General features: G+C 70.9%; 107 protein-coding genes, 1 tRNA gene, 2 pseudogenes and 1 riboswitch (1 of these 111 running past the window's edge). Of the genes and pseudogenes, 48 read left to right on the top strand and 62 right to left on the bottom strand.

Features of this window, described 5'->3' with window-relative positions; genetic code table 11:
* The 4 genes from groL to thrC all read right to left on the bottom strand — a co-directional run.
* A protein-coding gene (gene groL, locus ACF088_RS21180) for a chaperonin GroEL (protein ID WP_328385173.1) crosses the window boundary here: on the bottom strand, positions 1-81 show its 5' portion. The gene continues 1545 nt to the left of window position 1, outside the view; the window shows 81 of its 1626 coding nt (coding positions 1-81); its start codon is at positions 79-81; the stop codon falls past the left edge of the window.
* A gap of 455 nt (positions 82-536) precedes the next feature.
* On the bottom strand, positions 537-740 hold the full coding sequence (locus tag ACF088_RS21175) for a cold-shock protein (protein WP_003986833.1): 204 nt from the start codon (positions 738-740) through the stop codon (positions 537-539).
* Between the two features lie 423 nt (positions 741-1163).
* Positions 1164-1442 carry a MoaD/ThiS family protein gene (locus ACF088_RS21170; protein WP_392377303.1) on the bottom strand — a complete coding sequence of 93 codons (279 nt, stop codon included), beginning with the start codon at positions 1440-1442 and terminating at the stop codon, positions 1164-1166.
* A 124-nt stretch (positions 1443-1566) separates the two neighbouring features.
* Positions 1567-2850: a threonine synthase gene (gene thrC, locus ACF088_RS21165; RefSeq protein ID WP_392377302.1), complete on the bottom strand. Its 1284-nt coding sequence runs from the start codon at positions 2848-2850 to the stop codon at positions 1567-1569.
* Between the two features lie 17 nt (positions 2851-2867).
* A riboswitch (SAM riboswitch) is annotated at positions 2868-3026 on the bottom strand.
* A 169-nt stretch (positions 3027-3195) separates the two neighbouring features.
* On the opposite strand from thrC, the gene ACF088_RS21160 reads away from it, so the two are divergent.
* On the top strand, positions 3196-4158 hold the full coding sequence (locus tag ACF088_RS21160; RefSeq protein ID WP_392377301.1) for a glucosyl-3-phosphoglycerate synthase: 963 nt from the start codon (positions 3196-3198) through the stop codon (positions 4156-4158).
* Between the two features lie 21 nt (positions 4159-4179).
* Here ACF088_RS21160 and ACF088_RS21155 read toward each other — a convergent pair whose 3' ends face one another.
* Positions 4180-4935 (bottom strand): GntR family transcriptional regulator, encoded by a 756-nt coding sequence (locus ACF088_RS21155; protein WP_392377300.1) that lies wholly within the window; start codon positions 4933-4935, stop codon positions 4180-4182.
* Positions 4936-5104: 169 nt separating this feature from the next.
* On the opposite strand from ACF088_RS21155, the gene ACF088_RS21150 reads away from it, so the two are divergent.
* The 4 genes from ACF088_RS21150 to ACF088_RS21135 all read left to right on the top strand — a co-directional run bounded on the left by ACF088_RS21150 (position 5105) and on the right by ACF088_RS21135 (position 8134).
* Positions 5105-5452, top strand: coding sequence for a hypothetical protein (locus ACF088_RS21150; protein ID WP_392377299.1), 348 nt, complete (start codon positions 5105-5107; stop codon positions 5450-5452).
* A 75-nt stretch (positions 5453-5527) separates the two neighbouring features.
* Positions 5528-7000 carry a trehalose-6-phosphate synthase gene (locus ACF088_RS21145; RefSeq protein WP_392377298.1) on the top strand — a complete coding sequence of 491 codons (1473 nt, stop codon included), beginning with the start codon at positions 5528-5530 and terminating at the stop codon, positions 6998-7000.
* Positions 7001-7254: 254 nt separating this feature from the next.
* Complete coding sequence (locus tag ACF088_RS21140; protein ID WP_392377297.1) at positions 7255-7809, top strand: hypothetical protein; 555 nt, start codon at positions 7255-7257, stop codon at positions 7807-7809.
* The gene (locus ACF088_RS21135) at positions 7796-8134 is read left to right on the top strand and encodes a winged helix-turn-helix domain-containing protein (protein WP_392377296.1); all 339 of its coding nucleotides are present in this window, start codon (positions 7796-7798) and stop codon (positions 8132-8134) included. The genes ACF088_RS21140 and ACF088_RS21135 overlap by 14 nt, the downstream gene beginning before the upstream one ends.
* A gap of 44 nt (positions 8135-8178) precedes the next feature.
* Here ACF088_RS21135 and otsB read toward each other — a convergent pair whose 3' ends face one another.
* The 3 genes from otsB to ACF088_RS21120 form a co-directional block, all read right to left on the bottom strand.
* Entirely contained in the window at positions 8179-9069 is an 891-nt protein-coding gene (gene otsB, locus ACF088_RS21130) for a trehalose-phosphatase (RefSeq protein WP_392377295.1), read from the bottom strand.
* Between the two features lie 98 nt (positions 9070-9167).
* A complete protein-coding gene (locus ACF088_RS21125; RefSeq protein ID WP_392377387.1) occupies positions 9168-9506 on the bottom strand; it encodes a DUF3263 domain-containing protein in 339 nt (112 codons plus the stop codon).
* Positions 9507-9693: 187 nt separating this feature from the next.
* Positions 9694-10917 carry an ABC transporter substrate-binding protein gene (locus ACF088_RS21120; protein ID WP_392377294.1) on the bottom strand — a complete coding sequence of 408 codons (1224 nt, stop codon included), beginning with the start codon at positions 10915-10917 and terminating at the stop codon, positions 9694-9696.
* A 391-nt stretch (positions 10918-11308) separates the two neighbouring features.
* Between ACF088_RS21120 and ACF088_RS21115 the strand changes: the two genes are divergently transcribed.
* From ACF088_RS21115 to ACF088_RS21105, 3 genes are all read left to right on the top strand, one after another.
* Positions 11309-12235, top strand: a complete 927-nt coding sequence (locus ACF088_RS21115) for an ROK family protein (RefSeq protein WP_392377386.1) — start codon at positions 11309-11311, stop codon at positions 12233-12235.
* The gene (gene nagA / locus ACF088_RS21110) at positions 12235-13446 is read left to right on the top strand and encodes an N-acetylglucosamine-6-phosphate deacetylase (protein WP_392377293.1); all 1212 of its coding nucleotides are present in this window, start codon (positions 12235-12237) and stop codon (positions 13444-13446) included. The genes ACF088_RS21115 and nagA overlap by 1 nt, the downstream gene beginning before the upstream one ends.
* Positions 13447-13641: 195 nt before the next feature.
* Positions 13642-14580, top strand: a complete 939-nt coding sequence (locus ACF088_RS21105; RefSeq protein ID WP_392377292.1) for a 1-phosphofructokinase family hexose kinase — start codon at positions 13642-13644, stop codon at positions 14578-14580.
* Positions 14581-14720: 140 nt separating this feature from the next.
* Here the strand turns inward: ACF088_RS21105 and ACF088_RS21100 are convergent, their stop codons facing one another.
* Together ACF088_RS21100 and cdgB are read right to left on the bottom strand one after the other, a co-directional pair.
* Positions 14721-15644 carry a carbohydrate-binding protein gene (locus ACF088_RS21100; RefSeq protein WP_392377291.1) on the bottom strand — a complete coding sequence of 308 codons (924 nt, stop codon included), beginning with the start codon at positions 15642-15644 and terminating at the stop codon, positions 14721-14723.
* Between the two features lie 343 nt (positions 15645-15987).
* Positions 15988-17664: a diguanylate cyclase CdgB gene (cdgB, locus tag ACF088_RS21095; protein WP_392377290.1), complete on the bottom strand. Its 1677-nt coding sequence runs from the start codon at positions 17662-17664 to the stop codon at positions 15988-15990.
* A 313-nt stretch (positions 17665-17977) separates the two neighbouring features.
* On the opposite strand from cdgB, the gene ACF088_RS21090 reads away from it, so the two are divergent.
* Positions 17978-18592 carry a flavin reductase family protein gene (locus tag ACF088_RS21090; RefSeq protein ID WP_392377289.1) on the top strand — a complete coding sequence of 205 codons (615 nt, stop codon included), beginning with the start codon at positions 17978-17980 and terminating at the stop codon, positions 18590-18592.
* Between the two features lie 200 nt (positions 18593-18792).
* On the opposite strand, the gene arfB is transcribed toward ACF088_RS21090, so the two are convergent.
* Entirely contained in the window at positions 18793-19221 is a 429-nt protein-coding gene (arfB, locus tag ACF088_RS21085) for an alternative ribosome rescue aminoacyl-tRNA hydrolase ArfB (RefSeq protein ID WP_088802263.1), read from the bottom strand.
* Between the two features lie 203 nt (positions 19222-19424).
* Between arfB and ACF088_RS21080 the strand changes: the two genes are divergently transcribed.
* A complete protein-coding gene (locus tag ACF088_RS21080) occupies positions 19425-20000 on the top strand; it encodes a TerD family protein (RefSeq protein WP_244419317.1) in 576 nt (191 codons plus the stop codon).
* A gap of 287 nt (positions 20001-20287) precedes the next feature.
* Here ACF088_RS21080 and ACF088_RS21075 read toward each other — a convergent pair whose 3' ends face one another.
* Positions 20288-20563 carry a helix-turn-helix domain-containing protein gene (locus ACF088_RS21075; RefSeq protein WP_392377288.1) on the bottom strand — a complete coding sequence of 92 codons (276 nt, stop codon included), beginning with the start codon at positions 20561-20563 and terminating at the stop codon, positions 20288-20290.
* 86 nt (positions 20564-20649) lie between these two features.
* On the opposite strand from ACF088_RS21075, the pseudogene ACF088_RS21070 reads away from it, so the two are divergent.
* A pseudogene (locus tag ACF088_RS21070) lies at positions 20650-20748 on the top strand (type I methionyl aminopeptidase); the annotation flags it as partial.
* Positions 20749-20853: 105 nt separating this feature from the next.
* Positions 20854-21351, top strand: a complete 498-nt coding sequence (locus ACF088_RS21065; protein ID WP_392377287.1) for a hypothetical protein — start codon at positions 20854-20856, stop codon at positions 21349-21351.
* A 21-nt stretch (positions 21352-21372) separates the two neighbouring features.
* Here ACF088_RS21065 and ACF088_RS21060 read toward each other — a convergent pair whose 3' ends face one another.
* From ACF088_RS21060 to ACF088_RS21035, 6 genes are all read right to left on the bottom strand, one after another.
* Complete coding sequence (locus ACF088_RS21060; protein ID WP_392377385.1) at positions 21373-22017, bottom strand: pentapeptide repeat-containing protein; 645 nt, start codon at positions 22015-22017, stop codon at positions 21373-21375.
* 221 nt (positions 22018-22238) lie between these two features.
* Complete coding sequence (locus ACF088_RS21055; RefSeq protein ID WP_392377384.1) at positions 22239-23342, bottom strand: M24 family metallopeptidase; 1104 nt, start codon at positions 23340-23342, stop codon at positions 22239-22241.
* A gap of 267 nt (positions 23343-23609) precedes the next feature.
* Positions 23610-24791 carry an NAD(P)/FAD-dependent oxidoreductase gene (locus ACF088_RS21050; RefSeq protein WP_392377286.1) on the bottom strand — a complete coding sequence of 394 codons (1182 nt, stop codon included), beginning with the start codon at positions 24789-24791 and terminating at the stop codon, positions 23610-23612.
* On the bottom strand, positions 24791-24985 hold the full coding sequence (locus tag ACF088_RS21045; protein ID WP_392377285.1) for a ferredoxin: 195 nt from the start codon (positions 24983-24985) through the stop codon (positions 24791-24793). The genes ACF088_RS21050 and ACF088_RS21045 overlap by 1 nt, the downstream gene beginning before the upstream one ends.
* 53 nt (positions 24986-25038) lie before the next feature.
* A complete protein-coding gene (locus ACF088_RS21040; protein WP_392377284.1) occupies positions 25039-26253 on the bottom strand; it encodes a cytochrome P450 in 1215 nt (404 codons plus the stop codon).
* A complete protein-coding gene (locus ACF088_RS21035) occupies positions 26250-27056 on the bottom strand; it encodes a DUF3159 domain-containing protein (protein WP_392377283.1) in 807 nt (268 codons plus the stop codon). Before ACF088_RS21035 ends, ACF088_RS21040 begins: the two co-directional genes overlap by 4 nt.
* A 349-nt stretch (positions 27057-27405) precedes the next feature.
* Here ACF088_RS21035 and ACF088_RS21030 point away from each other — a divergent pair, with 349 nt between their 5' ends.
* From ACF088_RS21030 to ACF088_RS21020, 3 genes are read left to right on the top strand one after another with little or no spacing between them, the layout of a single operon-like run.
* Entirely contained in the window at positions 27406-28068 is a 663-nt protein-coding gene (locus ACF088_RS21030; RefSeq protein WP_392377282.1) for a response regulator transcription factor, read from the top strand.
* 1 nt (position 28069) lies between these two features.
* Positions 28070-29503 (top strand): sensor histidine kinase, encoded by a 1434-nt coding sequence (locus ACF088_RS21025; RefSeq protein ID WP_392377281.1) that lies wholly within the window; start codon positions 28070-28072, stop codon positions 29501-29503.
* The gene (locus ACF088_RS21020) at positions 29500-29622 is read left to right on the top strand and encodes a hypothetical protein (protein WP_392377280.1); all 123 of its coding nucleotides are present in this window, start codon (positions 29500-29502) and stop codon (positions 29620-29622) included. The genes ACF088_RS21025 and ACF088_RS21020 overlap by 4 nt, the downstream gene beginning before the upstream one ends.
* Before the next feature lie 53 nt (positions 29623-29675).
* Here ACF088_RS21020 and ACF088_RS21015 read toward each other — a convergent pair whose 3' ends face one another.
* A complete protein-coding gene (locus ACF088_RS21015) occupies positions 29676-30347 on the bottom strand; it encodes a TetR/AcrR family transcriptional regulator (protein ID WP_392377279.1) in 672 nt (223 codons plus the stop codon).
* Positions 30348-30453: 106 nt separating this feature from the next.
* On the opposite strand from ACF088_RS21015, the gene ACF088_RS21010 reads away from it, so the two are divergent.
* From ACF088_RS21010 to ACF088_RS20970, 9 genes are all read left to right on the top strand, one after another.
* Positions 30454-31908, top strand: a complete 1455-nt coding sequence (locus ACF088_RS21010; protein ID WP_392377278.1) for an amidase — start codon at positions 30454-30456, stop codon at positions 31906-31908.
* 519 nt (positions 31909-32427) lie between these two features.
* Complete coding sequence (locus ACF088_RS21005) at positions 32428-34020, top strand: FAD/NAD(P)-binding protein (protein ID WP_392377277.1); 1593 nt, start codon at positions 32428-32430, stop codon at positions 34018-34020.
* Positions 34020-35480 carry an MFS transporter gene (locus tag ACF088_RS21000; protein ID WP_392377276.1) on the top strand — a complete coding sequence of 487 codons (1461 nt, stop codon included), beginning with the start codon at positions 34020-34022 and terminating at the stop codon, positions 35478-35480. Before ACF088_RS21005 ends, ACF088_RS21000 begins: the two co-directional genes overlap by 1 nt.
* A gap of 283 nt (positions 35481-35763) precedes the next feature.
* Positions 35764-36276: a hypothetical protein gene (locus ACF088_RS20995; protein WP_392377275.1), complete on the top strand. Its 513-nt coding sequence runs from the start codon at positions 35764-35766 to the stop codon at positions 36274-36276.
* A 412-nt stretch (positions 36277-36688) separates the two neighbouring features.
* The gene (locus tag ACF088_RS20990) at positions 36689-37018 is read left to right on the top strand and encodes an ArsR/SmtB family transcription factor (protein ID WP_392377274.1); all 330 of its coding nucleotides are present in this window, start codon (positions 36689-36691) and stop codon (positions 37016-37018) included.
* Positions 37019-37031: 13 nt separating this feature from the next.
* On the top strand, positions 37032-37265 hold the full coding sequence (locus ACF088_RS20985) for a hypothetical protein (RefSeq protein WP_392377273.1): 234 nt from the start codon (positions 37032-37034) through the stop codon (positions 37263-37265).
* Positions 37262-38050, top strand: a complete 789-nt coding sequence (locus tag ACF088_RS20980) for a sensor domain-containing protein (protein ID WP_392377272.1) — start codon at positions 37262-37264, stop codon at positions 38048-38050. The genes ACF088_RS20985 and ACF088_RS20980 overlap by 4 nt, the downstream gene beginning before the upstream one ends.
* A 150-nt stretch (positions 38051-38200) precedes the next feature.
* A complete protein-coding gene (locus ACF088_RS20975; protein WP_392377271.1) occupies positions 38201-38335 on the top strand; it encodes a hypothetical protein in 135 nt (44 codons plus the stop codon).
* Positions 38336-38343: 8 nt separating this feature from the next.
* Complete coding sequence (locus ACF088_RS20970) at positions 38344-38592, top strand: hypothetical protein (RefSeq protein ID WP_392377270.1); 249 nt, start codon at positions 38344-38346, stop codon at positions 38590-38592.
* Between the two features lie 346 nt (positions 38593-38938).
* On the opposite strand, the gene ACF088_RS20965 is transcribed toward ACF088_RS20970, so the two are convergent.
* Both ACF088_RS20965 and ACF088_RS20960 read right to left on the bottom strand, forming a co-directional pair.
* On the bottom strand, positions 38939-39172 hold the full coding sequence (locus ACF088_RS20965) for a hypothetical protein (protein ID WP_392377269.1): 234 nt from the start codon (positions 39170-39172) through the stop codon (positions 38939-38941).
* Positions 39169-39546: an ArsR/SmtB family transcription factor gene (locus ACF088_RS20960; protein ID WP_392377268.1), complete on the bottom strand. Its 378-nt coding sequence runs from the start codon at positions 39544-39546 to the stop codon at positions 39169-39171. The genes ACF088_RS20965 and ACF088_RS20960 overlap by 4 nt, the downstream gene beginning before the upstream one ends.
* A gap of 608 nt (positions 39547-40154) precedes the next feature.
* Between ACF088_RS20960 and ACF088_RS20955 the strand changes: the two genes are divergently transcribed.
* The gene (locus tag ACF088_RS20955) at positions 40155-40832 is read left to right on the top strand and encodes a nuclease-related domain-containing protein (RefSeq protein WP_392377383.1); all 678 of its coding nucleotides are present in this window, start codon (positions 40155-40157) and stop codon (positions 40830-40832) included.
* Positions 40833-41145: 313 nt separating this feature from the next.
* On the opposite strand, the gene ACF088_RS20950 is transcribed toward ACF088_RS20955, so the two are convergent.
* The 4 genes and pseudogenes from ACF088_RS20950 to ACF088_RS20935 all read right to left on the bottom strand — a co-directional run.
* Entirely contained in the window at positions 41146-41676 is a 531-nt protein-coding gene (locus tag ACF088_RS20950) for an SMI1/KNR4 family protein (RefSeq protein ID WP_392377267.1), read from the bottom strand.
* Positions 41677-41682: 6 nt separating this feature from the next.
* Complete coding sequence (locus ACF088_RS20945; RefSeq protein ID WP_392377266.1) at positions 41683-42990, bottom strand: DNA/RNA non-specific endonuclease; 1308 nt, start codon at positions 42988-42990, stop codon at positions 41683-41685.
* Entirely contained in the window at positions 42990-43307 is a 318-nt protein-coding gene (locus ACF088_RS20940) for a WXG100 family type VII secretion target (protein ID WP_392377265.1), read from the bottom strand. Before ACF088_RS20940 ends, ACF088_RS20945 begins: the two co-directional genes overlap by 1 nt.
* Before the next feature lie 276 nt (positions 43308-43583).
* A pseudogene (locus ACF088_RS20935) lies at positions 43584-44759 on the bottom strand (mobilization protein); the annotation flags it as partial.
* On the opposite strand from ACF088_RS20935, the gene ACF088_RS20930 reads away from it, so the two are divergent.
* On the top strand, positions 44740-45672 hold the full coding sequence (locus ACF088_RS20930) for a hypothetical protein (protein WP_392377395.1): 933 nt from the start codon (positions 44740-44742) through the stop codon (positions 45670-45672). The pseudogene ACF088_RS20935 and the gene ACF088_RS20930 sit on opposite strands and share 20 nt — an antisense overlap.
* Before the next feature lie 36 nt (positions 45673-45708).
* Positions 45709-46116: a tyrosine-type recombinase/integrase gene (locus ACF088_RS20925; protein WP_392377382.1), complete on the top strand. Its 408-nt coding sequence runs from the start codon at positions 45709-45711 to the stop codon at positions 46114-46116.
* A 197-nt stretch (positions 46117-46313) separates the two neighbouring features.
* Here the strand turns inward: ACF088_RS20925 and ACF088_RS20920 are convergent.
* A tRNA-Thr gene (locus ACF088_RS20920) sits at positions 46314-46387 on the bottom strand.
* A 177-nt stretch (positions 46388-46564) separates the two neighbouring features.
* Between ACF088_RS20920 and ACF088_RS20915 the strand changes: the two genes are divergently transcribed.
* The 3 genes from ACF088_RS20915 (at position 46565) to ACF088_RS20905 (ending at position 49262) form a co-directional block, all read left to right on the top strand.
* On the top strand, positions 46565-47701 hold the full coding sequence (locus tag ACF088_RS20915; RefSeq protein ID WP_392377264.1) for an ABC transporter ATP-binding protein: 1137 nt from the start codon (positions 46565-46567) through the stop codon (positions 47699-47701).
* Positions 47702-48086: 385 nt separating this feature from the next.
* Positions 48087-48503 (top strand): hypothetical protein, encoded by a 417-nt coding sequence (locus tag ACF088_RS20910; protein WP_392377263.1) that lies wholly within the window; start codon positions 48087-48089, stop codon positions 48501-48503.
* 30 nt (positions 48504-48533) lie between these two features.
* Positions 48534-49262, top strand: a complete 729-nt coding sequence (locus ACF088_RS20905; protein ID WP_392377262.1) for an NDP-sugar synthase — start codon at positions 48534-48536, stop codon at positions 49260-49262.
* 274 nt (positions 49263-49536) lie between these two features.
* On the opposite strand, the gene ACF088_RS20900 is transcribed toward ACF088_RS20905, so the two are convergent.
* The 7 genes from ACF088_RS20900 to ACF088_RS20870 form a co-directional block, all read right to left on the bottom strand.
* Positions 49537-51177: a DoxX family membrane protein gene (locus ACF088_RS20900; RefSeq protein ID WP_392377261.1), complete on the bottom strand. Its 1641-nt coding sequence runs from the start codon at positions 51175-51177 to the stop codon at positions 49537-49539.
* 179 nt (positions 51178-51356) lie between these two features.
* Positions 51357-52313: a 23S rRNA (guanosine(2251)-2'-O)-methyltransferase RlmB gene (gene rlmB / locus ACF088_RS20895; protein WP_392377260.1), complete on the bottom strand. Its 957-nt coding sequence runs from the start codon at positions 52311-52313 to the stop codon at positions 51357-51359.
* A 128-nt stretch (positions 52314-52441) separates the two neighbouring features.
* Positions 52442-53836 (bottom strand): cysteine--tRNA ligase, encoded by a 1395-nt coding sequence (gene cysS / locus ACF088_RS20890; RefSeq protein ID WP_392377259.1) that lies wholly within the window; start codon positions 53834-53836, stop codon positions 52442-52444.
* Between the two features lie 122 nt (positions 53837-53958).
* The gene (locus tag ACF088_RS20885) at positions 53959-54363 is read right to left on the bottom strand and encodes a PPOX class F420-dependent oxidoreductase (RefSeq protein ID WP_392377258.1); all 405 of its coding nucleotides are present in this window, start codon (positions 54361-54363) and stop codon (positions 53959-53961) included.
* A gap of 137 nt (positions 54364-54500) precedes the next feature.
* Positions 54501-55055, bottom strand: a complete 555-nt coding sequence (ispF, locus tag ACF088_RS20880) for a 2-C-methyl-D-erythritol 2,4-cyclodiphosphate synthase (protein WP_392377381.1) — start codon at positions 55053-55055, stop codon at positions 54501-54503.
* Positions 55048-55794, bottom strand: coding sequence for a 2-C-methyl-D-erythritol 4-phosphate cytidylyltransferase (gene ispD, locus ACF088_RS20875; RefSeq protein ID WP_392377257.1), 747 nt, complete (start codon positions 55792-55794; stop codon positions 55048-55050). The genes ispF and ispD overlap by 8 nt, the downstream gene beginning before the upstream one ends.
* A gap of 447 nt (positions 55795-56241) precedes the next feature.
* Positions 56242-56724: a CarD family transcriptional regulator gene (locus tag ACF088_RS20870; protein ID WP_003953493.1), complete on the bottom strand. Its 483-nt coding sequence runs from the start codon at positions 56722-56724 to the stop codon at positions 56242-56244.
* Between the two features lie 1048 nt (positions 56725-57772).
* Between ACF088_RS20870 and ACF088_RS20865 the strand changes: the two genes are divergently transcribed.
* Complete coding sequence (locus ACF088_RS20865; RefSeq protein WP_392377256.1) at positions 57773-58417, top strand: DUF461 domain-containing protein; 645 nt, start codon at positions 57773-57775, stop codon at positions 58415-58417.
* A gap of 466 nt (positions 58418-58883) precedes the next feature.
* Here ACF088_RS20865 and ACF088_RS20860 read toward each other — a convergent pair whose 3' ends face one another.
* Positions 58884-59564, bottom strand: a complete 681-nt coding sequence (locus ACF088_RS20860) for a response regulator transcription factor (RefSeq protein ID WP_086721180.1) — start codon at positions 59562-59564, stop codon at positions 58884-58886.
* Positions 59561-60829 carry a cell wall metabolism sensor histidine kinase WalK gene (locus ACF088_RS20855; protein ID WP_093492019.1) on the bottom strand — a complete coding sequence of 423 codons (1269 nt, stop codon included), beginning with the start codon at positions 60827-60829 and terminating at the stop codon, positions 59561-59563. Before ACF088_RS20855 ends, ACF088_RS20860 begins: the two co-directional genes overlap by 4 nt.
* Positions 60830-61387: 558 nt before the next feature.
* Between ACF088_RS20855 and phoU the strand changes: the two genes are divergently transcribed.
* Both phoU and ACF088_RS20845 read left to right on the top strand, forming a co-directional pair.
* Positions 61388-62065, top strand: a complete 678-nt coding sequence (gene phoU, locus ACF088_RS20850) for a phosphate signaling complex protein PhoU (RefSeq protein WP_129294800.1) — start codon at positions 61388-61390, stop codon at positions 62063-62065.
* A gap of 135 nt (positions 62066-62200) precedes the next feature.
* Positions 62201-62359 carry a hypothetical protein gene (locus tag ACF088_RS20845; protein ID WP_392377394.1) on the top strand — a complete coding sequence of 53 codons (159 nt, stop codon included), beginning with the start codon at positions 62201-62203 and terminating at the stop codon, positions 62357-62359.
* A 221-nt stretch (positions 62360-62580) separates the two neighbouring features.
* On the opposite strand, the gene ACF088_RS20840 is transcribed toward ACF088_RS20845, so the two are convergent.
* The gene (locus ACF088_RS20840; protein ID WP_086721184.1) at positions 62581-62829 is read right to left on the bottom strand and encodes an SCO4226 family nickel-binding protein; all 249 of its coding nucleotides are present in this window, start codon (positions 62827-62829) and stop codon (positions 62581-62583) included.
* 386 nt (positions 62830-63215) lie between these two features.
* Here ACF088_RS20840 and ACF088_RS20835 point away from each other — a divergent pair, with 386 nt between their 5' ends.
* The 3 genes from ACF088_RS20835 to ACF088_RS20825 all read left to right on the top strand — a co-directional run bounded on the left by ACF088_RS20835 (position 63216) and on the right by ACF088_RS20825 (position 66396).
* Positions 63216-63965 carry a hypothetical protein gene (locus tag ACF088_RS20835; protein WP_392377255.1) on the top strand — a complete coding sequence of 250 codons (750 nt, stop codon included), beginning with the start codon at positions 63216-63218 and terminating at the stop codon, positions 63963-63965.
* A gap of 188 nt (positions 63966-64153) precedes the next feature.
* A complete protein-coding gene (locus ACF088_RS20830; protein ID WP_392377254.1) occupies positions 64154-64795 on the top strand; it encodes an HAD family hydrolase in 642 nt (213 codons plus the stop codon).
* Positions 64796-65784: 989 nt separating this feature from the next.
* A complete protein-coding gene (locus ACF088_RS20825) occupies positions 65785-66396 on the top strand; it encodes a hypothetical protein (RefSeq protein ID WP_392377253.1) in 612 nt (203 codons plus the stop codon).
* Positions 66397-66583: 187 nt separating this feature from the next.
* Here ACF088_RS20825 and ACF088_RS20820 read toward each other — a convergent pair whose 3' ends face one another.
* Positions 66584-67363: a hypothetical protein gene (locus ACF088_RS20820; protein WP_392377252.1), complete on the bottom strand. Its 780-nt coding sequence runs from the start codon at positions 67361-67363 to the stop codon at positions 66584-66586.
* A 330-nt stretch (positions 67364-67693) separates the two neighbouring features.
* Here ACF088_RS20820 and ACF088_RS20815 point away from each other — a divergent pair, with 330 nt between their 5' ends.
* Positions 67694-68953, top strand: a complete 1260-nt coding sequence (locus ACF088_RS20815; protein ID WP_392377251.1) for a lanthionine synthetase LanC family protein — start codon at positions 67694-67696, stop codon at positions 68951-68953.
* 90 nt (positions 68954-69043) lie between these two features.
* Here ACF088_RS20815 and ACF088_RS20810 read toward each other — a convergent pair whose 3' ends face one another.
* Positions 69044-69805, bottom strand: coding sequence for a phosphoglyceromutase (locus tag ACF088_RS20810; protein ID WP_109891858.1), 762 nt, complete (start codon positions 69803-69805; stop codon positions 69044-69046).
* Positions 69806-70161: 356 nt separating this feature from the next.
* Here ACF088_RS20810 and ACF088_RS20805 point away from each other — a divergent pair, with 356 nt between their 5' ends.
* Positions 70162-71535: an MDR family MFS transporter gene (locus ACF088_RS20805; RefSeq protein WP_392377250.1), complete on the top strand. Its 1374-nt coding sequence runs from the start codon at positions 70162-70164 to the stop codon at positions 71533-71535.
* Positions 71536-71592: 57 nt separating this feature from the next.
* Here the strand turns inward: ACF088_RS20805 and ACF088_RS20800 are convergent, their stop codons facing one another.
* The 3 genes from ACF088_RS20800 to mshA form a co-directional block, all read right to left on the bottom strand.
* The gene (locus tag ACF088_RS20800; RefSeq protein WP_392377249.1) at positions 71593-72591 is read right to left on the bottom strand and encodes a class I SAM-dependent methyltransferase; all 999 of its coding nucleotides are present in this window, start codon (positions 72589-72591) and stop codon (positions 71593-71595) included.
* Between the two features lie 334 nt (positions 72592-72925).
* The gene (locus ACF088_RS20795) at positions 72926-73507 is read right to left on the bottom strand and encodes a YbjN domain-containing protein (protein WP_392377248.1); all 582 of its coding nucleotides are present in this window, start codon (positions 73505-73507) and stop codon (positions 72926-72928) included.
* Positions 73500-74870 carry a D-inositol-3-phosphate glycosyltransferase gene (gene mshA, locus ACF088_RS20790; RefSeq protein WP_392377247.1) on the bottom strand — a complete coding sequence of 457 codons (1371 nt, stop codon included), beginning with the start codon at positions 74868-74870 and terminating at the stop codon, positions 73500-73502. Before mshA ends, ACF088_RS20795 begins: the two co-directional genes overlap by 8 nt.
* 250 nt (positions 74871-75120) lie before the next feature.
* Here mshA and ACF088_RS20785 point away from each other — a divergent pair, with 250 nt between their 5' ends.
* A complete protein-coding gene (locus ACF088_RS20785) occupies positions 75121-76062 on the top strand; it encodes a class I SAM-dependent methyltransferase (protein ID WP_392377380.1) in 942 nt (313 codons plus the stop codon).
* A gap of 29 nt (positions 76063-76091) precedes the next feature.
* On the opposite strand, the gene ACF088_RS20780 is transcribed toward ACF088_RS20785, so the two are convergent.
* Positions 76092-76979 (bottom strand): helix-turn-helix domain-containing protein, encoded by an 888-nt coding sequence (locus ACF088_RS20780; RefSeq protein WP_392377246.1) that lies wholly within the window; start codon positions 76977-76979, stop codon positions 76092-76094.
* A 304-nt stretch (positions 76980-77283) separates the two neighbouring features.
* On the opposite strand from ACF088_RS20780, the gene ACF088_RS20775 reads away from it, so the two are divergent.
* Positions 77284-78291, top strand: coding sequence for an aldo/keto reductase (locus ACF088_RS20775; RefSeq protein WP_392377245.1), 1008 nt, complete (start codon positions 77284-77286; stop codon positions 78289-78291).
* Positions 78292-78591: 300 nt separating this feature from the next.
* Here ACF088_RS20775 and ACF088_RS20770 read toward each other — a convergent pair whose 3' ends face one another.
* The 3 genes from ACF088_RS20770 to ACF088_RS20760 form a co-directional block, all read right to left on the bottom strand.
* Positions 78592-78915 (bottom strand): Lsr2 family protein, encoded by a 324-nt coding sequence (locus ACF088_RS20770; protein WP_392377244.1) that lies wholly within the window; start codon positions 78913-78915, stop codon positions 78592-78594.
* Positions 78916-79319: 404 nt separating this feature from the next.
* Positions 79320-79484 carry a hypothetical protein gene (locus ACF088_RS20765; protein ID WP_392377243.1) on the bottom strand — a complete coding sequence of 55 codons (165 nt, stop codon included), beginning with the start codon at positions 79482-79484 and terminating at the stop codon, positions 79320-79322.
* Positions 79481-79723, bottom strand: a complete 243-nt coding sequence (locus ACF088_RS20760) for a hypothetical protein (RefSeq protein WP_392377242.1) — start codon at positions 79721-79723, stop codon at positions 79481-79483. Before ACF088_RS20760 ends, ACF088_RS20765 begins: the two co-directional genes overlap by 4 nt.
* Positions 79724-79830: 107 nt before the next feature.
* Between ACF088_RS20760 and ACF088_RS20755 the strand changes: the two genes are divergently transcribed.
* Both ACF088_RS20755 and ACF088_RS20750 read left to right on the top strand, forming a co-directional pair.
* A complete protein-coding gene (locus ACF088_RS20755; RefSeq protein ID WP_392377241.1) occupies positions 79831-80667 on the top strand; it encodes a Scr1 family TA system antitoxin-like transcriptional regulator in 837 nt (278 codons plus the stop codon).
* Positions 80664-80861, top strand: coding sequence for a DUF397 domain-containing protein (locus ACF088_RS20750; RefSeq protein WP_392377240.1), 198 nt, complete (start codon positions 80664-80666; stop codon positions 80859-80861). Before ACF088_RS20755 ends, ACF088_RS20750 begins: the two co-directional genes overlap by 4 nt.
* Positions 80862-80963: 102 nt before the next feature.
* Here ACF088_RS20750 and ACF088_RS20745 read toward each other — a convergent pair whose 3' ends face one another.
* The 5 genes from ACF088_RS20745 to ACF088_RS20725 form a co-directional block, all read right to left on the bottom strand.
* Positions 80964-81383 (bottom strand): NUDIX hydrolase, encoded by a 420-nt coding sequence (locus tag ACF088_RS20745; protein ID WP_392377239.1) that lies wholly within the window; start codon positions 81381-81383, stop codon positions 80964-80966.
* A gap of 150 nt (positions 81384-81533) precedes the next feature.
* Positions 81534-83096 (bottom strand): CHAD domain-containing protein, encoded by a 1563-nt coding sequence (locus ACF088_RS20740; protein ID WP_392377238.1) that lies wholly within the window; start codon positions 83094-83096, stop codon positions 81534-81536.
* Positions 83008-85290: an RNA degradosome polyphosphate kinase gene (locus ACF088_RS20735; protein ID WP_392377237.1), complete on the bottom strand. Its 2283-nt coding sequence runs from the start codon at positions 85288-85290 to the stop codon at positions 83008-83010. The genes ACF088_RS20740 and ACF088_RS20735 overlap by 89 nt, the downstream gene beginning before the upstream one ends.
* Before the next feature lie 480 nt (positions 85291-85770).
* Positions 85771-86814 (bottom strand): ABC transporter permease, encoded by a 1044-nt coding sequence (locus ACF088_RS20730; protein ID WP_392377236.1) that lies wholly within the window; start codon positions 86812-86814, stop codon positions 85771-85773.
* Complete coding sequence (locus ACF088_RS20725; RefSeq protein WP_392377379.1) at positions 86811-87959, bottom strand: ATP-binding cassette domain-containing protein; 1149 nt, start codon at positions 87957-87959, stop codon at positions 86811-86813. The genes ACF088_RS20730 and ACF088_RS20725 overlap by 4 nt, the downstream gene beginning before the upstream one ends.
* 93 nt (positions 87960-88052) lie before the next feature.
* Between ACF088_RS20725 and ACF088_RS20720 the strand changes: the two genes are divergently transcribed.
* On the top strand, positions 88053-88655 hold the full coding sequence (locus ACF088_RS20720) for a GNAT family N-acetyltransferase (RefSeq protein ID WP_392377235.1): 603 nt from the start codon (positions 88053-88055) through the stop codon (positions 88653-88655).
* 312 nt (positions 88656-88967) lie between these two features.
* Here the strand turns inward: ACF088_RS20720 and mshD are convergent, their stop codons facing one another.
* Complete coding sequence (gene mshD, locus ACF088_RS20715; RefSeq protein ID WP_392377234.1) at positions 88968-89906, bottom strand: mycothiol synthase; 939 nt, start codon at positions 89904-89906, stop codon at positions 88968-88970.
* Between the two features lie 178 nt (positions 89907-90084).
* On the opposite strand from mshD, the gene ACF088_RS20710 reads away from it, so the two are divergent.
* A complete protein-coding gene (locus ACF088_RS20710) occupies positions 90085-91932 on the top strand; it encodes a bifunctional metallophosphatase/5'-nucleotidase (protein WP_392377233.1) in 1848 nt (615 codons plus the stop codon).
* Between the two features lie 144 nt (positions 91933-92076).
* Here the strand turns inward: ACF088_RS20710 and ACF088_RS20705 are convergent, their stop codons facing one another.
* From ACF088_RS20705 to ACF088_RS20690, 4 genes are all read right to left on the bottom strand, one after another.
* On the bottom strand, positions 92077-92385 hold the full coding sequence (locus ACF088_RS20705; protein ID WP_392377232.1) for a hypothetical protein: 309 nt from the start codon (positions 92383-92385) through the stop codon (positions 92077-92079).
* 340 nt (positions 92386-92725) lie between these two features.
* Positions 92726-93202 (bottom strand): hypothetical protein, encoded by a 477-nt coding sequence (locus tag ACF088_RS20700; RefSeq protein WP_392377231.1) that lies wholly within the window; start codon positions 93200-93202, stop codon positions 92726-92728.
* A 24-nt stretch (positions 93203-93226) separates the two neighbouring features.
* The gene (locus ACF088_RS20695; RefSeq protein ID WP_392377230.1) at positions 93227-93970 is read right to left on the bottom strand and encodes a hypothetical protein; all 744 of its coding nucleotides are present in this window, start codon (positions 93968-93970) and stop codon (positions 93227-93229) included.
* A 244-nt stretch (positions 93971-94214) separates the two neighbouring features.
* Positions 94215-95096 carry an SDR family oxidoreductase gene (locus ACF088_RS20690; RefSeq protein WP_392377229.1) on the bottom strand — a complete coding sequence of 294 codons (882 nt, stop codon included), beginning with the start codon at positions 95094-95096 and terminating at the stop codon, positions 94215-94217.
* Between the two features lie 354 nt (positions 95097-95450).
* On the opposite strand from ACF088_RS20690, the gene ACF088_RS20685 reads away from it, so the two are divergent.
* Complete coding sequence (locus ACF088_RS20685; RefSeq protein ID WP_392377228.1) at positions 95451-96842, top strand: DUF2993 domain-containing protein; 1392 nt, start codon at positions 95451-95453, stop codon at positions 96840-96842.
* Positions 96843-96938: 96 nt separating this feature from the next.
* Here ACF088_RS20685 and ACF088_RS20680 read toward each other — a convergent pair whose 3' ends face one another.
* The 5 genes from ACF088_RS20680 to ACF088_RS20660 all read right to left on the bottom strand — a co-directional run bounded on the left by ACF088_RS20680 (position 96939) and on the right by ACF088_RS20660 (position 102636).
* A complete protein-coding gene (locus ACF088_RS20680) occupies positions 96939-98441 on the bottom strand; it encodes an ATP-binding protein (protein ID WP_392377227.1) in 1503 nt (500 codons plus the stop codon).
* Positions 98438-99175: a response regulator transcription factor gene (locus ACF088_RS20675; RefSeq protein WP_392377226.1), complete on the bottom strand. Its 738-nt coding sequence runs from the start codon at positions 99173-99175 to the stop codon at positions 98438-98440. Before ACF088_RS20675 ends, ACF088_RS20680 begins: the two co-directional genes overlap by 4 nt.
* 236 nt (positions 99176-99411) lie before the next feature.
* Complete coding sequence (locus ACF088_RS20670) at positions 99412-100527, bottom strand: S1C family serine protease (RefSeq protein WP_392377225.1); 1116 nt, start codon at positions 100525-100527, stop codon at positions 99412-99414.
* Between the two features lie 115 nt (positions 100528-100642).
* On the bottom strand, positions 100643-101668 hold the full coding sequence (locus ACF088_RS20665) for a LacI family DNA-binding transcriptional regulator (RefSeq protein ID WP_392377224.1): 1026 nt from the start codon (positions 101666-101668) through the stop codon (positions 100643-100645).
* Positions 101669-101781: 113 nt separating this feature from the next.
* Entirely contained in the window at positions 101782-102636 is an 855-nt protein-coding gene (locus tag ACF088_RS20660; RefSeq protein WP_392377223.1) for a response regulator transcription factor, read from the bottom strand.
* A 1015-nt stretch (positions 102637-103651) separates the two neighbouring features.
* Here ACF088_RS20660 and rph point away from each other — a divergent pair.
* The gene (rph, locus tag ACF088_RS20655) at positions 103652-106267 is read left to right on the top strand and encodes a rifamycin-inactivating phosphotransferase (RefSeq protein ID WP_392377222.1); all 2616 of its coding nucleotides are present in this window, start codon (positions 103652-103654) and stop codon (positions 106265-106267) included.
* A 43-nt stretch (positions 106268-106310) separates the two neighbouring features.
* Here rph and ACF088_RS20650 read toward each other — a convergent pair whose 3' ends face one another.
* The gene (locus ACF088_RS20650) at positions 106311-108323 is read right to left on the bottom strand and encodes an ABC transporter ATP-binding protein (protein ID WP_392377221.1); all 2013 of its coding nucleotides are present in this window, start codon (positions 108321-108323) and stop codon (positions 106311-106313) included.
* Positions 108320-110053: an ABC transporter ATP-binding protein gene (locus ACF088_RS20645; protein ID WP_392377220.1), complete on the bottom strand. Its 1734-nt coding sequence runs from the start codon at positions 110051-110053 to the stop codon at positions 108320-108322. Before ACF088_RS20645 ends, ACF088_RS20650 begins: the two co-directional genes overlap by 4 nt.
* Before the next feature lie 207 nt (positions 110054-110260).
* Here ACF088_RS20645 and ACF088_RS20640 point away from each other — a divergent pair, with 207 nt between their 5' ends.
* Both ACF088_RS20640 and ACF088_RS20635 read left to right on the top strand, forming a co-directional pair.
* Positions 110261-110506 (top strand): MoaD/ThiS family protein, encoded by a 246-nt coding sequence (locus ACF088_RS20640; protein WP_392377378.1) that lies wholly within the window; start codon positions 110261-110263, stop codon positions 110504-110506.
* A gap of 10 nt (positions 110507-110516) precedes the next feature.
* Positions 110517-111977, top strand: coding sequence for a hypothetical protein (locus ACF088_RS20635; protein ID WP_392377219.1), 1461 nt, complete (start codon positions 110517-110519; stop codon positions 111975-111977).
* Positions 111978-112146: the final 169 nt, after the last annotated feature.

Below are 112146 nucleotides of genomic sequence, written 5' to 3'. Positions count from 1 at the left end.
CTTGACGGCGTCGGCGAGCTGGTTCATCCCGCGCTCGAGACCGCGCCGTGCCTCCTCGTCGAACGCGATGATCTTGGCCATGTGAAGTGGTCCTCCCGGACTAATGGGGTCTCCCCTGCTCGAACGCAGTTGAGAGCTTGGGGAAGGATTTCTCCGGACCGCGCTGGCGCCCGCGACGGACGACCTGCAGACCTGTGTGGTTCCTTGCCCCACCGGCCCACGGGCCTCACCGACCCGGTCCTTCTTTGTCACTCTCACTGGGAGAGTGCTAACGCAATGATTAGCACTCGCACCCCTTGAGTGCAAGGCGGCTTCGAAGATGCCCCCTATCGGGGTGGCGCCGGAGTGACGGGTGGATGACAGGTGAGCGCAGGCCACCCGGGGCCGACCCGCCTGCCCGGCCGTCCACCGTCCGCCGTCCGCCGACAGCGGCATCGGGCATCGGGGATCGGGCATCGGGGATCGGGCAGCAGACAGCAGAAGGCCCGCACCCTTCACGGGTACGGGCCTTCACTACGCAGCAGTCGGTCGGCGCCTCAGCCGGCCACCCGGACCATGTCCGCCTGCGGCCCCTTCTGGCCCTGCGAGATCTCGAACTCGACTCGCTGACCCTCCTCAAGGGTGCGGTAACCGTCCATCTGGATCGCGCTGTAGTGGACGAAAACATCCGCACCACCGTCGACCGCGATGAAGCCGTACCCCTTCTCCGCGTTGAACCACTTGACGGTGCCCTGAGCCATGCCTAACTCCCCTATTACTGGCCCTTGCGCAGGACCGCACTCCGCGGACCCGGGTCAGACCTCACCCCGCGAAAGCCCTGTGGGGTGTGCGCCGGAACGCGTCGACCGCCGCTGAATGTATCTGCACAGATGCCCAGCGCAACAGGTCAATCGGACGAGAAATCTGGGGCCGGAGAATCGGCAATATGCGGTGAAATCCCGGTTCTCCCGGGCAAGTCGGGCCGGGCATAGCTCACCTAAGCGACAAATGTTGCCCACACTTTGGACACAACTGATCGCGATCTCATATGCGTTCGGCACACGCACGCGCTATAGCGGAGGGGTATCACCTCAATGGTATCTCCTTTCACAACATGGAATTGCCCCGTCCGCTTTCTGGCGGACGGGGCAATTCCGGTCAAGCAGGCCAAGAATTGGCGCAAATCAGCAGCCTCCGGCCACCGCGGGAATGATCGAAACGCCCGCACCGTCCGGGGTCGGCGTCTCCAGGCCCTGCTCGAAGCGCACATCGTCGTCGTTGACGTAGACGTTCACGAAGCGGCGCAGCTTGCCGGCGTCGTCCAGCACACGGGCCGCGATGCCCTGGTGGTTCTGCTCCAGGTCGGCGATCACCTCGGAGAGGGTCGCGCCCTGGGCGGCGACCTCGGCCTGGCCGCCGGTGTACGTGCGGAGGATGGTGGGGATGCGGACCTTCACGCTCATGGTTCTGCCTTCCGGGTATTGCGGAGTACGAGTTCGGGGACGGTGGCCCGGCCTCGTGGCGGACGGGCCGGCGGCCTCGTGGCGGATGGTGGCGCGGCCCCGTGCGCGGACGGGGCCGGCGGCCTCAGCGAGCCAGGCCGGCCGCGCGGAACGCGTCCAGGTCCGGACGGATCGTGGCCGTGGGCCCGGAGGTCGGGGCGACCGCGTCCAGCGTCTTGAGGCCGTCGCCGGTGTTCAGGACGACGGTCGTCAGGGACGGGTCCAGCACACCGTCCTCGATCAGCTTCTTGGTCACGCCGACGGTCACCCCGCCCGCGGTCTCCGCGAAGATGCCTTCCGTCCTGGCCAGCAGCTTGATCGCGTCCACGACCTGCTCGTCGTTGACGTCCTCGACGGCACCGCCCGTGCGGCGGGCGATGTCGAGCACGTACGGGCCGTCGGCCGGGTTGCCGATCGCCAGCGACTTGGCGATGGTCTTCGGCTTCTGCGGGCGCACCACGTCGTGCCCGGCCTTGAAGGCCGTGGACACCGGCGAGCAGCCCTCCGCCTGGGCGCCGAAGATCTTGTACGGCTTGTCCTCGACCAGGCCGAGGGCGATCAGCTCCTTGAGGCCCTTGTCGATCTTCGTGAGCTGCGAGCCGGACGCGATCGGGATGACGATCTGGTCCGGGAGCCGCCAGCCCAGCTGCTCGCAGATCTCGTACGCGAGGGTTTTGGAACCCTCGCCGTAGTAGGGGCGCAGATTGACGTTGACGAAGCCCCAGCCCTCGCCCAGCGGGTCGCCGATGAGCTCCGAGCAGAAGCGGTTGACGTCGTCGTAGTTGCCCTCGATGCCTACCAGGTCACCGCCGTAGACCGCGGCCATGACGACCTTGCCGGCCTCCAGGTCGTGCGGGATGAACACGCAGGACTGGAAGCCCGCGCGGCGCGCCGCGGCACCGACCGCACCGGCGAGGTTGCCGGTGGAGGAGCAGGACAGGGTGGTGAAGCCGAAGGCGCGGGCGGCCTCGACGGCGATCGCCACGACGCGGTCCTTGAAGGAGTGCGTCGGGTTGCCCGAGTCGTCCTTGACGTACAGCCCGCCGGTGACGCCCAGCTCGGCGGCGAGCCGGTCGGCCTTGACGAGCTTGGTGAAGCCGGGGTTGAGGTTGGGCTTGTCGGCCACGTCGGCGGGGACGGGCAGCAGCGGGGCGTAGCGCCAGATGTTGTCCGGACCGGCCTCGATCTGCTTCTTCAGGCCCTCGGGGTCGCCGCTCGGCAGGTCGTACGCGACTTCGAGCGGCCCGAAACATTCCTGGCACGCGAAGATCGGGCCGAGCGCGAAGCGCTGTCCGCACTCGCGGCAGGACAGGGCTGCGGCGGGGCCCAGAGCGACGGTGGGGGTGTTTTCGGTGACTTGCACAGCCATGGAGGCGAGGCCCTTTCTCCTCATCTTCCTCGCGACGAATCTCGCCACGAGACGGATTTGGCACCTTCCCTAGCCGGGAGCCTCGCGCGCGGGACGTCAGCGTCCTTGCGGCAAGACCGGCTGGAGGGTTGCCGGGGCTTCAACGGGCCGTATCCCTCTGCCCCTCTGGATGAGCGGTATGGCGCTGGGCCGAAACCCAGGCGTTTGTGGCGCGGACCCCGACATGCGACGGTCATCCGCGTTGTTCAAGACTGTAACCGAAGGCACTGACGGTTGAGATAGTCGTCCGAACCGCGAGATGGATCACAGAGGCCGCCCACCGGCGGCGACCGAGGAGTCGTAGACGTGCTGGAAGAGGTGGAGGGCTGGCTGAGCAGCCGCTCCTGGTCCGCCGCGGACCGCCCGCTGGGGCAGCTACTGGAGGCCAAGCGCCAGACGGGCCGTACGGTCAGCGTCGTCCTGCCCGCGCTCGACGAGGAGGCCACCGTCGGGGCGATCGTGTCGGTGATCCGCGCCGAGCTGATGACCGGCGCGGTCCCGCTCGTCGATGAGCTGGTGGTGCTGGACTCCGGCTCCACCGACCGCACCGCCGAGGTCGCCGCGGCGGCCGGCGCCCGGGTCGTCCCCCGCGACAGCGTCCTGCCGCGGCTGCCCGCCGTCCCCGGCAAGGGCGAGGTGCTGTGGCGCTCCCTGCTGGCCACCACCGGCGACATCGTCTGCTTCATCGACGCCGACCTGCGCGAATTCTCCGCTGCCTTCGTCTCCGGGATCATCGGCCCGCTCCTGACCGACCCGGACGTCCAGTTCGTGAAGGCGATGTACGACCGCCCCCTGGAGACCGGCACCGAGGGCGCCGGGGCCGGGCAGGGCGGCCGGGTGACCGAGCTGGTGGCCCGCCCCCTCCTCAATCTCCACTGGCCGCAGCTGGCCGGCTTCGTCCAGCCGCTCGGCGGCGAGTACGCGGCCCGCCGCTCCCTCCTGGAGCGCCTCCCCTTCCCCGTCGGCTACGGCGTCGAGCTCGGCCTGCTCGTCGACGCCCTGCACACCGTCGGCCTCGACGCCCTCGCCCAGGTGGACGTCGGCGTCCGCAAACACCGCCACCAGGACGGCCAGGCGCTCGGCCGGATGGCCGCCGCGATCTACCGCACCGCACAACTCCGCCTGACCCGCGGCCACTTGGTACGCCCCCGCCTCACCCAGTTCGACCGCGGCGACGACGGCTTCGTCCCCCGTACGACGGACGTGGACACCGAGGAGCGGCCCCCGATGGCCGAAATCCCGGAGTATGCGGAGCGGCGGGCGGCCTGAGCGCTCGCGCGGCGTGAGCGCTCAGGCGTCGAAGTCGTACTCCAGCACGTAGGCGGACGAGTCGAGGATCATCTCGTTGACCTCGACCGTGCGCCCGTCTTCCGTCCTGGCCATCCGGCTGATGAGAGTGACGGGCGTACCCGCCGGAAGGCGCAGCCGGTCGGTCTCCTCCGGTGTCGGCATGCGTGACCGCACCTCTTCCCTGAAACGGGCGGGAGCCGCACCCAGCTCGGCAAGCCGGGCGTATGTCCCACCGGCCCCGGTGTCCGGCTGCGTGATTGCCGAGCCCGCGACAAGGGCGGCGGGAAGATAGGAGGTGGAGAGGAGCACCGGCTTGCCGTCGAGCACGAACCGGCGGCGCCGCACGATCACAGCGCCTCCAGGCTCTGTCCCGAGCTGCGCCGCGACGGTTTCGGCTGCCGGTTCCTCGTCCACGGTGACCTCGTCCACCACCAGGTCACGGTCGGGCACATCGGCCGACCAGACCGAACGCCCCTCACCCCACTGCTCCCGAGCCAGACGCGGGACACCACGGCGCCGGATCGGCTGGAACGCCCGCACGAAGACCCCGGCACCCTTGCGGGCCTCGGCAAGCCCCTCCGAGGTGAGCACACCGAGCGCCTGTCGCGCCGTCATCCGTGCCACGCCGTGCCGGTCCATCAGCTCGTTCTCCCCGGGAAGCCGGTCTCCGGGCCGGAACTCCCCCTCCGCGATCGCCCGCTTCAGAGCGTCGGCGATCCGGCGGTACTTGGGCGACGAGCTCTCCTGTGCGGCCATGACGACGCATCCCTCCTGGCGATCTCTAGACATCCTAGAGATCTGTTCGAGCGCCACGACATCACCGCCCGCCCCCACCTCCCAGCATCTCTAGAGAAGCAGTTGACGCCATGCATCCACTTCGCTTCAATGAGTAGCGGTCCAACTTCTCTAGAGAACTGGAGTCGCCATGACGCCTCCTGCGCGTCCGCGCCTGCTTCCCTGGTCAAGCCCGGAGGGGAAGCCGTGCTACCTGCTCTCCGAGGGAGACGGCCCCGTCACCCGGCAGGCGAACGCCGTTGAACACGCCCAGCTCGCATCCGGCGAGATCCTCCTGAGGCACGCCCGTGCCCTCCTCCGCGACACCCCGACCACGGCGCCCGAACTGCGCTTCCTGGCCTGCTGCTTGACGGATGCGCTGGACGACTCGTTGCGCATCAACCGCAGCCGGGGCGATCGTCTCGGCTGCGCGCACCCGGAGCCCGCCGAGGGTGAACCGTCGTGGCCGGTCCACGCATTCCCACCGGGAGACGACTGAGGAGCCCACCCGGACCCGCGCCTCTTGGCCGCTTCCGTACGTTTGCGCGGATCTGTCGCGGGTTACTGTCGCGACATGGTCTCCGAGCGCAGTGCGGCCCCAGCGGGTGCCGAGGTTCTTGTCGCGTCGAATCGCGGGCCGGTCTCCTACGGCCTGACGGAGGACGGCACGCTCACCGCCAAGCGGGGCGGGGGCGGGCTGGTGTCCGGGCTGTCGGCCATCGGGCCCGAAACCGACGCGGTGTGGGTGTGCGCCGCCCTGGGCGACGGGGACCGGGAGGCCGTACGGCGGACGGGTGGTGCGCTGGAGCCCGGTGACACCGGCGGGCAGCGCGTCCGGATGCTGGATATCCCGGCCGAGGTGTATGCCGCCGCCTACAACGGCATCGCGAACTCCGTGCTGTGGTTCGTCCACCACATGCTGTACCAAACACCGCTGGAGCCGGTCTTCGATGCGGAGTTCCGGGCGCAGTGGGCGTCGTATGAGGCCTATAACCGCGCCTTCGCCCAGGCGCTCGCCGACGAGGCCGCCGAGGGCGCGGCGGTGCTGGTGCAGGACTACCACCTGTCCTTGGTTCCGGGGATGCTGCGGGCGCTGCGGCCCGACGTACGGATCGCGCATTTCTCGCACACGCCATGGGCACCGCCGGAGTACTTCCGGATGCTGCCGGACGACATCGCCGAGCAGGTGTTGCAGGGGATGCTGGGCGCCGACCGGCTGGGGTTCCTCACCCGTCGCTGGGCGGACGCGTTCGCCGACTGCTGCACCGAGGTCGTCGGCGGCACGGGCGACACCCGGATCGGTGTGCACGGGCTCGGGGCGGACGCCGGGTTCCTGCGGGAGCGGTCGCAGCAGGCGGACGTCAACGAGCGGCTGGCCGCCCTGCGGGAGCAGATCGGCACGGGGCCCGACGGGACGGCGCGCAAGACCGTCGTCCGGGTGGACCGGACCGAGCTGTCGAAGAACATCGTGCGGGGGCTGCTCGCCTACCGGGAGCTGCTGGCGGAGCACCCGTCGTGGCACGGGCGTGTCGTGCACATCGCCTTCGCCTATCCGTCGCGGCAGGACCTGGCCGTCTACCGGGAGTACACGGCGCAGGTCGGACGGCTCGCCGAGGAGATCAACACCGAGTACGGAACGGAGAGTTGGCGACCGGTCGTGCTGCATGTGAAGGACGACTTCGCGCGCTCGCTGGCCGCGTACCGGCTGGCGGATGTGGCACTGGTCAACCCGATCCGGGACGGGATGAATCTGGTAGCGAAGGAGATCCCGGTGGTCTCCGACCATGGCTGTGCGCTGGTGCTCTCCCGGGAGGCCGGCGCCCATGAGGAGCTGGGCGAGGACGCCCTCACGGTCAATCCGTACGACGTGAGCGACACCGCGCGGGCGCTGCACAAGGCGCTGACGATGGAGGCCTGGGAACGCGGCGAGCGCACGGCGCGGCTGGCCGCTGCCGCCACGGCGCTGCCGCCGGCGCAGTGGTTCCTGGAGCAGTTGCGGGCGCTGAAGGCGCTGGGGGAGGAGACCCCGGGGCGGGACGCCTCCTGAAGGGTCGTCGGCGACGGCCGTCTTGACGGGCGGGCATGCCGATCCGGTCGCGTTCCGGAACGGCGGGGAGTTCCGAGCGGGGCCGCGCAAGGGCCGGCCCCGGGTGCCCGTCGGGGCGTTTCGTCTGGATCGCGGGCGGCAACACCACAAGGCCCAGGAGCTGACGCCCTGTTGACGAACCAATCCTGGGCAACTAGTTTCCTCTCAGGAAAATGATTCTGCTGGAGCAACCAGTATTTTTCGAGGAGGTAGCCATGTCGTCAGCGTCATCGCCATCCGACCCCAAGGGCCCCCGCCCTTCGGCAGACGAAGCAGCCCGCGCACTGAGGGACATCGACCGGCACCGGGACCAGGCGCACGGCTCGGCCACCAACGCCCGGTGGGTGTACGTACTGTTCGGAGTCGTGTTCGGCGCGCTCTTCGCAGCCCCGGACTTCTTCGGAGAGGGAGCGGCCGGCTGGTCCTCGGCGGCTTACGGGGCACTCGGCGTCGGCTATGTCGCGCTGCTCAACACCCGCAAGGGCTCGGCTCTGCTGGGTCAGCCCGTCCGGACGCGCAGGCAGGAGACTTCCGGGCGCTTCCGCCGTTACGCGCTGCTCACGCTGCTTGCCGTGGTCCTGGCCGGCCTCGCCGTTCAGTTGCTGCAACCGCACTGGCACCTCGCCGTGCCGTACTGGCGGACCGCGGTGGGTGCGGTGATCGGCGGCGCCCTGGCCCTGTTCGGGCCGCACTGCCATCGGGCGCTCCTCTCGGTCGCCGTGCGCGGCGGCCATCGCACAGGAGCGAGCGCACTCGATGGCACACGCTGACTTCGACCCCGTACTCCTCGACCCCACCCGGCTGACGATCGTGTCGCTGCTCGCGGGCGTGCAGTGGGCGGAGTTCGCCTGGGTGAAGGAGTCGGCGGGGCTCTCCCCCTCCGCCCTGTCCAAACAGATCAGTACGCTGCAGTCGCACGGGTACGTCGAGGTGCGCAAGGGGTACGTCGGCAAGCGCCCCCGCACCTGGGTGAACCTCAGCGACGGCGGGCGGACGGCGCTGGAGGCGCACGCGGCGGCTCTGCAGCGGATCGTCGAGGAGTCGCGGCGTACGGCGAGCGGGGACGGCGACGGCGACGGCGACGGCGACCAGTGACCTGCTGCGGAGGACTTCCGGCTCAGGACACCAGGTGCCTCCCCTCAGTCCAGCCGGTCGGCCAGGGCGGCGAGCAGTGCGACGACTCCGGTCGGGCCGTCGACCACCAGATCGGCGCGGTCGGCCAGCTCGGCGACCTCGTTGCTGCCGCTGCAGACCAGGACACCGCCCAGGCCGTCGGAGCGCAGCTTTTCGACGGCGGCGAAGGCCGCCAGATCGCCCAGGTCGTCACCGGCGTAGAGGACGGTGGTGGCACCGGTCTCGCGGACCCAGTCGGCCAGGGCGACGCCCTTGTCCATGCCCGGCGGGCGGAGTTCCAGGACGAGGCGGCCCGGCTCGACGATCAGGCCGTGGCGTTCGGCGAGCGCGGTGAGCGGGCCGCGCAGCTGGTCGAAGGCGCCCTGGGGGTCGGTGGCGCGGCGGGTGTGGACGGCGATGGCGCGGCCGCCCTTGCGCTCGATGGCGGTCTCGACCCAGGTGCCGTGCCAGACGCCGGAGGCATCCAGGACGCCGGGGAGCTCGGCCTGTATGGCGGCGACGCCGGGGGGCGGGGCGGGCGCGTGGACGGTGCCGGTGGCGGCTTCCCAGCGCTCGGCGCCGTAGTGGCCGAGGACGGTGAGATGGTCCAGGCCCGGCGCCTTGGCGAAGCCGCCGAGGCGGACCGCGACGGTGGCCGGGCGGCCGGTGATCACCGCGGCGGCGCGCAGCCGGGGCGCCAGGCGGCCGAGGGCGGCGACGGCGCCCTCATGGGCGCGGGCCTTCTCCGGGTCCGGGACGATATCGGCGAGGGTGCCGTCGAAGTCGAGGGCGATGACGGCGCGTTCCGGGTGGGCCAGCAGCGCGGCGAGGCCGTCGCGGCCGGCCGGGGTGCGCGGGGTCGGTACGGCTCCGGGTGGCGGCGGGGAGTGCGGCGCGGCGTTCGGGGGGCTGCCCATGGCGCCGACCCTACCGGCGAGCGGCGGGCGGCGGGGGCACCTCCGCGAGGGCCGGGAGGGTGCACGGGCGCATCTAGACGGCGCGGCGGGCGCCCGCGTCAGCGGCGGGCGCGGCGGGCGTCCCGGACGCGGCGCAGACGGTTGACCGTGACGGGGTCGTGGGCGAGCGCCCGGGGGTCGTCCAGCAGCGCGTTGAGGAGTTGGTAGTAGCGGGTCGGGGAGATGCCGAGCTGTTCGCGGATGGCGCGTTCCTTGGGGCCGGGGCCCGGCCAGGAGCGGCGCTCCACGGCGAGCACCGCCTCGTCCCGGGCGGTCAGCCCCGCGGCGCTCGCACCGGCCCCGGGAGGACTGCCCGAACCGGCCGGACCGCCTGTGCCGCCCGCGCCTTCCGGACCGCCCACGGCCTCCGCATCGCCCGTGCCGCCCACGGCCTCCATATCGCCCGTGCCGCCCGCGCCGTCCGTCATCACGCTTCCACGATAAGCGCACGGTCGGACCAGGCCCGGCCCCTCGCCCGGGCCGGACCGGGCCCGCCGGCCGAGCCCGACCCCGACTCCGATCCCGACCCCGGCCTCGGCCCCCGCCCCGGCCCGCCCGCCTGTCCGCGCAGCCGCGCCGCCACCGTCATTCGCCGGTGTTGTCCGCCGCGTCCGCGGTGTTCTGGATGTCGGTGAGCACCCCGGACGGGTTGCCCCTGGGGTCGACCGCGGCGCCCATCTTCGCCTTGACCGTCTTGGAGATCAGCGGCCAGGAGGTCTTGTTCGCCGGGTAGAACTCGGCGTTGGGGAGCTGCTTGAGGAAGCCGTGCAGCTCGGTGTACGTGTCGTCGGCCTGCATCGCCTCGGAGGCGGAGGTGGTGACCGGCAGCAGGCCGTAGTCGCCGGAGAACTTCTCGACGTTCTTGTCGCTGTAGACGAAGTCGAGGAACTTGCCGACCTGGGCGCGGTGGCCGCCCTGCTTGAACGCCATCATCCAGTCGGCGACGCCCATGGTGGCCTTGGCCTTGCCGTTGGCGCCGGGCAGTTCGACGCTGCCGTAGTCGATGCCCTTGGCCGCGGCCTGCTTCATCAGGGTGGGGTGGCCGTTGAGCATGCCGACCTTGCCGTCGACGAAGCCCTGGAAGGCGTCCTTGCGGTTGAGCTTGGCCGGATCGGTGCCGGTCAGGCCCTTGCCGACGAGGTTGTTCTTCAGCCAGCTGAAGGTCTTGACGTTCTCCGGCGAGTCGATCGTGTACTTGCCGATGCTGTCGGTGTAACCGCCGCCACCGCTGAGCATCCACTGCATCGTCTCGGCCTGGGTCTCCTCCGGGCCGAGCGGCAGCGCGAAGGGCATCTTGACCCCGTGGTCCTTCAGCAGCTGGGCGTCGTGGGCTATGTCGTCCCAGTTCTGCGGCGGGGAGGTGATGCCGGCCTGGGTGAACAGCTTCTTGTTGTAGAAGAGCCGCCGGGTGCTGGCGCCGAAGGGCATGCCGTACTGGACGCGCTTGTATTCGCCGGCCTCCGCGAGGGAGGGGCTGAAGTCGGCCTGGGTGGTGACGTTGAGCAGCTTGTCGACACCGTAGAGCTGGCCCTTGGCGGCGTAGTCGGCGTAGGCGCCGATCTGCGCGAGGTCGGGTGCGTGGCCGGCCTTGACCAGGTCCGCGACCTTCTTGTCGACGTCCGTCCAGCTGTAGACCTTGACATCGATCTTGGTGCCGGGGTGCTTCTTCTCGTAGGCGCGCGCGAGCTCGTTCCAGTAGTGCTGGGAGCTGTTGGACTGGCTGTCGCCGTAGTCCGCCGCGATCAGTTTGAGAGTGACGTCGTCGCCGCTACCGGAGCCGCTGCCGCAGCCGGTAAGAGTCAGCGTCATGGTGGTGGTGATGACCGCCGCCAGGCTCAAGTACCGCCGCTGCACCGCTGTTTACCGCCCTTTGTCCTGAAAGTCCGTGCTTGCCGGGGCATCCGCCCCACCGTCTCAGGGGTCCCCCTCCAACGGCATGACAGCGGGTCGTGCCCGCGTCCGCTACCGAGTCTCCCCCGCGGCCTTTACAAGGTCTACACCACCCCCCGTTTCGCGGAGGCGCAGGCCTTCGGGCCTTCGGGCGGTTCCCCCCGGGTGATCCGCCCGGAGGAGCCACGCGTGAGCCACCCGGAGGATCCGCGGGTGATCCACCCGGTGAGTGGACTAGACCTTTCAGCCCGGTTCGCGCAAAACTGTTCCCGTGAGACACGTCATCGCCCTTGATGTGGGCGGCACCGGGATGAAGGCCGCCCTCGTAGGGGTGGACACGACACCTGCCGGGGGGACCTCCGCCGGTCCCCCCGTGCTGCTGTACGAGGCACGGCGCCCCACCGGCCGCGAGCGGGGCCCCGACGCGGTCGTCGAGGCCATCCTCGGCTTCGCCGCCGAGCTGCGTGACCTCGGCGCGGCCCGCTTCGGCGTCCCCGCCGCGGCGGCCGGGGTCGCCGTCCCCGGGATCGTCGACGAGCGCTCCGGCACCGCCGTCTACGCCGCGAACCTCGGCTGGCGGGACGTACCGATGCGGGCGCTGCTGTCCGAGCGGCTCGGCGGGGTGCCGGTCGCCCTCGGCCACGATGTCCGCACCGGCGGCCTGGCCGAAGGCCGGATCGGCGCCGGGCGGGACGCCGACCGGTTCCTGTTCGTCCCGCTGGGCACGGGGATCGCGGGCGCCATCGGCATCGACGGCCGGATCGAGGCCGGAGCGCACGGCAGCGCGGGCGAGATCGGCCACATCGTCGTACGGCCCGGCGGACGCGTCTGCGGCTGCGGTCAGCGCGGCTGTCTGGAGACGGTGGCCTCGGCCGCCGCGGTCGGCCGTGACTGGGCGGCGGTCTGCAAGGATCCGCAGGCCGGCGCGGCGGACGCGGCCAAGGCCGTGGAGTCCGGCGACGAACGGGCCCGCGCCGTCTGGCACAGCGCCGTGGACGCCCTCGCCGACGGCCTGGTCACCGGTCTGACCCTGCTCGACCCGCAGACCCTGATCATCGGCGGCGGGCTCGCCGAGGCGGGCGACACGCTGTTCACGCCTCTGCGGGAAGCGGTCCGCCGCCGCGTTACGTTCCAGCGGCTCCCCTCGATCGTTCCGGCGGCCCTGGGGGACGCCGCCGGGTGCCTGGGCGCAGGCCTGCTCGCCTGGGATCTTCTCTCCACGGAGGTAACCGCCTGATGGCACAGCAACCGTTTGCGCAGCGGCCCTCGGACGCCGGGCGCACCGTTCTGACCGGCGCCCGGATCGCCCGGCCGTCCGGCGTCGTCGAGCGCGGCCGGATCACCGTCGAGGGCGGCCGGATCGGCGATGTCCACAGCCGTGACCTCGACCCGGAGGAGGCGGCGGCCGGACGGGTGGTGGACCTTTCGGACCACCTCATCGTCCCCGGCTTCGTCGATGTGCACGTCCACGGCGGAGGCGGCGGCTCGTTCTCGTCCGCCGACCCCGAGGAGTGCATGACGGTGGCCGAGACCCACCGCAGGCACGGCACCACCTCGATGGTCGCCTCCACCGTCACCGGCGAACTGGCCGACCTCGCCCGGCAGGCCGCGGTGCTCGCCGAGCTGGTCCAGCAGGGCGAACTGGCCGGCATCCACTTCGAGGGCCCGTTCATCTCCGCGCAGCGCTGCGGCGCCCACCAGCCGGAGCTGCTGCGCGATCCGGACCCGGCCGACGTCCGCAAGCTGATCGACGCCGCGCACGGCACCGCGTCGATGATGACCGTCGCGCCCGAACTGCCCGGCGGCCTGGAGTCCGTACGGCTGCTCGCCGACGCCGGGGTGATCGCCGCCATCGGCCACACCGATTCCGGCTACGAGGCCACGCGCCGGGCCATCGAGGCCGGCGCCACCGTCGCCACCCACCTCTTCAACGCGATGCCCCCGCTGGGCCACCGCGCGCCGGGCCCGGTCGCCGCCCTCCTGGAGGACGAGCGGATCACCGTCGAGCTCATCAACGACGGCGCCCATCTGCACCCGGCGATCCTGCAGCTGGCGGTCCGTGAGGCCGGCGCCGGACGGGTCGCGTTCATCACCGACGCCATGGGCGCGGCCGGGATGAACGACGGGATGTATCCGCTCGGCCCGATGCAGGTCGAGGTCAAGGACGGCGTCGCGCGGATCAGCGAAGGCCCCACCGCCGGTTCGATCGCCGGCTCCACCCTCACCCTGGACCGGGCCTTCCGCCGCGCGGTCACCCTCGACGGCCTGACGGTCGATCAGGCCGTACAGGCGCTTTCGGCCACCCCGGCCCGCCTCCTGGGCATCGACGACCGGACCGGCTCCCTGCAGACCGGCAAGGATGCCGACCTGGTGGTGCTGGATGCGGCATACGACCTGGTGGGAGTCATGCGCCGGGGCGAGTGGGTGGTGCGCCCGGCGGGCGTCTGACGCCCCGTACGGCGGCGGACAGCCGCACGGCCGGCCGCCCCTCCGGCCGGCCCACGGGCCTCCGGAAGCGGGACCGGGTCTGGGCCAACGACCACCAGCGATGGCATGATCGCTCGCGCACTTGTCCGTATGCCACGGCCGCGCGCGGTGGCCCGACGCCCGGCCGCCCGGCCATGACTGCCCGGAGGGGCGACCATGATCCTCACGGTCACGCTGAACGCCGCCCTGGACATCACCTACCGCGTTCCCCGGCTCCATCCCCACGCCACGAACCGGATCACCGAAGTGTCCGAACGCCCCGGCGGCAAGGGCCTGAACGTCGCCCGGGTGCTGGCCGCCCTCGGCCACCGCACGGTCGCCACCGGCTTCGCGGGCGGCGGCACCGGCGAGGCGCTGCGCGCGCTGCTCGCCGAGACCGAGGTCACCGATGCACTGGTCCCGGTCGGCGGCGCCACCCGCCGCACCGTCGCCGTCGTCGATGCGGGCAGCGGCGACACCACCCAGCTCAACGAGCCGGGCCCGACCGTCTCCCCCGCCGAATGGGACACCTTCCTCGGCACCTACCGCGAACTGCTGGGCGAGGCACGGGCGGTGGCGCTGTGCGGCAGCCTGCCGCCGGGCGTTCCGGTCGACGTCTACGCCCGGCTCACCCGGGCCGCGCGCAGCGCCGGCGTGCCGGTCCTGCTGGACACCAGCGGCGAACCGCTGCGCCGGGGCCTGGCCGCCCGCCCCGACCTCGCCAAGCCCAACGCCGACGAACTGGCCGCCCTCACCGGCAGCACCGAACCACTGCGCGCCGCCCGCGACGCCCGCCGCCGCGGCGCCCATGCGGTGGCCGCCTCGCTGGGCCCGGCCGGCATGCTCGCGGTGACCGCCGACGGCACCTGGCAGGCCGCGCCGCCACAGCGGATCGCCGGCAACCCGACGGGTGCCGGCGACTCGGCGGTGGCCGGTCTGCTGTCGGGGCTGGTGGAGGAGCTGCCCTGGCCGGACCGGCTGGCCCGCGCGGTAGCCCTGTCCGCGGCAACCGTACGGGCCCCGGCGGCGGGCGAGTTCGATGCGGCGACATATGACGAGCTGCTGACGCGTGTGGTGGTGACGAGCGAGCACTCCCCGTCCGGGCCGGCCCGCTGAGCGCAGCGCGCCGCACCCCTGCAGCCGGACTGCAGCCGGACTGCAGCCGGACGACAAGCGGTGTGCCGCGGGGATCGTTCTCCCCGCGGCACACCGCTGGTGCTCACCTGCTGCTCACCGGACCGGCGCCGGCCCGGCCGTCAGCGCTTGACCTGGCCCGCCTTGAGACTGACCTTGTCCAGGTTGAAGTCGCAGTTGTTTCCCTGCTCGCACGAGATCTTTATGGTGTTCGTGCCCTTGTTCAGCTGGATCCAGGCGAAGGTGCGGGTCCAGCCCTTGTCCCACGCGCCCTCCTTCGCCCCGGCGAAGTTCTCCATGTTCAGCTTCGTCGAGCGCGGCTGGCCGTTGATGGTCAGCGAGGAATCGGCGTCCTTGCCCGGCACGCCGTAGCCGACGAAGAGCGTGTAGTCGCCGGACCGGGGCACATCGACACTCCACGTGGCCGACGCGCCGGGGGTGTTCATGCCCGCCACATACGTCCCGCCGGCCGAACGGGCGCCGGGCACATCCTTGGCCGTGCTCGCCCCGCCGTCGAGCCGCAGGCTGCCCGCGTCCTCCTGGGGCAGCTTGCCGGGAGCGGGCTTCTCGGGCTTGTCACCCGGGCGCACCGTGTCACCGGCCGACGGCCCCGGCTTGCCCGCGGCGTCGTCCTGGGAGCCCTTGTTGTTGGTGAGCATCGCCACGCCGATGCCTATGCAGACCACCGCGACCACCGAGACGGCGCCGATCAGCAGGCCGTTGCGGCCGCGCCGCGGCTCCTGGCCACCGCCGCCGTTGCCCGGGGCGGCGGAACGCGTACGGTCGCCGCCGGGCAGCGTTTCCGGCGCGGCGTAGTGGGCGTTCTGCTGCCCGTACGTGACCTGCTGCGGGGCCTGCTGTCCGTACTGGCGCTGGCCGACCGCCCGCACCTGGTTGTAGGAGGTACGCGGGACACCCGGCTGCCGCGCCGCCGCGCCGTCGCCCGACGGGCCCGGTGCGCCGCCCTCGCCGCCTTCCGAGCGGTAGAGGTAGCCGAACGGGTCGTCGTTCTCCGGCGTGTCCGCGCCGTTGTTGCCGGCCGTCATTCCGTGTCACTCCCAAGCGATCTGTGCGCGTCTGGACGCGTCTTCCCGCGTGCGCTGTCATCTGCTGCGCGATCTGTCTGGCGGGCCCCCGGCGGCGCCGCGCCGCATCGGCGCAGCCTACCCCCTCAGGGCATGCGCACACCGAGCCCGAAGGGCCACAAGATCGCTACGGATCGGTGAACTGCTGGTGCGGAGGCCGCAGGGTGCCGGGTGTGAGATACGCGGCATCCGGCCCGGGCGGGGCGGGCGGCGCCGGCGAGGCGGGCGGCGGCATCCGGCCCGGGCGGGGCGGGCGGCGCCGGCGACCCGGCCGGCCGCCGGCACCGGCTGCTGCGCCCGTGGCTCACCCCGCCGCCCGTCGGTTCGCCTTCGAGCGGGAGCGCTTTTCGACGTACATCCGCTGATCGGCCGACTCCAGCACTTCCTCGGCCGTCATCCCGCAGCTCGCCCAGCCGATGCCGAAGCTAGCGCCCACCCGGACCGCCCGGCCCTCCACCCGGATCGGCGGGATGATCGCGTTCCGCAGCCGGACCGCGAGATCCTGGGCGTCGGCGGTGCCGAGGCCGTCGGCGAGCACCACGAATTCGTCGCCGCCGAGCCGGGCGACCGTGTCGCCGTCCCGGACGCCGCTGGTGAGCCGGCGGGCGACCTCGATCAGCACCGCATCGCCGGTGTTGTGCCCGAAGCGGTCGTTGATCGACTTGAAGCCGTCGAGATCGCAGAAGAGGACCGCGAGCCCCTTGGAGCCGTCGTCGGCCGGCCCGTCCGCGGGGGCGACGAGATGGACGTGGTGGTCGAACGGGGCCGGGGGCCCGCCCTCGAAACCGTCGAGTCCGTCGAAGGGCTCCTTGCCGTCCGGCCGGAAGCCGTGCGCCTCATGGGGATCGGTGTGCAGGACGCGCGAGGAGGCGTAGGCGTCCGCCATCGAGCCGGGCGCGCGGGAGCACAGCCGGGCACCGAGCCGGGCCCGCAGCTCCGCGCTGTTGGGCAGTCCGGTCAGTGAATCGTGGCTGGCGCGGTGCGCGAGCTGCAGCTCGTGCCGCTTGCGCTCCTCGATGTCCTCGACGTGGGTGAGCAGGAAGCGGGGGCCGTCGGTGGTGTCGGCGACGACGGAGTTGCGCAGCGAGACCCACACGTAGGTGCCGTCCCGGCGGGCCAGCCGGAGCTCGGCGCGGCCGCCCTCGGCGGAGGTGCGCAGCAGCGTGCCGATGTCCTCGGGGTGGACCAGGTCGGAGAAGGAGTAGCGGCGCATCCCGGAGGCCGGGCGGCCCAGCAGCCGGCACAGCGCGTCGTTGGTGCGGAGCAGCCGCCCGTGCTGGTCGCCGCCCATTTCGGCCACGGCCATGCCGCTCGGCGCGTACTCGAAGGCCTGCCGGAAGCTCTCCTCGCTGGCGCGCAGTGCCTGCTGGTCGCGCTCCAGCCGGACCAGGGCGCGCTGCATGTTCGCCCGCAGCCGGGCGTTGCTGATCGCGATGGCGGACTGGAAGGCGTACATCTGCAGGGCTTCCTGGCCCCAGGCGCCGGGCCGCCGGCCGTTGCGCGGCCGGTCGACGGAGATCACCCCGAGCAGCTCGCCGCCGCCGTTGGCCGTGGTGTACATGGGCGCGAAGAGGCGGTCCATGGAGTGCCACTCGTCGGGGAAGCGGGGCGCGGGTCCGGCCGTGTGCCACTGCGGTACGTCGTCGTCGTCGAGCACCCAGCCCTCGGTGTGCGGGATGAAGACGAGGTCGCCCCAGCGCTCGCCCATGGCCAGCCGGCGCTCCCAGGAGGTGCGGGAGCCGGCCCGCCCGGCCATCAGCGCCTCGGCGCCCGCGCTGCCGGCGACCGCGGCGACCACGAGATCGCCGTCGGGGCGGACCAGATTGACCGCGGCCAGCTCATAGCCGAGCCCTTTGATCGCGCCGTCGGCGACCGTCTGCAAGGTGTCCGCGAGACTACGCGCGGTATTCAGCTCGGCGACCACTTGGTGCAGCTGCCGCAGGGTCGCAAGACGGACGTATGGCTCCGACTCGGTCTCCATCGCTCGCTCTCCCTGAGACCTCGACAGCAAACTCCACGATTCTTTGTCGTCCGATTCCACGCTCACTGAATCACAGTGAGCTGTTCACTCGGTACACAGGGTCAACAATTAGCGCCTCCTGTGACTCAAGTCACAAAGCCTGAAGGATGTTTGACGATCTTCCATAAACCCGCCACGGAAGCGCGCCTTCACTCTTTCTACACTTGCTGAACGCAAATTTCCGAGTGTTCCGGACTTCCGTCGTCAGACCTAGGACGCGGCTGGTCCCCGGGCCCGATGCGCGGCGGGGGCCGACGAAGTTAGCGTTTATGGCGTGTTCACGAAAAGCCCTGCCGATACGGCGGCCTCCGGGCCCACCGCCCCTTCCGCACCCGTCGTCACCCTCAGTTCCACACCGGACGATGCGCCCATCCCGCATTCTGTTGGAGTGAGTGACGACGAATTCCGCGCCGCCCTGTCCCGCCTCGCCGCAGGCGTGGTGCTGATCACCGCCCACGACCCCGACGGCGGGCCGCACGGCGATGACGTCGGCATGACCGCCACCGCATTCCTGTCGGTCTCCCTCGACCCGCCGCTCGTCATGGTGAGCGTTCGCAACGATTCACGGATGGACGACCTGCTGGAGCTGCAGCCGCTCTGGGCCGTATCGGTGCTCTCGGGGCATCAGCGGCAGATTGCCGGGCGGTTCGCGATGAAGGGGCGCATCAGCGACCGGCTGCTCTTCGAGGATCTTTCGTCCGTACGGGGCGAGGTGTCCGGCGCCCCGCTCATCGGCGGGGCCCTCGCCACCATGGAGTGCCGCACCGAGCAGCGGGTCATGGCCGGCGATCACACTCTGGTCATCGCGCGCGTCCTGGCCACGTCGGTCTCCAACGACGACGACGGGCCGCTGACGTACTTCCGGGGGAAGTACCGGCAGTTGGGGTGAGGGGCGGGGTGACCGGGGGACGGCCGGGACGGCCGGGACGGCCGGGACGGTCGAGACAGCCGGGACGGTCGAGACGGCCGGGACGGTCGAGACAGCCGGGACGGTCGAGACAGCCGGGACGGTCGAGACAGCCGGGACGGTCGAGACAGCCGGGACGGTCGAGACGGCGAGGGCGGCCGGGGGCCGCGCCTGCGGGCCGGTCAGCCCCAGTCGCGGCCCGAGCGGCCGCGCTTGGTGTCGCCGCGCTGCTTCTTCTCCCGCAGCCGCCGCTCATTGATGCCCCGTGGGATCCGCGACTTACGGCGCGGCTTGGGCGGTGGTGCGGTGGCCTCGGCCAACAGCGCGGCCAGCCGGACGGCGGCGGTCTCGCGGTTGCGCCACTGCGAGCGGTGCTCGGAGGCCCGTACGGACAGCACGCCGTCGGTCAGCCGGCCCGCCAGCCGCTCCAGGGCGCGCTCCTTCCACACCGGCGGCAGCGCCTGCGTCCTGCCGAGGTCGAAGCGCAGCTCGACCTGGCTGTCGCTGGTGTTGACGTGCTGGCCGCCCGGACCCGAGGAACGCGAGAACCGCCAGACGAGCTCGGCCTCGGGAAGGACGACCGCACCGCGGATGACATGGGGCCCGGACATGAGTCCTATGATCTCGCGCGCCACGGGACCCGTCACCCACTTTTCCTGGTCCGTTGCGGCACATCCACCATCAGGATTCGGCAAAGAAAGTAAAGAGTGCTGGAACCTCCCGGTCCCCTGATGGCGTTGTGGTGGGTGACGGTAGCTTCGTCCGCAGTACGGAGCCCGACGCTTCGACGAGTCGACAAGGAAAGGGACATCCCATGGCTGTAAGCCTGTCCAAGGGCGGCAACGTCTCCCTCACCAAGGAGGCACCGGGCCTGACCGCCGTCACGGTGGGCCTCGGCTGGGACGTCCGGACCACCACCGGCACGGACTTCGACCTCGACGCCAGCGCGATCGCGGTCAACCCGAGCGGCAAGGTCTACTCCGACCAGCACTTCGTCTTCTTCAACAACAAGGCCACGCCCGACCAGTCGATCGTGCACACCGGCGACAACGTCACCGGCCAGGGCGAGGGCGACGACGAGCAGATCAACATCAACCTGGCGGCGCTGCCGGCGGACATCGACAAGATCGTCTTCCCGGTCTCGATCTACGACGCCGAGAACCGCAGCCAGAACTTCGGCCAGGTGCGGAACGCCTTCATCCGCATCATCAACCAGGCCGGTGGCACCGAGATCGCCCGCTACGACCTCAGCGAGGACGCGGCCACCGAGACCGCCATGGTCTTCGGCGAGCTGTACCGCAACGGCGCGGAGTGGAAGTTCCGCGCGGTGGGCCAGGGCTACGCCTCGGGCCTCGTCGGCATCGCGCAGGACTTCGGCGTCAACGTCTGAGCCACGCCTGCACCCGGCGCGGCCGGGTCAGCGCAAACGGAGGGCCGGTTCCCCACGGGGGCCGGCCCTCGGCGTGTTTCGGGGGGCGGGAATCGGGGGTCGGGGGGGGACGGCGGTCAGGGGGGCCGGGGGGCCGAGGGTCGGGGAACCGTGGTGGGCGGGGTGCGCGGGGTGGGCGGGGTGCGCTGTGTGGCCCCGCTCGGGCGACCGCGACCTCCGTGCCCTCCGCCTCCGCGGTCCCGCTCAGGCGACCGCGACCTCCGTACCCTCCCTCTCTGCGGTCCCGCTCAGGCGACCGCGGCCTCGGCCTCGGCCTCCTCGGAGGGCGAGGCCAGCACGGCGACCTCGTCCAGTGACAGCCCTAGCGTGCCGGCCAGCGCGGCGACCGTGAAGAACGCCGGGGTCGGCGCCCGGCCGGTCTCGATCTTCCGCAGCGTCTCGGCGGACAGTCCGGCCGCCGCCGCGACCTCGACCATGCTCCGCTCGCCGCGCGCCCTGCGCAGCAGCGCGCCGAGCCGCTCACCGCGTTCGCGTTCCCAAGGGGTCAGTGGAGTTCGCACCATGCCCGTGATACTAATACCGGTAAATAAATACCGCCCCTCGCTGTCGCCGCCGCGGTGCGGGAGGCGGCGAGCGGGAGGTAACCCCCATGGTGGAGATCAAGACGGATGCGGCGCTGGACGCGATGCGGGTGGCCGGCCGGGGCGTCGCCGATGCGCTGGCCGCGGCGCGGGCGGCGGGCGGACCGCAGGCGGGCGGGGCACGGGCGGGCCGGGCACGGGCGGGCGGGGGCGTCTCTCCGTCCGACCGGTGCGGGCGTCTCCGCGTCGCACCGGCGTGACACCATCAAGACGTGATCGACGTCGGCTACTCCCTCTCCCGCCGCTTCCCGGACCCGCCGCAGACGGACTACCGGAGCGCGGACGTGCGCACGCTGCGCCACGACCTCTTCTGCGGCGATGTCTACCTCGCCGACACGAAGACGGACCGCGAGCTGTCCACGGCCTGGGGCTGGGTACCGGTCCTCGACTTCGCCTGGGCGCTGTGCGACATCGTCGAGCAGCTCGACACCGATCCCCGGGGCAACCGCTCCGCCCGCCCCGTCCACGCCGAGCTGGACTTCACCGAGTCCGCGGACCGGATCTTCTTCGAGCGCCGCTTCGGATGGGTGGACGTCGACGCCGACTGGATGCCGGCCGATGAGGCCCCGCTCACCTTCAACCACTCCGCACTGCGCCGCGAGGCCCGCGACTTCCTGCACGACCTGATCGCCGACCTCACCGATATGCACGACGGCCTCGACGACAACCCGGCCATCTGGGACCTCCAGGCCCGCTTCCCCCGCGTCTGAGCGCCTGGCCGGCCAGCCGCCTCACTCCACCCGCACCCCAATCTGGGCCGCGAACGCCGGTGCCAGATCGAGCAGTTGGGGCGCGCTGATCACCGCGCCCGACAACCGGTCGATCCCGCGCGCGATATCCAGCGCGGCCGCCCCCCGCAGATCGACGTCCTTCATCCGCGCCTCGGAGAAGTCCACCCGCGCCAGTGTGCAGTCGTCGAACGTCACCCGCTCCAGCTCCGCCCCCGCGAAGTCCGCCTCGACCAGCACACAGCCCTCGAAGGCGACGTCCCGCAGCTTCGCCTTCCGCAGATTCGGGAAATCGATCTTCCCGCCGCGCACCACGACGCGCTGCAGCACCGCACCGTGCAGCTGCGTCCCGCCGAGCCGGGCGTCCGCCACCTCCACATCGCGCAGGGACGCCTGGGAAAGGTCCGTGCCGACCCCGCGTACACCGCTCAGCACGCTGTCGATGATCCGCGCCCGGCTGAGCACGGTCTCGTCGAGCGCGCAGTGCCGCAGTGCGCAGTCCAGGAAGCGCGCGCCGCGCGCCGACTGCCCGGCCCAGTCGGCGTCCGTGAACTCCAGCCCGTCGTAATCCCCCTCGGCCTCCAGCTCCCCGCCGTCGTACGCCGCCAGCTCCGGCAGCCGCACCTCCGGCCGCCGCACCGCCCGCAGCGTCTCCTTACCGCGCCCTGCCACAGGGCCACCGCCTTCCTGCCGTCCGAGCCCGTCCGCCGTTCCGGTCCACGCCTGCACACCCCATCGTGAACCACGCCACTGACAACGCGCCTGACCTGCGGAAATGCCCGGCAGCCCGCGACGGTAGGCCCCTGCCGCGGCGCTCCCCGACCGCAGCCGCCCCGACCGCAGCCGCCCCGGCCGAAGCGGCCGGGGCCCTACCGCACCACCGCCAGCTCCCGGGCCGTCCCGTTCAGCCGCCGCCCGCCCGACTCCGTACACGTCACGATGTCCTCGATACGGACCCCGAACCGCCCCGGCAGATAGATCCCCGGCTCGATCGAGAAGCACATCCCGGGCACCAACGGCAGATGCTCCCCCTCCACCAGATACGGCGGCTCGTGCGTGGTCACCCCGATGCCGTGGCCGGTGCGGTGGATGAAGTACTCGCCGTACCCGGCAGCCTTGATGACCTTCCTGGCCACCCGGTCGATGTCCTGGCACGCGACGCCCGGCCGCACCGCCTCGAACGCCGCCTGCTGCGCCTCCCGCACGATGTCGTGCACCTTGCGCTCCTCGGCGCCCGGCTCCCCGACGTGCACCGTCCGCGAGGTGTCGGAACCGTACCCGTCCTTGAGACCACCGAAGTCGAGCACGACCATGTCGCCGTCCTCGATGACCCGTTCACCGGCCTCGTGGTGCGGATTGGCGCCGTTGGGGCCCGACCCGACGACCGTGAAATCCACCTGGCTGTGCCCGTGCTCGGTCAGCAGCCGCGCCAGGTCCGCCGCCACCTCCTGCTCCCGCCGGCCGCCGAAGCGCACCCCGAGGATCTCCTCGTACGTCGCATCCGCGGCGGCGCCGGCCGCGGCCAGCCGCGCCACCTCATGGGCGTCCTTGACGGCGCGCAGCATCGGCAGCGCCTCCGTCAGCGCGCTGTAGGCGGTCCCCGGCAGCCACCGCTGGAGCCCCAGCAGATGCAACGCCCACGTCGCGTCGGACACCCCGTAACGCCCTTGCGGATCCACCCACTTGGCCACCTCCGCATACGGTTCCGAGCCGTCGGTCCACCCCGACACCTCCATCACCTGAGCCCCGGGCGAACGCTCCGCGTCCGGATACTCCAATACGGGCACCAGCAGCCGCGAGCGCCGCCCCGGCTCGATCACCAGGGCGGTCAGCCGCTCGGTGGCCGCGGGCGGCCGGTAGCCGCACAGCCACACCAGATCCGGACCCGGCGTCACGATCAGTCCGGCCAGCCCGGCATCGGCGGCGGCCCGGCCCGCCCGGTCCATCCGCCGCTCGTAGTCCTCGTGCGTCATCGAAGTCACCATGCCGGTGAACTTACGCCGGTACGCCCCTTCCGGCCCGTCAAAACCCCTCTCCCGTCGGCCGCTTCCCCCTCCGGTTCACCCGGCCGTCCACCCGGCGGTCCGCCCGGCCGTCCACCCCTACGGGCGCATCCCCGATCCGCCCGCCGGGCCACCCCTTCGGCCACCCCTCAGGAACGCCCCCCTTTCCCCACTCTCCCCTCTCCTCCCCTCCCCCCTTCTCCTCCCCTCGGCTCACTCCGCCCCCGCCTGCCCCCGTTACTCCGGCGCCCGCTCGCCGATGCGGCCGCGGTACGCGTGCAGGGCGCGTGCGCTGTTCCAGCCGAGTACGCCCACCACCCGGCCGCCCTCCTGGTAGAGCGCGACGAACCTGCCCGTCTGCGGATCGCCCTCGACACAGGTGCCCCGGGCATCCACGGGACACCGGCCGTGGAACTGGATCTTGGCGTCGTACTGGTCGGTCCAGCCGAACGGGACCGGTGCGTAGGGCGCTGCGCCCCCGGGCCCGGCGAGGAGGTTCCTGGCGACGGCGAGCGCCTGGGTGGTGGCGTTGGTGCGTTGTTCGAGACGGACGCGGTCGCCGGTGACCGGGTCCGGCCAATTGGCGACGTCTCCTGCCGCATAGACCCCGGGCGCGGCCCGGCAGTGGCTGTCGCAGAGCACCCCGTCCCCCAGGGGGATCGCGGAGCCCGCCAGCCAGTCGGTGGCCGGCACCGAGCCGATCGCGACCACGACCACCTCGGCGGGGAGCCGGTCGCCGTCGTCGAGCACCACCTCGGTGACCCGGCCGTTCCCGCCGGTCAGGCCGGCGACGCCGCGGCCCATCCGCAGCCGGACCCCGTGGTCCTGGTGCAGGCCGGCCACCAAGTTGCCCACCCAGGGGCCGACTTGCCCGGACAGCGGGGTGGGCGCGATATCGACGAGCGTGACGTCCAGGCCCAGCCCCCGTGCGGTAGCGGCGATCTCGCTGCCGAGGAATCCGGCGCCGATCACCACGACCCGCGGGCCGCCCAGCAACTGCGCACGCAGCGTCAGGGCGTCGTCGAGCGTGCGCAGGACGTGTACCCCGGCCAGGTCGTGGCCGAAGGGCAGCCGGCGGGGCCGCAGCCCCGTCGCGATGACCAGGCCGTCGTAGCGCAGCCGGTCCCCGTCCTCCAGGGTGACGGTGCGGTCCGTCGTATCCACCCCGGTCGCCCGGCAGCCCAGGCGCAGTTCGGCGTTCAGGCGCCCGAGGTCCGCGTCCTGGCGCAGCACGGTCGTCTCCGGCTCCCGGTCACCGGCCAGGACCTGCTTGGACAGCGGCGGCCGGTCGTAGGGCACCCGGGGTTCCTCCCCGACCATGGTCAGCGTCCCGGCGAAACCCTCGCGGCGGAGGGCCTCGGCCGCGGTGAGCCCCGCTGCCGAGGCGCCCACCACGACGATCCGTTCCTTCGCAGGCACTACTTCAGCACCTCGATGGCCAGCGCCGGGCAACGGGCGGCGGCGTCCTCCACCGAGGAGTGCAGCTTCTCGGACGGGAGGGCGTCCAGGAGGACGACGATGCCGTCGTCCTCCCGCTGGTCGAAGACCTCTTCGGCTGCCAGCACGCACTGACCTGCGCCGACGCACTTGTCCTCGTCGATGATGACCTTCATCGGGATTCCTCTTCTTCTGTGGATGTGGTGTCGCGTGGCAGCCGTGGCGCCGGCTACCAGGTCACGGGCAGTTCGTGGACGCCGTAGATGAGCATGTCGTCGCGCATCGGCACCTGCTCCGCCGGTACGGCCAGCCGCAGGGAGGGGAACCGGTCGAGAAGGGCGGACAGCGCGGCCTTCATCTCCACCCGGGCCAGTTGCTGGCCGATGCACTGGTGGACGCCGTGCCCGAAAGCCAGGTGCGGGCTGTAGGGCCGGTGCACGTCCAACTGGTCGGGGTCGCCGGTGAACTGCGACGCGTCACGGTTCCCCGACGCCAGGGAGGCGAGCACCGTGGTGCCGGCCGCGATGTGGTGGCCGTCCAGCTCCAGGTCCTCCCGCGCCACGCGACGCAGGCCGAACTGAATGATCGTCAAGTAACGGAGGAGCTCCTCGACGGCGTTGTCCCACAGCGAGGCGTCCGCGCGCAGCGCCGCCAGTTGGTCGGGGTTGCCCAGCAGGCACATGGTGCCCAGCGCGATCATGTTCGCCGTGGTCTCGTGCCCGGCGAGCAGCAACAGCGCCCCGACACCGGCCATTTCCTCGTCGGTGAGACTGCCCTCCTGCACCAGGCCGCTGAGGATGTCGTCGGTGGGGTGGGCGCGCTTGGCGAGGACCAGTTCGTGGATGTGCCGGTTCATCGCCTGGTGGGCCTGCTGGGCCTCCTCCATGCTCGCGTCCAGCCGGAGCATGGTGCTCGAATTCCGCTGGAAGTCCGCACGGTCCTCGTACGGCACCCCGAGCAGCTCGCAGATCACCAGCGAGGGAATGGGCAGCGCGAAGGCCTGGACCAGGTCGACCGGCTGCTCGGCGGACGCCATGGCGTCCAGGTGCTCGGAAACGATCCGCTCCACCGCGGGCACCAGCTGCCGCATCCGGCGCACCGTGAACTGGCCGGTGAGCAGCCGGCGGATCCGGGTGTGCTCCGGGGCGTCCATCATGATGAACATCCCCGGCGGAGGCGGCGGCACCGGTGTACCGGCGGGCACGGCTGCGGCCCGCGCCGGGCGGCGATTGGCACCGAACCGCGGATCGGCCAGCATCGTCCGTACGTCCGCATGCCGGGTGACCAGCCAGCCGGTCGTAGTGTCCGGGAAGGTCACCGGCGTGATCGGGGCCTCTTCGCGCAGCGTCCGGTACTCCTCCGGCGGGCTGAACGGGCAGGTCCGCACGGTGGGCTGGGGCCGGGCGTCGGGCCGGGGCCGGGTGGTGGGCTGGGCGTCGGTCATCGAACGGTCCTTTCCATGGGGTGTGCCGGGCCGGTGAGGTGCGCCGGGTCGGTGAGGTGCGCGCGGCCCGTGAGGTGCGCCGGGCCAGTGGGACGTGCGGGGCTGGTGGGGTGTGCCGGGCCGGTGGGATGTTCGGGGCCGGTGGGGTGTTCGGGTCCGGTGGGGTGTGCCGGGCCGGCGCTCAGGTCGGCGTTCGCGGGGAGGGGGGCGTCGCAGCGGTGCGCGCCGACGGCACGCCGGTAGACGCGCCAGCCCAGCAGTGCGCCGAGCGCGAAGACGAGAGGCCCGAAGACATCGACCGAGCCGAGGGCGACGGCCTGGCCGGACAGGAACAGCGGGAGCTGGACGGCCAGCATCAGGACGTTCCCGGCGAAGAGGACGAGGCTGCCCCTGGCGAAGGCCCGGCGGCGCACCGCACAGCGGCGCCACGCGGTCCGCTCGCCCGTGAGCAGCCCCACCATCAGCCCCATCGGCGGCCACCCGAGCAGGATCAGCACCGGCGCCGCCACGGCCATCACGCAGTGCAGCACCAGGTGCGGGAGGAAGAAGCTGGTGGCCTGCCCGGTCCGTGCGGCCAACGCGCCCTGGACACAGACCAGGCCGAGGATTCCCAGCGCCCGCCCCACGGGCTCCTTGCGTACCAGCCGGTAGGCGAAGACCCCGGCCCCGGCCGTGAAGGCGAGCGTCAGCGCGACGCCGAGCCGATGGGTGAGGGCGAAGGTCAGGGTGAATCCGAAGACGGGCGCGATATCGATCACGGTGCCGCGCAGCCGGCTCCGCACGGCGGCCTGAACGGCATCCACACCGCCGGCTTCCTCATGTGCGGCAGGGTCCACAGGATCTCCAGGCTTCTCGGCGGACGGTGTTCGGGCGGCGCTCGGGCGGCGCTCGGACGGTGCTCGTTCCGGTGTCGTGGCTCAAGAGAAACCGCCCTCGCTGACCCGTCGCGGTCAGCAACCTGACCGTTTCCTGACAGCCGCCGCGGGCCGGGGGAACATCTGCCACGCCCCGGGGGCCGGGGCCGGGGAACCGGCGGCCGGGGCGACTCGTTGTCGTCGCAGACTCCGTGACCGATTGGTGCCCGCCATGCCCCCCGCCTCGCCGACGAGTGGCGCACCGTTGCCCCGGGGAACCGGGCAACGGCTGCTTGTCGTGGACGACGACCCGCGGATGGCGGAGCTGCTGGAGACCACCTTGGGCCTCGCGGGCTACACGGTGGCGACCGCGGGCTGCGGCGCGACGGCCCTGAGCGCGTACGAGGCACAGCCCCCGGACCTGCTGGTGCTGGACGTCATGTTGCCCGACATGGACGGCTTCACCGTGTGCCGGCGGCTGGTGGAGAACGGGGCGCGGCTGCCGGTGCTGTTCCTGACCGCGCGGGATTCCGTCGAGGACCGGGTGACGGGCTTCGCCATGGGCGCGGACGACTACCTCACCAAGCCCTTCAGCCTTCCCGAACTGCTGGCCAGGGTGCACGCCTTGTTGCGGCGCGCCGGCCGGTCCGCGGAGGAGAGCCCGATGCTGCGTTTCGCCGACTTGAGCGTGGACGAGCGGAGCAGGCGGGTACATCGCGGGGACCGGCTGATCGCGCTGTCACCGACCGAGTACAAACTGCTGCGTTACCTGCTGATCAATGCCGACCAGGTGATGTCGAAGGACCAGATCATGGACCACGTCTGGCAGCACCGCTTCGGAGCGGGCGTCGTCGAGAAGCTGGTGTCCCGGCTGAGGGCGAAGGTGGACGCCCAGGCCCCCGCCCTGATCCACACGATGCGCGGGTTCGGCTACAGCCTGCGCCTGCCCGGAGGCGACTGAGGTGGCCGCCGCCTGGCGTGGCTCCTTGCGGGCGCGGCTGATGGTCGGGGTCGTCCTGCTGGCGGCCGGGGGCATGGTGGCCGTCAATGCGGTGTCGCTGATCGGACTGCGCCTCAACCTCATCGATGTCGCCGACGCGACGCTCGCCAAGGCCCGCGACACCGTGCAGCACCGGATGAGCGACCGAGCGGCACCGGTCAACTCGGCCGGCCTCAACTCCCTCATTCCCGATGGCCTGTACATCGCGCTGGTCGACGACCGCGGCCGGGTGGTCGCCCAGACCCCGTCACGTGACCTCAACGGGCAGCTCCGAGCCCGCCCCGACCTGCCGGCACCGGTCCCGGACAGCTTCGCCGACCGGCCCCTCACCCTGTCGGCGAAGGCAGCGCCCGTACCGCGTTACCGCGTCCTGAGCTTCTCCGTCGGCCCGTCCGCCACGGTCCGGCCCGCGCCCGGCACACCGCCCCAGCGGTTCAGCACGGTCGTGGTCGCCAAGAGCCTCCAGCCGGCGGAGGACGTCGTCTACTGGCTGATCGGCGCCGATGCCGCCGCCACGCTGGCCGCGCTCGGGGGCATCGTGTTCCTCAGCCGCGGCGTACTCCGCGTGGGCCTGCGGCCGTTGCGCGACATGGCCGCCACCGCGAAGGCCGTCGCCGACGGCGACATCGACCAGCGCATCGAGGTCGCCCGGCGCCACTCCGAGGTGGGAGAGGTCGCCACCGCCCTCAACCGGGCGTTCGACGAACGGCAGCGGTCCGAGGAACAGCTACGGCAGTTCGTGGCCAACGCCTCGCATGAACTGCGCACCCCGCTGACCACGATCCGCGGCTGGGCGCAGCTGCATCTGCACGGTCTGGCCCAGGATCCCGCACTCATCGAGCGGGCGATGCTGCGCATCGAGGGCGAGGCGGCCCGGATGCATGCCACGGTCGAAGAGCTGCTGCTGCTCGCCCGGCTCGACCAGGGCCGCCCGCTCGCCGGCGCACCGGTCGACCTCGGCGCGCTCGCCGATGACGCCGTCGGCGATGCCCGGGTCCGCGACCCCGGCAAGCCGGTCACCGTCGAGGTGCAGGGCGAGGTCTTCGCCTGCGGCGACGAGGACCGGCTCCGGCAGGTGCTGCAGAACCTCCTGAGCAACGCGCTGCGCTACACCCCGCCGGGCACGCCGATATCGGTGGGCGCGCGTGCGCTGCCCGGCGACACGGTGGAGCTGACGGTCTGTGACCAGGGCCCCGGTATGCCCCCAGAGATCGCGGAGCGCATCTTCGAACGCTTCTACCGTGGCGAGGAGTCCCGCGATCCGGCCGCCGGCGGCACCGGCCTCGGCCTGAGCATCGTCAAGTCGATCGCCGAAGCACACGGCGGCACGGTGACGGTACGCACCGCACCGGGCGAGGGCAGCACCTTCACCGTCATCCTGCCTGCGCCACGATGAGCGGCCCGAAGTCCGCGCCCGCCAAGCGCACCTCCGCCGACAAGCGCACCTCCGCTGACAAGCGCACCTCCGCCGACAAGGGGACCTCCGCCGACGAGACCGCCGAGTGGGAGGTCTGAATCCCCGCCGTCACCCCGGCCCCGTCCCGCGACGGTCGGGCCCGCCGTGACGGTCAGGCCCGCCGTGACGCCGGATCCCGACCCTCGCCCTCCCCGGCCGGATGCTGCGCAAGCGCGGTCCAGGAGCGCAGGAGCAGGTCGAAGGCGTCGACGACGACGTCGTCCGGGATGCCGGCGGGGGCCAGCAGGCGCTGGATGAGCAGACCGTCCTCCAGGGCATGGACGATCAGGGCGAGGAACGCGGGATCTGCGGGGGACTCGACCCCGCGGGCGGCGAACGCCTGCTCCAGGCCGGCGGCATGGGCGTCGCGGGCGAGGAGTTCACGTTCGGCGAGCAGCGGCCGCAGCTCGTCGTTGCGCAGCGCGTGCAGGACGAGCTCCATGCGCAGGGCGAGCCATGCGGGCAGGTGCCGGGCGCGGTCGCGGTTCCAGGCCCGGAGCTTGTCGAGGGCCTCGGCGAAGGAGGTGGCGTCCTGGGTGAGGGTGCGGACTTCCTCCTGTTCGCGGCGGGTGCGGTGCTGGAGCAGCTCGGCGACGAGGGCGTTCTTGTCCTCGAAGTTCCCGTAGAAGGCGCCGCGGGTGTAGCCGGCGCGCTCGGCGATCTGCTCGACGGAGGTGCCGTTGACACCACGTTCGGTGAACAGCTCGGCGGCGGCGTCCAGCAGGCGGCCGCGGGTCTGCTGTCGGCTCTCTTCGCGGGTCAGGCGCTTGCGTTCGGGTGTCACAACGGCATCCTACGGCGCACCCCCACCAGATATACATTGCCGTATCCAAATACAGGTCTGTATCTTCAATCTCCATTGTCACTGCCTGAGTGAAAGGGAGGACCCGATGGGGACAACAACGGAACTGTGGGCGCTGCAAGCGTCGGAGCTGGCGGAGCTGGTGGCTCGGGGAGAGGTGTCCGCGGCGGAGGCCGTCGACGCGCACCTGGAGCGGATCGCCGCGGTGAACCCGCAGGTGAACGCGGTGACCCGGCTGTTGGAGGACAGTGCCCGGCAGGCGGCGCGGGAGGCCGACCGGCGCCGGGCCGCCGGGGAGCGGCCGGGCCCGCTGGCCGGGGTGCCGTTCACGGTGAAGGAGAACATCCACGTCGCCGGATCGGCGACCACACACGGCGTGCCGTACTTCCGCGACTGGGTGGCACCGTCGGACGCTCCCCCGGTGCGCCGGCTGCGCGCCGCCGGGGCGATTCCGGTCGGCCGCACCAACATGCCCGACCTGGCGATCGCCGGAGTGCACACGGTCAGCCAGCTGTTCGGGGACACCGTCAACCCGTGGGACCCGCGGCGCACTCCCGGCGGCACCAGCGGCGGCGACGCGGTGGCGGTGGCGACCGGCATGGCGCCGCTGGGCCTGGGCAACGACTCCGGCGGGTCGGTGCGCAACCCGGCGACGTTCAACGGCGTCGCGGGGCTGAAGCCGAGCTACGGGCGGTTCCCGGCCGATCACCGGATGAGCGATCAGGAGCCGGTCCTCGGCCACCAGCTCTTCCCCGTGGACGGGCCGCTGGCCCGGTCGGTGGCGGACCTGCGGGCGGCATACGAGGTGCTGGCGGGCACCGACCCGCAGGACCCGCGGGCGGTCCCGGCGCCGCTGTACGGACCGCGGCCGGAAGCGCCGGTGCGGGTCGGCGTGGTGACCGACCCCGGCGGCATGGGCGACGTCCACCCGGACGTGCGCGCGGCGATCGAGGCGGCGGCCGCCGCCCTGGAGGACGCCGGGCACCCGGTCGAGGAGGTCGAGGTGCCACGGCTGCAGGACGCCCTCGACGGCTACGGCGCGCTCCTGCGCACCGAGTTCACCCTGGCCTGGCCCGTGCTCAGGCGGCTGCTCACCGACGACAGCGCCCGCCATATCGAACTGGACACCCAACGCCACCCGGCCGTCGACCTGAAGGAGTACCTCCGGCAGACCGGCGTCCGCCTCGGCGTCCAGCGCGCCTGGGCCCGCTTCTTCGAGCACTGCCCGCTGCTGCTCGGACCGGTGTCCACACAGCCGGCACCGGAACCGGTGATACCGCGGACCCCTGAGGAGCGCGACGCGATGATGTCGCCGATGCGACTGCTGACCGCGACGACGTACGTGGGAGTGCCGGCCGTGGCCGTGCCCACCGGTCTCGCCGCCGGCCTGCCGCAGGGCGTCCAGGTCGTGGCGGGGATGTACCGCGAGGACCGGTGCCTGGACGCGGCACAGCGGATCGAGGAACGCCTGGGCGTACTCGCTCCGCTGGACCCGCGCACCCACCGGACCGACGAAGAGGAGCGCCGGCGGGAGCGAGGGTGAGTCCTTACCGAAAGGGCCCGCGGCGGCCGGAGAGACCCCACCGTACGGAAGCCCAGGTTCCACTCGGATAGTCAACTATCGTCCCTGCGGCGGTATTTGGCCATAAGTGGCGTGGAACCGATGTAATGCCATTTTTGAGCCACCTGGACCGCCAATTTCGGATGGCGATCGACGATCAGCTGCCTAGAATCAGCCACATCGGCCGGTCGCCCGCCTGGCCGATACCGTGCACCGGTTCCGGGGGAGAGCCACCGGGTGCCGCCGTTCCTGGAACGGCGGCACCCAATGACGTGTGCGGATGACAACGTCGGGCGGGGTGCGCCGCCATCTCTTCGTCTGGGCGGCAGCGACCGGTGCAGCAAGCGGCCTTGAACGGGCCGACGCGACCGTCCGCGAACACCCCCGTACTCCTTGCTTCATGGAACCCACCGGCCCCCACCGGCCTTGATCGGGAGGGCCGCCCGTGGCGCGCCGTCGCGATCGCCGACCTGCTGTTTTCATGATTTGCTGGAGACTTCTGTGACATCTCGCCCCGTCATCGCCGTCATAGGCGGTGGTGCCGCCGGAACCGCCTTCCTGGCCGCCTGCGCTCGTGAACTCTCCGCGGACAGCCGGGAGTTCGCCGCGGACATCCATGTCTTCGACCCGACGGACCGGTTCGGGCCGGGCGTCGCCTACGCACGGGACACCCACGCCGCCCTGTTAAACCGTCCGCTGTCGGCCATGTCCGTGGACTACAACGACCCGGGCCAGTTCCGCCGATGGCTCAACCGCTCCGCGGAGCAGCTGCGTTCCACCGCCATCCCCCTGGACTGGAAGGCCGCCTCGGCCTTCGCACCGCGCGCCGCCTTCGGCCACTATCTGGAAGGGGTCTTCGCCGGGGCGTGCGACGATCTCGAACACCTCGGCGCCCGGGTGACGACCGTGCGCAGCTCGGTCACCGAGGTCACCGAGGTCGCGGGAGCCACCGGAGCCACCGGAGCCGCCGGAGCCACCGGAGCCACCGGAGCCACCGGAGCCACCGAGGGACCGGACGCCTACGCCGTCACGACCGCGGACGGCATGAAATTCACCGCCGACAGCGTGATCCTGGCGGTGGGAACGCTGCCTCCCGTCGACGTTTTCGGCCTGGCCGGCGCACCAGGTTTCATCGCCCAGCCCTATCCGCTGGCACCGTCGCTGGCCTGCGTGGATCCCGCGGACCGGGTGCTGGTGCTGGGCACGGGACTGACAGCCGTCGACAGCGCGCTGGTGCTCACCGAGCAGGGCGTACGGGTCACCCTGGCCTCCCGCTCCGGCTTCGTACCGGATGTGAGGTCCAGTCCGGTATCGCGCTGGGATGATCCGGAACACTCCTTCGGCGGCCAGGAACTCGCCTCCCGGGGTGCCGTGACGCTCAGGGACATCTACGCCCTCATCGATTCCTCTCTCCGTGACCACGGCACCAGCCTGCGGGACGCGGTGCGACCGTACGCGGAACGGTGGCCCGCGGCGGAGCTGCTGCGGTCGCGGCTGGCGGACCCCGGCCCCGCGGGCCTGCTCCAGCGCTGCGTCACCGGACTCACCCCGGTGTACTCCGCGCTCTGGCGTGCACTGTCCCCAGGGGAGCAGCGGGCCTTCCTCCGAAGACACCACCGCACCTTCGCCTGCCTGCGGAACCCCATGCCGCCGGTGAACGCGCGCAAGCTGGTCGCTCTCGCCGAGGCAGGGGACATCGGCTTCCGGCGTGGGGTCACCGCGGTGCGCAGGGAACCGAGCGGCGGCTTCACGGCCGCGTTCGCCGACGGCTCCACCGAGCGGTACGACCGTGTCGTCAACGCCGTCGGCCGGACCAACGACCTCACCGCCGCCCCCGAAGGCTCCCTTCTGCGGGACCTCGCCCGCCGGTCCATGGTGGCCGCGCACCCGGCAGGGGGAATCCAGGTGGAACCGGAGAGCAACCGTGCGCTCCGTCCGGACGGCACCCCCCGGCCGGGCTTCCACGTGGTCGGCGATCTGGCCTCGGGGGTCCACTTCCATTCCAGCTCCATGGAGTACGTCGCCCGGCAGGCGGCACGGGTCGCCAGGTACAGCGTCGACGAGCACGGCCGGTACGCCCTGCAGGCGGTCTGATGAGTGACATCCGCCTCTCCCGGGGGCTCACTCTGTGCCTGATGTCGCTGGTGTGTGTGCCCCAACTCGCCCTCGCCGCCTTCGTTCCGGCCATCCCGGAGATCGGGGCCCACTTCGGCGCGGGCGAGTCGGACCTCAGCCGCTCGATGGTCGGCTACATGGCGGCGTACGCCATCTCCATGCTGGTGACCGGCCAGTTGGCCGACCGGTACGGAGCGAAGCGGACCCAGCTGGCAGCCCTCGCCCTGTTCTCGGGCGCCTCCGCTCTCTGCCTCCTGGCCCCGAACGTCGCAGTCTTCATCGCCGGCCGGGTCCTCCAAGCCCTGGGCGCAGGCGCGGGCACGGTCATCGCCCGGCTCTGGGTACAGAAGGACCTGCCGCAACGGGAACGGCTCAATGTGCTCACCGCGCTCACGACAGTGATCGCGGTGACCCCCGCCGTCTCACCACCGCTCGCGGGCCTTCTGGTCCAGTACGCGTCATGGCGCGTGCTGTTCGCCTGTATGACGGCACTCGGCATCGGCACCCTCGTGGGAGCGCTGTTCCTGCTGCCGTCCGACAGGCCGCGCGGCAGGCCGCAGATGCCCGTCGGGCGGCAGGCGACGGCAGCGGCAACAGCAGACACAGCCACAGCCACAGCCGAGTACACACCGGGACCTGACGAGGACCGTATGGCGACGGCCCCGGCCCCCTCCCAGGGGCAGTCCGCGCACCCTCGCCGCGCCTCGTCCGGAGGGCCGCTCACGGCGTACCGGCGCATCCTCGGCAACCGGGACTTCACCGTGTTCGCCACCGCCATCAGCCTCGCCTGGTGCGCGTACTTCACCTTCACCACCTACTCCAGCCACGCCATCCAGGTCGGGCTCGGCGCCTCCCCCGTGGAGTACGGGGGCCTGTACACGCTGGTGATCGCCGGTTATGTGACGGGGAGCAGCGTGGCCAAGCGCCTGGGGCGGGTGCGCTCGCTGGAACTGGTCGCCCGGCTCGCTTCAGCGGTCGCGGCGGCCGCGGCACTCGTGATGTCCGTCAGCGTGCGGATCTGGCCGGACGAGCCGCTGAGCCTGGTCGTCCCCATGGCGTTCTGCATGGTGGGAGTCGGGGCGATGTTCCCGACCTGCCAGGCCGGGATGATGCGCTACGACGGGCAGCACGCGGGCGCCGCCTCCGGATTGTTCTTCGCGCTGCAGATGGCCTCCGGTGCCGCCTACACCGGAGTGACCGGACTGGGCGGTGACCCGGAGTTCCCCGGACTCGCGGTGGCCATCGCGCTGCCCGCACTCGCCCTGCTGCTGGTGTGCGCCGCCCTGATGCACTCTGCTGCGGGACGGTCACCGCAGGGACCGGCGGCCGCACCACGACCGGTACCCGAACGGCAGCCGGGCGCGGAACCCGAGCGGGCACCCGGTCATCCTGAGGCGCCCGCAGCGGCAGCAGTTCACCATGAGGAACGAGGATCCTGACCGGCGGTACGCAGTAACGAAGGCCGGATCCTGACGCCTCCGCGCAGCTTGGAGAGCACCCGACCACGACACCACGTGCAGTGGTCGGGTGCTCCCGCGACCGCTTCCCCCTCCCGGTCACCCCGCACACACACGCGAACGCGGACGCACACGCAGACGTACACGCACACGTACACGCAGACACAGACACCGACACCGACACCGACACCGACACCGACGACCCTGCTGCCCGTCCTCGGGATTCCGTGACCACCGAAGACAAGCAGCCCATAGGGTCGCGTGCATGGGTGCCACTACAGCCGCCATGATCACTGCCATCGTTGGAGTGCTCGGCACGCTCCTGGCGCCCTTGGTCGCCATGGGGGCGACCAAGCGCCACCGAGCACAGGAACGCCAAACCGAGGAGAGCAGGCGGCTCTTCGAGGAGCGACGTGCCGCCTACACCGCGATGAACCGAGCCTCCCGCCACTTCCACACCATGCTGAAAGACGCCCTGCACCGCCTGCGAGACGGGGTCTACACCGACGACGACCGCGCCCAGGTCGAAGCGGCGCGGCGGGACTACCGGGACCGCTACGCCGAGGCCCAGATGATCGTTCCCGAAGCGGTGCTCACGGCATCCCGCGAGCTGAACGTCGTCCTGGCCGGGATCGACGCCACCGCCAAGCGGATCGATCGCGGCCTCTCCGGAGAGGGAGAAAGCGCGGATCAGGCACTCCTCGACCTCAAAGCCGCCGAACCCGCCCTCACCGCCATGCGCCGGATCATGCGCGAAGACCTGGGCGTGACCGACTGACCCGCGCTCGGTCGAACACAGGCTTCCCGATGGGCGTCTGCGTGTCACCAGCACCGGCCACGACGACGCGCCCCGGGGCATGACTAGCCAGATCGTGTCCTCACCCGGCGGCCGGGCTCACACGTGACCGTCTTCGGCGAAGCCCGCCGGATCACGCGCCGCCACGGCCATCCCCCGCTCCTGTGCGGCCTGCGTGAGTTCCGCTCCCGGTCGCGGGGCTGGCCCTACGGTCGCCCCGGCCGGCACGGCTTCTCCCGACAGCGCCACCAGACCTCGCGCCCGGTGGCGCTGTCCGTGTCCGGGGTGACATACCAGCAAGGCACCAGAGCGAACTGACTTACCGTTGACAGCCACAGAGCGCATATGTCAGTTTCGACTTACACACCTTGAGTGGCACCTGAGGGGGCGAGGCATGACGAGCGAGGAACTCCTGGCCGTCCTGACCGCCGTCGGCCACGGGCAGCGCCTACGCGTCATCGCCGGACTCGCCGGACTCTCCGGGGGCCGGATGTACGTCAGCGAACTGGCGCGTCGGCTCGGGATATCCCGGCCACTGCTCTCCATGCACCTGGACCGCCTGGAGAAGGCCGACCTCGTCGCCGGGCACCTGGACCTCTCCGAGGACGGCAAGGCGCTGAAGTACTTCGAACTGGAGCCGTTCGACCTGCACTTGAACATCGGCACGATATCCACGGCTGTCGCGGCAGACGCGGAAGGGCACAGCGACATGAAAGCGACATGAAGAGGAACCCGACATGACCGGCGCCGTGATCACCATCACCATCATCCTGATCGTCGTTGGTGGCATCACAGCCAGCGTGGTCGCGTACTTCAGACTGCAGCGCCACCGCGCGGACGCCGTCGCCATGGCCCACTACCGCAAGCTCGCCGAGGAGGCGACGGCGCAGTACCAGGTGGTGCAGGACTCGCTGGAGCGGCTCGACGAGCGACTCCAGTCGATCGACGGCCTGTTGCGGAGCGTGGGATGAGCAAGCTCCCGAGCGCCCGGCTGCTGCCACACCAGCCCGGTCCGCTGCGCATGCTGACCTCCCCCGCGCCGTGGCGTGCCACCGCCTACCTCGCGGGCTACCTCGTCTCCGGGACCGTCCTGTTCGCCGTCTCGACGGCGGCCGTCCTCGCCGGGCTGGTCTTCGGCCAGCTCACCCTCACCGTGGTGGTGACCGTCGGTTCCGCCTGGTTCGTGCGCTGCTGTGCGCAGGTCGAGCGGGGCCGCGCCGCTCTGATCGACGCCCCGATCCCGTACGCCTACCAGGAGGTCACCGAACCCGGTCTGGCGGGCCACCTCAAGGCCCGCTGCACGGACCCGGCCTTCTTCCGGGACTGCGCATGCCTGATCCTGATGTACCCGCTGCTGCTCCTCCTCGACACGCTCGCCCTGCTGCTCTGGCTCCCGTTGCTGATCGGCGTGTCCCTCCCGCTGTGGTTCTGGTCCGTCACCTCGCGCCCACCGGAGGGCAGTTCCGTCCACGGCGTCAGGCTGGGACGGTCCGACGGCACCGGCCCCGGCGTCTGGATCGACACCTGGCCGGCCGCTCTGATCGCCGCGGCCATCGCCCTCCTCCTCGCCCTGTACGCCTCCTACCTCGTGGTCGCGGCGGCCCGGTTGCACCTGGCCGTCACCCACACGCTGCTCCGCCCGCCGACGGACCCGCTCGCACCCGCCAAGCGCGTGCTCGCCGAACCCGGCCCCCTCTCCCGCCCACCCGTCGGCCCGTTACCCGGGCCCACCGTCGACGGAGGACACCGCTCATGACCGGGACGCCGCGCCCGCACGACCAGCACGTCGTACGTCTCGACAACGCGGACCCCGTCGGGTCTGGCCAAGAACCTGCCCGGACTGCACGTCGCCGACCGGGAGTCGGTCGGTGCCCTGCACGCCGACCAGGACGATACGCAGGCGTGGATGTCGTACCTGCTCCTCGGCATGGTCGTCGACTACGCCACGATCGCACTGGTCAACACCCAGATCCTGGCGACCGACGAACGGCGCCGCGAGTTCCTGCTGCAGCGGCTCATCGGCTCCCCCGGCGCCAGGTGATGCAGCTGATGGCCGTGGAGGCCGTGGAGGCCGTCCTGGTCTCGATGGCCGGCAGCGTGCTCGGCCTGGCGGTCGCCGGACTCACCCTGGTACCGCTGAGCGAGGCGGTGCTCGGTTCACCGATGCCCGACGGCCCGCTGTGGATCTGCATCGCCGTGGTCGGCGCGGCGGGCGCCCTGACCCTGGCCACCACCTTGCTCTCGGCCGCGGTCGTGCTGCACAACCGGCCCGGGGGCGTGGTGGGCATGCGCGAGTGAGCAGAACCCGCGACGACGCCCTCGGCACGCGCGAACGTGCCGAGGGCGTCGTGGGTTTCGCCGGCCCCGGAGGTCGGGCGATCCGCTGCTCGGCCATGTCGCGTACGTAGTACCGGGACTGCGCCGGGATTCGGTGTGCCGGCGGTGCCGCTCCGGGACGGCAGGCGGCGGCATCCTGGGGCTCGGGGCGGCTTTCAGCAGTACGTCAACAGGCTTGGCCCGGTACCCAGTAGGAACAGCGGTAAGCCGAGGCCGGGGCAATCGCCCCTGCAACGTCCTTGAGTTCCCGGCGAAAGTCGCAGTTCAGGACCGGTATCCACGGCAAAGGGCCACCCGCGTGAGACGGCTAGTCGACGCTGCGCAGCAGACTCTCGACGGCCTTGACCCGGTCGCCCAGCTCGGCCAGCCGGCTGTGCAGGGACTGCTGATGGGCGACGGTTTCCTCGGCGAGCTTGCGGTATTCGGCCATGGCCACGGCATCGGCACGATGGCGCTGCAGTCGGAAGTACGCGACCACGCTCGCCGTGATGCCTCCCACGACAATCAGGACGATCGCGATGGCGATGACAGCGCCGGTCATGTGCGCTTCCCCTTTGGTTTTGATTCGCTCGATTGCTTCGGGCCGGCAGCTCCCCCGGCCTCCGTCCCGCTCTCGGCGGCCACGGCGTCCTGCGCGACTGCCGCGAGGATCGTATCCACGTTCAAGTGCAGGTCGAAGGGGGCCAGTTCGAAGTACTTCAACGCCTTGCCGTCCTCGGACAGCTCCAGGTTTCCGCGCACCAGACCGGCCTTCTCCAGGCGTTCCAGGTGCATGTAGAGCAGGGGTCGGGACATACCGAGACGGCGGGCCAGCTCACTGACGTACAGCCGCCCCTCGGCGAGCTCGGCGACCACCCTCAGGCGCTGAGCATGGCCGACCGCGGCAAGCACAGCCAGAAGCTCCTCGCTGGTCATGGCCCACCTCTAGCATCCCGGAAGTCTGTAGGCCGAGACTTTCCCATGCCATAAACGGCTGTCAAACGACAGGCACGCCCGACACCGCCACCGAACACGGTCGGGTCTTCCCCCATGAGAACGGCGAGATGCCACACCCCGCCAACACCACTCGCCGCTTCATCGAGCGCCAAGAGGAGACCGATCTCCCGAACCGACGACCTTCGCTTTGCAAGTGGGGTCGAATCCTTGCCGGGGGGGGGCTCGACGCTGCCGCGTGGTGCCGTTTTCCCTGTTCAGCGCGACGCGGCTGCCTAGTCGGTCCCGCTCATGATGCCTCGTGCCAGATCATCCGCTCACGCATCGCGCACGCATGAAGGAGATGCGCACGTGCGGCTTGGTTGAAGTTGTGGCACTGCCTCTCGTGCAGCGAATGCGGTAGGGGCGGGGGGTGACCTGGGGCTTCTTGGCGAAATGTGGCGTTTACCCGGGGGAACTCCTCTCAGTAGTTCTCACCGGTCAAAGCTGGGAAGCGCCTAATCTCGGCCACCAGCCGGCTCGGCGTAGAGACGAGGCCGTCTTGCTCGCTGTTTCTGATCCTGGTCACATGGTCATTGGTCTTGGATGGGATGCGAAACGGGGGGCGCGTGAGCGGCTTACAGGTCTCCGCATGGAAGCGTTACGGACATGACCGTCTCTACGTGAATCAGTCGGATGGCAAGAAGGTCGCATGGCTCGACCGCAGCACGGGGTACCTGACGCTTCTGGTTGAGGAACAGCGGGACGCGGTACTTGATGTCCTTGCGCCCTATCTCACTGCTTCTTCTCCGACCGTAGCGCACAAGTCACTGCGCCCTGAGGACGACCTTGCCGGGAACCGCCCGGGAGACGCACTGCAAATGAAGGTGGACGAGCTGACACCCGGCTTCTGGCGATGGGCGCTGGCCAGACTGTCCGGTCGACGTCTGGAAGCGGACAGTTGGCGCGCAGGACTGGCCGGCGAGCGCCGGGTGGGAGCAGAGCTGGAGAGGCTAGTACGACGAGGCTGGCGAGTACTGCATTCCATACCCCTGGCGGGCGATGTTGACATCGACCACGTCCTGATAGGTCCGGGCGGAGCCTTCTGCATCAACACGAAGTGCCACCGAGGCGCTCGCGTTTGGGTGGGCGACGACTCGGTTCGCATAGGCGGCCAGTCATACCCCTACGTGCGGAAGAGCCGAGCTGAGGCACAGCGGGCCTCAGCTGCGCTGACGCGCGCGGTGTACATGGCGGCTCGTGATCGTCACACCTGGGCTCGCTCCTGACAGTGCTGAGTTAAAGCCAACCTTCGCGAAATGTGGCTTGTTCGCGTCATTACTCACCGGTCAAGTTGCCCAAGCCATCCCGCTTCACCTTGCCGAAGCGTTCTTGAAGCCACCGGCGTCGCCTACAGCCTTCGCCGTGCGGACCGCGCCGCCCCCAGCAAGACTCCGCTGGACCTCCGCAGAGGAGGAGGGCGGTTCGGATGCCGTTCGGTGCTTGACCGCGAAGCGGTTGCGTTCGTCGCGGGTTGCGGCGAAGACCACGACGCCTCCGATCCGGGCACGTGCCCGGATCGGAGGCGCGTTGCTGCACCCGCTAGATCCACGGGTTGCGCTCGTAGCCCGGTTCCTCGTCGGGGAAGTCGTCCGGGAAGACCTCGCTCACGATGTCGCCCCGGAGGATCCGCAGCAGATAGCTCTCCACCGGACCTTCGTACAGGTCGTACTCCCTGCCACGGCCGATGACGGTGAGGACGGCCCACTGCTCGGGGTCCTCGTGCGGGATCAGGAAGCACATGTCCGCGTTGTCCGTGCCGCCCCAGCAGATCAGCTGCGAGGGTTTCACACCCCGCTCTGCCAGCAGTTCCCGGATCGTGTCCCGCGTCACCTCCATGGTGTGCCGCGCCGTGACCGTGTTCGCCACCAGGTCGGCGTACTCGTTCTCGGCACCTGCCCGATACACTCGCAGAAAGTCGTCGAACTTCGCGCCGCCAAAAGCTTCGAGAAACGTTTTGAACGCAGGCGGAAAGGCGGTGCTCAGGGCCTCCTCAGCGGCCTTCCAGTCATTGATGACCGGTCCCGCTTCACCAGTTGCGCGAAACGATGCCAAGAGTTCGAGATCAGTCATGGCCGCCTACTTGTTGATGATGGTCTGGTCGATGTGCAGGCCAGGCCCAATGGCCCTGACGTGCACGCCCGCAGGAATTATGTCGCCTGGATTTCGGTAGGCAGGTGCCGCTGAATACTCCACGCTCCCGCGCTGCTTCACGGTTTCATAGATTCGCTCTTCGAGCTTTTCCATCACCTCGTTGTTCGCCGTCTTGTGCATGATCACGATGTTGGCCTCAGAGCGGCCGTCTCCCCCGAGTGATCGGGCCAGGAGGTGTCCGCGCGTGTGACCAGCCGGTTCGCCTCCCCAGCCCGGGGGCTGCATCCGCCGGGATGCCTTGGTGCCGGTGTCGAGCATGTCTTGCGTGATCCTCGTTTCGACGCCGGTGGCTCGGCCCATGCTGTCCAGCGGCTTGGCATACGGCGGAATTGGCTTTTGAGGTGCGCGGACTCCCCCTCCGCCGCGCTCGGCGCTGCGCATCAGCGGCTGGCCGTTCGGACCGACAGGCCCCTCGCCGGCCATCGCAAAGCGCGGTCCCCCCAAGTTGGGCAGCGACATCTCGAAGTCGCGCAGCGGGTTCTTGAAGTTGCCCAAGCCATCCAGCTTCATCTTGCCGAAGGCGTTCTTGAAGCCACCGGCGTCGCCGACAGCCTTCGCCGCGCGGCCTGCGCCGCCCAGGGCACCCCCCAGCAAGACCCCGCTGACTCCGGCGTCCTTGATCTCCGCCAGGTTGATGCCCTTCTGGTCGCCGAGGAGATTACGTCCGCCTTGGGCGACGACCACGTCGACGGTGATGGCTTCGATGCCGCCGATGGCGGCGGTGGCGAGGACCGTTCCGGCGATCTCGGTGACGGTGGCGGAGACGGCGATGCCCGCCGTACTCGCTGCGGCGACGATCGCCTCGCTGGCACCGGCCGCCGCGGCTCCGCTGATGCCGCCTGTGAAGACGGCCAGCGCGGCTCCGGCGACCAGGACCGCGCCGGCGATCTCCAGCTCGTGCTCGATCTTCTTCTTGGCCTCGGCGACCTGGTCGGCGTACTTGTCCAGGGCCTTGGCCATGTCGCGGGCGGCGCTGGCCACGTCGTCGAGGTAGCCCTTGCCGCCGCCGTGGTACTTGCGCCAGAACTCCCCGAACGCCTCGATCGACTTGCCCTTGTTGTTGTCGATGACGTCCTGGGCCTTCTTGTGGCAGGCGGCCGTGGAGTCCTCGACGTCGTCGGCGTACGTACGCCAAGCGCGGGCGGCTTCCCGGAGTTCGTCCTCGTTGCCCTCCGGCCACCACATGCCGGTCAGGTCTTGGACGATCTCTTTGGCCTTGTCGGCAGCGCCCATCACTTACCACCCTCGAAGCCGGACTTGGCCGAGTGGTCAGCGTCTTCGTGGTTGGCGGCCATGTCGTTCATGGCCTTGGTGATGCTGGACAGACCCTTGACCAGGGCTGCGGCTGCCTTCTCGATCTGCGCCTGGTGCGGGGCGTAGGCGTGCTCGAACTTCTTGCCTTGCTCGTCACCGCCCCACGGCTCCCCCAGCCCGCCGAGCGTGTGACGAAGCTTGGCCGTCGCCCGTTCCAGGGCAACAGATTCTCGGTGAAACGTTGGAGCGGCGGACTTGAGTTGGGCGGTGTCTATGTCGAAGCCGTCGCCGGCCATGCCGTGCTTCCCCCCTTGGCCGTGTACTCGTAACCCGTTGTGAGCCACTGGCGATGCCTTCGACTCACAGATAGTGACCCTCGCATACAGCACTGACAATCGACCTGGTGGGAGTGGGTTTCAGCCACGATGCAGCACCGCCCGGCTGGTGGTCGGGCGCAAGACCGCAGCCGCCTACCAGCCGGATTCCCGTAGGGGGGATTCACCGAGTGCACGTCCGGCCTCTCGCTGCACGACCGCAGTGGAGCCACGGTCGTGCAGCGGCGTGTTGGGCAGCTAGCGGCGCGGACCACGCTGCTGCTCGACCGGTGCCGTAGTTGCCGCCGTTGACTGGGCTGAGACGGGCCCGAGGGGCGGGTGCGGGACCGTGGTGGTGCGGAGGCGGGCTGCTGTTGCGCGGCGGTTGGGGATGGGGTTGCGTCCGGTGTGCTGGATGCGGGTGATCAGGACGCGGACGGGTTGGCGAGCGGTGGCCAGTTCGCGCTGGGCGGCTGCTTCCTTGAGGAGTTGGTGGGGTTTGTGGCCGCGGGCTTCGGCATCGGCGAGGACGGTGGCGAGGGCCGGCCAGCCGGTGTCGGTGAGGATCCGCTCGGCGTGGTCGGGGATGGCGGCGCGTACGTCGCTGGCCAGGGTGCGACGGGTCTCCTCCTTGGGCTGGCGTTGCGCGAGTTCTGTGAGATCCAGGGTGAGGGCGTGGTCGGCGGCGCTCTGAAGCCCCTGAAGGGCTTGGCGGGCGGCGTCGGCTTGGTGGGCGTGGCCCTTGGCCTCGTGCCAGCGTCCCGCGACGATTGCGGCCCAGACGAGCGCTGCGACCAGGGCAGCGAGGGCGCTGCCGTCGGGGCCGGTGGCGGTGTGGGCGATGTCGCGGGCCGCGTTGCGCAGAGTGTGGGCAGCTCGGTCTTCTGCCCGGGTCTGGGAGCGCTGGGCACGTGCGAACGCCTTCGAGGCGGCTTGAAGTTCAGCCCGCAGGCTGGTGGGTGCTTTCTGAGCGGTGGCTTCGATCAGTTCACCGAGGGCTGTGATGTGGGCCTGGGCTCGTGCGTCGTCGGCGAGGTCGGTGTGGAGGGCGTCGAGGGCTTGGTGCCAGGGGGTGCTGGGCTGAGTGCGACGGGCCGTGGGGTGCTCTTCGGGCTGGCTGGATTCGAGGCGGGCCTTGATCTTGGGAAGGGAGAGGTCAGGGGCGATCTTTCCGCCGGGGTGGAAGATCTGTTCGTCGCCCTTGTTGAGATCGCCGGGGCGTCCGACGGCGTAGCCGAGGAGGTCACCGGACGGTCCCCGCTTGGCCTTGACTCGGATGCCCTCGGCTTCGAGGTAGGCGAGGAGTTCCTCGGCGCTCTTGGCGTGGGGGATCGCGGCGCGGATGCGGTCCTGAAGCCACTCCTTGCTGGTCTGCTCCCAGCCGAGGCGCTGGGCCTTGTGCATCTCGGCCTGGGTGGGACGTCGGGTGTTGGTGGCCGCACAGGCCGACCTCGACCGCATACGCGCCCTCTTCGGGCTCCCCGACGCCGACGACCCCGAGGGCCTGGCCCAGATCGCCGAGCTGCTGGAGAAGGTAGCCGACGAAAAAGCGTCCCTGCCGAACGTCGAAGAGACCCGGCGACGCCTCAGCCACGGCCTGGACCTGACCAGCCGCCTCACTGTCGGCGACTGGCTGGACATGTGGCTGGCGGGCAAGAAGGGGCGACCGAGCGGCATCAGCCGCGATGAGGGAAACATCCACCTCCACCTCAAACCGCGGATCGGGCACATCCGCCTTGACCGTCTTCGCGTCAGCCACCTGTCGGAGATATTCGAGGCCATCGCCGAGGCCAACGTCACCATCACCGAGGGAAGTGCCACCCGTCGCAGGACGATTGAGGACCTTGCCGAGATTCCCTGGAAGGGTCGCGCCCACCGCGCCCACCGCGCCCACCGCGCCCGCCGCCAGGTGTTGAAGGCTGCCATCGCCGAGATGGATCCCTTCCGCCGCATCGTCACTCCGGCCACGCGTCAGCGCATCCGCTCCACGCTGCGGGCCGCGTTGAGCGCTGCGATCGCCCAGCAGCTGATTACCTTCACCCCGGCCTCCCACGTCGAGTTGGAGGCCGGCAAGCGCCCCAAGGCGCTGGTGTGGACAGAGGAGCGCATCCTTCACTGGAAGCGCACTGGCGAGAAGCCCTCGCCCGTGATGGTCCGGACGACGGAGCACACCGGCCTCTTCCTCGACCACGTCGCGGAGGACCGTCTCTACGCGCTGTGGCACCTGATCGTCTTTCGTGGACTGCGGCGAGGCGAAGCGTGCGGGCAGAGGTGGACTGACACGCACCTCGACGACGGCCGCATCACCGTCGCCAAGCAACTCGTCGTGAGTGGCTGGGAGGTGTAAGAGGACGATCCCAAGACCGACGCCGGCGCTCGGACGATCGCACTCGACTCAGACACCGTCCGAGCCCTCAAGCGGCGCCCCATCCAGCAGGACAAGGACCGCGAGGAGTGGAGCAGCGCCTGGGTGGAGACCGGACGCGTCTTCACCAAGGAGAACGGCGAGATGCTCCACCCCGCCAACGTCACCCGCCGCTTCATCGAGCTGTGCGAGGAGATCGGCCTCCCGCCGATCCGGCTCCATGATCTGCGTAACGGTGCAGCAACTCTCGCCCACGCGGCCGGGGCCGACTTGAAGGACATCCAGGAGAGGCTCGGCCACTCCTCGATCGCGATCACGGCAGATACCTACACGAGCTTGCTGCCGGAGACCGACCGGGCAATCGCCGAAGCCGCCGCCCGCCTCGTCCCCCGCGCACGCCCGATGGAGCCGACCACCGAGACGTGACGGACCTCGAAGCGGATGAAGAACCCGGAACCGAACCCGAAGCCGTGGCAGACGGTGCCGGAAAATCCGCGGCTGAGCGCGGCTCTGGTGCCCCATCCGCTCACGCACCGCGCACGCAAACGGCCCCGGACGGGGAGTCCGAGGCCGAATAGAGCGCCCCTCTGGGGAGAAACCCCAGGTCAGCGCGGTGCGCGTAGAGCCCCCTGTCGGATTCGAACCGACGACCTTCGCTTTACAAGAGCGGTGCTCTGGCCAGCTGAGCTAAGGAGGCGTGCGTGAAGCAGTGTACCCAGGTGGGCCGGGTGCGGGTTCCCAAATTGGTGAGTGCAGGGCTACTGACACCGGGGTCCGGCGCGGGTAGCGTCACGGAGAGTCCATATCAGTGGACTACACCACTCCTTTTACTCGGATCGTCCGGCACGTTCCTGCCGGTGAAGGGACTTTCACCATGGCTACGGTCACGTATGACCAGGCAACCCGCATCTACCCGGGTTCCGACAAGCCCGCCGTCGACAAACTGGACATCGCCATCGAAGACGGCGAATTTCTTGTCCTGGTCGGCCCCTCCGGATGCGGCAAGTCCACCTCTCTGCGGATGCTCGCAGGACTGGAGGACGTCGACGGAGGCGCCATCCGCATCGGGGACCGCGATGTCACCCACCTTCCGCCGAAGGACCGGGACATCGCCATGGTGTTCCAGAACTACGCGCTCTACCCGCACATGACGGTCGCCGACAACATGGGCTTCGCGCTCAAGATCGCCGGGGTGTCGAAGACCGAGATCCGGCAGAAGGTCGAGGATGCGGCCAAGATCCTGGACCTCACGGAGTACCTGGGGCGCAAGCCCAAGGCACTGTCCGGCGGTCAGCGGCAGCGGGTCGCGATGGGACGGGCGATCGTCCGGGAGCCGCAGGTCTTCCTCATGGACGAGCCGCTGTCCAACCTGGACGCCAAGCTCCGCGTCCAGACCCGTACGCAGATCGCGGGACTGCAGCGCCGGCTCGGGATCACGACCGTGTACGTCACCCACGACCAGGTCGAGGCCATGACCATGGGCGATCGGGTGGCCGTGCTCAAGGACGGTCTGCTGCAGCAGATCGATTCCCCGCGGAACATGTACGACCGGCCGGCGAATCTCTTCGTGGCGGGGTTCATCGGGTCGCCGGCCATGAATCTGGTCGAGGTGCCGATCACGGACGGCGGCGTGAAGTTCGGCAACAGCGTCGTCCCCGTCAGCCGTGAGGCGCTGACCGCGGCCGCCGACAAAGGCGACACGACGGTGACCGTGGGCGTGCGCCCCGAGCACTTCGAGATCGTCGAGCAGAACGGCGCCGCCGCGAAGTCGCTGTCCAAGGAGACCGCCGACGCCCCGGCCGGTCTGGCTGTCACGGTCAATGTCGTCGAGGAGCTCGGCGCCGACGGCTATGTGTACGGCACCGCGGAGGTCGGCGGCGAGGTCAAGGACCTCGTCGTACGGGTCAACGGCCGCCAGGTCCCGGACAAGGGCACCCGGCTGCACGTCGTACCGCTGCCCGGCGAGACGCATGTCTTCTCGACGTCGTCCGGGGAGCGCCTCACCGACTGAGACGGGCCCGACGGACACGGGACCCGACCGATACGGGACCCGACCGACACGGGACCCGACCGACACGGGACCCGACCGACACGGGACCCGACCGACGCGGGAACCGACCGACGCGGGAACCCGCCGATACGGGGGAACTCGCGGATACGGGAACTCGCGGATACGGGACGAGTGGCGCGTGAAAGCGGCGGCGGTGGCGGGTAGTACGGAGTACCCGGTACCGCCGCCGTTGCGTTGTGCGGCCGTGCCGTGGCGGCACCATAGGGGCATAACCGTGCTTTTCGTACCCGTGCGTCAACATCGAAACCGCACCGACGAGTCATTGCGTCCCTCGATAAGGTGACCAAATGTCGCCAAATCATCACTCCTCGCTACGATCGCGACCGTGAACTCCGCAGCCCGCCGCATCGGCAGAACTCTCGCCCTCGTCCTTCCCGTCGTCCTCGTGCTCTCCGGAACCCTCGCGGTCACCCGCGTCCCGTGGGCATCGACGGCCACCGACTCCCAGGTGCTGACCGCATCGTCCGGAAGGGCCTCCACCAAGGCCGGCCCGCTCGCCCCCCAGGAGGCCCTGCGCAAGCGCCTCCTGGTCGAGCTCCAGGAGAAGGATCCGGGCGTCGCCCTGACCCACCTCCAGGAGGCGACCACCAGGCGGCCCTCGCTGGCCAAGCACTGCGTCTCCATCGCCCGTGACCTCGGCCGTGCCGCGGTCGCCAAGTACGGTGCCGCACACCGCGCCCAGGCCTTCTCCCGCCCGGTCTGCGACACCTCCTTCGCCACCGGCGTCGCCGCCGCCCAGTGACCCCCGCTCGCACCCCCTAGGGTGCGAACCATGACAGGTGCCCAGCATCCTCACCCCACGCAGGCCGTGGTCCTGGCCGGCGGCCAGGGCTCGCGTCTCCGCCCGTACACCGACGACCGCCCCAAGCCGATGGTCGAGATTCCCGGCACCGGGACCCCGATCATCGGCCACCAGCTGAACTGGCTGGCCGAGGAAGGCGTCACGGACGCCGTCGTCTCCTGCGGGCACCTCGCCGGGGTGCTCCAGGAATGGCTGGACCGGGCCCAACTGCCGTTGCGCGTCACGACCGTTGTCGAGACCGAGCCACTGGGCCGCGGCGGCGGACTCAAGTACGCGGCCGGCTCCCTCCCCCGCCCGGACGAGCCCTGGTACGCCACCAACGGCGACATCTGGACCCGCTTCCCGCTCCGGGAGATGGCCGACTTCCATCACGAACGCGATGCCGAGGCCACCCTCGCGCTGGCCCGTCCCCGTATCCCCTGGGGTGCCGTGGAGACCGACGCGTTCGGACACGTCCTGGACTTCATCGAGTCGCCGCCCTCGCCGTATCTCATCAACGCCGGCGTCTATGTCTTCTCCGCCGCATTTGCGGAGCTCCTGCCCGACCGCGGCGACCACGAGCGCACCACCTTCCCGCGCCTTGCCCGCGAACGCCGGCTCGCCGGCTTCCCGCTGCCCCAGGGCGCCTACTGGCGCGCCATCGATACCGCCAAGGACCTCACCGAGGCCGCCAAGGAACTGAGCGCGCACGGAGGTTAGCGCGCACGGAGGTCGAGGAGGGGCTGCACAGGGCCCGTTGAAGCCCGTAGAGGGCCCATTGAGCGCCCCCGGGCCCCTCCTGGCCCCCAGGGGCCCCGGCCCCCGCCCCCACCCCCAGGGGCGTCGCCTCCCTGCCGCCCGCCCCGCACACACCTGTCCCCGCACACACCTGTCCCCGACCGCTCCCCCTCCCCGTCACGGCCGGTGGGTCCGAGCCGTACGGAGAGCGGGGCGATCGGGGACAGGTGCCAGGTGCCAGGTGCGGGAAGGCCGGTCAGCCCAGGAGGCCGCCGAGGCTCCCGCCGCCGGAGTCGCTGCCGGAGCCGCTGGAGCCGGTGCTGCCGGTGCCGGTGGTGCCGCCGCCGGTGCCGCCCGCCGAGGTCGGTACATGGGTCGGTACCGGGGCGCGGGTCGGCACGGTCTGCTGGGGTGCGCTGGTGGTCGCTCCCGGCTGCTGGGAGAGGCCGCTGCTGCTGCCCGCCGACCGTCCCGTGCCGGAGGTCGACGCGGACGGCGTGCCGGGCTTACGGGCCTGGTGGGAGGCGTTGGCCGAGGGGGTTCCGGGGCGCGGTGCGGCGCTGCCCTTGTGGCGCTGGCCGGGCCGGGCGGTGTGCTTGCCGGGGCGGGGCAGCGGGGAGCCGGGGAGGTTGTTGATGGCGGGCTCGCCGGGCCGCGGGACGGTCGCGACCGTCGCGGAGCGTACGGCGCCGCCGAGCAGTGAGCCGATCAGCAGGGTCAGTCCGGCCACCACCGCGGTCATCACGGCGCCGCGGCGCAGCACCCGGCGCCGCAGGTCGGCCACCTCGACACGGGGGCCGAGACGCCGCCAGGCCTCACCGGCCAGCCGCCCGTCCATGGAGTAGACGGGCGCACCCGCGATGATCAGCGGGCTCCAGGCGGCGAGGTAGATGATGTCGGGGGCGTCGTAGGCGGGGAGGCTGCGCCAGCTGACGGTCATCAGCAGCACCGCGGAGAGCAGCGCACCGATGGACGCGGCGACCCGCTGCCACAGCCCGCAGATGGTCAGGACGCCGACGACGACCTGGAGGAAGGCGACGGTCAGACCGGCACCGACGGGGTGCGAGACGGCGAAGTCGCGGAGCGGCACGGCCAGCGCCCAGGGGTCGAGCGACAGCAGCCACTTGACCATCGAGCCCCGCTCACCGCCGTCGAAGTAGACGGGGTCACAGAGCTTGCCCATGCCGGCGTAGACGGAGATCAGTCCGAGGAAGATGCGCAGCGGCAGCAGGACGACGCCGAGGTTCATCCGGCGGCCCGGGTAGTACGCGTGCCGCACGCTGTCGGTGCCGCGCCGCTTGGCACCGGGGTCGTAGCCGTCCGGTGCCTGGAACCGGTCGTCGTCGTAGCCGTCGTCGGTGTGGCCGCGGTCGCCGTAGGGACTGCGGTAGGGGTGGTCGTGGTAGGTGTCGCCGTACGCGCTGCCCACGGGGCGTACGCCGCGCAGCAGCGGGGTGCGGTCGGAGTCGGCGGGGCCGCGCTGGCCGATCACGGTCGCGGCGGGGGCGGCGTCGCCGAGGCGGACCCGGGGCAGGACCTGGGTCGTGCCGACGTCCTCGCCCCGGCCGCCGTCGAGGCCGATGCCCGCGTTGCGCACCGCGTGCAGGAGCTGGGTGGTGGCGCCGGTCGTGCCGCCCGGTTCGGTGCGGCCGCTCCACACCACGGGCGCCCGGCGTCTGGCACCGGCGGCCGAGCCGCCGAGGGCGGGGATGCGCGCGGTGTCGGCCAGGGCGCCGCGCGCCGCGGGCGCGGCGAGCTGTACCCGGAAACTGGCGTGGTTGACGATGACCTGCGCGGGATCGCACGGCACCTTGACCGAGCTCAGGCCCGGCTCGTCATCGAAGCCCGGCGAGCGTCCCCCCGTAGGCGTGCGGGGTGTTCTGGTGTCCACGCTCATCTAACCGAGTGACCCGCGGTTAAGACACTGCCTTGACCGGGCCGATCTGTCCGAGACCCGTCAAAGGATCACGTGACGCGGGAAAGACGCCTCACGGGAAACGGGAAGGACACACAGAGGGTCAGGTCGTGCCCCGGGGTGTGGCACAGGTGCGCACCGCCCCCGGGGCACCCGGGGACTCAGCCGCGGCGGCGCGCCGCTTCCCACAGGACGACACCGGCCGCGACACCGGCGTTCAGCGACTCCGCGCCGCCCGGCATCGGGATCCGCACCCGTACGTCACAGGTCTCGCCGACCAGCCGCGACAGGCCCTTGCCCTCGCTGCCGACCACGATGACGACCGGGCCGTCCAGCGCCGCGACGTCCTGCAGCTCCAGCTCGCCGTCCGCGGCCAGACCGACGACCGTCAGACCGGCCTTCTGGTACGACTCCAGGGTCCGGGTCAGGTTGGTGGCGCGCGCGACCGGCGTACGGGCCGCGGTGCCCGCCGAGGTCTTCCACGCACCGGCCGTCATACCGGCCGCCCGGCGCTCCGGCACGACCACGCCATGGCCGCCGAAGGCACACACGGAGCGGACCACGGCGCCGAGGTTGCGCGGGTCGGTGACGCCGTCGAGCGCGACGATCAGCGGGTCGTCACCGTCGTCGAAGGCGGCCGCGGCCAGGTCCTCGGGGTGGGCGTAGTCGTACGGCGGGACCTGCAGGACCAGGCCCTGGTGGTTGAGACCGTTGGTCATCCGGTCCAGCTCGGGGCGCGGCGCCTCCATCAGGTTGATGTTGCCGCGCTCCGAGGCGAGCTGGAGCGCCTCGCGCACCCGCTCGTCGGTGTCGATGAACTGCTGGACGTAGAGGTTCGTCGCGGGCACGCCGTCGCGCAGCGCCTCGAAGACCGGGTTACGGCCGACGACCAGCTCGGCGGTGCCCTTGGCGCCGCCGCGCCGCGGGGCCGGGCGGCGCGATGCGGCCTGCTTCGCCTTGGCGTTGGCCACGCGATTCTTGACGTGTCCCTTGCGCTCGGAGGCGGGCGGGGTCGGGCCCTTGCCCTCCAGGCCCCGGCGCCGCTTACCGCCGCTGCCGACCTGCGCGCCCTTCTTGTTGGACATGCGGCGGTTCCTGCGCTGGCTGTTGCCGGCCATGGGTCACCTGTTTCTTCACTGCTCTCGACGTCTCGCGACGTGGAGTGGGTACGTACGTATGGATTGAGTGTCGCCCGCGGCCACCGTGCGAGGCGAATCCGGGTGGCCGGCGGGGCGCGGGACCGGGGTCAGGACAGCGACCAGCGCGGGCCCGAGGGGGTGTCCTCGATGGCGAGTCCGGACTGCTGGAGCTGGTCGCGGATGGCGTCGGCGGTGGCGTAGTCCTTGCGGGAGCGGGCGGCCTGGCGCTGTTCGAGGACGAGGCGGACCAGCGAGTCCACAACGCCGTGGAGGTCTTCGCCGCGGTCGGTGCCGCCGCCGGACCAGCGCTCGTCGAGCGGGTCCAGACCGAGCACCCCGAGCATCGCCCGCAGCTCGGCCAGCCGGGCCACCGCCGCTTCCTTGTCGTCGGCGGTCAGTGCGGAATTGCCCTGGCGGACGGTGGTGTGCACGATCGCCAGCGCCTGCGGGACGCCCAGATCGTCGTCCATCGCCTCGGCGAAGGCCGGCGGCACCTCGGGCGCCGGCTCGACGACGCCGGCCTTCTCGACGACCCGCTGGACGAACCCCTCGATCCGCGCGAAGGCGGACTCGGCCTCGCGCAGCGCGTCCTCGCTGTACTCGATCATCGAGCGGTAGTGCGGGGTGCCCAAGTAGTAGCGCAACACGATCGGGCGCCAGCGCTGGACCATCTCCGAGACCAGCACGGAGTTGCCCAGCGACTTGGCCATCTTCTCGCCGCTCATGGTCACCCACGCGTTGTGGGTCCAGTACGCGGCGAAGTCGTCGCCGAAGGCCTTGGCCTGGGCGATCTCGTTCTCGTGGTGCGGGAAGATCAGGTCGATGCCGCCGCCGTGGATGTCGAACGCGGTCCCCAGGTACTTGTGGGCCATCGCCGAGCACTCCAGGTGCCAGCCGGGCCTGCCGCGGCCCCACGGGGTCTCCCAGCTGGGCTCGCCCTCCTTCGCCGCCTTCCACATGGCGAAGTCGCGCGGGTCCCGCTTGCCGGTCTCCCCCTCGCCGGACGGCTGGAGGAGGTTGTCCAACTCCTGGTTGGACAGCTGGAGATACTCCGGGAAGGACCTGACGTCGAAGTAGACGTTGCCGTCGGCGGCGTAGGCGTGACCGCGCTCGATCAGGCCGCGCATCATCTCGATCATCTCGGGGATGTGGCCGGTGGCACGCGGCTCGTAGGTCGGGCGCAGGCAGCCGAGAGCGTCGTACGCCGTGTTGAAGGCGACCTCGTTCTCGTAGCCGATCGACCACCAGGGGCGGCCCTGCTCGTCCGCCTTCTTGATGATCTTGTCGTCGATGTCCGTGACGTTGCGCACGAACGTCACGTCGTAGCCGCGGTACTCGAACCAGCGGCGCATGATGTCGAAGTTCAGTCCCGACCTGATGTGCCCGATATGCGGGGCGGCCTGCACGGTCGCACCACACAGGTAGATCGAGACACAGCCCGGCACGAGCGGGGTGAAATCGCGAATCTGCCGGGCGCTGGTGTCGTACAGGCGAATCGTCACGGAACCAGGGTAGTCGGAACGAGGCAGTGCCCCGCGACCCATTGGGCCACAGGGTGACGTATCCGTCATCGGCGTCCGATACGCCGGAAGTGTCGCCGCTTCCGGCGCGGCCGGCGGGCCCGTCAGATGCCGCCGACCACCTTACGCGGCGTGATCCGGACGACCACCCGCTCGGCGTCCTTGCCCGCCTCCGGGTTGAACTCGGCGTACGGCTTGCCGGTGTACTTCCGCGACAGCTCGTCGATCAGCTCCTGCCCGCCCTCGGTGGTGAGGGAGGCGGAGCCACGGACCTCCGCGTAGGTGTACGGGGCGTCGAAGGGCTGGACGACGACCGAGACCCGCGGGTCGCGGCGGAGGTTGGCCTCCTTGCGCCGGCCGACGGTCGTCGAGAACAGCAGGTCGCCGCCGTCCCGCTTCACCCAGACCGGGGAGACCTGGGGGCTGCCGTCCGGCTGGATGGTCGCCACGGTCACGAAGACCGGAGTGTCGAGGAGCGTCTTGAGGTCGTCGGACAGGGTGGCAGTCACGAGCGGTCCTTCCTGCGGGCCTTCCGGGGACACGAATACTCCGATCCTCCCCCCAACACCCGTACGGCGCCCGGCATTCCCACGCCATACGGGGGATGCCGGGCGCCGCACACGGAAGGACGGAAGCGCCCGCCGGGTCAGGCCGTCCGGAAGACGATCGCCGTGGCCACCGCGGCCAGGCCCTCGGCGCGGCCGGTCAGCCCCAGTCCGTCCGAGGTCGTGCCGGAGACCGAGACCGGCGCGCCGACGGCCGCCGACAGCGCCTTCCGGGCCTCGTCCCGCCGCTTGCCGACCTTCGGGCGGACGCCGATGACCTGCACCGCGACATTGCCGATGGTGAAGCCCTCGGCCCGGACGATCCGGGCGGCCTCGGCGAGCAGCGTCACCCCGGAGGCACCGGACCACTCGGGGCGGCCGGTGCCGAAGTGCGCCCCCAGATCGCCGACGCCGGCCGCCGAGAACAGCGCGTCACAGGCGGCGTGTGCCGCCACATCACCGTCGCTGTGACCGGCCAGGCCGTAGCCGTCGCTCTCCGCCGCGTCCCAGAGCAGCCCGGCGCACCACAGCTCGCGGCCGTGCTCGAAGGCGTGTACATCCGTGCCGATGCCGACGAGGGGGACGAGGGGGACGGCGGAGGGCGCGCCGCCGGCCGGGGCGGCCCCGGCGGAGCGGGCTCCGGTCTGCTCAGACATAGCCATCGGTGGCCCTCCTGCGGGCGAGTACGGCCTCGGCCAGGACCAGGTCCAGCGGCCGGGTCACCTTGAACGCTTCCTCGTGCCCCGGGACGACCACGACCGGCGACCCGAGCCGCTCGACCAGCCCGGCGTCATCGGTGGCACCCTCGCCCTCGACGACGGTGTCATGGGCCTTGCGCAGGGTCGCCAGGTCGAAGCCCTGCGGCGTCTGCACGGCACGCAGCAGGGCCCGCTCCGGAGTGCCGACCACCGGCTCCGGGGTGCCCTGCGGCTGCGGGTCGACCTGCTTGACGGTGTCGGCGAGCGGCAGCGCCGGGACGACGGCGGGCGCACCGTCGCGTACGGCGGCGATCACCGCGTCGACGGTCTCGACCGGGACCAGCGGGCGCGCGGCGTCATGCACCAGCACGACATCGATGGTGTCCGGGAGCGCGGCCAGCCCGAGCTGTACGGACTCCTGGCGGGTCTGGCCGCCGGGGACCACCGCGAGGTCGGTGCGCTCGGCGAGCGGGTGCTCGTGGAGGAGGTGGCCGACCTCGGCGGCGCCGTCGGGCGGGGCGACCACCACGATGAGCGAGACGGCACGCGAGGCGGCCATCGCACGGACGGCGTGCACCAGCATGGGGGTGCCGCCCAGCGCGCGCAGCGCCTTGGGGGTGCCGGGGCCGAGCCGGACACCACGGCCGGCGGCGGGGATCACCGCGGCGGTGCGGATCGGGCGGGAGGAATCTGGCATCGAAAGCTCCGGAGTCCGGGGCGAGCCCGGAATTGACGCAGACAGGTTTGTTTCCTCGGGAGAGGTGGGTATGGCCCTGTGGGTACCCCCGGCCGGAGGCTGGGGGGAGTGCCGGGCGCGACGCCTTGACCGGACCCTTCCGTGACATCGGTCGAGGCAGCTGCCCGGGCCCGGCACCCCACAGGGGGCCAGCGCTTGCCGGTCCCGGCAGGTCATACCCCATACGTCATGTCGCACAAGTCCATACGTGATGTCGCACAAGTCGTCACACGCACGTCATGACATACACCGGTCATGACATACACGTCGTGACGTGCGAGTCATGACACAGCAGCAGATATGCCGCAGCGCCCGGCAACAGACCGCTTCACTGGGAAACGGTCGTCACTCGGGCACCGCGGCATTGCTACGTCGTCGCTGCGCTGGATCTCGCCAACGCATACGTCGTCAGGACGCGAGTACCTCGTCGAGCAGGGCCTCGGCCTTGTCCTCGTTGGTGTTCTCCGCGAGAGCAAGCTCGCTCACCAGAATCTGGCGCGCCTTCGCGAGCATCCTCTTCTCACCGGCGGACAGTCCGCGCTCCCGCTCACGCCGCCACAGGTCGCGCACCACTTCGGCGACCTTGATGACATCACCGGAAGCGAGCTTCTCAAGATTTGCCTTGTAGCGACGGGACCAGTTCGTCGGCTCTTCGGCATACGGTGCACGAAGCACCTCGAAGACCCGGTCCAGCCCGTCCTGGCCAACCACGTCGCGTACGCCGACGAACTCCGCATTGTCCGCTGGAACACGAACAGTCAAGTCGCCCTGGGCGACCTTCAGCACCAAGTAGGTCTTGTCCACGCCTTTGATCTGGCGAGTTTCGATGGCCTCGATCAGCGCGGCCCCGTGATGGGGATAGACCACGGTGTCGCCAACCTTGAACGTCATGTGACAGGTACCCCTTCCGTGGCTATCCATGCTAACACGGGAACGGGCCGTTCTGAATGGCGTTTTCGCAGGTCAGGGCATATCTCGGGGCTTGACAAGCATGACCGGAACGTGCTGCGAAGGACCCTGGAAGGCGGGTATTCGCAGGTCGGAGGGGCTGCGCGGGTGAGCGGAAACCCGCCCGTCACATACCGGGAGCGCGGTGATCGACGGGCCGAACGTCCCGTTTTGTATGGATCCAGATGAGCGAGTTCCGCTACTCCGTTCGGCTGCTCCCGACCCTTCGAGGGCGATTCCGGAATTGATCACGATCCGGTGTCCCGAAGAGTGTGATCAATTCCGCGAGGCCTTCACATTCCCTGCGAATACTGCTTTTCCCCGGCGGGAAACGCACGGGTCGCCACCCGAACGGCCGCTTGCCGAATATTCCTTCCCTGTTCTCGACGGACGATCTCGGTTCTTGAGAACGATCTCGATGGGCGATCTCGGCTGGTGATCCGGGCTGGTGATCTGGGCTGGTGATCTTGCTGGGTCTTCTTGATGGGTGAGGGCGGTGGCGATGTCGAGGGCGAGGGCGAGGGCGAGGGCGAGGGTTGCTCTGATCTCGATGGGTGAGGGCGAGGGGTGGGCTTGCCGAACCCGCGCCTGCCGTGCCTGCCGGGCCTGCGTTCTCCGGTGGGTTCTCCGGTGGGTTCTCCGGTGGGTTCTCCAGCGTGTTGCCGGGCGTGTTGTCCGGCGTGTCCTCCCGGCCGCCTCTCGGCGGACCTTGCCCACCCTCCTTGATCCACCGTCAGCTTTCCGTGCGCGCTTCCGCTTCCGGGGGCCGGGCAACCGCGCCCGGACGGCGAAGGCGGGCCGCCGATCGCGCTGGGGGCGGGTCGGGTGCGGCGGCGCGAGGACGGCTCGGTAACCTAGCGGCGCTGACACACCCTTAGGGCGGCTTTACGCACCCGTCGTCATGACGCGTACGCAGGGCCGCCCCAGCCGTCCATCCGCGACCGGGCACGAACGTTCGGCCGCCGTAGCTCGTCAAGGAGATGCCGCCGCCGTGAGCCGCAGCCTTCGACGCGGCGTCCTCGCCGCCACCGTCCTCTCGCTCTCGATCGCCACGCTGTCCGCGTGCGGGGCCGGGAACGAAGCCCAGACGCTGCAGGTCAAGCCGGACAACGCCGCGACCTCCGTCGACGGCATCAAGATCCAGAACATCAACGTGATCACCCAGCCCGATGTGAACGCCAAGGGCCCGGCCGTGGTGGCCGCGACGGTGTTCAACAACGGCGACAAGGACCAGAAGCTGACGGCGATCTCCGTCGACGGCACCGGCCAGTCGGCCAAGCTCTCGCCCGCCGGCGGTGGCTCGGGCCCGATCACCGTGCCGGCCGGGGGCTCCGTGATGATCGGCGGCAAGGACAACGCCTCGGCCGTCCTGACCAGCGGCCGCGAGGCCGTCAAGGACGGGAACGTGCAGCCCCTGACGTTCACCTTCACCTCGCTCGGCAAGGTGAAGGCCAGCTCCTACGTCGTCCCCGCGAAGAACTACTTCCAGGGCTACGGTCCCTCGCAGCTGCCGCAGCCGTCCGGCTCGGCGTCTCCGTCCGGCTCCGCCAAGCCGTCGCAGTCGGGCAAGCCGTCCGGGTCGGCCGGCCCCTCCGGCTCGGGCACGCCCTCCGCGTCGGCGCACAGCGGTCACTGACACCGCTCGCGGGTCACCGACACCACTCGCCGCGCGCGACGGCGGCCAGGCCCGTCACAGCGGCCGTCACGCCGGCCGTCACAGCTACGCCTCAGGGGCGCCCGTCCTATCGGATGGGCGCCCCTGAGGCGTGCTTGCTGCCGCGCACGGGCGGGTCGCCGCGGAGCGAGGCAGCCGGTGCCCCGCCGAGCGTCCTTGCATGGCATGACCGAGCGACGCGTCGTGCATGCACTGAGCGACACGTCGCGGCATGCCTGAGCGAGGCGTCGCGGCATCGCGGTACGGCGTGGCGCGGCATCGCCGGGCCACGGAGGCTCACCGCTGTGGCTCGAGGAGCGCACCGCGGCCGAGGTGGGTGGAGCGCACCGCGGCCGAGGCGGGTGGAGTGCACGCCGCCGAGGCAGGAGTGGCCGGCTGCTCTTTACGGCTGACGGCTTACGGCTTACGGCTTACGGCCTTGCAGTCTTTACGGCTCGAACTTGTAGCCCAGGCCGCGGACCGTGACGAGATAGCGCGGCGCGCCCGGGTCGGGTTCGATCTTGGCGCGCAGTCGCTTGACGTGCACATCCAGGGTCTTGGTGTCGCCCACGTAGTCGGCGCCCCAGACCCGGTCGATGAGCTGCATCCGGGTCAGCACGCGGCCGGCGTTGCGCAGGAGCATCTCCAGGAGGTCGAACTCCTTCAGGGGCAGGTCGACCTTGCCGCCGGAAACCGTGACGACATGGCGGTCCACGTCCATCCGGACCGGGCCGGCCTCCAGAGCCTGCGGGGTGACCTCCTCCGGCTCGCCGCGGCGGCGCATCACGGCGCGGATGCGGGCGACCAGTTCGCGGGAGGAGAAGGGCTTGGTGACGTAGTCGTCGGCCCCTATCTCCAGACCGACGACCTTGTCGATCTCGCTGTCCTTGGCGGTCACCATGATGACCGGGACGTTGGAACGGCCACGCAGCTGGCGGCAGACCTCGGTGCCGGGCAGGCCCGGCAGCATCAGGTCGAGCAGGACGAGGTCGGCGCCGTTGCGCTCGAACTCGTCGAGTCCGTCGGGGCCCGTAGCCGCGATGGCGACCTCGAAACCCTCCTTGCGGAGCATGTACGACAGTGCGTCGCTGAACGATTCCTCGTCCTCGACGACAAGCACTCGGGTCACGGAAGGACCTCCGGGGCTGGGTGAGCAGGGAGCGGATCGTTGAAGGTCTCGTACGGGCGGTCCTCGTCGTCGAGGCCCTCCGCGGAGGGGTCGGCGGGCCGTTCGCGGTCGCGTACGGCTCCGGCTTCCGGGAGACGCAGGGTGAAGGTGGAGCCCTGTCCCTCAGCGCTCCACACCGTGACCTCCCCGCCGTGCGAGGCGGCCACATGCTTGACGATGGCGAGGCCGAGGCCGGTCCCGCCGGTGGCGCGCGAGCGCGCCGGGTCCACACGGTAGAACCGCTCGAAGACGCGGTCACGGTCCTTTTCGGATATCCCGATGCCCTGGTCGGTCACCGCGATCTCGATCAGGTCGCCGCCGGGCGCGGAAACACGGCGTCCGGCGATCCCGACGCGGGTGCGTGCCGGGGAGTAGTTGACGGCGTTCTCGACGAGATTGCCCAGGGCCGCCGCGAGCTGGCCGCGATTTCCCCATACGTGCAGGTCGGCAGCGCCGCCGACGGCCATGGTGATCTGCTTCGCGCCGGCCTGCTGGCGGCAGCGGTCCATCGCCTCGGCGACCAGTTCGTCGACCCGGACCGGCTCGGCGTCCTCCAGCGGGTTGTCGTTCTGCACCCGGGAGAGGTCGATGAGCTCCTGGACGAGGTTGGTCAGGCGGGTGGCCTCGTTCTGCATCCGGCCGGCGAAACGCTCGACGGCCTCGGGGTCGTCGCTGGCGTCCATCACGGCCTCGGAGAGCAGCGACAGAGCGCCGACCGGCGTCTTGAGCTCATGGCTGACATTGGCCACGAAGTCGCGGCGCACCGCCTCTATGCGGCGGGCCTCCGTGAGGTCCTCGACCAGCAGGAGAACGAGCCGGGAGCCGAGCGGGGCGACTCTGGCGGAGACCGCGAGTGCCTCGCCGCGGCCGGTACCGCGGCGCGGCAGATCCAGCTCGACCTGGCGTATCTCGCCGTCCCTGCGGGTGTCGCGGGCCATCTGCATCATCGGCTCGACGGCGAGCTTGCCACCCCGGACCAGCCCGAGGGCATAGGCGGCGGAGCTGGCCTTGACGACGGCGTCGGCCTCGTCGAGGACCACGGCCGAGGAGCGGAGCACCGAGAGCACGGTGTCGACCCCGGGCGGCAGCACGGCCTCCGTGTGCAGGGAGGTACGGGTGGGTTTGGCCTGGTCACGCTCGCTCCAGCGGAACGCCAGCATGGCGAAGACACCGGTACACAGTCCGGCGATCGCAGCCACTGCGGCGACGGCCGCGTCCACGTTCATGACTCCAGGTTATGCGCCGGGTCGGACACTTCCCCAGCCATGCGGGGCTCTGCTCGAACAGCCGTCGCCCAGAGTTCACCGTGCCGTCTGCGCTGGTTCACTCCGGAGGCCGGTGCCGGGCGGTCGGCTGCCCACCGGGTGTCCCTAGGGAAACCGGCGCGAGCACCCTGCCTCTCCGACGCTCGCCCAGGTGAACCGCGCCCCCGCCCTCGGGGCCGTGGATGCGTCGCCCAGAGTTCACCTTCACGTCGGCGCCGGTTCACTCCCGGTGGCACCGCAGGTCGCGCGGTGCCCGCAGGGTGACGGTGCGGGTGCCGCAGACGGTGCGGGTGCCGCCACGGTTGTGCACCGACGCGCGACCGGACACCCTGAGCGACCGCGGGGCCACGGCCCCTCTGGAGCACCGCCACCGCGGAGTGCCGGCTCCCTGGAGCACCACTTCTACGGGGCACGGGTCGCGCGGGCACCCGCCGTGAGAGCGTGGGCACAGGTCACCCTGCACCCCGTTCCACCTCCCACCACGCCACACCACCACATCGATGCGAGAGAAGGTCACAGATGCGGGACGCGTACCACGAGGAGCTGGATTCGATCGGCGAGGGCCTGGTCGAGATGGCCCGGCTCGTCGGCTCCGCGATCGGGCGCGCCACCACGGCGATACTCGACGCGGACCTCAAGCTGGCCGAGAACGTCATCGCCGCCGACGAGAAGGTCGACGACCTCCAGCGCGATCTGGAGGCCCGCGCGATCGCCCTGCTGGCGCGGCAGCAGCCGGTCGCCACCGACCTGCGGATCGTCGTCACCTCGCTGCGGATGAGCGCCGACCTGGAGCGCTCCGGCGACCTGGCCCAGCATGTGGCCAAGCTGGCCCGGCTGCGCTTCCCGCAGTCGGCCGTTCCGCAGGATCTGCACGCCACCATCCTGGAGATGGGGCAGCTGGCGCAGCGCCTGATGGCCAAGGCCGCCGAGGTCATCATCACCAAGGACGTCGACCTCGCGCTGCAGCTGGAGCAGGACGACGACGCGATGGACATGCTGCACCGCACCCTCTTCCAGCACCTGATGGACGACCGCTGGAAGCACGGCATCGAGACGGCCGTCGACGTGACGCTGCTGGGGCGCTACTACGAGCGCTTCGCGGACCACGCGGTCTCCGTCGCCAAGCGGGTCGTCTACCTCGTGACCGGCGAGCACGCCGACGAGATCGCCCCGCCGACGGCGGTGGAAGGCGCGTAACCGCGGCAGCGCGAGGGGGGCGCGGGTCCGCCCCGTGAGCCGTCGTGCGCCGTTGACGTGTGCCTCCACGCGCCGTTGACGCGCCTCTTCACCCGGGCTTGCAATGGGCACCAGGTGACCCCTAGGAGGCAATGCATGGCACCCATGGCGGACTCCCCCAACCCCGCGCTCCAGGACGCCCCGACGGTCGTCGGGCGTCCGCTGCTCCCTCTGCTCGGCGCCTGCGGCTGCGGCTCCGGCTGTAGCTGCGGCTGCCAGTCGGGCGGCCCGTGCCAGTGCGGCGGCGGCTGCTAGCCACACTGCACGGCACGGCGCCACTACGAGGCGGCGCCACTACGGCTCAGCGCCACCGCGGCCCCGGTTCCGAGGGCTTCACGCTCCCCGGAACCGGGGCCGCTGCCGCTCGGTCTGCCCCTCGGTCTGCCCCTCCGCGGCCCCTCCGCGGTCGGTCGGAGGGAGGTCAGAGGGAGGTCAGAGGAGGGGCAGAGGGAGGTCAGAGGGGGGGCAGAGGGGGGTCAGAGAGAGATCGACAGCGGATGGATCTCGTCGGCCTTGTGGCCGGCCCGCTCGTGGATGCGCTGCACGGCCCCCGCCGAAGGCGCATCCGACAGGCAGAAGACATCCCCGGAGTCGGTGTCGGCCCAGGCGTGCTCGAAGGTCACGCCCTCCTCACTCTGAATGGCGAGATCGGCCTGATGCGCCGCACTGAGCTCGTCGGGCGTCACGCCCTTCATACCGTGATGGATGTCCATGAACTTGGGCATCGAACTCATCCTTCCGGTCGCAGAGGAATACGGTCCCTCTTCCATGCTGCATCCGAACACCGCGGTCCTCGCCCCCAAGGCCCACCGCCCGCGGCACGGCGGCGCCGCCGGCCCGGCCAGGGAGACGCGTGCAGTCGAGCTCCCCCCACCCGGGAACCCTCATCGGCCCGCCGCCCCGGCCCCGTAAGCTTCCGATCCACCGGGCAACTCGTCCCGCGAGGCGGGACCGAAGCCCTCCCCGCAGAGTGGCCCCTCCCCGCAGGGTGGGTCCTCTCCACAGGGTGGGTCCTCTCCACAGGCTGGGGGTTCGGCGCCCTGGTTCGAGCGCCGTCTACATCTAGGTCTAGGTCTACGGGCCGCCTCCCGCCACGATCGCGGAGATCCACATGCCCCTCGAAGGACCGCGCCACCTCCTCGTACAGGCCCGCTCCGAGCCCTCCCCCCTGTACGAGCCGTGCGGACGCGGGACGAACGAGGACATCGAGTCCTTCACCGGCAACGTCCCACTGGACGACCCCGCCCTGGACCTGCCGGAAGACCTGAGGCACACGCTGCGCTCATGGTCACTGTCCCGTCCACCGGCCGGTTTCGCCTCCCGCCCGGACCTGCGGAAGCACGCCAAGCAGGGCCTGGTGGCGGCTCAGCGACTGGCCGGACACCTCGGGCCGTCGTGGGCCGTGCGCTACCGGGACGAGCGCCACCGGACATCCAAGTGGGTGTGCTGGGGCTGCGAACGCCTGCACTGGGAGCGCGACAGCCACGGCACGCCTGCGCACCCGGTGGACCTCACCGTCGAGGGCGAGTTCCAGTTCGGCCCGCTGCGCTCCGAAGGGTTCGGGGACTTCTTCCCCGATGACCCGGCCGCCGCCCTGGACCTGTCCGACGGCCTCGTCGCCGCCCTGTACGGCTGGGCAGACGAAATCGACACCACCCTCAACCTCGACCTCCGCGATCGGGTGGAGGGCAAGTACGACAACACCTGGCAGCGCCTGTTCCACGAGGGCGGAAACCTGGCCAGGCAGCTCGCCCACGAACTCGGCCCCACCCGGACGGTGACCTACAAAGGCCTGGCGAACGGCGGCCTCGCCGCGATGACGTGCGTGGTGTGGCGGGGAGACCGGGAACTGCCGGGGTGAGGCGGGTGTGGCGCCGGGGGGCGGAGAACGGGCCGGTCCCGGGTGCCGCCTCGATAGCTGCGACCCTCAGTGGCGCTGATGCCGCCTGCCGGTGTGCCTGTCCTGGAGTCGGTGCCGGGAAATGCTCCGATGCCGATCGGCATCTCGCGTACAGACGCAGGTGAGTTGGCCCGCCGTAGGCTGCCTGCATGATCCGTGTGGTGGCGTTCGACGTGGGAGAGACGCTGGTCAAGGACGACCGTGGGTGGGGGGCGTGGGCCGGCTGGCTCGGCGTCAACCGGCACACGTTGTCCGCCCTGGTGGGCGCTGTGGTCGCCCAGGGGCGGGACAACGCCGACGCGCTGAGACTCGTGCGACCGGGCATCGACATCGAGGCCGAACGGGCGGCGATGGAACGTGCCGGCCAGGGGGAGTTCCTGGATGAGTCGGACCTGTACCCCGATGTCCGCCCGTCGCTGGCGGCGCTCCGGTCGGCTGGGATGCGTGTGGTCGTGGCCGGCAACCAGACAGTCAGGGCGGGGGAGTTGCTGCGCGGGCTCGAACTGCCGGTGGATGGCCTGGCCACGTCCGGCGAGTGGGGCGTGGCCAAGCCGGCTCCGGAGTTCTTCGCACGCGTTATTGAGCTGGCAGGCGTGCCGGCTGATGAGGTGGTGTACGTAGGCGACCACCCTCAGAACGATGTCGTGCCGGCCCGCGCTGCGGGCTTGCGGGCGGCCCACCTGCGCCGTGGCCCCCTCGGGCACCTCTGGGCGGAGAGCGATGCCGCGCAAGCCGCGGACTATCGGTTCACGGAACTGTCCGAGCTGGTGGACGCGCTGACGCCGCGATGACTCAACTGCACGGCGCCGCACACATGATGTGAGCGGGGTCGTTTGCCCTCACCGACCATGACGGCGCGGGTACGGTACGGAGTGGCTGCACCGAACGGAGAGCATATGGTCGGCATCCTGTACCGCGGGGTGGGCCCACGCATCACCTACGAACGTCGGATTGCCTGCCTGAGCCGGGCCACCTTGCCCGCGGCGCCCGCGTCTCGCTCGGAACGATTCGAAAGGTGGAGCGCGGTGAGCGGGGGGTGTCGGCCGTTCTCGCCACGTATGAGGAGCCGGACGACGGACCGTACCGCGACCTGCCCGAGCTGCGCGCGGCTGCATCCACAGTCGTCGGGCACAGGCTGAGCGCTCCGTACGCTCGCATCGCCCGGGTCGTGCCGGGGCTGCTCGCCGAGCTGTGCCGCGCTCGAGGCACCGCGGCGCCCGGCGATCTGCCTGAGATGGCACGGCTGGTGGTGGACACCTGCCGGACGAGCCGCCGACGCACCGTCCCTGAACTCCCGCGGCGATGCGACGTCCGCTGCTCCGATGCGCGGGCCCGCGGTCAAGCCCCCTGCCTGCGGAACATGGACCGCAGGCAGGGGGCTTGACCGCGCCGGACTACTTCTTCTTGCCTCGGGGCTTGTCGGGGCTCACTGCGACCTGCGTTTTCGATGGTCCGAGCGGTGCTTCCGTGTGCCTGAGTGGGTGTCATCGATCGTCGTCGGCCGCTGTTGGGAACCTCGCACGGCCCAGAGACGGCCCGGCGGGGAGTGGGCTGACGATCCCCAATACGCCCGGCCCCCGTGATCGATCTTGCGGGGCTGAAAGTCCGTCGCCCCGGTGGAGGGCGATTCGAAAGACTCTTGCCAGGACCCTCGGCTCTTCCCCTCGTTGTGCAAGCCTGCCGGGGACCGCGACCGGTCCATCCGGAGACCACCCAGTGCACCGGGCGGGCGGGTGCAGTCTTGGGAGAGCGGTCATGGGAGAACTGGCAAGGGAGTGCAATGAGATTCACCGGCCTGCCGGGCGATCTCGACCGTCCTGCCGTCGACGCGTTCCTGTCGGCCGTGGACTCGGCGATGAACAGCAACACCCTGCTGCTCAAGGTTGCTACCGACGTGTCGATCACGGCGGAGAACCAACGGCATGTCCTCCACACCTACCTGCGCAGCGGGCTGTTCGAGGAAATGATGCTCGCCGCCGACCGTCATCGCGAGTGGTACAACCTGTCCGAACCCGAAGAATTCGGCGGACTCCCCAATGAGCGCCCGCTCATCCGTGAGGGATTCCTCGCGACGACCAGCCCACTCCGCTATGCGGGCTTCCTCGCCCGGCTGCGCTGGATGCTCTACGAGGCCTACAGCCCCTACGGGCACCACCACTCGCCGGCGCATGCCGAACAGCTCGTGCGCGATTTCGTTCACGAGTTGCTCGGCCAGGGCGGTTCCGCTTGGACGTTCGCTTCAGTCCAGCCCGACTTCTTGCGTTGGACCGGCTACTACAGCGGCGAAGAGCCGCTGCATCCGGCGTATTTCGACGGCAGCGACTCCGATACCGCGACGTTCATCCACCGCGGCCTCGTCTGCTACTTACTCCTGACCAACGGCTCTCCGTGAGTAAGCCACGCGGCCGGTGCGGAGGGGCTTGGGGCTGGGGCTGGGGCTGGGGCTGCCATCGGGCGGGGGGTCGGGAGGTCGGGAGGTCGGGAGTGACTTCACCACGTGGCTGCGACAGCCGGCGGTCGTTTGATCTTGTGTGGCTCGCCCGCCCCTCACACGAGCACGCCGACATGCACCAGGGCCGTCACACTCCGCCTGCGGCTCGGGGCCGCAGGTAGCGGTGCATCAGCGTCGCCGCGCACACCACGACGGGGACTCCGACCGCGGGTACGGCCCACCACGGGATGCCGATCCACACGGCCGGGATCCCCACCCCGAAGCAGACGCCGATGCTGGTGATGAGCAGGCGTTTGCCGTACGGATTCCAGGTGAACGGCTCGTAGCCGCGTGGTCCGACAAGGCGTACCGCGCCGAACGCGAACGCCTGAGCCGCGAGGAGCGCGGCGAGGGTGCCGAGGGCGGCGTTCATCTGAAGCTCGTCACGGGGCGCATCGGCGCTGTTCTGCCGGACCCCGCCCTTGTCGAGCACCACGATGCCACGGCGCCAGATGGTGGCGGTGACCCGGTCGCCCGGCTCCAGCCGCTCGACGAGCGGTCCCGAGTCGCCGAAGCTCACGACTCCCCGCCAGGAGTCCTCATCCTTCAGGGTCGCCTCGTAGGTGGAATTCCTCCCGGTCTTGACGACCGTCTTCACGACGGTGAAAGGCCAGGTGCTCAGGCAGTCACTCGCTGCCTGCACCGTCGCATGAGCGGGACACGGCTCGGCTGCCTGGTAGTCCCGGTAGAGCGCCCGGTCGGCGGGCAACCAGGCAGCGAACGACACGTAGCAGAGCGCCGCCGGTATCAGGGACAGCAGGATCAGCAGCACGCCCATGAACCGCGCCCGACCAGGCGACTGCCGGCCGGCACCGTCCTTGCCCGGCAGTCCGCCCGTGCCGTGAACCCTCGCCCGTGCTGTTGTCATCGCCCAGCCCCCTCCGCCCCGGCCTCCATCAACCAGAGAAAGGAATACACCCAGATCGCACGACATTCCGCCAGAATGTCGGCCTCCGCATTCCGGCAAACCCAGCACGGTGCTGTACTTCGCTGCCGCACGGCACGACGAAGCCCTCGTCCGGGTGCCCCGGCGGAGGCTTGACCCGCTGTGCGCTCGGCAGGGGTTCGAACCTGCACCCTTCTGATCCGCGGAGCCCTGCGCGGGACCGAACTCCCGCCCCTCGCTGCTGTTTTGTGCCACCCTGCGGAGGGTCGCCTTCCCCTGGGCGGGGCCGAAAGATCATGCGAGAGTGGCCCCATGACGGCACCAGAAGCCACGGTGGTGGCGGTCGACGAGGTCGAGGGACTCGCGGTGGAGGGCCTGCGGTGGCTTACCGGGGCAGCGCGGGAAACCGCTGGTGGCGGCCTGGCCTGGACGACCAGGCCCTCGGACGACAAGCTCAACCCGATGCTCTACAGCGGTACGGCCGGGATCGTCCCCGTGCTCCTGGAGGCGTGGCGGCACTTCGGCGATGACGCCTATGCCGACCGCGCCCTGCGCGCGGCCCGCAGCCTCGCGGACTCCGTCGACGGCATCGACGACGACTCCCTCTACTTCGGCCGCACCGGAATGACCCTCGCCCTGCGGTCCGTTCACGACGAACTCGGCGACACGGCCGCCGGCGCCGCCGCGGACCGCGCGCTGGAACTCGTGCGGTCACGCTTCGACGGGGCGCGCTGGGGCGAGCTGTACGAGCTGATGGGCGGCAACGCGGGGATCGGCCTCGGCGCGCTCGTGGCCGGCGACGCCGAACTGGCCGTTCTCGCCGTGGAGCCGTATCTACGGACGGCTGAGCAGACTCCGGCAGGCGTCCACTGGGCCCACCGCACCGGCGTCGACGCCCGTCTGCACCACATCTCGCACGGCACGCTCGGCATCGCCCTGTCACTTGCCAGGGTCGGCCGGGCCACCGGCCGTGAGGACCTGGTCGAGCTGGCGCTGGCCGGTGCCGCAGACGTAGTGGCGCGTGACGAAGCGGGGCCCGAGGGCTTTCTGGTGCTCCACTCCACTCCGCAGTTTCGCCCCGATGTGGTCGAGCCCACCAGCTACGGCTGGTGCCACGGCCCGGCCGGCGATGCCCAGGTCTTCCGGCTGCTGCGGGACATCACGGCCGACCCCGTCTGGCCCGCCCTGGCCGACCGCTGCTGGCACACGGTCACCCACTCCGGCCTGCCCCAGCGGCTGCGCCCCGGCTTCTGGGACAACAACGGCCGCTGCTGTGGCACCGCGGGCGTTCTGGCCCTGGCCTGCGACCGGCTCGTCGAACGGCAGGATCCGTACGACTTCGCCCACGCCCTCGTCGCGGACCTCGCCGCCCGCGCGATTCGGGACACCGACGGCGCCCGCTGGTGCAACTTTGAGCACCGGCCCACCCCGAGCGACCTCGAACCGTGCACCGGCTGGGCGATGGGCAACGCGGGCATCGTGCGCGAACTCCTGCGCTTCGTACGGCTGAGCCGCGGGGGCGATCCCCGATACGCATTCGCCTGGCCGGACCAGCCCCCGGTGCGCGCTTAGGCCACTGACGGCCCTGAGGCGGCCCCAGGGCAGCGAAAAGCCCCCTGCTCGCGGGAAACCCGTAGGCAGGGGGCTTGGAAGCGGGTGGGCTTACTTCTTCTTGCCCTGGTTCTTCACTGCCTCGATGGCGGCCTTGGCGGCCTCCGGGTCGAGGTAGGTGCCGCCGGGCTTGACCGGGCGGAAGTCGGCGTCCAGGTCGTAGGCGAGCGGGATGCCGGTGGGGATGTTCAGGCCGGCGATGTCCTCGTCGGAGATGCCGTCGAGGTGCTTGACCAGGGCGCGCAGCGAGTTGCCGTGGGCGGCGACCAGGACCGTCTTGCCGGCACGGAGGTCCGGGACGATGCCGTCGAACCAGTACGGCAGCATGCGGACGACGACGTCCTTGAGGCACTCCGTCTGCGGGCGCAGCTCCGGCGGGAGGCCGGCGTAGCGCGGGTCGGAGAACTGCGAGTACTCGGCGTCACGGTCGAGCGCCGGCGGCGGGGTGTCGTACGAGCGGCGCCAGAGCATGAACTGCTCCTCGCCGAACTCGGCCAGCGTCTGCGCCTTGTCCTTGCCCTGCAGCGCACCGTAGTGGCGCTCGTTCAGTCGCCAGCTGCGGTGGACCGGGATCCAGTGCCGGTCGGCGGACTCCAGGGCCAGCTGCGCGGTGCGGATGGCGCGCTTCTGGAGGGAGGTGTGCACGACGTCGGGGAGCAGGCCGGCGTCCTTGAGCAGCTCTCCGCCGCGGACTGCCTCCTTCTCGCCCTTCTCGTTGAGGTTGACGTCCACCCAGCCGGTGAACAGGTTCTTCGCGTTCCACTCGCTCTCGCCGTGGCGGAGGAGGATCAGCTTGTACGGTGCGTCGGCCATGGCGTCGAGCGTAATCCAAGTCGGCGCGGCGCCTTGCGGGGGTCCAGGACCTGGGCTTTCCGGCGTCGTTTGACGTTTCCCGTCAAACGACTGGCGGCGGGGACCGTCCCCTATGTAGGTTGCGCATGTCTCCAGTGCCACTTACACAGCAGGGGGCGCGGTTACGTGGGGCGGGCGCGCCGCCCTGCGTGACCGTGGCCCTCCGCACGCCCCGCGTCTCACGTCCCACGCCCAACGTCTCACGCCGCACGCCCCACGCCGCGCTCCCGTACGGCCGGCCCACCCGCTTCGTCGCCGCTTCCCGCCCTCCCGCACCCCTTCTACGCGCCGCATCACCACTCCACGGGGGAAATGTCATGTCCGCATCCACAGCGAAACCTTCCGGGCCGGCCCGCCTCAAGCAAGCCGCCCTTGAGAGCGTCTCCGGTCTCCCCCGGCAGTTCTGGTGGCTGTGGACCAGCACTTTGATCAACCGGCTGGGCGCGTTCGTCGCCACCTTCCTCGCCCTCTACCTGACCGTCGAGCGCGGCTACTCGGCCTCGTACGCGGGTCTGGTCGGTGCGCTCTACGGCCTCGGCGGAGTGATCTCGTCCGTGGGCGCCGGGGTGCTGACCGACCGGCTCGGCCGCCGGCCCACGATGCTGACCGCCCAGCTGTCGACGGCGGCCTCCGTGGCACTGCTCGGCTTCATGGAGAACCCGGTCGCGATCGCGGCGGTGGCGGGCGTGGTCGGCATGGCGACCAACGCCTCCCGCCCCGCCGTACAGGCGATGATGGCGGACATCGTCGCCCCGGAAGACCGCGTCCGCGCCTTCTCCCTCAACTACTGGGCGATCAACCTCGGCTTCGCCGTCTCCTCCTCCGCCGCCGGACTCATCGCCCAGCACGGCTACTTGTCCCTCTTCCTGGGCGAATCCGCGCTGGTGCTGGCCTGCGCGCTGGTCGTCTTCCGGAAGCTCCCCGAATCGCGCCCCGCCGCGGGCACACCGGACGGCCCGGACGACGACGGCGGCGTGGCCCCAGCCCCCGTCTCCATGCTGACCGTTCTGCGTGACGGCCGCTTCATGACCGTCGTCGGCCTCAACCTGCTGCTCGCCCTGATCTTCCAGCAGGCCTATGTCTCCATGCCCGTGTCGATGGGGCAGGACGGCTTCTCCAGCGCCGACTTCGGCCTGGTCATCGCGGTCAACGGCGTCCTCGTCGTGCTGTTGCAGATCCCCGTGACGCGCTTCATCGAACACCGCAGCCCGGCCATGCTCCTCATCGGCTCGGCCCTACTGGCCGGTTACGGCTTCGGGCTGACCGCGCTGGCGGGCTCGGTCGCCCTGTACGCGCTCGCGGTCACCGTCTGGACGCTCGGCGAGATCATCAACTCCCCCACCCAGATGGGCCTGGTGGTGCGCCTCTCACCCCTGCACGGCCGCGGCCGCTATCAGGGCATGTACGCGCTGTCGTGGTCCATCGCCTCCCTGACGGCCCCTCTCCTCGGTGGCATGGTGATCGACCACTACGGCGCCGATGCGCTGTGGGCCGGCTGCGCGGCCGTCGGCACGGTGGCGGCCATGGGCTACGGGCTGCTGCTGCGGAGCCTGCCGGGGCAGAGGGCGGCGGTGGTCCGCTCGCCACGGCCCACGGGTACGGAAGCGCCCACGTACATGGAAGCCCGCACGGATGCGGAAGCCCGTGCGGATGCGGAAGCCCGTGCGGATGCGGAAGCGCCCACGCGTTAGGGGCCGACCGGCACTCCGGCCGGCCCCCGGGGCGCGGGGGCGCGGGGGCCGCCACGCTCAGGCGGACGTCCCGAAGTGCACGGTCTTCGCGGTCAGCAGGAACAGGTCCGTACGGCGGTCGACGCCTGCCGGGTCGGCCGGGTCGAGGAGCCGGTCCAGGGTCGCCCGGTCCTCGGCGTCGAGGAGTTCGGCGAGCGTCTGGCGAGACCGCTCCAGGGATCGCCGCGCGAACTGCCGGGGCCCGTCGGCCAGGGGCGCGGGGTGGTCCACGAGGAAGGTCCTGCTCCGGGCGTCGGTGAGCCCCGCGGCGCGCAGCATGCCGGGCCAGTCCTCGACCACCGCCACCGAGCCGGGCAGCTCGGCCCGCATCCGGCTGAAGCGGTCCGCCTGCGCCGCGTCGAGCCGTTCCTGCAGTCCGGGGCGTCCGAAACCGAGGTCGCGCGGGAGCCAGCGGGCCGGCAGACCGCCCTCGACGACGGCCAGTACCCCGCCGGGTTCGAGCAGCCCGGCCAGCTGCTTCACCACGCCCTGCTGGTCGCCTACGTGGTGGAGGGCCTGCCCGGACCACACCAGGTCCGCCGGTCCGAGAGCGCTCAGCTCCGCGGGGAAGTCGGCCTGCTGGGTATGCAGCCGGACGCCGAGCCGTCCGGCCCGTTCCCCGGCGCGGGCCAGCAGCTCCGGGGCACCGTCCACCGCGGTGACCTCGGCCTGCGGGAACGTCGCAGCCAGCCGGCAGGCCGCGACGCCCGGGCCGCTGCCGATGTCCAGGATCCGGCGGGGAGTGAGGTGCGTCAGCCCGGCGAGGGCCTGCTGGACGTAGGGGCTGTGCGTCTCGCCCTCCAGCTCCAGCAGGTCGGCCATGGCGGCCCAGTCGAAGTCTGGGTCGGGGGCGTGGCCGTGGGCATGGCTGTGGGCATGACCGTGGCCGTGGACGTGGACGGGCTTGTCCTCGCGCTGCCCGCGCTGCCCGTGCTGCCCGCGCTGCCCGTGCTGCTCATGGGCGTGGTTGCCGTCGTGAGTGTGGTCGTTGTCGTGGGTGTGGTCGTCGTCGGTCATCGCACCTTCTCCAGTGATTCGTGCGTGATTCGCGCGTGATTCGTGCTCCGTCGGCTCTTCCTCGATCAGGCCCGCGTTCACCGCGAGCAGCTCCTGGCGCCGACCATGCGCCAGGACGGCCGAAATCGGCAAACGTTCTTGCCATTTCCGCAAAAGGTGGCAAAGGGGGGTTCCGCGAAAGGTGGTTCCGTGAAAGGTGGTTCGGCAAGAGGTGGTACGGCAAGAAGTGCTTCCGCAAGAGGTGGTGCGCGCGAAGCGGCAGGGCTCTCTTCCTGCCGAGCGGCCGGCCGTTTCACGGAGTGTGCGCCGCACTGAAGGTCCGTACCGCGGCGGCCTACTGCTCCGCGGCGCTGCCCCGCGTCAGATGCGTGAACGCGTCCAGGTTGCGGGTGGACTCGCCGCGGGACACCCGCCAGGCGTACTCCTTGCGGATGGCGGTGGCGAAGCCCATTTCCAGCAGGGTGTTGAAGCTGCCGTCGGCGTTCTCCAGGACGGTGCCGAGGATGCGGTCGAGCTCGTCGGGGGTGACGGCGGCCAGCGGGAGCTTGCCGACGAGGTAGATGTCGCCGAGCTTGTCGATCGCGTAACTGACGCCGTAGAGGCGGGTGTTGCGTTCGAGGAGCCAGCGGTGCACGGCCTCGTGGTTCTCGTCGGGGTGGCGGACGACGAAGGCGTTGATGGACAGGGAGTGCCTGCCGACGATGAGCGAGCAGGTCGTGGAGAGCTTGCGGGTGCCGGGGAGCTTGATGACGTAGGTGCCGTCGGAGGGCGATTCCCATTCGAGCTCGGCGTCGGTCAGGGTCCGCTCGATCACGGCCTGCGCCGTCGGAACCGTCTCGGCCGTGGTGTTGCCGTTGCCCACTGCACCGCTCGTCTCTCGCTCGTCGCCCGTGGAGGGATCGCGCTCGTCACCCATGGAGGGATCGTAGGTGACGGCGGTGATCCTGCATGGCGGCGGTGTAGACGTCGCCCGTTGCCGCGGCGGCGGTGTCCCAGCCGAAGGACTGGGCGTGCCGGGCGGCGTCGGTGCCCATCCGGGCGGGCAGGGCCGGGTCCGCGACGAAGCGGCCGAGCGCGCGGGCGTAGTCGGCCGGGTCGTGGCCACTGACGAGGAAGCCGCTGACGCCGTCGCGCACGGCCACCGGCAGACCGCCGACCGCGGCCGCGATGACCGGGGTCCCACAGGCCTGGGCCTCGATGGCGACCAGTCCGAAGGATTCGCTGTACGAGGGCATGACCAGCACGGATGCGGCGCGGTACCAGTCGGCGAGCTGTTCCTGGCCGACCGGTGGGCGGAACTGCACCAGGTCGGCGATGCCGAGCCGGGCGGCCAGCTTCTGCAGCCCCTCGGGCTTGGCCAGCCCGCTGCCGCTGGGACCGCCGACCACGGGCACGACCATGCGGGAGCGCAGCGAGGGGTCCTCGGCCAGCAGCGCGGCGGCCGCCCGCAGCAGGATGTCGGGCGCCTTCAGCGGCTGTATCCGGCCGGCGAACAGCGGGATGACCGCGTCCTGCGGCAGGCCGAGGCGGGCACGGGCGGCGGCCCGGCTCTCGGCGACCTCGCCGCCGGTGGGCCGGAAGCGGTCGAGGTTGACCCCGGGGTGCACCACGGCAACCTTGCCGGGCTCGGCCTCGTAATGCCGGACGAGTTCGTCCGCCTCCTCGGCGGTGTTGGCTATCAGGCGGTCCGCGGCCCGGACGATCTGCGTCTCGCCGATCACCCGGGCGGCGGGCTCGGGGGCGTCGCCGGCGGCCAGCGCGGCGTTCTTGACCTTGGCCATGGTGTGCATGGCGTGCACCAGCGGGACGCCCCAGCGCTCGGCGGCCAGCCAGCCGACATGGCCGGAGAGCCAGTAGTGGGAGTGCACCAGGTCGTAGTAACCGGGGCGGTGGCCGGCCCAGGCCTGCATCACGCCATGGGTGAAGGCGCACAGCTGGGCGGGCAGCTCCTCCTTGGCCAGGCCTTCGTACGGGCCGGCGTCCACATGCCGTACGAGGACTCCCGGGGCCAGCTCGACGGCGGGCGGGAGGGTGCCGGTGGTGGCGCGGGTGAAGATCTCCACCTCGATGTTGATCGAGGCGAGCTTCCTGGCCAGCTCGACGATGTAGACGTTCATACCGCCGGCGTCGCCCGTACCGGGCTGGTGCAGCGGGGAGGTGTGGACGCTGAGCATCGCCACCCGGCGCGGACGGCGCACGCTGCCGGGCAGGCGCAGGCGGGCCTGGCCCGGGAACTGGCCGTGGGGCCTACTGCGGAGCCGGGACACGTATGGGCTCACGTCGAGCTACCTCCTAGGCGGGGCGGGCGGCACGCCTCCGCCCCCCTCCAACAATGGACCGCGGCCATCCATTTCCGTCCGGCATGCTCTGGCCGTACTTTGCCAAAGCGTGACCAAGCGGGGGCCATAGGCGCCTGGCCGGGCGGCTTTCCCGCGGCCACCCCATACCCTCGAGGACATGGTCCGCCGTCCCAGCGCCTCCCCCGCCTCCCCCGCCTCCCCCGCCTCCCGCATCTCCCGCATCTCCCCCGTGTCCTCCGTGTCCCCTGTGCCCCCCGTCTCCTCCGCCGCTCTGATACCCGCGCAGTCCCGGCCCGTCGGAAACGCCACCCGCGGGACCACCAACCCCAACCGGCTGCGCCGTATGGACCGCTGGATAGCCGCCGAGCACGGCGCCGCGCTGCGCCGTGCCGCCGACCCCGTGGCGGTCGATCTCGGCTACGGCGCCGCCCCCTGGACCGCGGTGGAGCTGCTGAGCCGGCTGCGGACGGTGCGCCCGGACGCCCGGGTCGTCGGCATAGAGATAGATCCGGCGCGGGTCGAGGCCGCCCGGCCGTACGAGCGGGCGGGGCTGGACTTCCTCCACGGCGGCTTCGAGGTTCCGCTGCCGGGGCAGCGCAAGCGGGCGCCGGTCCTCATCCGGGCCGCGAATGTGCTGCGGCAGTACGACGAGGACGCAGTGGCCGCCGTGTGGCAGCGGCTGTGCGCACGGCTGGCGCCCGGCGGGCTGCTGGTCGAGGGCACCTGCGACGAGATAGGGCGACGGCACGTCTGGGTGGCGCTGGGCCCCGAGGGCCCGCGCACGGTCACCTTCGCCACCCGCCTCAGCTCCCTCCACACACCCTCTGACCTGGCAGAACGCCTCCCCAAGGCGCTGATCCACCGCAATGTGCCGGGTGAGCCGGTCCACGCCTTCCTGCGGGACTTCGACCGCGCCTGGGCCACCGCCGCCCCGCTCGGCGCGCTCGGCGCCCGCCAGCGGTGGCGCGCCGCCGTACAGGCCCTGGCCACGGACTGGCCGCTGACCGGTGACCCGCGGCGCAGGCGGCAGGGAGAGGTCACCGTGCGGTGGGAGGCGCTTGCGCCCAGGGGCAGCGCGGTGGGGAGTGCGGTGGGGAGTGCGGTGGGAAGCGTGAGGACAAGCGCCGTGGGGAGTGCGGTGGGAAGCGTGAGGACAAGCGCCGTCCGCTGAGGCCCGCGGGCAGCAGCGCGCGCCCGTCGCTACGCGGTCAGCACCCGGTGCCCGAAGGCCCCCAGTTCCCGCAGCCGCCCCTCCGTCTTCGACCCGCGCTCGGCCGTGTACGTCACGAGCGCCTGGTCCGAGTCGGTGCTCAGCCGGAAGCTCTCGAAGGTGAGCACCAGCTCGCCGACGTGCGGATGCAGGAGGGACTTGGTGCCGCGCAGGCACTCGAACACCGACTGGGTCTCCCAGATCCGCCGGAAGTCCCGGCTCTGCGCGAGGAGTTCATTGACCACCTCGCAGATCCGTGGGTCCTCGGGGTGCCGCCCGCTCTCCGCACGCAGATTGCCGACCACCTCCACCGCCTTCGCCTCCCAGTCCGGGTGCAGGGCGCGCGCCGCCGGGTCGAGGAAGACCAGCAGCGCGGTGTTGCGCCGGTCCGGGGCGAGCGCCGGGAGGTCGAAGGAGATCCGGCCGCCGAGCGCGTTCCAGGCCAGGATGTCCAGGCCGCGCCCGAGGACCATGGCCGGGACGGTGGTCGCCATCGCGTCCAGGAGCCGCTGGATCTCGGGGCGCACGGTCTGCCGGGGGGCGGTGCAGGGGCCGCCCCCCTCGCCCGGGACGGCGACGCAGTCCGCCGTGCGGCGCCGGGGTACCGCGACATTGCGCAGATACGCCATTTCGCCGCCGGACAACCGCAGCGCCCGCGCGATCGCGTCCAGGACGGAGTCGGAGATGGCATGCGCACGGCCCTGCTCGATGCGGGTGTAGTAGTCGACGCTGATGCCGGCGAGCTGGGCGACCTCCTCGCGCCGCAGACCGCGCACCCGGCGGCGGCTGATCCCGCCGGGCAGGCCGAGGTCCGCCGGGTCGAGCGCCGCCCGGCGCGCCTTGAGGAACGAGCCGATCTCGATTTCCGCGTGCAGCATCGGTCCAGTATGCGATGCACCACCGGTCGGGTGGTTCCGCCGGACCCAGGCTGCGACGGGCCTGGTCCGCTCCCCGTACGGGCACCAAGGTGGTGGACACACACCTCGGGGGCGCCCCCGGGCCGCTCCGGCACACCCCGGAGGGCCCGGAGCGGCCCCGGAGAACGCGCATGCCAATCCCTGAGAACGCGCACAGCGACTCCCTGAGAACACCCACAGCACTCACCTGGCGACCCCTGAGAACTCGCATCTCACCTCTCACCTCTCACCTCTCACCTCTCGCATCTGGCATAAGGAGCAGCTCATGCAGCGCAGGATCCTCGGCGGTACCGGCATCTCGGTCAGCGAGTACGCGCTCGGCGCGATGATGCTCGGCGCCTGGGGCAACACCGATCACGACGACTGCGTACGGATCGTGCACCGTGCGCTGGACGCCGGTATCAACTTCGTGGACACCGCGGACGTGTACGCCGCGGGCGAGTCCGAGGAGATCGTCGGCAAGGCGCTCAAGGGGCGCCGCGAGGACGTCGTCCTGGCCACGAAGTTCTTCCACTCGATGGGGCCGGACGCCAACCACGGCGGCAGCTCCCGGCGCTGGATCGTGCGCGCGGTGGAGGACAGCCTGCGCCGGCTGGACACCGACTACCTCGACCTCTACCAGGTGCACCGGCCCGACCCGGCCACCGATATCGACGAGACGCTCTCCGCGCTCTCGGACCTCGTACGGTCCGGCAAGGTGCGGGCGATCGGCACCTCGACCTTCCCCGCCGAGCACCTCGTCGAGGCGCAGTGGACCGCCGAGCGCCGCGGCCATGTCCGCTTCCGCACCGAGCAGCCGCCCTACTCGATGCTGGCGCGCGGCGTGGAGAGCGCGGTGCTGCCGACCGCGCAGCGCTACGGGATGGGCGTGCTGACCTGGGGCCCGCTCAGCGCCGGCTGGCTCTCCGGCCGCGACCTCTCCGCCAGTTCGCGCGCCGGCCTGGAGAGCCAGAAGTTCGATCCGTCGGTCCCGGAGAACGCCCGGAAGGCGGAGGCGGTCGCCGCGCTGTCGAAGGTCGCGGCGGAGGCGGGCCTCACGCTGCCGCATCTGGCGACGGCCTTCGTACGGTCCCACCCCGCGGTGACCTCCGTGATCATCGGCCCGCGCACCCTCGACCAGCTCGACAGCATGCTGGAGGGCTCCGAGGTCACGCTCGGCGCGGACGTCCTGGACCGGATCGACGCGATCGTGCCGCCCGGCACCGACCTCAACCCGGCCGACAACTACTACGCACCGCCGGCCATCGCGGACGCGTCCCTGCGACGCCGCTGACCCTTGGGCGACGCCGCTGCCCCGGGCCGGGTCCGGGGCAGCGGCCCGCGCCCTCCCCCCTCTGCCCCTCTACCCCTCTGCGCCTCTGCGCCGGGGGTGCTCTCTCCCTCTGCCCGCAATGCACCGCAGCGGTGGCGACGTTCGGATTGTCCCGGGAAAAGAATGGCTCCTTGATTGTTCCTTTCCATTCCCCGCAACTCCGGGCTGCCGCCGCCCGCCACGGGCAGGGCGGCCTTGCCGGAACCGGACACAAAGAAGCCCCTCACACGCGGTGAGGGGCTTCCGGTTTATACAAAAAATTCACTTGGCCTTTTGGTACGCCTCGCGAATCTCAGCGGGCACCCGCCCGCGGTCGCTGACGTTGTAGCCGCTCGACTTGGCCCAGGCCCGGATCGCGGCAGTGTCCTCATTGCCGCCTGCCGCCTTACGCGGCTTACGGCCCTTCCCGGACTTGCGACCGGCCTTCAAGAACGGCCCAACGGCTTCCAGCAGCTGGTCGTAGCTGTCCGGACTCAAATCGATCTCGTAAGTCACACCGTCAAGAGAAAGAGTGTGCGTTGCGGCCTCGGTGGACTCTTCGCCCGTGAGGTCGTCTGTGAAGATGGTGATTACTTTCTGTGCCATGCAGGCAGTGTAAACCCATGAAATAGAGCCGCCGCCCCTTTCCCCCGCCTGCTGGTGCGACGGCCAGGTTGACGGGAAAAAATCCTCCGAGCCGGCCGTCGTTGCAGCCGGTGGCGCTTCAAGGGAGTCGCCCAGAATATTGCGCGACTTGAGAGGGACATGACCGATTTGCCCCGGTGCGGATCGGCAGGGAGATACCGGCCCGGGACAGGTCCGGCCCGCAAGCGGTGTGACGCCCCGTCCACGCCGGTGGCGGAGGGGTCTGTCGTCCGGATCAAGGGCGCCGGGACGGGGGATGTGGACCACACCGGACGTCACGTCCAGCGCGCCTCCGTACGGCGTCCATGGCCCTTGGGGGCTGTTCTCGTACGGCGTGCCCGCGAAGGGGTCGGCGGCGGTGGTCCCTACGGCCGGGGGACCCACTGCTCCGCCTTGCTCTCCACCGGCACTCCGTCGTGCTGGGGATGCCGCCGCAGCAACACGCGGCAGTCGACGGCCTTCGTCTTGTCGCCGTTCCTTTCGGCATCCGCCAGTTCGGCTCGCAACGTCCGGCACTCGTCACAGCTCACAGCGACCGCCCCAGCGGTCCGTACTGCTGCCACCGCGCGTAGTCCTGATGCATGCGTGCGCGAAGGCGGGTCAAGGCTTCGCTGTCGTTGTCGGCGGCCCGCTCGTGCTCCGGATCGTCGTCGGCAGCAGGGCTGTTGAGCACGCAGCCGTCCACGGGCACGGGCCCGCCGGTCGGCTCGTCCGCGTCGTTGCGGTGCTGAGCAGTGGGGGGATCGGGGGGAGTGTCTTTCCGACTCAACAGTGACTCCTCTCTGTAGCGATTCCACTACCGGGGCGATTCAGCGTGGCCTAGAGTCAGAAGCCGTTCAACCTGTCAGAGGAGGAGGAAGCGTTGGTGAAAGCCCCTTGAATCGCAAGGAGTTGACGCCGGAGCGCAGCCCTCGGGAAGCCTTCGGGGCGCGTTTACGCAGCTCACGAGAAACACGTGGCTGGACTCAAGATGAGCTTGCCGAGCGGCTGGGGTATTCCAGTACGCACGTGTCCGCTGTCGAAACTGGTCGGAAGCCCCCGACTCTGCGCTTTTCGCGCAGCGCGGACCGCGCGTTCGGCACCGAAGGCACCGTGGACACGTTCGAACGTCAGTGGCGCGAGATCCGGCACGGCAGCCTGTTGGAGGGTTTCCCGGAGTACGTCGGCCACGAGGGCCGGGCAGCGGAGATCCGGCTCTACGAAGTGGGCGTCGTTCCCGGCCTGCTCCAGACCCCGGAGTATGCGTCCGTGCTCGCGGGGAGTGCCGTAAAGCGCGGAGCGATCACGCCCGAGCAGGCGCACGAGCGGGTGTCGCTCGTGGCGGAACGGCAAGGGGCGCTGGTCCGTACACCCCCGCCGCTGGTGTTCGTGGTGCTGGACGAGAGCTGCATCCGTCGGCCCATCGGTGGATCCGCCGTCATGGACGCCCAGTTGGCGCGACTGGTCGAGTTCGCCGAGCTGCCGAACACGGTGCTCCACGTCGCCCCGTTCGGCATGGGAGAGCACCGGCCGTTCGATCTGCCCATCACTGTGTTGACGCTGCCGGACCGCTCACTCATGTCGTACGCGGAGTCGTCACAACGGGGCCATCTGGAGCGGGAAAGCACCTCGGTGCTGCCCATATTGACGGCCTACCATCAGCTACAGGCCGACGCCCGCTCGCAGGCGGCGACCGTAGCCATGATCAATGAGTTGCGAAAGGGCACCCCGTGACCGAATCCCTCCGATGGGTCAAATCCTCGTACAGCAACAACGGCGGACAGTGCATCGAGTGGGCACCGGAGCACGCGGCGGCCCACGGTGTCGTTCCGGTCCGGGACAGCAAGGACCCGAACGGCCCGGCTCTCGCTTTCCCTGCGTCGGGGTGGAGCCACTTCGTCGAGTACGCCAAGGGCCAGTCCAGCTGACCCCCCACGCACAGCCGAGGGCTCTCCCCCACATCCCGGGGAGGGCCCTCGTCACGTCTGCGGGGCGAAGCCTGCCAAGAGGCTGGGTCTTCGGCCGCGCCCTCACGCCAGATGCAGCGCCGCGAGCAAGGCGTCCACCAGGGGCCGGTCGCGTTCCTGGGTGAGGCGGAGGCGGGCGTCGGTGGGCGGGAGCCACACCATGCGGTCGACCTCGCTGTTCGGGGTGAAGGCTCCGGCGACCGCTTCTGCCGCCCAGTAGCGGACCTGCTTGGGGCGGCCGTTGGCCAGGTAGAAGGAGGTGGGCAGCGGGGCACCGGGCCGGCACTCCATGCCGGTCTCCTCCGCCACCTCGCGCACCGCGCCGGCCAGCGCGTCCTCGCCGCGCTTCAGCTTGCCTTTGGGGTGGGACCAGTCGTCGTACTTGGGGCGGTGGACGAGCGCGATCTCCAGCCCGTCCTCGGTCGCCGCGCGACGCCACAGGACACATCCCGCTGCTCGAATTGGCTTCTGAGGCACCGTCACATCATCACCCCTTTCCGTCTGCCGTTCCTTCAGCCCACTCCGTGTGCTCAGCCCTTCCCGCCGTTTTCTCGACCCTTCCCGCCGTCTCCGCTGCGGTTCCCCCCGTCTCCTCAGCCCTTCCCGCCGTCTCCTCAGCCCGTCCCTTCGTTCTCAGTTCGTCCGATCCGGCGTCCGCGGCAGCCACACCCGGCCGAAGGCGAAGCGGGCCGCCTCCACTTCGTGTCGCTGGTCGGCATGCAGCACTCCCAGGGCGTATGCCGTGGCCGGGGCGATCCGGGGGGTGCGGGCCGCGGCGGCGGCCGCGGCGGCGGCCTCCGCGGCGTCGCGGTGCCACTCCAGCGCCCGGCCGGCCTCCGCCAGCCGGAAGTCGGCGTACTCCGGCGCGAGCACCTCCCGGGCGTAGCGGCTCAGCCGCACCAGCAGCCGGACCTGGTGCCAGGGCGCGTCCTGGCGCTGGTCGGCGACGAGCGCGGCGGCGTTGTACGGGTATCCGGCACGGGACAGCGGCAGTGCGGCGACCGCCTCCGCGAGCCGTCGGTGGGCCTGCTCGGCGAGCGGCGGCAGCGCCTCGGCGGCGGGCAGCTCGGTGGTCGTACGGGCGAGCGGCGCCTCGGAGGCGAGTACCGCCACGGAGTCGGCGACCGCGTGGAAACGGGAGGAGCCCAGGGCCTGCAGCGCGGCGGAGTGGGCGCGGGTGCGGGCGAGGGTGAGCTGGCGGTCCAGCAGTGCGCCGGCCCGAGCCGCACCGGCCGACAGTGCGCCGTCGGGATCCGGGTCGGTGGCGGACGTTGCGGCGGGAGTTGCGGACGACGCGGCGGACGACAGGGCGGTCAGAGCGGTGGGGTCGGTGGCGGAGCCCGAGGCGGGACCCGTGGCAGTGCCCCTGGCGGGCCCCGTGGCGGAGCCCGTGGTCGTGCGGCCTCCCCGTTTGCTCCGGTCCGGCCGGCCCAGGCGGTCGTTCCGGTCGGCGCGGCCAGTCCGGTCAGCGCGTTCGGGCCGGTCGCCGCGGCCCGTCAGCCGCTGCAGTGCCGTCATCAGCCGCTCGCGGCGCGCGGCGCAGGCCTGTTCGCGGGCCAGCGCGCCGGACAGCCAGCCCAGTTCGGAGCTGAGCTGGTCGGCCCAGGCCTCCTCGGTCAGCGGGCGGAAGGTGTGCAGGGTGGCGCTGATCCGGCGGGCGGCGCGGCGCAGCTGGCGGGCGGCCTCGCCGGCGCCCTCCACGTCCGAACCGCTCTCCCGGTGCAGGCGCAGGCTGCGCAGGAATTCCGCGGACTGCTGGTGCAGATAGTCGGCAAGGACCTCCTCGGCTGTGCGGGCGGCGAGGGCGGCACTGATGTCGGTGCCGCCGGTGCCGGTGCCAGTGCCGGTGCCGGGACCAGTGCCCCTGCCCGTGCCGGAACCTGTGCCCGTGCCGGGACCAGCGCCCGTGCCGGGGTCGTCGCCGGCGGAGTCGTGGGTCATAAGCGGCCGGTACGCGGTGCCGTCCCGGCCGCGGGTGGCGTCGTCCGGCCGTGGTGTGCCGTCGCCTCCTGGGTACGGGCCGTCCACCACTGCCGAACGGGCTCCGGGCGCTCCGCCGGGCTCGTATCCGGTGCCGATGAGACCCGCGGGCCCTCCGGTCGGCTGGTCATGTCGCTGGGCCACGCCGGCGCCTCCGGGCGTCGATGAGCATTTCCTGAATGTTGCGCAGCGGCGCGCCGTCCGCGTCCGCCGCATGCCGGGTCCAGTCGCCGTCCTGGCCGAGGTGCCAGGAGGACGTGGTGTCCGACATCCCCGTCTCCAGCATCCGGTTGAGGGAGGCGCGGTGCGCCGGGTCGGTGACCCGTACCAGCGCCTCGATCCGGCGGTCGAGGTTGCGGTGCATCATGTCGGCGCTGCCCAGCCACACTTCGGGCTCGCCGCCGTTGCCGAAGATGAAGACCCGGGAGTGTTCCAGGAAGCGGCCGAGGATGCTGCGGACGCGGATGTTCTCGCTCAGGCCGGTGACTCCCGGACGCAGCGCGCAGATGCCGCGTACCCAGACATCGACCGGGACGCCGGCCTGGGAGGCGCGGTAGAGCGCGTCGATGACGGCCTCGTCGACCATCGAATTGACCTTGATGCGGACGTAGGCGGGACCGCCCGCCCCCTGGTGCGTGATCTCCTTGTTGATGCGCTGTATCAGGCCGTCCCGCAGGGATTTGGGGGCGACCAGGAGACGGCGGTAGGTCTCGCGGCGTGAGTAGCCGGAGAGCCGGTTGAAGAGGTCGGAGAGGTCGGCGCCGACCTGCGGGTCGGCGGTCAGCAGGCCGAGGTCCTCGTAAAGCCGGGCCGTCTTGGGGTGGTAATTGCCGGTCCCCACATGGGAGTAGCGGCGCAGCATCTCGCCTTCCTGGCGGACGACGAGCGAGAGCTTGGAGTGCGTCTTGAGGCCGACCAGCCCGTAGACGACATGGCAGCCGGACTCCTCCAGCTTGCGCGCCCACTTGATGTTGGCCTGTTCGTCGAAGCGGGCCTTGATCTCGACGAGGACGAGAACCTGCTTGCCGGATTCCGCGGCGTCTATCAAGGCGTCCACGATCGGCGAGTCGCCGGAGGTGCGGTAGAGCGTCTGCTTGATGGCGAGGACGTCCGGATCGGCGGCGGCCTGCTCCAGGAACGCCTGCACGGAGGTGGAGAAGGAGTCGTAAGGGTGGTGGAGGAGCACATCGCGGGCGCGCAGGGCGGCGAAGATGTCCGGCGCGGACGCCGATTCCACCTCGGCGAGGTCACGGTGGGTGCCGGCGACGAACTTGGGGTACTTGAGCTCGGGCCGGTCCAGCGCGCCAATCCCGAAGAGGCCGGTCAGGTCCAGCGGGCCGGGCAGCGGATAGACCTCGGCGTCGGAGATCTTCAGCTCCTGGACGAGCAGATCGAGCACCGCCGGGTCGATGGACTCCTCGACCTCCAGACGGACCGGCGGCCCGAAGCGGCGCCGCATCAGCTCCTTCTCCAGGGCCTGGAGGAGGTTCTCCGCGTCGTCCTCCTCGACCTCCAGGTCTTCGTTGCGGGTCACCCGGAACATGTGGTGCGCCCGCACCTCCATCCCCGGGAACAGCTCCTCCAGGTGGGCGGCGATGACGTCCTCGATGGGGACGTAGCGCTGCGGAGAGGCCTCCAGGAAGCGGGAGAGCAGCGGTGGCACCTTCACGCGGGCAAAGTGGTCGTGCCCGCTGACCGGGTTGCGTACGACGACGGCCAGGTTCAGCGAGAGGCCGGAGATGTACGGGAAGGGGTGCGCGGGGTCCACCGCCAGGGGGGTGAGCACCGGGAAGATCTGCTGGCGGAAGAGGGTGAACAGGCGGGCCTGCTCCTTCTCGGTCAGCTCGGGCCAGCGGATCAGATGAATGCCCTGGTCGGCGAGCTCGGGGGCGATGTCCTGCTGGAAGCAGGCGGCGTGCCGGGCCATGAGTTCGCGCGAGCGGGTCCAGATCAGGTCCAGTACCTCGCGGGGCTGGAGTCCGGACGCGGAGCGGGTGGCGACGCCGGTGGCTATCCGTCGCTTGAGTCCGGCCACCCGGACCATGAAGAACTCGTCCAGATTGCTGGCGAAAATCGCCAGGAAGTTCGCCCGTTCGAGGAGGGGGGTGGCCGGGTCCTCGGCCAGTTCGAGCACCCGCTCGTTGAAGGCCAGCCAGCTGCGCTCGCGGTCCAGGAACCGTCCGCTGGGCAGTTCCTCGCCGTCCGCGCCGACCACGCCCTCGTCCTCGTACGCGTCGGGGTCGGCGTCCAGGTCGGGCTCCAGGCCGGGCACCGTGCCCCGGACCGCCTGTGGGCGGTGCGCGGCGATGGAACCCACGGAAGGCTGGGCCGAGGGCGCCGCGGCCCGCGGGGGCTGCGGGGTGGGCACCTCGGGCTGGGCCTGTGCCTGAGCGCTGGGCTGCTGCTTCATGAACCTATTCTTCCGCGTCCGGGGGGTTCCAGGCGCGTCAGACGGAGGCGGCGGCGCGAGATGGAGCCTCGGGTGGGGGCCGTTCGGCACAGCGGGCTGCATTCACCGATGCTCGCAAGCGATATTGAATCGCCGGTAACGCGGATATGGCGGCCAGGCAAGCGGGGTGCTACTCCCCGGCGTTTTCCGGGCCGTCCGGGGGCCGTTGCCCGGCCGGGGCCGGAGGCCGTCAGCCGTTGCCGGGGCCAGGAGCGCTGCGGGGCGGCTCCTGCGCCAGGAGCGCGGCGGGGCGGCTCCTGGCGCGGTGCGGCCCGGAGGCCGGGGCCGGGTGCCGCCGCCGGGGCGCGCCCCCTGTGCCTCCCCCGGGGCAGCCTTTGTCACACGCATGGTGCCTCCCGGGTTGCGGGACCGGACCGCTGCGGCCGATCCCGCAACCCGGGAGCCCGCCTCCCCCGGCGGCGGGCTCCTGAGGCGCCCGGTTCAGCCGTGCCGGCGCCGCATCACCCGGAAGGCGATCACCGTCAGCACCGCCGCCACCGCCAGCACGATCCCGGCCTCGATCCACGCCAGCGGCCAGTGCTGCGACGCCGGGTGGTGATCCATGTACTGGCCGGCCACATCGTGCTGCTCCAGACAGTTCTGGTAGTTGGGGGCGGGATCGCACGGGACGTCGGGCAGCTGGGCGCCGGAGCGGGTGTAGTTGCCCTGTCCGACGAGCCAGGCGTCGTCCGGCAGCTGGGCCGGGCGGCGGTTCGGGAACTCGGTCGTCACGACCGGCAGCAGATAGGGCCTGAGCTGGGCCAGCCCCACCTGCAGCGCCACCACGGCGGCGAGCGTGACGCCCATCGACAGCACCGTACGGCGCAGCAGCAGACCGGCCAGTACGCCGACCGCCAGGGCCAGCAGGGAGTAGGCCACCGGCACCGGGCCGAGCGCCTGGAAGCCGAGGGCCGAGTACCAGTAGAAGCCGGAGACCTCGTCGCCGGCGACCTGCCAGAGCCAGCTGAAGGCCAGCGAGAGCCCCGTGGTGGCGGTCAGGACGACCAGCGCGGGCAGGCCGGTCTTCGCCGCCAGCCAGCGCAGCGGGCCGACGGACTGGGTCAGGACGAGCTTGTGGGTACCGGCCTCCAGCTCGCGGGCGATCAGCGGGGCGCCGAGGAACAGCCCGGTCAGGGCGGGCAGCAGCACCAGGCCCACTTCGGCGAGTCGCAGGGGCGAGCCGTAGGTGTCACGGAAAGCGGTGACCGCCTCCTGGGTGTGGGCGCAGCGCGGATCGAGGGAGATCTGCGAGCAGCCGGCGATGTGGTGGGCGTCGATGAATCCGGCCATCTGGCCGCGCAGCACCGCGCACCAGACCGCGCCGCCGGCCGCCGCGGCCAGCAGCACGCCGAAGACCAGCCGGTGCTGGCGCCACACCAGCCAGAGGAGACCGCCCAGCGGCGCAAGGCCGCCCGCCTCCCGGGTTCCGCCCGGATCGCCCGCTGTGCCGCGCCCGTTCGTGCCGGGGTGTGCCGTGGTGGTCATGCTGCCGCTCCCTTGCCGCTGTGGTGGTCATGCCGTGTGCCCGCCGCGCCGCCCGGCGGGCTTTTCCATCCGTCCGTACTCCATTCGCCCGTACTCCGTCCGTCCGTACTCCGTCCGTCCGTACGGCCTGCCGGGCCGGGCGGCCCGTTGCGCGGCATACCGGGGATCCCCGGCTTGTTGCCGGGAGGGCGGCGCGACCGCGCCGATACCGGCTCCGCGCTCGGCGCAATCAGCGCGGGCGCGTCGGGCGCGCGCAGATAAGCAAGCAGAAGTTCCTCCAGGGACGGGTCCGCGGTCTCCCAGGGCCCGGCGGCGACCGGGCCCTTCCGCCGTACGACGGTGGTGAAGTGACGCCCTGACGTCTGTGTTTCGACGACCGTGTGCGCCGCGATCGCGGGCGGCAGCGCGCCGCCCCGGTGCGTCCCCATCACCAGGGCGTGCGCCCCGATGACGTCATCGACCTCGCCCGCGAGCCGCACCCGGCCGCCGCCCAGTACCAGCAGGTAGTCACAGACCCCGTCGAGCTCGGCGAGCAGGTCCGACGACAGCACGACGGTGGTGCCGTGCTCGGCGGCCTGGGCCAGCAGCAGTGCGGTGAACCGGTGCCGGGCGATCGGGTCGAGGCCGGCCAACGGATCGTCGAGGAGCAGGAGTTCGGGACTCCTGGCGAAGGCCAGGGCGAGCCCGAGGCAGGTGCGCTGCCCGCCGGAGAGGGTGCCGACCCGGGCGTCGAGGGGCATCCGGCCCTCCCGGACGATCCGTTCGGCGCACGGCTCGTTCCAGCGGCCGGGGTTGAGCGCGCGGCCCATCCGCAGCGTCTCGGCGACCGTCAGCCGCGGGTAGAGGGGCTTGCCCTGGGTGACGTGGGCGGTCCGGGCGCGGACCGCGGCGTCGGCCGGGGCCTCGCCACCGATCCGTACGGTCCCCTCACCGGGGCGGGTCAGGCCGGAGACGAGCGAGAGCAGGGTGCTCTTTCCGGCGCCGCTGGGCCCGACCAGTGCACAGATACGGCCGGCCGGCAGCCGGAAGGTGCAGTCGCGCAGCGCCCAGCGGCGGCGGCGGTGGCGCCTGCCGAGGCCGATCGCCTCGATGGCGGTGCGCCCGGAGGCCCGGCCGGCCACCTCGTCCGTACCCACTGGCCGCATCACTCGTCCCCCTGAGCCATTCCACTAATTAAGTAGTGAAAGGGTGGGGGAAATGGGCTGCGGCTGTCAACCTCCGCTCTCTACGCTGCCGGCGTGCCCCCGCTTCCCGCCTCCGTGACGCCGCCGCTGCCGTACACCCCCGACTACCCGATACGCACCGAGCGCCTGGATCTGCGCCCCGTCATCCACGACGATTTCGCCGCGATCCACGCCTACCAGCGCCGCCCCGAGGTCTGCCGCTACCTCTACTGGGGCCCTCTCGACGAGGCCGGGTCCCGTGCCTCCGTCACCGCCAAGACCACCCGCACCGCGCTGCGCGAGTCCGGCGACGTCCTCCAGCTCGCCGTCGTCGTCCGCGAGAGCGGCATCCTGGTCGGCGACGTCACCTTCTTCTGGAAGAGCCGCGCACACCGCCAGGGCGGGATCGGCTATGTCTTCCACCCGGACCACGCCGGCCACGGCTACGCCACCGAGGCGAGCCGGGCCTTGCTGAAGCTGGGCTTCGAGGAACTGCACCTGCACCGCATCCAGGCGGAGTTGGACGGGCGCAACACCGCCTCGGCCCGGGTGCTCGAACGGCTGGGGATGCGCCGGGAAGGCCATCTGCGGGAGAACGAGTTCCTCGACGGCGAATGGACCGACGAGGTCGTCTACGCGATGCTGGCGCGCGAGTGGCGGGCACAGCAGCACGAGTGACGGGCGCAGAGCACGGGTGCCAGGCGCAGCGGGAGGAGAGACGGGCGGCGGGCGCAGAGCACGAGTGCCAGCCGCAGCAGCAGGAAGAGACGGGCGGCCCGGCGCAGCCGGAGGAGCGCGCCCAGCAGCAATGACACAACGGGGCGGACCCTGGTGGGCCCGCCCCGCTGCATGCTCGTCCGCCGCGCGCTCGTCCGCTAGGCGCTCGTCCGCCGTCCGGTCTCAGAACTCAGGTCTCAGGGCTCAGGGCTCGGGAGAACTCAGAACTCAGGTCTCAGGGCTCGGGAGAACTCAGGACTCAGGTCTCAGGGCTCACGTCTCCGAGCGGTACATCAGATCCGTCTCGTGCGTGGCGAACCCCATCCGCTCGTACACGCTCACCGCCGCGGCGTTGTCCGCGTCCACGTACAGCATCGCCGTCGGCAGGCCCTGGCCGGCCAGATGCCGCAGCCCCACCGAGGTCAGCGCCTTGCCCAGGCCGCCGCCCTGGGCGCCCGGCCGCACCCCGAGCACATAGACCTCGCCCAGGCCCTCGTCGGCGTGCACCTTGGTCCAGTGGAAGCCGACCAGCCGGCCGTCCTTCTCCGCCAGGAAGAAGCCCTTCGGATCGAACCACGCCTCGCCCTTGCGGTCGTCCAGATCGCGCTGGATCAGCGAACCCTGCTCCGGGTGGTGCGCAAAGGCCTCCGCGTTCACCTCCAGCCAGGCCTCGTCATCGGTGCCCGGCTGGAAGGTCCTTACGGAGACCCCCTCGGGGAGCACCGGCTCCGGCAGCTCCAGATCCGTCAGCGAGCGCCGCATCTGGCGCAGCTCCCGGAACATCGTCAGTCCCAGGGTCTGGGCGAGATGCCGGGCGGCCGGATGCCCGCCGTGGGCCCAGACCCGCAGCCGGCGCCCGGACTGCTCCAGCAGCTCGCTGCCCAGCGCCCGGCCGTGTCCGCGGCCGCGGTGCCCCGGGTGCACCACCAGCTCGGCGGCCGGTGCCTCCACCGGGTCGGTGTCCTCCAGCTGCCCGTATGCGACCAGCTCCTCGGCCTCGTCACCACGCAGGTACAGCAGCACATGGCGTACGCCAGGGCGCACGCCCCCGCGCAGCTGCAGCCGCCCCTGCTCGGACACGGCGGGCTGCCCGTCCGTACGAGCGGCCCGCTCGATCAGCTCGGCGACGGCCGTGGCCTCTTCCGGCGCGAGCTCGTCGACCACCTGGATCCTGCGGCCGGCCCGGCCCATCTCCTGTGCAGCGTCAGTCATGTGTGAAGCGTACGACCCAGCCGGGTTCGCGGCGGGGCACCACCCGCGCTCCCCCGCTCTTCCCGGCAACCAGCTCGTCACCCGCCCGGCAAGCAGCTCGTCACCCGGCAACCCCTGTTGCACTACGCGCGTCGACAATAAGCTGCCGTCCGCTCAGGACCATCCAGGAGGGGAACACATGCCAGCGACACCGCAACGGGGCCGCACCCTACGAAGATTGACGATCGGCGCCGCCGTACTGGCCGCCGCCGGACTCACCGCCGCCGCCCTGCCGGCCGGGGCCGACACCGGCCACGCCGCCCGCACCGGACACCCCGACCGCACCGTCGATGTGCAGCTGCTCTCCTTCAACGACTTCCACGGCAATCTCGAACCGCCGCAGGGCTCCTCCGGCACGGTCGAGGAGGCCCAGCCGGACGGCAGCAAGAAGAGCATCCCGGCGGGCGGCGTGGAGTACCTCGCGCAGTCCCTGCGGACGGCCCGTAAGGGCCACCCCTACTCGGTCACCGCTGCGGCCGGTGACCTGGTCGGGGCCAGCCCGCTGCTGTCCGGGCTGTTCCACGACGAGCCGACCATCGAGGCGATGAACAAGCTGGGCCTCGACGTCACCTCGGTCGGCAACCACGAATTCGACGAGGGCCGGACCGAACTGACGCGCCTTCAGACGGGCGGCTGCCACCCGAAGGACGGCTGCTACGAGAAGGGCAAGAAGTTCCGGGGCGCCGGCTTCCCCTACCTCGCCGCCAATGTCACGGACGCAAAGACCGGCAAGCCGCTGCTCAAGCCGTACACCGTCTGGAAGCACAAGGGCGTCAGGATCGGCTTCATCGGGGTGACGCTGGAGGGCACCCCGGACATCGTCAGCGCCAACGGCGTCAAGGGCCTGAAGTTCCACGACGAGGTCGCCACGATCAACAAGTACGCCAAGGTCCTCAACCGGCAGGGCGTGAAGTCGATCGTCGCCCTCATCCACGAGGGCGGTCTGCCCGCCTCCACCTCGTACAACTACCACTGCGACAGCCCGGGGCCCGGATGGGGGTCCCCCCAGGCGTCCGGCTCTGGGGGAGGCATCTCCGGCCCGATCACCGACATCGCCAAGCACGTCACCCCGGCGGTCGACGCGCTGGTCACCGGCCACACCCACCAGGCGTACAGCTGCACCATCCCGGACCCGTCCGGGAGGCCGCGCACCGTCACCTCCGCCGCGTCCTACGGCAAGCTCTACACCGACACCACGCTGACCTACGACCGCCGCACCCGCGACATCGTGCGGACCAGCGTCAAGGCACCCGGCGCGGTCAACCACGTCGTCGACCGCACCCAGCCCAAGGCCGCGGACATGACGTCGCTGATCACCCGCTGGAACAAGCTGGCCGCGCCGGTCGCGGCCCGCCCCGTCGGCCATATCTCCGCCGATATCGCGGGCCGCGGCGCCGCCGCCCCCGAGTCACCGCTCGGCGATGTCATCTCCGACGCCCAGCTGGAGGCCACCAAGGCGGACGGCAAGGGCGGCGCCCAGCTCGCCCTGATGAACCCCGGCGGGGTGCGCTCCGGCCTCGCCTTCAAGGCGTCCGGCTCGGAGGGCGACGGGGTGGTCACCTACGGCGAGGCGTTCACCGTCCAGCCCTTCACCAACATGATGAACGTCGTCGACCTCACCGGCGCCCAGCTCCTCACGGCACTCCAGCAGCAGGTCAGCGGCCCCAACGAGGCCTCCCCGAAGATCCTCCAGGTCTCCAAGGGCCTGACCTACACCCTCGACCTGACCAAGTCGGGCGCCGCCCGCATCGTCAAGGACTCGGTGAAGCTGGACGGCGCCGCGCTCGACCCCGCCAAGACCTACCGCGTCGCGATGAACGAATTCCTGGCCGGCGGCGGTGACGGCTTCGCCGCCTTCAAGGACGGCAAGAACAAATACGTCGGCCCCTCCGACCTGGAAGCCTTCACCGGCTACCTGACCGCGCACTCCTCGGCCGACAGCCCCCTCACCCCGCCGAAGGCGGACCGGATCACGGTCGTGAAGTAGGGCCGGGCAGCCGCTCGGCCCCTCTCGACGAAGCGTCGGGCACCGACTCGACTCCCTCGAACACCGCCTCCCCGCTCCGGCCAGGCGCCGGAGCGGGGACACCCTCGGGACATCCTCGGGACGCCCTCATCGATGCACGGAGCCTCACCGAGTGCAGATGAGCATTCCGCCGAGACACTCGATCTCGAATGCACCATTCCTCTCGATGTGCTCAGTCACGATCTCCCCGGCCCGCTCGACCGTTGCCTCGAACGGGACTGCATGGTGATCCGCCCACGCGCGGTACGACTTCAGGTGAGCGATGACCGGCCCGGGACTGGGCACGGCGATGGTCCCCGGTAGCTCGATCGTCTCGACCTTGTCGAACGCCGCGCCGAGCAGACCCGGCGCCTGCTCCAAGGAGAAGCGGGCACTGAGGGAAATCCTGGCCGGCCCCTTGTCCACGCCGAGCACGTCGCCCGCGGAGCGCTCCCACAGACGGTCGAGAACTTGCCGTTGCCGCAACCCACATCGACGACCGTGCCTAGCGTCCCCTGCAACTGCTCGACGACGATGCCCGGTAGGTCATAGCGCGGCTTTTGCCACTGATAGATCGACTGCCGAGCGGAGAGGTCCCGCCCGGTGTTGTAGGCGCTACCGGCAAGGATTGCGCGATCGGTCACGGCGGCGTCGTGCTCGGCGGGCTGCTCGGTCACGTCAGCGGCTCCGATGAGTCAGCGGCGGACACTGCTGCAGGCATAGCAGCGTTCACGATGCGTCGCGCAGAGGGGCGCGATCTGTGGTTGTGCCATGCCTAATCGCGCGTCGCGCCGTCGGGCCAGATGATGTCCACCGGCACCCCTGTGCGTCGGGCGTAGGCAACCACGTCGGCAGTTCCGCCAAAACCCCGGGCCACTTCCCCATCCCACACAGCGACCAACCGGTCGACCAGCCCCACCAGGATTTCGCTCCCCGCCATATGGGCCTGTGAGGTCGATTCGCCCATGCCCGTGTGGTGCATTTCCACGGCCTGGCGTAGCAGTGCGTCGTAGGTAACGTGATGCGTCGAAGGCAAGCCATCCCGGTACTGGTCAGCAGGAATCACCACCTCAATCCGGCCCCCAGCAGCGAGCACAGACTCGGCGAACCAGGTGTCGGGCCCGTCCGCGACGCACGAGACACCGCACAGCTCCGTCGGCTCGTACGTCTTCACCTCGGCATCAAGGCTCGCCCTGACGAGCTTTTCGACAGCGGCTGACAGCCCGCGATGCCCCGTGATTCCGACCCTCATAGCAACGCACCTTTTTCATCATGGTCACAGGAAGACTCCATAGAGCCGTTCATCGAAATCGCGCACGATCTTCGCCGGCGTTGCCGATGTGTAGCCTCTCCGTAGCACGCGTGCCCGTTCAACGATCCGGCCGGACTTGTACCGCAGGCCGATCTCCAATGCGCGCGAGCCCAAGCCGAACGCCGCGTCCAGGCGACCGCCGGCCAGGTGCCCGGACGCTACGTCGAGTGCCAGCAATGCCCTTTGCTTCTCATGCCCACCTGTCATGACCGCACCGGCTGAATCCTGCGCACCCGAAACCCACCGCGAATTCCCCAGGCGAGCACCACAGGAGACCCGACACGCTGCAACTTTGCTTTCGTTGAAGGTGAATACCCATGGCCATGGAGGCGGTTCGTCATCTGCGATCTTTTCCGTGCTACGAGCTGCAGCAGTCAGTGCCGCGTCTGCTGCTGGTTCATCCCTCGCCGCAGCATGTGCCAGCGCCTCCACACTCGACAACCAGGCATCAGCGATGTGCGGGCGCCCTGCGCCGAGCTGTTTCCGTGCCACGCGGCAAAGGTCCAAAGCCTGTGAAGCATTGCCCCCATGCGCTTCAAACTGCGCCAGACTACCTACCTGATATGCCGTCAGCAGGGGGTTGGCGGCGCGCCGTGCTGCCTTCACCGATGAGCCGTACCATGTGCGGGCCGACCCGTAGTCGCCCATGTCCCATGACAGCCAAGCGGCAAGGCCGGCAATCTCGCTCCCGACAGCGGCGAGCCGCATCCGCTGCTCGTTCGCCTCAGCCTCTGAGGACATAGCAGTCCCCGACGGCGTAGACGGGCTGGGAGCCGGTGGGAAAGCGGGTCAGGGGGCCCGCGCCGAGGCCGAGACGGGTGCAGAGTGCGGCGGCGCCCGGCCGCATCACCGCTCGTCGGGGACGGTCGCGTCCCACTCGTCGTCCGTGTCCACGCGAGGCAGCACGCGCGGACGGTAAGGCGCAGGCGGGGAAGGCGGCAAAGGGTTTTGTTCAGGAGAAGTCGGCGGCGTGGTCCCGCGCCCACCGGGCGAACGTCCGGCCCGGGTGGCCGGTGATCCGCTCGACGGCGTCCGAGACCGGGAAGGACGGCGCATCGACCGTCCGGCCGAACATCCGGACGAGTTCCAGCGCGGCCTCCTTGGTCAGGAACCGCCCCGACATCGCGTCGGCCGCTTCGTCCTCGGAGATCTGCTCGACCCGGATGTCCTTGCCGGTCGCCCGCCCGATCTCGGCGATCTGCTGGGCGAGGGTCAGCTGCTCCGGGCCGGTGACGGCATACGCCTTGCCCAGGTGCGCACCGCTGCGGTCCAGCAGGGCGACGGCCGCGACATCGGCGAGGTCGGCCTCGTGAACGGGGGCGCCCTGGGCACCCGGGTGTGCCTCGCGTACCACCCCCGTCCCGCGGATCGACGGGGCCCAGGCCAGGGCGTTGGTGGCGTAGTTGCCGCCGCGGACAAAGGTCCACTCCAGACCGGAATCGCGTACCGCGCGCTCCAGACCGGCGTGCAGCCGGGCGATGAAATGCGCGTCGTCGTCCGGGGTATCGGTCACCGCCATCGAGGAGTTGAGAACCACCCGGCGGACCCCGGCCCCGACGGCGGCGTCGAGCACCGCCAGCGCGGCCCCCTCGCCGCCGGCCGCGAGGTTGAGGAACAGCGCATCGGCGCCGGCCAGCAGCGGTGCGAGGTCGTCGGCGCCGGTGAGGTCGGCGCCGACCGTCTCGGCCCCGGCCGGCAGAGCGGCGCGCGCCGGATCGCGGGTCAGTGCGCGTACGGCGGCGCCCTCGGCGAGGAGCCGGCCGACCAGACTGCGGCCGATATTGCCGGTTGCCCCGGTAACGACGATCATGGAACGGCCTTCGTGAGATGTCATGGGATGACTGCCCTCTTCGGTTTGCGGGTCGGATGAGTCGATCGGATGAGCCGAATCGGATGAGCCGAATGGACTGAGGGAGCGGGAGGAATCGACGGAGGAATCGACGAAGGTGCGCCACGGGGGTACGGCCAATACGGAGGATAGGGCGATACGGCGGATACAGCGGAGAGAGCGCGGCGGATCCCGACAAGGCGCACGTGTCGGTCAGGTCACCAAGAGGTGTGACGGTAGTTCAGGTCACCCCACAAGCGCGGCAAATTTTTATCAAGACCGGCGGGACAACCCTCGCGTATCCGACTTACCTCCGGTACAAGTTGCGTTCAAGGGTCCTGCCCGTGGTCAGATGTACGGATGCGAACCCCCACCCGCATATCTTCACCCTCGCCCACGCCCGCCGGCCGGCAGCACTCCGCCACCGCCGCGACGGGCGCCCCGGACGACTCCACCGGCGACACCAGAACGCTCGACACGGTCAATCCGTACGCGGATCTGGCAGCCCTCGCCGACCCCGAGCCGGAGCCCGAACCGGAGTGGGAATCCGGCTCGTTCGATGCCGCCGGCGCTCCCCGCCGCCGCACCTACCTCAACGAGCGCGACGACAGCGACGACCCGCTGGGCCTCGGACTGCGCTCGGACGACGAGACGGACGGCGAGGCCTGGAAGCCGCCGAACCACCGCCGCAAGAAGCGCGGCCTCAGCCGGTTCGCCGCCATACCGCTCGCCCTGAAGCTGCTGGTCGCCGTCCTCGTCGGTACGTCCTTCCTCGGGCTCTTCGACCGGTTCGCGGTGCTGTACGCGCAGAACAAGACCGCGGAAAAGGTGAAGGATGCCCTGCATCTGAACGCCACACCCGAGGTCGATATCGAGGGGTTCCCGTTCCTCACCCAGGTCATGGACAAGCACGTCGACCAGGTGAAGGTCACCATTCCCGACCTGGCCGCCGACCGGGTTTCGCTGGCGAAATTCGAGGCCACCGCCAACGACGTACGTATCGACGGCGATCTGCCCAGCTCCATCAAGGGCGCCACGATCGGCAAAATGCACGGCAGCGTGCTGCTGGCCTTCGACGACATGAACCGCGAACTGGGCGCCTCGCAGGTGAAATTCAGCGAAATGGGCCCGAATTCCGTCCGTGCGGTCGGTCAACTGCCGGTCGCCGGCCATGATTTGCGGGTACGGGCCGAGGCGCGCATTCAGCGGGCCGGCGACCGTGGCATCTCCACCGACATCAGCCAGATGCGTCTGGACATCGGTGACATCGCCGTCTACCGCCCCGGCACCGGCAAGGAGGAGGGCCTGCGGCTGACCCGCAAGACCGCCGCCGAGCTCAGCCGGCAGGCCGCCAAGGTCAAGGCGATGCTGGGCATCCCGGCGATCGTGGACCGGATCGGCATCCCCAAGGGGTACATCCAGGAAGCGCTGCAGAACGAGGACAAGCTGCACGAGCTGACCGGGTCGCCGCGCTTCGTCCGGAATCTGATGAAGGTCAATCTCGTCGATGTGGTCGCGGACCACCCCTGGCTGCTGCAGAAGGTGGGCATCGACCCGAAGATCCTCGGCACGCTGACCGGGCTCACCAAGCCGCAGCTCGCGGACCGGCTGTCGCTGTCCTTCCAGCTCCCCAAGACGCCCGGGAACGTCCGGCTGCGCCATATCTCCGTCGAGCGGGACGGCATCCGCGCCGACCTTTCGGGGTCGAACCTGCCGTTCGGGGACGCGGCGAAGAAGCCGGCAGGAAAGTAAGCCGGCAGGAGAGTGAGGGCTCGCCCCGGCAGGGGCGGGCAGCAGGGGCGGCGTCTTGGGGGACACCGCCCTTACTGCGTTCCCGGCACTCCGCCCTTACACTCCCGGGGGCGGGCCCTGGGGCCTCGGCGGCTCCGGCACCCCCGGCGGTGGCGTCGCCGCGCCCGGCAGCGTCAGTACCGCCTCCGTGCCGCCCACGTCCGCGGACCGCAGCCGTACGGCGCCGCCCGCCTGTTCCGCCGTACGCGCCACGATCGACAGTCCCAGGCCGCTGCCCGGCAGGCTGCGGGCGGACGGCGAGCGCCAGAACCGCTCGAAGACATGCGGCAGTTCGTCCTGTGGAATGCCCGGGCCGTGATCGCGCACGGTCAGCTCGCCGCGCGCCAGCCGGACCTCGACGGTGCCACCGGGCGGGCTGAACTTCACCGCGTTGTCCAGCAGGTTCACCACCGCCCGCTCCAGCGCGGCCGGCTCGGCACGTACGTACCAGGGGGCGAGGTCCGCCGCGATGGTCAGTGACGGGCCGCGCAGCCGGGCCCGCTCCAGCCCGGAGCGGACGATCTCGTGCAGCGCCACGACCTCGATGGCGCTCTGTCCCGGCGCCGGGGGCCGCGACAGTTCCTGCAGATCGCCGATCAGCGCCGCCAGCTCCCCCATCTGCGCCTTCACCGAGGCCAGCAGCGCCGCCTTGTCGGCCGCCGGGATCGGCCGGCCGGCCTGCTCGCTGCGCACCAGCAGGTCGATATTGGTACGCAGCGAGGTCAGCGGCGTACGCAGCTCATGGCCCGCATCCGCGATCAGCTGCTGCTGGAGATCGCGGGACGCGGCCAGCGCGGCGGTCATGGCGTTGAAGGAGCGGGAGAGCCGGGCGATCTCGTCCTCGCCGTCGGCCGGGATGCGGATGGTCAAGTCCTGGGTACGGGCGACATGTTCGACGGCGCCGGTCAGCCGGTCCACCGGCTTGAGGCCGGAGCGTGCGATGACCAGTCCCGCCGTGCCCGCACCGATGACACCCAGCCCCGCGACGGCCGCCAGCAGCAGCGCAAGGCGGTTCAGCGCGCTGTCGACCTCGGTCAGCGGGCGGGAGATGGACACCGCGAACTGCACACCCTGGACATCGATGTGCTTGGTCAGCACCCGGACGTCCGTGCCGTCGGTGGTGACGGCATCGTGCAGGGTGTCGCGCTGCACGCCCCGCGCCACGGCGACGTCCGAGCGCTGCACCTGCACGGGCTGGGCGTTGGACCCGATGCAGCGCGAGCCGTCGACCTGAACGATCTGGACGTTGTAGTACGAGGGCGGAGCGTTCTTGTTCTCCGTCGGGTCGGTGGGCTGGCATTCGGTGTAGGTCTCCTGCAGATATCCCGCGGCGATGCCGACGTTCTGCAGCGAGTTGTCCACCTCGTCGCGCAGTTGGGCCCGGGTGAGCAGCCAGCAGGCCAGCGCGGAGACGGCCACCGCCACCGCCACCGCGGCCGCGGTGAGCAGGGTCAGCCGCGAGCGCAACGGCAGCCGCGCGATCCGGGCGCCGAGCCGGCTTCGCGCGAAGCCCGTGCCAGGTGCTCCGTGTGCGGGGTTCGCTCCGGTCACTCCGGTCACTCCGCGCCGCCGTCCGCCCGCAGGACGTAGCCGACCCCCCGCACGGTGTGCACCAGCCGCGGCTCGCCGCCCGCTTCCGTCTTGCGGCGCAGGTACATCACGTACACATCAAGGGAGTTGGAGGTGGGTTCGAAGTCGAAGCCCCATACGGCCTTCAGGATCTGCTCACGGGTGAGGACCTGCCGTGGATGCGCGAGGAACATCTCCAGCAGGGTGAATTCGGTACGGGTCAGCTCGACCTGCCGGCTGCCGCGGGTCACCTCGCGGGTCGCCAGGTCCATCCGCAGATCGCCCAGGCTCAGCGTCTCGCCCTCCTCGGGCTGCGCACCGGCCGCCGCCGCGTACGAGCTGCGGCGCAGCAGCGCGCGGATCCGGGCGAGCAGCTCGTCCAGCTCGAAGGGCTTGACGAGGTAGTCGTCGGCGCCGGCGTCCAGCCCCGTGACACGGTCGCCGACCGTGTCGCGCGCGGTCAGCATCAGGATCGGCACCCGCACCCCGTTCGCCCGCAGCCTGCGGGCGGCGGTCAGCCCGTCCATCCGGGGCATCAGGACGTCCAGCACGATCAGTTCGGGATCAAAGGCCGCGACCTTCTCGACCGCGTCCAGACCGTCGACCGCCTGCTCGGTGATGTACCCCTCGAAGACCAGTGAGCGCTGCAGGGCCTCCCGGACCGCGGGCTCGTCGTCGACGATCAGGATGCGGGCGGGATGGTCACCGTGCTCGGCGGGGCTCATGCGTGACTACCTCGGGTGGGAATCGGAACGGCTGGTGCTCAGCCTTGCACGACGCGGACAATCCGACAGGGGGTGACGCGAGAGGGCTCCTCCCGGACGGCCTCCGGGGAGTCCCGTGCCGGGGCCGGGGCGCGCCGGAGCGGGCCAGGGCCCCACCGGGGCGGGGCGGTGGCACCCGTCGGCGGTCGCCGGGGGATCTCCCGGCGACCGCTGGACGGGGAAGGAAAGGGCGGCGGTCAGACGCCACTGTTGCTGCCACCGCTCCCGCCGCCACGCAGTGAGTCCAGATCGGCCTTGACGGTGTTGATCGGGATGGCGAAGCCGAGGCCGATGCTGCCGGCCGAGCTGCCGGCCGAGCTGCTCGACGCCGAACTCGGCGCGTACATCGCGGAGTTGATGCCGATGATCTGCCCCTGCAGATTGATCAGGGCGCCGCCGGAGTTGCCCGGGTTGAGCGAGGCGTCGGTCTGTATGGCCTTGTACGAGGTCTTCGACGAGCCGGTGTCGCCGTTGTAGTGGTTGCCGCCGAACTCGAACGGCCAGCCACCGCCGTCATCCGGGCCGCCCTGCCCCTGACCTTGGCCCTGCCCCTGCCCCTCCTCCTTGGGGACGGTGACATCCCGGTTGAGGGCGGAGACGATACCGCTGGTCACGGACCCGGTGAGGCCCTCGGGCGAGCCGATCGCCACCACCTGGTCGCCGACCGCGATCTTGTCGGAGTCGCCGAGCGAGGCCGCGGTCAGGCCCTTGGCACCGCGCACCTTGATCAGCGCCAGGTCCTTTCCGGGGTCGGTGCCGACGACCTCGGCCGCCTTCCGGCTGCCGTCACTGAAGGTGACGGCCACCGTGCGCGCCCCGGCCAGCACGTGGTTGTTGGTGACGATCTCGCCGCTGCTGGTGACGACCACACCGGAGCCGGTGGACTCCTCGCTGCCGGTCCGCGCCTTGATCTCCACGATCGCCGGGCTGACCGCCTTGGCCACCCCCGAGACACCGGTGCCGCTGGTCTTGCCCGCGTTGACGAGCGGCGTGGAGGGGCCGCTCTGTGCCGCCTGGGTGGTGGCACCGGCGATCAGTGCCGCGCTGCCGCCCCCGACGAGACCGGAGACGAGTGCCACTGCCGCGATCAGCGCGACCGGCCGGCGGGCCCGGCGCCGCGGCTCGGGTGCGTACGGGGGCGGCGGCGGAAACGCCTGCCCCCCGGCGCCCCCGGCACCCGGCACGCCCTGGCCCGCCCCGTGGCCGTGGGGACGCCCGTAGTCGCTGCCGTGGTCGCTGCCGTGGTCGTTGCCGTACGCGTACGGCCGGTCCTGTGGCACCTCATCGCCGCTTCGGCGGTAGCTCTCGGTCATGGTGATCACTCTGCCGCCGGTCCATGAGAACGGCCTGAGAATGCCCTGAGAGACCCGACAGAAGAGGGTATGACCGATATAAAGATGCCCGGGTCAGCGGTACGCCCCGGCGCCGTCAGCCGCCACAGCCACAGGACCGCCGCACCACCAGCCGCGACGGGAACTGCCGCAGCCGCTCCCGCCGGGAGCCGACGATCCGCAGTCCGTCGTCGAGCACCAGATCCACCGCCGCGCGCGCCATCGCCTGGCGGTCCGAGGCGACCGTGGTCAGCGGCGGATCGGTCAGCCCGGCTTCCTTCACATCGTCGAAGCCCGCGACCGCCAGCTCGCCGGGCACATCGATCCGCAGCTCGCGGGCGGCCCGCAGCACCCCGATCGCCTGGTCGTCCGTCGCGCACATGATGGCCGGCGGCCGGTCCGGACCCGCCAGCAGCTTCAGCGCGACCTGGTAGGCGTCGTAACGGTTGTACGGCGCCTGGAAGTAGCGGCCGTCCGTGGCCTTCCCGGACTCCAGCATGGCCCGCCGCCAGCCCTCGACGTGATCGGTGACCGGATCGCCGGACTTCGGGGTCTCCTCCGTGCCGCCGAGGAAGGCGACGTAGGGATGGCCGTGCTCCAGCAGATGCCGGGTCGCCAGCTGCGCGCCCCAGACGTCGTCGGTCATCACCGCGACATCGTCGATGGCGTCCGGCCGGCGGTGCAGCAGCACCACCCGGGCGTCCCAGGCGTCGATCTCGGCGGCGGCGTGCTCGCTGGGCCCCTGGCTGATCAGGATCAGCCCGGACACCCGCATCCCGAGGAACGCGCGCAGATAGTGCACTTCGCGCTCGTCGACATAGTTGGCATTGCCGACCAGGACCATCTTTCCGCGCTCGGCGGCGGCCTGTTCGACGGCGTGCGCCATCTCCGCGAAGAACGGCTGCCGGGTGTCCGGCACGATCAGGCCTATGAGGTCGGTACGGCGGGACGCCATCGCCTGCGCGACACGGTCCGGCCGGTAGCCGAGCTCCTTGATGGCGGCGAGCACCCGCTCGCGCGTGGCCGGAGCAACCGGCCGTGGTCCGTTGTTGATGACATAGCTGACAACGGCGGTCGAGGTACCCGCCAGTCTTGCCACATCATCCCGCGTCACCTTGGCCACGCGCGGCAGTCTACGCGGGTGGTGCAAGGGCGTGTGCGGCAGTTCTCCGCGGGTTCACGGACCTGCGCCGCACCACTCCCCTGCCTGTCTCCTACCGCTGTCCCTGCCTGTCCCTACCTGCGTCCGGCCCGTACGCCGTGGGGGTCCACACCGGCGGTGACCGCCTTCCCGGAGCCGTCACCGCTCTCGGGCGCGCGGCGCTCGGCCGGCGCCGGGTCCGGGGCGGTCTTCGCCGCCTTCGCCGCGTCCTCCTTGGCCTTGGCCTCCTTGGCCTTGGCCTCCGCCGCCCGCTCCACCTTCTCCGGCGTCACAAAGCGGTAGCCGACGTTACGGACCGTGCCGATGAGCGACTCGTGTTCGGGGCCGAGCTTGGCGCGCAGCCGGCGGACGTGGACGTCGACCGTCCGCGTACCACCGAAGTAGTCATAGCCCCACACCTCCTGCAGGAGCTGGGCACGGGTGAACACCCGGCCCGGGTGCTGCGCCAGGTACTTCAGCAGCTCGAACTCCTTGAAGGTCAGGTCCAGGACCCGCCCCTTCAGCTTCGCGCTGTAGGTCGCCTCGTCCACCGAGAGATCTCCGTTGCGGATCTCCATCGGGCTGTCGTCGGTCGTGATCTGCTGGCGGCCCATCGCCAGCCGCAGCCGCGCCTCGACCTCGGCGGGGCCCGCGGTGTCCAGCAGGACGTCGTCGATCCCCCAGTCCGCGGTGACGGCGGCGAGTCCGCCCTCCGTCACGACCAGGACCAGCGGGCAGCCGGGCCCCGTGGACCGCAGCAGTTGGCACAGCGACCGTACGTGCGGGAGGTCGCGGCGGCCGTCGATCAGTATGACGTCGGCGCCTGGGGTGTCGATGAGAGCCGGGCCTTCGGCGGGAGCCACCCGGACGCTGTGCAGCAACAGGCCGAGCGCCGGGAGCACCTCCGTCGACGGCTGGAGTGCATTGGTCAGCAGCAGAAGTGAACTCACCTCCGACCACCTACCCGCATCTCGGGGTGTTCCATCCTCTGTTGCTGCGTGCGGTCCTGCCTGCTTCGCTCGCCCATGACGTCTGGTTCCTCCTCGGTCCCTGCGACGGGGGGCACCTCCCGGCCTCGGCCGGGGGAGTCTGCGGCACTGCTTCGTACGGTCCTCTCAGCCGCGCCTCACGTGGCTGAAAGCACAAAAGGACCCGGGGGCAACGCTGCCCGGATCCTTCTTGCCCAGCAGAATAGCTCACCTGGCCTCCGGACCGGAGGCGGAATTGGCAGCTTTTTGTGTTTCGCCGATCACTTCGTGTGGTTGCCGGGCCTCCCTGCTGACCGTCGGCGTCGCCCGCCCCGAGGCCGCCCACACCCGCCAAAACCCCCATGTGAAGGGTTGCGTGTGCCTCCGGCGGCATGCCCGCCGCCGTGCTCGCGCGCGGCTTCGCGGGCACTCCGGAGGCCCCTCAAATCTTCGCCGCGCCGTCCCACGATGTGGACTGGCTTCCCACGTTTTCGGCTTTCCCACCGTGGCGGCTTCTCGCCGTGGCGGCCTCTCGCCGTGGCGGCCTCTCGCCGTGGCACCTGCGGCGGGCCGGTTCCGCGGCGGGTGGGCTGCCGGGGTGCGGAGGCCGGTGCGGGTGGACGTGGGGGCGAACGACGCGTACCCGTACGCGGCGCGCCACCGCTTCGCGAGAAGCGTGTCAGTTGCCTGGACGGCAAAAGGAAAAGGCAAGGAGAGCGCTCTCCTTGCCACTCTCAACTTATAGCGCGCCGGGGGGCTTGCCGCAAGACCCGGGTCACGGCGCAGAATCGTCGGCCGATGCCACAACCTGCGGAAATGAGGGGCACGACGTGCGTGTGTTGTTGTCGACGTATGGGGGACGCGGTGACGTCGAACCAGTGGGGGGACCGGCAGTGCGGTCGCGAGGGCTCGGGGCGGTGGTGCGGGGGTGCGCGCCGCCGGTGATTCGATCGGCCACCGCACTGCTACGGAGCACGGCCGCCTCGGAGGTATCGCGATGATCGAGCAGTACGTGCGGGATCTTCGAGAGGTTGACGAGACGCAGGTGGCGGTCGTCGGCGGCAAGGGCGCGCACCTGGGCGGGCTGTCGCGGATCGAAGGCATCCGCGTGCCGGGCGGCTTCTGCGTGACGACGGACGCCTTCCGGCGGGTCATGGCAAAGGCGCCGTCGATCGACGATCGGCTCGATCAGTTGTCGCGCTTGGACCCGGACGACCGGGAGGCGATCCGCACGCTCAGCGCGCAGATTCGCCGGACCATCGAAGGGATTGCCCTCCCGGACGATCTCGTGGCGGCGATCACCCGCGCGCTCGCCGAGCTCGGCGAGCAAGCCGCCTACGCCGTCCGATCCAGCGCAACGGCAGAGGACCTGCCGACGGCCTCCTTCGCCGGCCAGCAGGACACGTACCTGAACGTCGTGGGGCCGGCGGCGATCCTCCAGCACGTCAGCCGGTGCTGGGCCTCGCTGTTCACCGAGCGGGCCGTGACCTACCGCCGACGGAACGGCATCGACCACCGTACGGTCCACATGGCCGTGGTCGTGCAGCAGATGGTCTTCCCGCATGCGGCCGGCATCCTGTTCACGGCCGACCCCGTCACGGGCAACCGGAAGGTCGCCACCGTGGACGCCGGCTTCGGCCTCGGCGAGGCCCTGGTCTCCGGCCTGGTGAACCCGGACGTCTTCACGGTGCGACACGGCGAAGTCGTCGGCAGGGCGATCGCCGCCAAACAGCGTGCCGTTCAGGCCCTGCCGGGCGGCGGTACGCAGGAAGTGGCGATCGACTCGCAGCGGCAGGAGCAGCCGGCGCTGACGGATGCGCAGGTCGTGCGGCTCGTGCAGCTCGGGCGGCGGATCGAAGCGCACTTCGGCCGTCCGCAGGACATCGAATGGTGCCTGGTCGACGAGGGCTTCCAGATCGTTCAGAGCCGGCCGATCACCACGCTGTTCCCCCTCCCCGAGACCGGCGACCAGGAGAATCACGTCTACGTCTCCGTCGGCCATCAGCAGATGATGACCGACCCCATGAGGCCCCTGGGGCTCTCCATGTGGCAGCTGACGGCCATGGTGCCGATGCACGAGGCCGGCGGACGGCTGTTCGTCGATGTCACCCGGCGGCTGGCCTCGCCCGCGAGCCGCGCCGGCCTCCTGGACCTCATGGGGAGAGGCGATCCGCTGGTCAGGGACGCTCTGGAGACCGTCCTCGACCGCGACGATTTCGTCCCGTCGCTCCCGGACGCGGGTCCCGGCGGGCCGCCGTCCGGCGGTGCGTCCGCCCCGATCGAGACCGATCCGGCCATCGTCACCGAGCTGATCGAGCGCAGCCAGGCGTCCGTCGCCGCCCTGGAGCGCGGCATCCGGACGAAGACCGGACCGGCGCTGTTCGACTTCCTGCTGGAGGCCTTCGAGGAGCACAAGCAGGTCCTCAGTGATCCGCTGAACCTTCAGGCGATCATGGCGGGGATGGAGGCCACGTGGTGGCTCAACGACAAGCTGCAGGAGTGGCTGGGCGAGAAGAACGCGGCTGACACGCTCACGCTGTCCGCCCCCGGCAACATCACGTCGGAGATGGGACTGGCGCTGCTCGACGTCGCGGACGTGATCCGCCCGCACTCGGAGGTGCTGGCGTTCCTGCAGGGCATCGAGGACGCCGAGTACACCGAGGGCACGGCCTTCCTGGACGAGCTGGCGAAGCGCGCGGGCGGGACCGAAGCGCGCGACGCCATAGAGGCCTACCTCGACCGGTACGGCATGCGCTGCGTCGGCGAGATCGACATCACGAGGCCACGGTGGCGCGAACGCCCCACCACGCTCGTGCCCGTGATCCTCGACAACGTCAGGAACTTCGAGCCGGGCGCCGCCGGGCGCCGCTTCGAGCAAGGGCGGCAGAAGGCGCAGAAGAAGGAACAGGACGTGCTGTCACGCTTGCGGGCCCTGCCGGACGGGGACCGCAAAGCCGACGAGGCCAAGGGGATGATCGACCGGGTCAGAACCTTCATCGGGTACCGGGAGTACCCGAAGTACGGCATCGTCAGCCGCTACTTCGTCTACAAGCAGGCCCTGCTGGCGGAGGCCGAGCGCCTCGTACAGGCCAACGTGCTGACCGAGAAGGAGGACGTCTTCTCCCTCACGTTCCAGGAACTCCACGACGTCGTGCGCTCGCACCACGTGGACGACCGGCTCGTCCAGCAGCGCAAGGACGCGTTCCGGTCGTACCACGCGCTCACACCGCCCCGGGTGCTCACCTCGGATGGCGAGGCCGTCACCGGGGCGTACCGGCGCGACGACGTGCCGGCCGGCGCCCTGGTCGGCCTGCCGGTCTCCGCCGGGACCATCGAGGGCAGGGCCCGCGTCATCCTTGACATGGCGGAGGCCGAACTCGAAGCGGGCGACATCCTGGTCACGACCTTCACGGACCCCAGCTGGTCGCCGCTGTTCGTCGGAATCGCGGGCCTGGTGACGGAGGTGGGCGGCCTGATGACCCATGGCGCAGTGATCGCCCGGGAGTACGGCTTGCCGGCCGTCGTGGGCGTGGAGCAGGCCACCCGGCTGATCCGGGACGGGCAGCGGATCCGCGTGCACGGAACCGACGGGTACATCGAGATCCTGCCGTGACCGACCAGACCGAGAAGCCCCTCCGTAGCCGAACACCCGGGATTCAGCCGGTGATCGCCTCGGCGAATTGCGCCGCATACAAGCGCGCATACGCGCCGTTCGCCGCCAACAACGCATCGTGCGGACCCTGTTCGACGATCGCGCCGTTCTCCATCACCAGGATGACGTCGGCGTCGCGGATCGTGGAGAGCCGGTGGGCGATGACGAAGCTGGTGCGGCCGCTGCGGAGCTGGGCCATCGCGTGCTGGATGAGCACCTCGGTGCGGGTGTCGACCGAGCTGGTGGCCTCGTCCAGGACGAGGATCGCGGGTTCGGCGAGGAAGGCACGGGCGATGGTGATCAGCTGCTTCTCGCCGACGGAGACATTGCTGCCCTCGTCGTCGAGCACCGTGTCGTAGCCGTCCGGAAGGGTGCGCACGAAGCGGTCGACGTGGGTGGCCCGGGCGGCCGCCACGATCTTGTCCATCGAGATGCCCGCGGGGGCTCCGTAGGCGATGTTCTCGGCGATCGTGCCGCCGAAGAGCCAGGTGTCCTGGAGGACCATGCCGATGTGCGCGCGCAGCTCCTCGCGCGACATCGCGGCGATATCGGTGCCGTCGAGGGTGATCCGGCCGCCGCGCACCTCGTAGAAGCGCATCAGGAGGTTGACGAGGGTGGTCTTGCCGGCGCCCGTCGGGCCGACGATCGCCACCGTCTGGCCGGGGTGGACGGCCAGCGACAGATCCTCGATGAGCGGCTTGTCCGGCGCGTAACGGAAGGAGACGTCCTCGAACGCGACCCGGCCCTCGATGCGGTCGGGCCGGGCCGGCCGCTCGGGGTCGGGGTCCTGCTCCTCGGCGTCGAGGAGCTCGAAGACCCGCTCGGCGGAGGCGACACCGGACTGGACGAGGTTGGCCATCGAAGCGACCTGGGTGAGCGGCTGGCTGAACTGCCGGGAGTACTGGATGAAGGCCTGGACGTCGCCGATGGACAGGGCTCCGGAGGCGACGCGGAGGCCACCGACCACCGCCACCAGGACGTAGTTGAGGTTGCCGATGAACATCATCGCGGGCTGGATGATCCCGGAGATGAACTGGGCCTTGAACCCGGCGGCGTACAGGGCCTCGTTCTGTTCGCGGAACAGCTCGGCGGACTCCCGCTGGCGGCCGAAGACCTTCACCAGGCCGTGGCCGGTGTACATCTCCTCGATGTGCGCATTGAGCTTGCCGGTGGTCTTCCACTGCTGGACGAACTGCGGCTGGGCGCGCTTGCCGACCTTGGTGGCGACGACGACGGAGACCGGAACCGTGATCAGGGCGACCAGCGCCAGCAGCCACGAGATCCAGAACATCACGACCAGCACACCGACGATGGTCAGCAGCGAGACCACGATCTGGCTGAGGGTCTGCTGCAGCGTCTGCTGGATGTTGTCGATGTCGTTGGTCGCCCGGGAGAGCACCTCACCGCGCTGCTGCCGGTCGAAGTAGCTCAGCGGCAGCCGCGCGAGCTTCTCCTCCACCTGTTCGCGCAGGCGGAAGACCGTGCGCTGGACGACGCGGGTGGCGATCCTGGCCTGGACGAAGCCGAACAGCGAGGCGCACACGTAGATCAGGGTCACCCAGAGCAGGATCCGGCCGACGGCGTCGAAGTCGATGCCGTGGCCGGGGACCACCGGCATCGCGGCGATCATGTCGGCGAGACCGCCCTGGCCGTGGGCGCGCAGCTGGTCCGCGGCCTGGGCCCTGGTGACGCCGGCGGGCAGCTCGCGGCCGATGATGCCGGACATGATCAGGTCGGTGGCGTGGCCGAGGACCTTGGGGCCCACGACCGTGAGCGCCACGCTCAGTACGCCCAGCACCAGCGCGACGGAGATGACGGCGCGCTCGGGCCGCATCTGGGCCAGCAGCCGTTTGCCGGAGCCCTTGAAGTCCATCGACTTCTCGGTGGGCTGGCCGCCCATCATCCGGGCGGGTCCGGCCGCCGGGGCCGGGCCTCGTCGGGGGGCCGCCTGAGGTGTCTCCTCGGTGGCCGCCGGGGCCTCGGCCCGGGGGGCCGCCCCCTTGTCCGCGGTGGTCACGCCGCCTCCTGCTCGGTGAGCTGGGAGAGCACAATCTCCCGGTAGGTCTCGTTGTCGGCCATCAGCTCCGTGTGGGTACCGGTGCCGACGACCCGGCCTTCGTCGAGGACGACGATCCGGTCGGCGCCGCGGATCGTGGCGACCCGCTGGGCGACGATCACCACCGTCGCGCGGTCGGTCTCGCGGGAGAGCGCGGCCCGCAGCGCCGCGTCCGTCGCGTAGTCCAGCGCGGAGAAGGAGTCGTCGAAGAGGTAGATCTCGGGGCGTCGCACCAGGGCGCGGGCGATCGCCAGCCGTTGGCGCTGGCCGCCGGAGACATTGCCGCCGCCCTGGGCGATGGGGGCGTCCAGGCCGCCTTCCATCCGCTCGACGAAGTCCCGCGCCTGGGCGGTCTCCAGGGCGTGCCACAGGTCGTCGTCGGTGGCGTCCGGGTTGCCGTAGCGCAGGTTGGTGGCGACGGTGCCGGAGAAGAGATACGGCTTCTGCGGGACCAGGCCGATGGCCTTGGCCAGCGTTTCCTGGTCGAGGGTGCGGACGTCCTCGCCGTCGACCAGGACCGCGCCGCCGGTCGCGTCGAACAGCCGCGGGACGAGCCCCAGGAGGGTCGACTTGCCGGAGCCCGTGGAGCCGATGACGGCGGTGGTCTCACCGGGGCGGGCGATCAGCGAGATGTCCTTGAGCACCGGCTGCTCGGCGCCCGGGAAACGGAACTCGACGCCGCGCAGCTCCAGTTCGCCGTGGCGGCGGAGCTCGGTGACGGGGTTCCGGGGCGGGGTGACGCTGGAGTCGGTCGCCAGCACCTCCTGGATGCGCTCGGCGCAGACCTCGGCGCGCGGCAGCATCATCACCATGAACGTCGCCATCATGATCGACATCAGGATGTACATCAGGTAGCTGAGGAACGCCGTCAGCGCGCCGATCTGCATGGACCCGCTGTCGATCCGCAGCCCGCCGAACCACACCACGGCCACGCTGGAGAGGTTCACGACCAGCATGACCAGCGGGAACATCATCGACATCAGCCGGCCGGCGCGCAGTGACACGTCGTAGAGATCGGTGCTGGCCCCGGCGAACCGCTCGCGCTCGTGCCGGTCGCGGACGAAGGCGCGGATGACGCGGATGCCGGTGATCTGCTCGCGCAGCACGCGGTTGACGGTGTCGATGCGCTCCTGCACCCCGCGGAACAGCGGACGCATCCGGCGCACGATCAGTGAGACGAGAATCCCGAGGACCGGGACGATGACCAGGAGGAGGCCGGACAGCGGCACGTCCTGGTTGAGCGCCATGATGACGCCGCCGACGCACATGATCGGCGCCGAGACCATCATCGTGAACGTCATCAGCACCAGCATCTGGACCTGCTGGACGTCATTGGTGGTACGGGTGATCAGCGACGGCGCGCCGAAGGTGCCCACCTCGCGGGCGGAGAAGGACTGCACCCGGTCGAAGACCGCGGCACGGATGTCCCGGCCGAGCGCCATGGCCGTACGGGCACCGAAGTAGACGGCACCGATCGCGCAGATGATCTGCAGCAGGGTGACGGCGACCATGAATCCGCCGACGCCGAGGATGTAGCCCGTGTCCCCCTTCACGACACCGTTGTCGATGATGTCGGCGTTGAGGGTGGGCAGATAGAGGGTTGCCAGGGTCTGGATCAGCTGAAGCAGCACGATCACGGATATCGAGCGCCGGTGGGGCCGCAAATGCGCCCGTGCGAGTCGGACCAACACGACATGAGCCTAGGCGAACACTTGCCCACGGCAATCGAATTTCCGGCGTACGGCCGGGACGGGCGCGGAGGCTTTGCCAGAACTTGCCCGGAGCCGGATCACCCGCCGCGTAGGCCATCATGGAGGCGGCAACGACGGGGCCCCGCCACTACGGGGGCGTCCCCCGACCGACACGACGAAGAGGCCGCCGTGACAACAACTGGCACCGTGCGCTACTGGGCCGCGGCCAAGGCCGCCGCCGGCACGGCAGAGGAGCCGTATGCGGCCGCGACGCTCGCCGAGGCGCTCGCCGCGGCGCGCACGGCGCATGCCGCGAACCCCGAGTTCGCGCGCGTCCTGCTGCGCTGCTCATTCCTGGTGGACGGCGATCCGGTCGGCACCCGCGACCACCAGGCGGTGCCGCTGGCCGAGGGCGGCACCGTCGAGGTCCTGCCACCGTTCGCGGGAGGGTGAACACACGACCATGAGCGACAACCAGCCGCAGCACCGCCATCCGTACGAGCCGCACGATCCCTACGCCCAGCAGACGCCCTACGGGCAGCAGGCACCGCAGTCCCCGCAGGCACCGCAGTCCGCTCAGACGCCCTACGGGCAGCAGGCCCCGCACGAGTCGCCGGCGCCGTACGAGCCGCAGGCTCCCTACGGACAGCAGCAGTCGCACGGGCACCAGGCGCCGCATGGGCACCAGGCCTCTCACGGACAGCCGTCGCCCTACGGGCAGGGCCAGCAGGCCTACGACCCCTATGCGCAGCAGCAACCGAGGCCCGAGCAGTACGGGCACGGACCGCACGGACGCGGCCGGCCGGGGCCCGACCCGTACGGACACGACCCGTACGGACGCGGCCAATACGGGTACGAGGCCTACGGACAGCAGCAGCCACAGCCGCCGCCGCAGCCGCAGCACCGTCAGCCGCAGCAACCGCAGCCGCAGCAGCCCCAGCGACCGGCCCACGGCCAGGACGGCTACGGCGCCCCGCACCCCGCGGAGACCGCGCCGCTGCCCCTCCAGCACCAGACCGCCCGCCCGGCCGAGGAGCCATACGCCCGCCGGCACCCCCAGCAGGCCCGGCCGGCGCCCGCCGCACCCGCACCGGCCGCACCCGCACCGGCCGCGACCGCGCCGGTCTCCACCGCTCCGGTGTCCACCGCGTCGGTCTCCTCCGCGCCGCTCGCGCCCAACCAGCGCGCCCGCGCCGAGGGCCGCTCGCCGATCATCCCGCCCGGGATCCAGCCGGCCGCGCTGACCGCCGGGCTCGCCCTGCTGCTGGCGCTGACCGCGTCGCTCGGCCGCCCGGTGCTCGCCGTACCGGTGGCGCTGCTGCAGGCCGTCACCGCGGCCGGCTGGTTCCGGCTCAACGGCATGTGGCCGGCCCGCCAGGGCATCGCACTCGCCTTCCTGGGCGGACTGACCACCGATGTCGCGCTGCTCGCCACCGACCGCGCGAGCGCGCCGCTGGTCGGCATCGGCACGCTCGGGGTGTGGTGTCTGCTCGTCCTCGTCCTGCAACTGCGCAATCGCAGCAGCGCCGACGAGCGGATGTACGCGCTGACCGCCGGCCTGACCTCGTCCGCGCTCGCGGTGCTGGCCGCCGGCCACCTCGCGGCGAGCCCGCATGCGGTGGTGGCAGGCGCCTGTGCGGTCGCGGTGGCCACCCTCGCCCGGGCGCTGCCGCTGCCCTCCGCCGCCTCGATCGGCGTCTCCCTGGTGGCCGCCGCGGGCGCCGGTATCGCGGCCGGGCAGCTGACCGGCCTCGGCGCGTCCGGTGCGCTGCTGGGTCTGGCGGCCGGCGGCTGCGCCCTGATCGGCCTGCGGGTGGCCAGCTACGACTACCCGTCCCGCTTTGTCCACCTGACGGCGGGCGTGGCCCTGCCGCTGGCCCTGGCCGCGCCCGCGGTGTACGTCCTGGGGCGGGCGCTGGGATAACTCCCGGGGACAGCTCCCCGGGAGGCCGTGAGCAACACCGCGGCGGGGGGGGGGGGGGGCGCCCCCCGGGGGGGGGGGGGGGGCCCCCGGGCCCGCCCGCCGCCCCCCGGGGGGTGGGGCCCCCCCCGGCCGGCCGGGGGGGGGCCCGCCCCCCCCCCGGGGTCGCCCC

Origin of the sequence: Streptomyces sp. NPDC015125, assembly GCF_043080045.1 — a bacterium.
In the GTDB taxonomy this organism is placed as follows: domain Bacteria; phylum Actinomycetota; class Actinomycetes; order Streptomycetales; family Streptomycetaceae; genus Streptomyces.
Note: the sequence above shows the minus strand (reverse complement) of the source record. Positions and strands in the feature narration are given on the sequence as shown.

What these genes read in the sequence shown, in the direction of transcription:
- ACF088_RS21175 (WP_003986833.1), bottom strand. Translation starts at nt 740, where the DNA reads ATGGCTCAGGGCACCGTCAAGTGGTTCAACGCGGAGAAGGGGTACGGC.
- ACF088_RS21170 (WP_392377303.1), bottom strand. Translation starts at nt 1,442, where the DNA reads ATGAGCGTGAAGGTCCGCATCCCCACCATCCTCCGCACGTACACCGGC.
- thrC (WP_392377302.1), bottom strand. Translation starts at nt 2,850, where the DNA reads ATGGCTGTGCAAGTCACCGAAAACACCCCCACCGTCGCTCTGGGCCCC.
- ACF088_RS21155 (WP_392377300.1), bottom strand. Translation starts at nt 4,935, where the DNA reads ATGGCCGCACAGGAGAGCTCGTCGCCCAAGTACCGCCGGATCGCCGAC.
- ACF088_RS21150 (WP_392377299.1), top strand. Translation starts at nt 5,105, where the DNA reads ATGACGCCTCCTGCGCGTCCGCGCCTGCTTCCCTGGTCAAGCCCGGAG.
- ACF088_RS21145 (WP_392377298.1), top strand. Translation starts at nt 5,528, where the DNA reads ATGGTCTCCGAGCGCAGTGCGGCCCCAGCGGGTGCCGAGGTTCTTGTC.
- ACF088_RS21140 (WP_392377297.1), top strand. Translation starts at nt 7,255, where the DNA reads ATGTCGTCAGCGTCATCGCCATCCGACCCCAAGGGCCCCCGCCCTTCG.
- ACF088_RS21135 (WP_392377296.1), top strand. Translation starts at nt 7,796, where the DNA reads ATGGCACACGCTGACTTCGACCCCGTACTCCTCGACCCCACCCGGCTG.
- otsB (WP_392377295.1), bottom strand. Translation starts at nt 9,069, where the DNA reads ATGGGCAGCCCCCCGAACGCCGCGCCGCACTCCCCGCCGCCACCCGGA.
- ACF088_RS21125 (WP_392377387.1), bottom strand. Translation starts at nt 9,506, where the DNA reads ATGGAGGCCGTGGGCGGCACGGGCGATGCGGAGGCCGTGGGCGGTCCG.
- ACF088_RS21120 (WP_392377294.1), bottom strand. Translation starts at nt 10,917, where the DNA reads ATGACGCTGACTCTTACCGGCTGCGGCAGCGGCTCCGGTAGCGGCGAC.
- ACF088_RS21115 (WP_392377386.1), top strand. Translation starts at nt 11,309, where the DNA reads ATGAAGGCCGCCCTCGTAGGGGTGGACACGACACCTGCCGGGGGGACC.
- nagA (WP_392377293.1), top strand. Translation starts at nt 12,235, where the DNA reads ATGGCACAGCAACCGTTTGCGCAGCGGCCCTCGGACGCCGGGCGCACC.
- ACF088_RS21105 (WP_392377292.1), top strand. Translation starts at nt 13,642, where the DNA reads ATGATCCTCACGGTCACGCTGAACGCCGCCCTGGACATCACCTACCGC.
- ACF088_RS21100 (WP_392377291.1), bottom strand. Translation starts at nt 15,644, where the DNA reads ATGACGGCCGGCAACAACGGCGCGGACACGCCGGAGAACGACGACCCG.
- cdgB (WP_392377290.1), bottom strand. Translation starts at nt 17,664, where the DNA reads ATGGAGACCGAGTCGGAGCCATACGTCCGTCTTGCGACCCTGCGGCAG.
- arfB (WP_088802263.1), bottom strand. Translation starts at nt 19,221, where the DNA reads ATGTCCGGGCCCCATGTCATCCGCGGTGCGGTCGTCCTTCCCGAGGCC.
- ACF088_RS21080 (WP_244419317.1), top strand. Translation starts at nt 19,425, where the DNA reads ATGGCTGTAAGCCTGTCCAAGGGCGGCAACGTCTCCCTCACCAAGGAG.
- ACF088_RS21075 (WP_392377288.1), bottom strand. Translation starts at nt 20,563, where the DNA reads ATGGTGCGAACTCCACTGACCCCTTGGGAACGCGAACGCGGTGAGCGG.
- ACF088_RS21055 (WP_392377384.1), bottom strand. Translation starts at nt 23,342, where the DNA reads ATGACGCACGAGGACTACGAGCGGCGGATGGACCGGGCGGGCCGGGCC.
- ACF088_RS21045 (WP_392377285.1), bottom strand. Translation starts at nt 24,985, where the DNA reads ATGAAGGTCATCATCGACGAGGACAAGTGCGTCGGCGCAGGTCAGTGC.
- ACF088_RS21040 (WP_392377284.1), bottom strand. Translation starts at nt 26,253, where the DNA reads ATGACCGACGCCCAGCCCACCACCCGGCCCCGGCCCGACGCCCGGCCC.
- ACF088_RS21020 (WP_392377280.1), top strand. Translation starts at nt 29,500, where the DNA reads ATGAGCGGCCCGAAGTCCGCGCCCGCCAAGCGCACCTCCGCCGACAAG.
- ACF088_RS21010 (WP_392377278.1), top strand. Translation starts at nt 30,454, where the DNA reads ATGGGGACAACAACGGAACTGTGGGCGCTGCAAGCGTCGGAGCTGGCG.
- ACF088_RS21000 (WP_392377276.1), top strand. Translation starts at nt 34,020, where the DNA reads ATGAGTGACATCCGCCTCTCCCGGGGGCTCACTCTGTGCCTGATGTCG.
- ACF088_RS20995 (WP_392377275.1), top strand. Translation starts at nt 35,764, where the DNA reads ATGGGTGCCACTACAGCCGCCATGATCACTGCCATCGTTGGAGTGCTC.
- ACF088_RS20990 (WP_392377274.1), top strand. Translation starts at nt 36,689, where the DNA reads ATGACGAGCGAGGAACTCCTGGCCGTCCTGACCGCCGTCGGCCACGGG.
- ACF088_RS20985 (WP_392377273.1), top strand. Translation starts at nt 37,032, where the DNA reads ATGACCGGCGCCGTGATCACCATCACCATCATCCTGATCGTCGTTGGT.
- ACF088_RS20980 (WP_392377272.1), top strand. Translation starts at nt 37,262, where the DNA reads ATGAGCAAGCTCCCGAGCGCCCGGCTGCTGCCACACCAGCCCGGTCCG.
- ACF088_RS20975 (WP_392377271.1), top strand. Translation starts at nt 38,201, where the DNA reads ATGTCGTACCTGCTCCTCGGCATGGTCGTCGACTACGCCACGATCGCA.
- ACF088_RS20970 (WP_392377270.1), top strand. Translation starts at nt 38,344, where the DNA reads ATGGCCGTGGAGGCCGTGGAGGCCGTCCTGGTCTCGATGGCCGGCAGC.
- ACF088_RS20965 (WP_392377269.1), bottom strand. Translation starts at nt 39,172, where the DNA reads ATGACCGGCGCTGTCATCGCCATCGCGATCGTCCTGATTGTCGTGGGA.
- ACF088_RS20960 (WP_392377268.1), bottom strand. Translation starts at nt 39,546, where the DNA reads ATGACCAGCGAGGAGCTTCTGGCTGTGCTTGCCGCGGTCGGCCATGCT.
- ACF088_RS20955 (WP_392377383.1), top strand. Translation starts at nt 40,155, where the DNA reads ATGCGAAACGGGGGGCGCGTGAGCGGCTTACAGGTCTCCGCATGGAAG.
- ACF088_RS20950 (WP_392377267.1), bottom strand. Translation starts at nt 41,676, where the DNA reads ATGACTGATCTCGAACTCTTGGCATCGTTTCGCGCAACTGGTGAAGCG.
- ACF088_RS20945 (WP_392377266.1), bottom strand. Translation starts at nt 42,990, where the DNA reads ATGGGCGCTGCCGACAAGGCCAAAGAGATCGTCCAAGACCTGACCGGC.
- ACF088_RS20940 (WP_392377265.1), bottom strand. Translation starts at nt 43,307, where the DNA reads ATGGCCGGCGACGGCTTCGACATAGACACCGCCCAACTCAAGTCCGCC.
- ACF088_RS20915 (WP_392377264.1), top strand. Translation starts at nt 46,565, where the DNA reads ATGGCTACGGTCACGTATGACCAGGCAACCCGCATCTACCCGGGTTCC.
- ACF088_RS20905 (WP_392377262.1), top strand. Translation starts at nt 48,534, where the DNA reads ATGACAGGTGCCCAGCATCCTCACCCCACGCAGGCCGTGGTCCTGGCC.
- ACF088_RS20900 (WP_392377261.1), bottom strand. Translation starts at nt 51,177, where the DNA reads ATGAGCGTGGACACCAGAACACCCCGCACGCCTACGGGGGGACGCTCG.
- rlmB (WP_392377260.1), bottom strand. Translation starts at nt 52,313, where the DNA reads ATGGCCGGCAACAGCCAGCGCAGGAACCGCCGCATGTCCAACAAGAAG.
- ispF (WP_392377381.1), bottom strand. Translation starts at nt 55,055, where the DNA reads ATGTCTGAGCAGACCGGAGCCCGCTCCGCCGGGGCCGCCCCGGCCGGC.
- ispD (WP_392377257.1), bottom strand. Translation starts at nt 55,794, where the DNA reads ATGCCAGATTCCTCCCGCCCGATCCGCACCGCCGCGGTGATCCCCGCC.
- ACF088_RS20870 (WP_003953493.1), bottom strand. Translation starts at nt 56,724, where the DNA reads ATGACGTTCAAGGTTGGCGACACCGTGGTCTATCCCCATCACGGGGCC.
- ACF088_RS20855 (WP_093492019.1), bottom strand. Translation starts at nt 60,829, where the DNA reads ATGAACGTGGACGCGGCCGTCGCCGCAGTGGCTGCGATCGCCGGACTG.
- phoU (WP_129294800.1), top strand. Translation starts at nt 61,388, where the DNA reads ATGCGGGACGCGTACCACGAGGAGCTGGATTCGATCGGCGAGGGCCTG.
- ACF088_RS20845 (WP_392377394.1), top strand. Translation starts at nt 62,201, where the DNA reads ATGGCACCCATGGCGGACTCCCCCAACCCCGCGCTCCAGGACGCCCCG.
- ACF088_RS20840 (WP_086721184.1), bottom strand. Translation starts at nt 62,829, where the DNA reads ATGCCCAAGTTCATGGACATCCATCACGGTATGAAGGGCGTGACGCCC.
- ACF088_RS20835 (WP_392377255.1), top strand. Translation starts at nt 63,216, where the DNA reads ATGCCCCTCGAAGGACCGCGCCACCTCCTCGTACAGGCCCGCTCCGAG.
- ACF088_RS20830 (WP_392377254.1), top strand. Translation starts at nt 64,154, where the DNA reads ATGATCCGTGTGGTGGCGTTCGACGTGGGAGAGACGCTGGTCAAGGAC.
- ACF088_RS20825 (WP_392377253.1), top strand. Translation starts at nt 65,785, where the DNA reads ATGAGATTCACCGGCCTGCCGGGCGATCTCGACCGTCCTGCCGTCGAC.
- ACF088_RS20820 (WP_392377252.1), bottom strand. Translation starts at nt 67,363, where the DNA reads ATGACAACAGCACGGGCGAGGGTTCACGGCACGGGCGGACTGCCGGGC.
- ACF088_RS20815 (WP_392377251.1), top strand. Translation starts at nt 67,694, where the DNA reads ATGACGGCACCAGAAGCCACGGTGGTGGCGGTCGACGAGGTCGAGGGA.
- ACF088_RS20810 (WP_109891858.1), bottom strand. Translation starts at nt 69,805, where the DNA reads ATGGCCGACGCACCGTACAAGCTGATCCTCCTCCGCCACGGCGAGAGC.
- ACF088_RS20805 (WP_392377250.1), top strand. Translation starts at nt 70,162, where the DNA reads ATGTCCGCATCCACAGCGAAACCTTCCGGGCCGGCCCGCCTCAAGCAA.
- ACF088_RS20800 (WP_392377249.1), bottom strand. Translation starts at nt 72,591, where the DNA reads ATGACCGACGACGACCACACCCACGACAACGACCACACTCACGACGGC.
- ACF088_RS20795 (WP_392377248.1), bottom strand. Translation starts at nt 73,507, where the DNA reads ATGGGTGACGAGCGCGATCCCTCCACGGGCGACGAGCGAGAGACGAGC.
- ACF088_RS20780 (WP_392377246.1), bottom strand. Translation starts at nt 76,979, where the DNA reads ATGCTGCACGCGGAAATCGAGATCGGCTCGTTCCTCAAGGCGCGCCGG.
- ACF088_RS20775 (WP_392377245.1), top strand. Translation starts at nt 77,284, where the DNA reads ATGCAGCGCAGGATCCTCGGCGGTACCGGCATCTCGGTCAGCGAGTAC.
- ACF088_RS20770 (WP_392377244.1), bottom strand. Translation starts at nt 78,915, where the DNA reads ATGGCACAGAAAGTAATCACCATCTTCACAGACGACCTCACGGGCGAA.
- ACF088_RS20740 (WP_392377238.1), bottom strand. Translation starts at nt 83,096, where the DNA reads ATGCGGCGGACGCGGACGGCGCGCCGCTGCGCAACATTCAGGAAATGC.
- ACF088_RS20735 (WP_392377237.1), bottom strand. Translation starts at nt 85,290, where the DNA reads ATGAAGCAGCAGCCCAGCGCTCAGGCACAGGCCCAGCCCGAGGTGCCC.
- ACF088_RS20730 (WP_392377236.1), bottom strand. Translation starts at nt 86,814, where the DNA reads ATGACCACCACGGCACACCCCGGCACGAACGGGCGCGGCACAGCGGGC.
- ACF088_RS20725 (WP_392377379.1), bottom strand. Translation starts at nt 87,959, where the DNA reads ATGCGGCCAGTGGGTACGGACGAGGTGGCCGGCCGGGCCTCCGGGCGC.
- mshD (WP_392377234.1), bottom strand. Translation starts at nt 89,906, where the DNA reads ATGACTGACGCTGCACAGGAGATGGGCCGGGCCGGCCGCAGGATCCAG.
- ACF088_RS20710 (WP_392377233.1), top strand. Translation starts at nt 90,085, where the DNA reads ATGCCAGCGACACCGCAACGGGGCCGCACCCTACGAAGATTGACGATC.
- ACF088_RS20700 (WP_392377231.1), bottom strand. Translation starts at nt 93,202, where the DNA reads ATGAGGGTCGGAATCACGGGGCATCGCGGGCTGTCAGCCGCTGTCGAA.
- ACF088_RS20695 (WP_392377230.1), bottom strand. Translation starts at nt 93,970, where the DNA reads ATGCGGCTCGCCGCTGTCGGGAGCGAGATTGCCGGCCTTGCCGCTTGG.
- ACF088_RS20690 (WP_392377229.1), bottom strand. Translation starts at nt 95,096, where the DNA reads ATGACATCTCACGAAGGCCGTTCCATGATCGTCGTTACCGGGGCAACC.
- ACF088_RS20685 (WP_392377228.1), top strand. Translation starts at nt 95,451, where the DNA reads ATGCGAACCCCCACCCGCATATCTTCACCCTCGCCCACGCCCGCCGGC.
- ACF088_RS20675 (WP_392377226.1), bottom strand. Translation starts at nt 99,175, where the DNA reads ATGAGCCCCGCCGAGCACGGTGACCATCCCGCCCGCATCCTGATCGTC.
- ACF088_RS20670 (WP_392377225.1), bottom strand. Translation starts at nt 100,527, where the DNA reads ATGACCGAGAGCTACCGCCGAAGCGGCGATGAGGTGCCACAGGACCGG.
- rph (WP_392377222.1), top strand. Translation starts at nt 103,652, where the DNA reads ATGATCGAGCAGTACGTGCGGGATCTTCGAGAGGTTGACGAGACGCAG.
- ACF088_RS20635 (WP_392377219.1), top strand. Translation starts at nt 110,517, where the DNA reads ATGAGCGACAACCAGCCGCAGCACCGCCATCCGTACGAGCCGCACGAT.